Source organism: Lysinibacillus sp. COL-1, from assembly GCF_059814265.1.
Genome location: NZ_JCAWSJ010000002.1, coordinates 461,374 through 576,716, shown reverse-complemented (window position 1 = coordinate 576,716; position 115,343 = coordinate 461,374). Strand labels below are relative to the sequence as shown.

Sequence of the window (115,343 nt, the reverse complement as noted above, 5' to 3'; positions counted from 1 at the left end):
CCGTTTCTTCATTTACTAAAAATAGCTTTGGTGAAAGCGAAGTACCAAGTATTTTTGGATCTTCCTGCAGATTTGACTCTGCCTCCAGCCATGTTGCTAGTAAATTTTCAGCACCCTTTTCACTTTTTTGTTTATAAGCCATGAATAATTGCTCATCACAGTCCAACAGCATAAAATTGGAGCCTCCCATCAAATTCGACCAACAAAGATCTTCCCCTATCATTCAAATACATGTTTTTAACACTCTTTCTTCAATATAACAAATCTTAAGTAAAATATGCTAAAAAATTAGTGATATGCCTAGCTAAAATGTTCTCAAACAAAAAAGAACCACCTATCAAGTGAATACACTTCATAGATGGAAATCTCCATCACCAAAATAGTGGATATTTTCTTTTTTCACGTAAATTATTTATCAACAATCCGAAAAATACAATAATGACAGCTCCAATTAACACAGGTGTTACTAAATAACTCCAACCATAGCCTCCTAAAATAATAATTATAGGATTGGCACCTGCCGGCGGATGGATAATGCCCAGGAAGGCCATAAAAAATATTGTTAGCCCTACGCCTAAACTAATAGACAGCATACTCGAGCCTAATAGTGCATACATAGCCAAACCAATAAAGGCGGAAATGAAATGGCCGCCAATAATATTTCGAGGCTGAGATAACGGTGCATTCCAGACGACAAATACAAGTACACAGCTACCACCAAGTGAAGCCATTAGCCAAGGTGCCTCTGTAAAATTTGTTAGCCATAGCAAAACAAAAATACATATTAAGCCGCCTATTGCTCCCGTGATGGCATCAGCAAAATTTGTTCGAGAGGGGGCATGTCCCCCTCCTCTCATTTTTAATATAAAAGGTTTTATACTATTCTTTTTCTCTATTTTATTTTCCACACCAAAAAACTCTGTCATTCGACACCAACTTTTCTATGCTACGTTCTATTTAAATTCGGTTAGGCTAATCATTTTTAAACTTTACCTATTATATCAACACAACATTAGAATTCAATCTAAACTTCATATTTCAGACAAATTCTTACTTTGCCACCCCATAACCCATACAAAAAAGCAAACCTTTAACAGTTTGCTTTAGAATGAATTCATCTATTAATCATATTGCTTTTTCACTGTCTTATAAATTCGTACCTTTTTCAATATCGTTTTAGGTACTTGGAAGGTTGCTGTGACAACTCCTGGATGACGTCCAATTTCAATGGAACCTGTTATCGTCGCTCTATTTAATACTTCTGGCTCACTCATCTCAAATAACTTTGCAGCTCTCTGGACTGCATTATCCGTAGCCTCATTTAGCGTTTTTCCAGAACCAATCATAGATACAGGGAATGCTTCCTCTACCTGTTTCACACCGAACTCCTCTGCTAGCTCTCGTGCACGGCGCTTTTCTTCCTTCGTAAAGGGCTTTGCTGTATAAGGTAAATCTTCTTCGTTTGGTAATAACACTGGGCCTTCCAATGCTACTTTTTTCAAGACACTAACTTGTAGCTGTACAATACCAGCTACATCTGTTGTATGCCCTGCAACCTCCCCATCTCCCTGCATAGCATGCATATCCCCAATATAGACACCGCCACCTGGAACCTTTACAGGACAAATAATCGTTGCCCCTTCGCGTACTCTACTTATATCCATATGACCATCGGTACGATGTAAATCCAATTCATCTTGTGTAAAGGCATATTCATGCGGTGCTCCAATTAAGAACGAACCAAAATCACCAGCATTATGAGAATCCGGCATTGCTTTTGAAGGGGTTGTACCAAGCTGTCCTAAAAAAGGTCGCATTCTTGCCATTATACCTACTAGGTCGCTTGGTGCTAATGCAACAACTGGATTTTGTACAGAATTTTCAGGTGTTCTCATGTAATTTTTAGCATCAAGGGCGATACGGCGAGCCCCCTCTCTTCCAACAGTGACACCTATTTGGCCTTTTTGATCAAGGGCCATTGTATAGCCGTTTATCATTTTAAATGGTGCCGTTTCTGTATCACAGGTTGAACAGCGAATCGCTTGTGGACCTACCCCTTTGACAATTGTGCTTGGATGTAACTTGCCACAACCTGGGCATTTGACAGAAACGAACGGGTCGCCAATGAATCGATCTATAATCGCCTCATCGTAACCTGACGAGGTTGCCAGAGATGTGACCTGAATAGATTTAATTTTTATGACGATGGCGTCACCCACCTCAGCGCCTTCTACAAAAACAGGCTTCGTTACTTCGTGTCCCCCACGAATAGTAGGTGTAAGCATTGGTCCCCAGCATCCAGGTGCTGTATTGGCAATGATCGTTCCACCGTCTTTAACGGGCCCTAACATCTTCTTTGAGGGATCTAAAATTCCATCAATGAACTCATTTACGAACAATGTCTCAGCGGCTTGCGATTGCTGTATAAAGTCATCATTTTCTAAGCCTTCCTTTTCAAGCACATGCAATTCGTTTGTCATTTTTTGTCACGCTCCTGGTTCTGATTTTTATGTAAGTGTTATATGTTAAAAACGCTCTCCACATTTGCAGAGAGCTATTTTTATCAATTGTTCATGTATAAATCAAAAATATGTGAGAAGTCTTCTTTTTTGTACTTTTCTTTATGGTCGATCATCCAAGTACTCGCAAAGCGTGTGATTTCCTCGAATGACGTAGATGGAGAGATGTTATCATTGCCCATCCGTCCAAGTGATGAAGAAGCAATGTTTAAGCTTTTTTCTGCTACCTCTAGCTTATAGGCATTGTGTTTTTGCTCATAGCTAATAGCATGCAGTGCTTTATAGAGGTCTTTAATATCATCAATAAAGCGTTTATGGATGTCGATGGATAGTGGAGAATTACCAATTGTAAACTTAATTTCGACATCAAGGTCAATTGTTCCTGCTGTTTCTAGAAAAACATCTGTAATGGCATACATAGAATAGTCATAGCGTCGCAATAATCTCTTTTTACTCATAGCACTCTCGCCATCTACATGAATAATGGCACGATTCGTAAAGCAGTACTCATCTGCCTTCGTTTTAATTAAAAAATATATTTTTTCGTCAATTTCATGTAGGATAAAATCATCTGCATCTGTTTTATCATAATCCACTTGTGGCACAACTACTCCAATATCTGAAAGTCCAAGTGCATCTGCTGCTATTTTTTTGAACACCGTCATTCCTCCTAAATCGTCATACTCCTTTTACGCTTTAGAAACTGTAAAAGTTTCATAATACATTTCCCTACTATATACAAATTTTCATATAATCAATACTTCATTTCCTCTTTCATGTATATTTCATTTATAATGATTGTCAGAAAAGGATTCTTCCAAATCGAAAGGTCGTGTGAATAAGTGCAAGAACCAACTATATTAGTAGTGGATGATGAGGCTGATTTAGCTAATCTGTTAAAAGTAAGCTTACAAAAAGAGGGCTACAAACAAATTTATACAGCTGGCTCCATTCATGATGCTTGGACAAGCTTTCAACTAACAAAACCAGATATTGTACTGCTAGATGTCATGCTTCCAGATGGTGAGGGCTACGATTTATGTAGACGTATCCGTGAAGTCTCACATGTGCCTGTACTTTTCATGTCTGCTAAAAACGAGGAAATTGATAAAATTTTAGGGCTAGCCATTGGTGGAGACGATTACATTACTAAGCCTTTTAGCCCTAAAGAGGTTGCCTATCGTGTAAAGGCCCAATTACGAAGAGCTGGCTACCAAACTCAAGATACTGCTCCGAGCCTTACCAAGAAAGCACTACAGCATGGACCATTCCAGCTGAATACCGATGAAACTGAAGTTCATAAAGATGGCGTTTTATTGGAGTTAACGGCAAAGGAAATTGGTTTAATGGCGTGCTTTATGCACAATCCTAATCGAATTTTAAGTAAAGAAACGCTGTTCGAACGTGTCTGGGGAGAGGACTTTTTCGGTTCAGATAATACCGTCATGGTGCATATCCGCCGTTTGCGTGAAAAAATCGAACAGGATGCCTCAAAACCTCTGTATATCACCACTGTTAAAGGGCTTGGTTATAAATTCGTCGTACCAAAAGAGGCACAAGGATGAAGTGGAAATTAACAGCGCGCTTCCTCCTTTCTGTACTTTCTATTGTCATCATCGTTATTTTCGTCAATACTGCCATTCTAGTAGGTCTGCTCACTTATCGGTTAGCTACTGATTCTGATGGTGCTTCTGCAACTAAAGAAGAAAACTTTGTACGCGAATTCCAAAAATATATCGAAATTAAAAATGGGATTCCCTCAATAAGTGCAGATGGGCTTGAACATTTGCATCTGCGAAATGCTTGGATTCAATTACTTGATGTAAATGGTCAAGTTATTGACGCCCATTTTGTACCAGAAAAAGCACTCTCGCACTATACACCCATCGACTTAATTCAGGTATATAAATATAAAGAATTTGATTCTAATACTACGGTTTATATTGGCAATAAGGATGATTTTAGTTATTTAATTGGCATTCAAGGTAGTGGTGTTACAAGATATGTTATGCATTTTTCTGGCACATCAATCTTACAGTTTATCGGGAAATTCGGCTTGTTCATCGTTATTGCGGACTTGTTAGTAGCAACATTGGTAGGCTGGCTTTTTGGGCGCACATTAACGAAGCCTCTTTATGCGATGATTGAACGAATTCACCATTTAAAAGATCATAAGCATTCGTCCGACAAAGCGCCTGGAGGAGTTTACAAGCCTGTTTTTGAAAATCTAAATGAAGTATCACTAGAACTAGCTGCCCATGAACAAGAGAGAAAGAGACTAGAAGTTATGCGTGAGGAATGGATTAGTAATGTTTCACACGATATGAAAACACCACTTGCCTCTATTCGTGGCTACGCAGAGCTATTGAATGATGAAAAATTGCCACCTAGTGAGCAAACAGAGTACGCAAAAATTATAGAAAAACAATCATTGCATATGCAAGATCTATTAGATGATTTAAATTTAACAATGCGTTTAAGACATCAACGGCTTCCTCTCACATTAAAAAAAATGAATATGGTGCCATTTATTCGTGAAATTGTAATCGATACATTGAATACACCACAATATGAGCTTGCTAATCTTGAGTTTGAGACAGCCACCGAGGACAGTCTGCATCAAATTGACGAGCACTTTATGCGCAGAGCTATTATGAACTTTTTACACAATGCCATCCTTCATAATGCTCCTGATGTTTCCGTACTTGTGTCAGTTGATGAAGATTCTATTACGATTTCCGATAATGGTAGAGGGATCGCAGCAGAGGATCTGGAACATATTTTTGAACGCTATTACCGAGGTACAAATACGGAAAAAACAACTGGCACTGGTTTAGGTACAGCTATTGCTAGAGATATTATCGAGGCCCATGGAGGAACCGTAAGTATCAGCTCTGAAGAAGGGAAAGGTACAAGCGTTAACATTTATTTAAAAAGGAATACCTAATAAACGAAAACCCAAAATTTAACTAGCAGCATTCTTTGAAAAACGATAAATTTCAAACATACTTTTGGCACTGGCACTTCGCTTTCGTGCAGAAAAGGGGTGTCTCAAATAACTTTTGAGACACCCCTCAGAGTGTTGAAAAACAAAACTATCCATAGCATTTTTGTGAAAGGTGAAAATGGATTTCCGCTGCAGGCTACTTGCTTTCCTGTGGGCGAGCGCCGAGCCGCTTCCTCCGCTACCGCTCCGTTTAGAGGCTCGCCTGTCTCGCTATCCCACGGGAGTCAAGTAGCCTTCCACTCCAACCCACAAAAGTGTTACCTTTTTAGCAAAGTTTTCAAATAAAGTGAAGGTGCTCACTACTTTTTATGAAGAGGTGTTGTCACGCATCACTTCTCCATATTGAAAATAAGAGTTTATCCCCTCTAAGAATACAGATAATGGGCTATTTGATCGCTATACTACTATGAAAAAAGTAAAGACACTTTGCAGAATGGTTGATTGGAGTGGAGCCAGCGTCACTCCTAGGGGATTTAGCGTCACAGATGAGACCCTGGAGCGAGCGTAAGTGAATGAAGAGCGGCTCATCGGACGCCCCCTAGAAAGGGCGCTGGCGGAACGGAAATCAACCTCTCACCTTGCTAAAGGTTCTTTTTCTGCTATTGACATCACCTTTTTGCTATTTCACTTGATCTTGCACTTTTGCAGGTAACTCGTGGAATTTTACTTCATCAAATGAAGAGACTTCCGTTTCCTTTTTCACGTAAAGCTTTAAATAAGCATCCTGGCGTAAATTTTTGTGTGCTGAAAACTTTAATGTTTTTTCTTCGCCATTTTTATTGTAAGCAGGTAGCTCGTACCAGTACATTTTAAAGATTTCACCGCTATCAACCTTATACTCCTCTACTTCTCCCTCAGCTGTAATATGGACATAGTATGTGTCTTTATTTAACCGATTAAAGTCTACAGTCATCAATACAACCAATCCTGCCACGAATAAGATGAACAATGCACCTATTCCGAAAAATACTTTTTTCATATTTAATTCCCCTGTCTCACTATTTTATAGAACGAACGCACGGTAAAGATATAATAAATAAAGTAAATAGCTGAATATGCAACAATCCACAACATAACTGGCTTTGTAATATTCATACCAAATAGCTGTGAAAATGCTAGTAACGCAAAAGCACTATGCACAATGCCGACGATAAGTGGAGCACTAAAGATCACAGCCACCTGTCCTGCAACTGTCTTTAAAATTTGCTTACTATTCACACCAATTTTATTTAATATAGCGTATTTCGCCTGATCTTCCTCAGCTTCCGTTAAAATTTTGAAATAGATAATACTGCCTGTTGCCGCTAGGAAAACGAGACCTAAGAAGCTTCCCACAAACAATAGTGCACCAACTGTTGCTAAACCATCCTCATAGCTTTGTGGAACACTAGAGAAAGTTTCTTGTTGTTCAGTAGGTAATTGTTTATAAATATCTTGTGAAACGTTCTGTTGTTTCAAATCATTGTCCAATCCAACAACCTGCATGATGAGCTCTTCGGCATTTGTAGTCGCAAATTCCTGATCATTCACAACGAGTACTGTTCCCGCTGCTATAAAGTTTAGCACGCTTTCCTTGTACATTTTCTCTACATGGAAGGAATCTCCGTTTTGTAGCTTAAAGTCCTCACCCGTAAAATCATGTGAAAATCGTTCATCATAGGCTGCATCAAGTAAAACTGTAGAGCCATCTGCAATGTGCAGTTCTTCATCCTTACCTTGTAATTTCGCTAAACGATTATAATCAGATTCCTTCAATAATGTATATTCGAAAAACGAGAATTCATTATCAACACGTAAATTTTTCACAGCCACTGCTTCATTATATAAGACATCTTCTTGAGAAAATTCTACCGTCTCGCCTTTCCACATAAATGTATTTGGCAGCATCTGACGCACACTTGCTTCTGCATTGTAATACATGCCGAAGACACCGCCACCTGCTGTAATCGTTGTTGCACTTAAAATTGCAATGATCGACAGCGATTTAGCATTAGCTCGAATACGATATAATAACTGAGAAACACCGATTAAATTTAAGCCTTTCCATGACCATGATGTGGCTTTTTTTAATGCTGTTAACACAAAAACACTCACACTATGGAATAAAAGATATGTTCCTGCAATCGTTACACCTATGACCATTAATGGCGTACCTAACATAGTGAAGAATTTCCATATTTCACTCGTAAACATATCAGAGGCAGCTGTATAATATCCAAATGCAATTAGCACAGTACCGAGTAAAGCAGCTACTAAAGAGGCACGTGGAATTTGCTCACCCTGTTTGTCAGCGTGAAATAAATCAATTAGCTTAAATTGATAAATAACACGATAGCCTTGCAATGATGTGAATAAAAACAGTAGTGTAAATATGCCAGTCGTATTAATTAATGCCTCCATCGAAAATGTCAGACTACCAACCACTTCATAGCCCATTAAGCGTACTAAGATCATTAACAGCCCTTGTGACATAAAGAACCCTAGAATGATACCAAGTATTAGAGAAACAAGTCCTATAACTAAATTCTCAAAAAAGAGCATTAAGCCAATTTTTTGCTTACGCACACCTAGCAATGAATAGAGGGCTACTTCCTTTTTCCGCTTCTTCATAAAAAATGAATTGGAATAGGCCATAAAGATGACAATAAAGAATAATAGCACTACTGACGATGCACTCATCAATCCCTTTATTTGTTGTGATGATTGTTTTAAGGCCGAAAGATCATCATTATATTTGAGCGTCACAAATGTAAAGTAAATAACGATACTAAATACCATCGAGGCAATATATAAAAAGTAATTCGACAAATTGCGTTGAATATTTTTGCGCGCTAAACTAAATAACGTCATTTACTCCACCCCCGATGCTAGACAGCACCTGCAAGATCTCTTGGAAAAATTGCTTCCTTGTTAGAGTCCCACGTTGAATTTCCTTAGAAAGCTGTCCATCTTGAATAAATAGTATCCGCTGGCAGAAGCTAGCTGCAAAAGCATCATGGGTAACCATCATAATCGTTGCGGCTTGAGATTGGTTTAGATCGCTTAAGCTTTCTAGTAAATCTGTTGCAGATTTTGAATCAAGTGCACCTGTAGGCTCATCCGCAAAGATTAGCTTTGGCTCTGTCACTAATGCTCGTGACGACGCAGTACGCTGCTTTTGTCCTCCTGAAATTTGATAAGGATATTTATCAAGCAAGTCACTTATACCAAATAATGCAGCAATCCGCTCAACCCTTGCGTTGATAGCCTTTGTTGGCATCTTCGCAATAGCTAGTGGTAAAACAATATTTTCTCGCACTGTCAAAGAATCGAGTAAATTATAATCTTGAAAAATAAATCCTAAATTATCGCGACGAAAATCCGCTAATTCGGCATCCTTCATACGTGCTAAATTAGTATTCCCAATAATTATTTCACCAGTCGTTGGCGTATCAATCGTTGCTAATACATTTAAAAGGGTAGATTTCCCGGCTCCAGAAGGACCCATTACACCAACAAACTCTCCTTTTTCTACTTCAAATGATATATTCGATAGCGCTGTAAAAGTATTTGCGCCTTTGCCGTAAGTTTTTCCAACGTTTTGTACCTTTAATAATGGCGTCATATACGCTCACCTCTTCTTTCTGACTTTAGTATACGACCTCAAACTTACAACAAATTTGTCGCAAGCTTACAGCAACCTTAAATCAATCGCTAGTTTTCGATTAATTCATACGTTTTATCGAAGCCATTCCCTTTTGTATTCCCCAACTTTTAAAATTGATTGACATAAAAAAAGATTCATACACAAATAACTGTGCATGAACCATTTTAATCTATTGTTCTAAAACCTTTTGAATATCGTCCTCAAAGCTACTTGGCTTATCTGCTGAGGCGTAGCGCCCTACAACCTCACCATTGCGATTTACAAGGAATTTTGTAAAATTCCACTTCACGCTACTGCCTAAAAATCCTTTGGAGTGAGAAGTTAGATAATCGAAAATAGGATGTGCTTCTTTTCCATTTACCTTAACTATCTCATGCATCGGGAAAGTCACTCCATATGTCAGACGACACTGTGATGCAGCTTCTTCAGCAGTCGCTAGCTCTTGTTTAAATTGATTTGAAGGGAAACCAAGTACCACAAGACCTTCCTCCTGATATTTTTCATAAAGACCTTCTAATTCTTCAAATTGCGGTGTAAAGCCACATTTGGAGGCTGTATTGACAATTAGCAAAGGCTTTCCCTTATAACGTTCGAGGCTATAGACAGTACCATCTTCTAAAGTTACGTTAATATCATAAATGCTCATCTTTCTACCTCCTATTATAAACGTCCATTCATTCGTGCCACCTGCTGTAATGGGTCCCAAACACCATTGAACGGTGGTGCATAGGCTAAATCTAAATCTAGTAAATCAGGTAATGTCATTTTACTATACAATGCCGTAGCAAATACATCGATACGCTTATCAACTCCTGCTGGACCTACGATTTGTGCGCCTAATAGCAGCTGGTCCCGCTTGCGAACAACCACCTTAATATACATACGTTGTGCACCTGGATAATAGCCAGCAATATGACGTGCAGATAGTTTAAATGCCTCATAGTCAAAGCCAAGCTCTTTCGCCTTACGCTCATTGATGCCTGTCGTAGCAATGGTTAAATTGAAAAACTTTAAGATAGAAGTTCCCACGATTCCTCTAAACGGTGCAAACTTGCCTGACATATTAAGGCCTGCTAAACGACCTTGCTTATTAGCAGTCGTTCCTAAAGGTACGTAATCTAAACGCTCCTTCACAATATTAAAATGGGTTGCACAATCTCCTGCTGCATAAATATTTTCAATAGAAGTCTCTAAATGGCGATTCACAATAATTGCTCCATTTTTCGCAAGTGCTATTCCAGTATTCTTTAAAAACTGCGTATTTGGTTGAATGCCTGAAGCGACAATCACTAAATCTGTTTCTAAAATACTGTTATCTGTGACGACACGCTCGACCCGTTTACTCCCTTCAAATGCTTCCACACTTGTATTTAATAAGAGTTCCACATCGTTCTTTTTTGCTTCCTCATGAACATGTTGGGCAAGCTCTTCATCTAAAATTCGTGCTACATGGCTTCCTCGTTGAACTAGCCTTACTTTTTTCCCGCAGGCGTGTAGCGTTTCAGCCATTTCTAATCCAATATAGCCACCACCTATGATGGTTACCTGTTCAATATCTGGCGTTAAATCAGCCAGTAAATCCTCCAACTGAGGAATCGTTTTTACCGTGTGGATACCTTCTAATTCAATCCCCTCTTGCACAGGTACTACTGGACTAGCTCCCGTAGCAATAAGAAGCTTATCATAGGGAATCTCAAATGCTTCACCACTCGCCTGTGTCCCCGTAATAAATTTCTTCTCTATATCTACATTTTCTACCTCATAGCCAACTCTTGCATCAATGCCATACTTATCTCTAAAAGTCTCGACATCTCGTGCAATTAAACGTTTGGTTGATGAAATACGTCCATCTACAACATAAGGCAATCCACATTGCCCATATGAATAAATAAAACCACGTTCTAAAGTAGTTATTTCTGCCCCTGGCACATTACGATAGATTTCCATTGCTGCAGACATACCTGCAGCATCTCCCCCAATGATGACGTATTTCATTCTACAAGCCCCCTTATTTTTTCCTTGTTGCCATTAAATCTGCATATTGATCGATATACAAACGTCTTTTTCCTCCACTTACGATGACACGTATTATATGGATGGCTATAATCATTGTAAGTGCAAAACCTGCTGTTGTGGCTAGTAGAGAAATGACAATTTGCAGAACATAAAATGATGAATCCATATTTAATTGAATACTACCAAACGTTGAAATGGCTTCGAATAGACTAGCCGTAGCGACAATAGCAATACAGCGACGCCACGATTGCTTTACAATACTTTTGCCATTCTTGTTGACCATTGTAAAACGCATAATCTTCATACCTAGCGTTGCGCCATTCATCATACTTGGGATCACGCCAAAGAGGATCATGTACAAGACCATGTTCACCAAGAACTCGAATGTACCACTATACCCTGTCAGACCGCCAACCATAATCCATATCATTTGTGCGATACATAAATCAATGACGAGTGCCAGCAAAATAGAGATGGGCTTAACAATATCCATTTTTTCCATTTCAGCAGCTTTTGCCTCAACCTCTTCATGCGAAGGAAATAGTGCCCATATGATTGGTGCTAAAAAGAATCCTAGTAACGCGCCTACACTGTTCAGTAATAAATCATCCACATCAAAGATGCGGTAGGCACAATTAAAGATGCCGTAAATACCTGTTCTTTGTGTGACCTCATAAAACAATGTTAGCAAAAAGCTAATTAAAAATGCACGTTTCCAGTACCTTCTTTCTTTAAGAAAATATCGCAAGTAAACGCCAAACGGCATCAGTAGCAAGAAATTAAAGAATGCTTGGAAAAATGCCTGCTGTTTCGTTATAGCAAGCCATGTAGAGGGATTTGTTACTACAACCCCGCTGTCCTTTAAAATATCCTCAACAAATTGAAAAAGTCGCAAATTAGTATGAACAGTGTCTGCGGATTGGAGTGAGCATGTATCTCTTGTAGATGGAAATGGCAGTAATACTAAACATAGTGCGGATAAAAAATAAAAAATAAATGAGAACATAATAATGGTTTTGGACATAGATAAATATCCATATTTACGATACGTATAAATAAGCCATGGAATAAAAAGTACAAATGATAAAATAATCGTTATAAAAAACGCTATTAAAATGGAATCTGTGTAAGTTGACATATAAGCACCTCTCTCTTTAAAATGCCCGTTTTTATGAACACTAAAACTAAGTTTAGTTCTCCAATACAACATATTTATTTCAGTAAGCTTACATAATCCTTAATTCAATCAAATATGGCTGATACGTACGAGGAGTAGTTAATCTAAAGATATCATGTCCTGTGGCAGCTACTACAACAAAATAAAAAACAGGTAAAGAATATACGCTCTACCTGCTCCCATTTATTATAATTTAGCAATTTCTTCTTTACAGAATGTCAGAATTTCCTCTAGTTCATCATCCTCTAAAGCAAAATCTAAGTATTCACCTTCAGCCTTTTCTAGAATGAAGTAATTTAAAATAAATGGCGATTCGCCCTTTTCACCGATGAGGACACGAATTTCAATGCCAGCTTCGTGATATAATTCGTCCTCTTCATCAATTTCTACATCCAAAATAAATTCATAGCGCTTACCCTCAATAATATTTGTAGGGTCTAAAATTTCTTCCATTGTGAATTGTGTAATTTCCATTGTTCTAGCTCCTTTTTCTTTAGCTGTTCCTTTTTATATTAAATCAATTTCAGCATGGGTCAACTAGAAAAGCCGTATACACGTGTAAGTAATTATGCCAGAATAAAATGGAACTGTTTTAGAATTAAGAATCCCTACATAAAAAGGAGGCTTTTTCATGAAAGAGCTATTATATTATCAAGACGTTATGTTGCACGAGTTTAATGCTACTCTTGTAAGCAAAGGAATGGATGAAGCTGGTCGTCATTATGTTGTCCTATCCAATACCGCATTCTATCCAACTGGTGGCGGACAGCCTCACGATACAGGCACTTTGAATAATGTAGATGTCATAGATGTTGAAAAAGTTGATGATGAAATTCGTCACTATATTCAAGGAGATCCATCAACTTTAGACGGTGTAGTACGTGGCAAAATCAATTGGTCAAGACGGTTCGATCATATGCAGCAGCATGCTGGACAGCATATTTTAACAGCGGCATTTATAGAGCTTTTTAATGCACAGACTGTAAGCTTTCACCTAGGTAGTGAGCAGGTCACAATTGATATTGCTGTAGATACGCTGACTGAACAGCAGCTTGCAGCGGCGGAAGCAAGAGCCAATGACATCATTTTAGAAAATCGTCCAATTCAAACAACATGGATTACAGAAAATGAGCTTGTTAACTATAATCTTCGGAAAGAAGTTGCTGTGACGGGGGACATTCGACTAGTCATTATCCCTGATTTTGATTATAACGGCTGTGGTGGCACTCATCCAACATCCACAGGGCAGGTCAGTGCTATTAAAATACTAAGCACTGAAAAAATGAAAGGCAATGTGCGCGTTTCTTTTGTCTGTGGACAACGTGTTTTAGCCGAGCTTGCCATGCGGAAAAAAGTATTAGCAGATGTTGCTCGACAATTAAGTGTTCCAGAGATTGAGGCTGCTACAGCACTTACAAAAGTTTTATCTGTCCAAAAAACTACGGAGAAAGCACTTGCTACTGCGAAAGAGGAGTTACTAACTTACGAAGCAAAGGCACTGGTGGCTAATAGTGAAGGTGTAGTAACGGCTGCTTTTCATCAACGAACAATGCAGGAGCTACAAAAAATCGCTCGTCTGATTGTCTCTGAACAGTCAGATGCTATGACTTTACTAGTTTCTGAAAATGAAGGCAAACTACAATTTGTTGCAGCAAAAGGTAAAAATGTTACCAAAAGCATGAAAGATATTGCCGCGAAGGCATTACCTCTTATTAATGGTAAGGGCGGCGGAAGTGACCAAATGGTCCAAGGCGGTGGCGATTGTATGATTTCCAAAGAAGAACTACTGCTAGCTATGGAAAAAGCTTAATTCTACTATGAAAAAGGAGCCGTCATTATGAGACAGCTCCTCCTTTTTAATACTTAAATTTTTGAATGGCTCCATATAACCGTTTCGCCATTTCTGATAGTTTTTCAGTTTGACCGTTCATCGTTTCTACTGTATTCAACTGTTCTGTTGTTGCATCTGTTACCTCATGCACATAATCACTTGCTGCATGTGCGGTTGCTGCCATTTCTTCCATAGATGCTGAAACTTCCTCTGTATTTGCAGACATTTGTTCAGCTGAAGCGTTCATTTCTTCAATTTGACCTGCTATCTCACCTACCGCTCGAACCATTTCCTCAAAACGTTCACCAACTGCCTCAATAGAAGCTAATCCGCGTTCAACATGAACTTCGCCCGATTCTGCCGCCTTTACTACCTCTAATGTGTAGGATTGAACGCTTTCAATTAATACATTAATTTTGGTAGCTGACTCTGCCGTCTGCTCCGAAAGCTTGCGAACTTCATCCGCTACAACAGCAAATCCTTTACCTGCCTCTCCTGCACGAGCTGCTTCGATGGAGGCATTCAATGCTAATAAATTTGTTTGATCAGAAATATCTGTAATCATTTTAGAAATTAAACTAATTTCCTCTGACTCTCTTTCTAGCTTGTGAATAATTGTTAGCTCAGCTGTTGTCCCCTCCTGAATCTCATTCATACGGCGCATAGATTGCTGGACAGCTTCATTGCTCTCACTAATTTTCTGGGAAATAAAATCTGTATTGCAGGCAATAGCTGAGGCTACTTCGGCAACATTTTGTATACCCATAGCCATTTGTTCCATTGCAGAGGCACTTTCTTCTGCCATCACGGTTTGACTCTGTGCCCCCCTGTCTACTTCACTGATTGCACTAGCTATTTGCTTAGAATGCTTTGTCACAGCAGTGACATCTCCCATTAAATCACACGAGGCTTCATTCACTGCAGTTGCTTCCTGACTCACTTTCGCTACCATTTCTCGCATATTATCAATCATGCGATCTAATGCACGCGCCATTGTCCCCATCTCATCAATACGCTTTAAATACTTCTCAGGGATCTCCTGTGTAAAGTCACCTTCTGATAAGCCTTCACTAATACGAAGCACATGACGAAGTGGTCTACTGACCGAACGTGAAATAGCAAATGAGATGAATAGTCCTAGTATCGAAACAATGATGGTCGTGACAATAAAGTTCGTCTTAAGCTTAGAAAGTCCTGAGAACATCTCATTTTCTAATGCAATAACCCCCATTTTCCAACCATTATCAAGGGTATGGTAGCCCATTAAGTTCGTACCAGCATCCTCTGTTTCGAACGAAAAATAGCCACTTTCATTGGTAATCATTTCTTTTGCAGCTAATGCCCTGCCCGTCATAACACCTGTTTCTTCCGCTTCTTCGATTGGATTATTTTGCTCCTTCACATAGGAATGATTATTATGTCCAATAATCGTTCCTTGAGCATCCAGCATAAATGCATAGCCACTGTCTCCAACCTTAATGTCCTCGACAATATTAGATAAATAATAACCATCAATACGAGCCAATAATAGTGCTTTTTCACCTGTAGCTGTAGTAATTGGTGAAACAATTAAAATAACCGGCTCGCCGGTTACACGGCTAATCGTTATTTCAGACATGACAGACTTGCCAGTAAAACCTTCTTTTACATAATCACGATCGCCTAATTCAGCAGTTGTATCATCTAGATAATGGGCTACCCCATCAGCTTTTATAATGCCAAAACCTAAGTAGTTCTTATTATTAGCAAGGCGTTTTGACAAATATTGTTTTTGTTTTTCAAAGTCCATACTACGAACTGCCTCTTGCTCTGCGATTGCTTCTACCTCTACCAGTGTTAGTTGGAAGTGTTCTTCTATGTATTGTGAAACATCCTCTGCTCTAGATACTAAATTGGATTCCACTTGCTCATTCATTGCATTCGTACTATTGATCCAAGTAGATAGTCCAAGTGTGCCGCAAGTTACAAAAACAAGAGCAATAATTGCAATAATTAATTTACCACCAATACCTTTTATCCACATATCCCTTTTTCTCACTTCTTCCGTTTTTAGCTATATTATTCGAATATTTATGCATAACTTCAGAGTAAAGTCACAAAAAGTAGAAGTCAACAAAAGTTTTCCAATATGATTAATAAATGTATAATAATACCATTTTCACTATCTATATAGTGCTAACAATTTTCTACAAATTTTTTAATTCATAGATATAGTTTGCTATAGAAAGACAGAATACTCGCTACATTGGATGAAATTAAAACATTTTCCAATAAAAATTGATTATAATTCACAATTTTTGCTGATTATTAACAATAGGATCGGTTTAAAACATTTTGAGGGGAGGATTTCTATGAGTTCAGACAAAAACAATGTTTCTCGTCGAGACTTTTTGAAAACAACAGGTATTGCTGCTGGTACATTAGTCGGTGGTGGATTAATAGGAGGGCTAGTAGGCTACAACATCCAAGGTAAAGGGACTTCCACTCTGGAGCATGGTGGGCATGAAACGAATGAGGCTACTGGTTCGCCTAAGGCTAAGATGTTTTTTAGAAATGAAAAAGATTTTAGTATCTTATCAAAGGCTACAGAGCGTATCTTCCCAGAAGATGATTTAGGGCCCGGCGCTATAGGCTTAGATGTTCCCTATTTTATCGATCATCAACTGGCAGGAAATTATGGGAGTAACTCTAAAGAATATATGCAAGCTCCATTTGACGTAGGTGCCCCTACACAAGGCTATCAAAGTCGTTTAACACGAGCAGAAATTTTCAGGCAGGGCATTCAAAAATTAGAGGACGAAGCTCAAAAGCGTTATCAAAAGAGCTTTAATGATTTAGAAGGTAAACAGATGGATGAAATTTTAACAGCCTTTCAAAAGGGTGACATAGAAATGGTTGGGGTGACATCCGCATTCTTCTTTACACTGCTGCGTGCGGCTACATTAGAGGGTGCCTATTCTGACCCTATGTATGGCGGAAATCGTAATATGGATGGCTGGCGCATGAAAGGCTTCCCTGGCCACCAAATGGCTTATATTACACAAATAGAAGATGCGAAATTCCAAAAAATTGAGCCTAATCCATTAGGCAATCATTAAGGGGGGTTAGAAAATGGCTAAAACATTACCTAGTGTAGACGTTGTAACAGTTGGCGTAGGTTGGACAGGCGGTATCGTTGCTGCTGAATGTGCAAAAGCCGGCTTAAAGGTGGTCGGTTTAGAGCGTGGTCAAAAGCGCGGTACCGAAGATTATTTAAATGTTCACGATGAATACCGTTATGCCATTCGATATGATTTGATGCAAAATCTATCTAAAGAAACGGTAAGCTTTCGAAATGATCGCAATATGAAGGCATTGCCAATGCGACAGCTTGGCTCCTTCCTACTTGGAGAGGGTCTTGGAGGATCAGGAACGCACTGGAATGGTATGACCTATCGATTTTTACCCTATGATTTTCAAATAAAAACATTAACAGATAAACGTTATGGACCAAACAAACTTGGACCAGATTATCTAATACAAGATTGGGGTTTAACATACGATCAACTGGAGCCCTATTTCGATAAATTTGAAAAAACAGCAGGTATTTCAGGTGATGATAAAAATCCATTTAGCGGCAAGCGTTCAAATCCCTATCCTACACCACCTATGAAAAAAACACCTATGCTTACGCAATTTGAAAAAGCGGCACAAAGCTTAAAGCTAACACCCTATATGGTGCCATCTGCCAACGTATCCGAGGTTTATAAAAATCCTGATGGTGAAACGATCAATGCTTGTCAATATTGTGGTTTCTGTGAACGGTTTGGCTGTGAATATGGCGCAAAATCTTCTGCAGAAATTACAGTCGTCCCTACCGCTTTAAAGACAGGAAACTTTGATTTACGCTTCAATTCCAATGTTGTCGAAATTTTAAAGCAGGGCAATAAGGCTACTGGTGTAAGATATATCGATACTGTGTCGGGAGAAGAATTTATTCAGCCTGCTAATGCGGTTGTATTGACTAGCTATGTCTTTAATAATGCCAAGCTGTTAATGGTCTCAGACATCGGTGAACGATATGATCCTACTACTGGTAAAGGCACACTTGGCAGAAACTATTGCTATCAAATCTTACCTGGTGCTGCGGGGTTCTTCGATGAACAATACAATACATTTATGGGCGCAGGTTCATTAGGCATGTGTATAGACGACTTCAATGGGGATAATTTTGACCATAGTGATTTAGATTTTATTCACGGAGGAAATATTGCTCTTACACAGACAGGTACTCGACCAATCGGTTCCAATCCAACACCACCAGATACGCCTACTTGGGGACCTGAATTTAAAAAGCAGTCTATTTATTACTATACACGCTCATTCGGTATTGGTGCGCAAGGAGCATCTATGCCACATAAGCAAAACTATTTATCACTGGACCCTACCTATAAAGATGCTTATGGCTTGCCATTAATACAATTAACGTACAATTTTACTGAGCAGGATCGTGCACTGCATAAATATATTTCCGCAAGAGCAGCTGACATTATGAAAGAGATGGGTGCAAAAACAATTGTTCCTAACGCTGAAATTACCGACTACAATATCGTACCTTACCAAACAACGCATAACACAGGTGGGACAGTCATGAGTTCAACGCCAGAGCAAGGTGTCGTGAATAATTACCTACAGCATTGGGATGTTGATAATCTGTTCGCGGTAAGTGCAGGCAATTTTGCACACAATAGCGGCTACAATCCAACAGGTACATTAGGAGCACTTGCTTATCGCTGTGCAGAGGGAGTTATTAAATATAGTCAATCAGGCGGTTCTTTAGTGTAAAAAACTTATATTTAAAGGAGGTAAGGCTTATGGGAGGTCTTGGAGCAATTGGAGTACCTGGCTTAATCATTATTTTGGTCATTGTGTTAATTGTATTTGGTCCGAAGAAATTGCCAGAAATCGGCGGAGCAGTTGGCAAAACGTTTGCAGAATTTAAAAAGTCCACTAAAGGGCTTATGGATGATGAGGACGATTCCGAGAAAAAGGTCGAAAAAAAATCTGATGCTTCGTAGGAGGGGTTCCTATGGATCCATATGAAGACGGAAAAAGAAAATATTTAAGCCCCCTTGATAAACCACAAGCTGAGCTTCCATCACCCGTGGAGGCTTTAGCTGAAATACCTGTAGTAGCAATTGAAGAAGATCATGTAGCAGATGAACCTCTGATACCTGTTACCTCATTATTGGAACATCTTTCTGAGCTGCGTAAGCAAATTATAAAAGGGCTAACAATTTTCATTTTATTTTTTATTGTAGTCTTTTCGACTATAAATATTTGGTTTCCATTCATAACTCGAGGTCATTCTCTCGTTATTTTAGGGCCGCTTGAGGTTGTTAAATTTTATATGACTATTTCTACTACTTTAGCATTTGGTCTTGCAATGCCTTTTCTCGTTCATTTTCTGTGGAGCTTTGTAAAGCCTGGCTTAAAGGAAGAGGAAAGTCGATTTTTAGGTCTCTATGCACCGATTATGCTAGTTCTTTTTTTAATAGGAATAGCTTTTGGCTACTTTGTTGTCAATCCACTTAGCTATACCTTCTTAGTAAGTCTCGGAGCTACCAATTTCGATGTTATGGTATCAGCTAGTGAATATATGCATTTTTTAATCATGACCACCGTACCGCTCGGTTTATTATTCGAGTTACCCATTGTTGCTCTCTTTTTATCAGCCATTGGTGTACTAACTGCTGAATCCATGAAAAAAATACGAGGCTGGTCTTATATCGCAATGGGCGTAGGCTCTGCTGTTATCACGCCACCCGATTTTATCAGTCAGCTACTCGTATTAATACCTATGATTATTTTGTATGAAATTAGTATCTATCTTGTGAGACGTACAGAACGTAAACAAATTGAAAGCACTGCGTAAACTTTAACGCAGTGCTTATTTTTTCTTTAATTCCATCACAATAATTTCCGGAAGATTAAAAATGCGATATGGTACTGAGCTATTTCCTAGCCCACGACTAACCACCATTTCAGTCGATCCTGCTTCGTAGACACCAGCTGTATATTTTGGAAACAGCCCCTGTCCTGGCGCAACAAGTCCACCAAGTCCAGGAATACGAACTTGCCCACCATGCGCATGTCCCGAAAATACTAAATCCATGTGATACTTTACATACGTATTAAACACCTCAGGTCGATGTGCCAGTAACAGCTTAAACATATCGTTTGGTAAATAAGCTGTTGCTATGTCTAGCATGTCTGCCGTGGATCTACCCATTAACGGATCCTCAATTCCAACAATCGCCAAGCGCTCCCCGTCGCGCTCTAGTACGGTCGATTCATTGGCCAGTATATGTACCCCTAACGATGACAGCGCCTCATAAATTTCATCAACCTTATTCGTCGCTACTTCATGGTTGCCCAGTACATAATAAACATCCGCTATTTCAACTAGTCCTTTTACTGCCTGTAGACTTTGCTTTAAATCGTAGCGATTGCTATCTATCACATCACCTGTGATAAAGATATAGTCAGGATTTGTATCCTTAACCTTTGCAATCAGTCTTTGCTGATTGTCACCAAAGAGGGCGTCATGTAAATCCGATACCTGTACAATGCGTAGCCCTTCAAAGCTGGCAGGCACTTTTTCTGATTCGAACACATGCTTACTTACGACTAGCCAGTGATTGTTTACGTACAAAAAAATGACTATAAACACAACAAAGCATACACTATATAATAATTTTTTCAATCGCAATCGCTCACTTTGCGGCTACTTTGTTCAGAGAAAACTCTGACTTCCTTATTATAAGCAAAAAACAGAGTGATTGTAAGCATATGCACTATAAATAAATAAAATGCACAAAATCCATCTAAAATGGACTCGTCACAATAGGCATTCACTCACATTTTAACTATTCTTAGTTTACTTTCACATGCTATACTGTAGGTATAATTACATATTATCCCCTTTAAATATAACAAGATTGAGAGAACCATAATGAGAAAGCTAATACTTATTTCTATGGTCATTATTAGTGTAGTGATTATTGGTGTGGCGTCACAGTTACTCAAACATGAAAGAACCGACGCTCCTAAAGCTGTTGCTGGCGTAATAGACCTAAAACAATACGATTTGCACCACAATACAGTAAGTTTAGATGGAGAATGGGATTTCGTCCCCGATAAATTGTTGAATTATTCCGATTTCGATAACCATCATTCCTATTTAGTAGAAGTCCCGTCACAATGGTCAAAGTATACGCTCGATAAAGAAAATTTCACCACTTTCGGCAGTGGTACTTATCGATTAAAAATTTTAATCAATAATCCCGATGATATTTTAGGTATCAAAACAGGGAATATTCGTATGTCCAATGCCATTTATATTGATGAAAAGCGTATTGGACAAAGCGGTGTACCTGCTGAAGAGTCAATATATGTACAAAAGAATGTACCCTATGTTGCTTACTTTCAACCTAATAAAAACGAGTTAGAGCTGCTTATACATGTGGCTAATTTTGATTATGCATCAGGTGGAGGAATTATTGGTTCCATTTTCATTGGAGATCAAGAAAGTATTGGAAAATTAAGAGAAAGCTCTCTTTTTTACGATTTGATAACGATTGCTGCTTTTTTTACAATGTTTATTTATTTTGCTGGTTCTTATCTCTATGCGAGACTCGATATCGAACAGCTTTATTTTTCCTTATTTTGTTTCATGGTCGGTTTATATAGCGTCTCCCATGGTGAAAAAATTTTAATGTCGTTACTCCCTGTTACCTATGAGTTCCTGATAAGAATTCAAATTATTTCGAGTATCGGTACAGGTATCTTCATGCTGTTGTATTTTTACTATGCCCTTCAACAATTTGCTTATAAAAAAATTGTAAAAATACTTTGTATAATTGGCGTTTTATTATTAGCTACGGTTATGCTCCCCATATCCATTAGCTCATACTTACAATTTGTGTACTCTATTTATATTTTTATGAATATCTTTTATATCCTTTATATTCAAATCATTGCTATCTTTAAACGATCAGTAGGAGCTATTTATTTATCGCTTAGTTCGATGGCTATTCTCATCTATATGGTCGTAGCTACTTTAAATCTGAATATTAATCTAGAAATCTATTCATTACCACCTTTACTTCCTTTTATTTGTTTAACGATGCTTTCTCTTTATATTTCCCATCGTTTTACTGACTCTTATTTAGAGAAAGGACGAATCACAAGTGCTTTAATGCGAGTAGATAAATTAAAAGATGAGTTTCTCGCAAAAACTTCTCATGAATTTCGTACGCCCTTACATGGTGTAATTGCTATTTCTCAGTCCATGCTAGAGCCTCAGGAAAGCACCACATTAACGATGGAACAAAAAGAAAAAATCTCGCTCATCTTTAATATCACAGAAAAGTTATCACATCTTGTTAATGATATATTAGATTTTTCAAAGATAAAAGAAGGTGAACTAAAACTACGTCTTACTAATGTTGATCTATATTCTGTAACCCATGTCATCGTTGAAATATTGTCGTACATCGGCAATAAAGACGTAAAAATTTATAATTATATTGAACGAGGTAAGTTTCTATTAGCTGACGAAGATAGGCTACGTCAAATTCTTTATAATCTAATTGAAAATGCTGTTAAATACACCAAGCAAGGAAAAGTTGAAATTTCATGCTACGAAGAACATAGATTCCTTGTTATTGAAGTAAGTGACACTGGGCGGGGTATTGCGCCAGAACATTTAGAGTCAATCTTTGAACCATTTCGGCAGTTAGAGGATGCAAGTAGAGGTGCAGGTCTAGGCCTAAATGTGACAAAAGAACTTGTGCAGTTGCATGGTGGAGAAATTACTGTTCATTCAGTTGTAGGTCAAGGAACAACTTTCTACGTTAAGCTACCTATTGAAGCAATAAAGAAAGAGCAGCAAGACAAGGAACATAGGAATAAAATTATACTAACTAAAGAATATTCTCCAGTAACCTTTCCTCATTTTGCGGGAAATAAAGTAGGGAAAAAAATTCTAATTGCTGATGATGACCATATTAACCTAAAAGTATTAATCGATATTCTAGAAAAGGAGAATTACTCTATCATTGCTGTAGACGATAGCCAGCAAGTCTTTGAACAATTAACACTGCATCCAGCTATCGATTTATTAATTTTAGATATTATGATGCCTAAGTTGTCTGGCTATGAGGTTTGCCAGCAAATTAGAAAAAGCTATTCTTCTGCGGAGCTACCAATACTAATGCTTACAGCCGCCATTCGTCCCGAGGATTTGATTGCTGCTTTCCAATCCGGAGCGAATGATTTTCTACATAAACCACTAGATACGGCTGAACTAAAGACAAGAGTTCGAAATCTTATTTTGTTAAAAGAATCTGCTGAAACAGCTATTAAAATGGAGACAGCTTTTTTACAAGCACAGATTAAACCTCACTTTATTTACAATGTGTTAAATTCGATCTTATCGCTCAGTTATTTAGATTTAGATAAAGCACGGACAATGATTACCGATTTTGCAGCATTTTTAAGAAGCAGCTTCTCATTCGAAAATACTAATAGCTTAATTGCCTTAGATCAGGAACTCCAGCTTATACAGGCCTATGTCAATATTCATCGAATGAGATATCCAGAGCAGCTCGATTGGGAAATTCAGATGGAGGAACCATTCAATATATTGATTCCTCCTCTACTACTACAGCCTTTAGTTGAAAATGCTCTTTTTCACGGTTTAAAAAACAAACGAAACAATGGTCGAGTGACAATGAAAATAGCAAAAGAACAGCAAATGATAAATATCCAGATTAGAGATAATGGTATTGGCATGACACAAGAAATGTTAGACAAAATTTTATCAGAAGAACCTTCAGTTCATCAGAGCGTTGGGATTCGAAATATTGCCAAACGTATAAAAAAATATGAGAATGCCACCTTCCGTATCGATAGTGTTGTCGATGAAGGAACAACTGTACAAATAAATTTCCCACTAATCCCGGATGAAAAGAGATGAAAGAATGTTAAAATCGATTATTGTGGACGATGAAATCTTAGCAATCCACTTATTAGAGGCTATGTTAAAGGACAATGAGACAGTTGAGATTATCGGCAAGTTTACAAGTCCTCTAGAGGCTATAGACCATATTCCTAGGCTGAAGCCAGATATTCTTTTTTTAGATATTGAAATGGCTGATATGAATGGCATTGAGGTTGCCAGTAAAGTAGAAGAATTAGCGCAATCAATGGATATTATCTTTATAACTGCCTACGAGCATTATGCTATTGAGGCGTTTGCAGTTCAAGCAGTAGACTATATTTTAAAACCGATTGAAAAAATGCGTTTACTGAAAACCATTGAAAGAATCGCTTTACGAAGGAAGCAAATACAATTACTAGATAGGAAAGATGAGGATATTAGCATCATCGATAATTTTCACTTTCATGTTCATTCAAGAAGAGTCTATATTGAAGATATAGCATTAACATTATCAACAAAGGAATTTCAAATTTTATTTTTTCTAGCACAACGCCCCGCGCAAATTTTCCATCCAACTGAATTGTACAAGCTGATTTGGGCTGAGGAAAGTATTGGACAAACACAGGCATTGAAAGTGCATATTAGTAATTTACGAAAAAAGCTGGAGTTCGCCTCGGGTCATCGAGCAAAAATTGTTACTGTGAGAGGATCTGGTTATCAGTTCCTTTTTGAATAAAGTCAAAAAACACGACGATTGGAATAAACTCGTCGTGTTTTTCATTTATTTTTTTGCCGCTTCTTGAATCTCATTAAATGCCCAATGATTACTCAGAACATCTTTAAATATTGGCGTTTGAAGCTCTGTTGTTACTTGACGCTCAAACAAGTCATTTAATACTTTGACCGCTTCAGCACGTGATAAATAACCATCTGGATTAAATATATCCACCGTCATACCGTTCATAATGCCCAATCCATTGACAGCATTAATTGCTTTAACAGCCCAATGATTGACGCTCACATCTTTGAAAATCATACCTTGTGAGGTAGATTTACAAAATTCTACATTTGGACTGTCTGCGCAATGCCTTTCCATCCACCGAACTGCTACTGTCGCCATTTGTGCTCGTGTAATAAAGCCGTCTGGATGGAAGTTTGTCTCAGTAATGCCTTTAAATAAACCTGCATCCTTCGCAAATTCTATTGCATCTTTTGCATCATGTTGTATTGTATCTGTATATGTCGCCCTCGCTTGGGGAATTGCATTACCTGTTAATTGACGAGCAAACATACTTGCCATTTGTGCTCTTGTAACAGGGGCATTCGGACGGAAGGTACCATCTGGATAGCCTTGAATATAAGGTGTATGTGTAACAGCGTCAGTAGTTGGTTCCTTTACATCTTCCTTTTCTGGTACATAGAGAATAGAGAAAGTAGAGAACTTATTTACCTCAAACTGTAAGCCTGCTATTCCTTTTTGATATTCTACAACCTTCCCACGTACAACCTCTTTTGAGCCATCACTATGCTCGATAAAGATTGCCAAATGAGCTAGTTGTTCATCTGTTAAATCTGTAGGCAACGGCAATGTTAAAATAACAGGACGGTTTTGCATATTTGTTTCAATTGTCATCGGGCGACCAAGCAACTCAACAACTGCACTTTCGACCAATTGCTGAACAACGATTTCCCTTTTGGCTCGTTCTTTGATCTCTAGTTGTTTATCTAGCTCTTTTATAGGAACAAGTCGGAAATAGAGGTCATCATTAAATATTTCCAATGAAGTTTTAGGCACTTCAATTCTAACGTTATCTGTGACAATTTCAAGATGAACTGCACCAGTTTTTAGAAGTGTCACTACATTATTTGGTATGGAAACATGAACTTGATTTACTTGATCCTTCTGGTCTGGAATGATGACCCTTGCTGTATCATTTCCTTGTTCCTTTAATTTTCTAATCGTCTCTGTTGCGCTCTCTGCTGTTAATGTCACTTCATCCTTCATAGTGTTGTCTACATTTTTTGTTCGTTTTATTGTTGTTTTAGAAACTAGGTTTCCATCACCAGACTCAACATCTATTACAATTTCCTCTACTTTGGTTGAAGGTATTGCTGAACCTGGCTCAAGATTTGGTGATGGATCAGTATTGCCACCACCTGTATTATTACTAATCCATTTAGCATAGATCACTGTGTTCGCTGTAATTACATTATCAAAAGTATATGGTGTTGTGTAGGCACTACTCGTATACCAGCCACCAAATGTATAGCCAGCTTTCGTTGGCACTTGCGTCGGCTGACTTGCTTTTCCTCTATGTGCCACCACCTGATTTGAAACGACACTTCCTCCCGCTACATCAAAGCTCACAGTATAATGATTAATTGTCCATTGTGCAAAAAGTGTGACATTCTCTTTAGCCATTTTAAACGTCTCATTCGGCAAATAAGAAGTTCCTGTCCCATCCGCCTTTGTATTCCAGCCTATAAAAGAGTGCCCTATTTTAACGAGGTACCCACCATTTGCAGCTACAATAATATTGTCATTTTGACTATATGTTGCATTATCTTGGGGTGCAGTTCCACCCGTACTACCATTACCATTGTATAAAACCGTATAAGTTAAAGGTGTTATAATTTTTGCTGATGATGATACCCCTTGATCCCCATCTAAAATTAGTAATTCATCACCTTTTGGCTGAACAGTAAAAGTATAGCTTCCTATGCTATTTGTTTGGAACGCGGTAGTAAAATCAACACCTTCATTGATATTTCCAGCTAATACATTCGCTGCTGTTCCAACTGCCGTTCCTTCCTTATACAGAAGCACATCATAGCTCAACGCATTAGGAATAGTCTGCCATTTTGCAATATTTCCATCCCAGCTCAAGCCATTTGTAATGCTTGCTAGCTTAATAACCGTTTGTGTATTGGAATGGCTTGACGGAACTCCATCTAAATATACTAGCCCGTCTCCCTTGGCAGTTACGGTTACTGTATATGTCCCCACTCCAGCTGCACGCATTGCTGGTAAGAAATTATGCGTTGTTGTATCTGCTGATATGTCAACGATACTACCAATCGGAGAGCCATCTTTTAAGAGCTGCACAGCATAGCAAGATTCGCCTGTTATATCTGTCCATGTTGCAATACCACTAGGGCTTAAAGCAACATTGTCTACTTGTTCGAGAGTAGGTAATGCTCTTATCACCGTAAGGGTATATGTTTTGGTTGCTACTCCGTTTTCAGCAGTCACAACAATGGTAATTGTGTTACTGCCTACATTTAGAGGTATTGTGATCAATAGCCCACTTGCAATGGAGGAACCATTTACTGTAAGAGTTGCACTACTATTTGCAGTTGTTGGCATTATACCAATATTTTCAACATTATGAGCCACGTTGATCTGATAATCCAATATACTATCTGTAAAATTTGGACTTAAACTGCCTGGTGAAATAACTAAATTACTTAAATAGGCATTATTACTAGGAGGTAAAGTGGTAAAACTCCATATATTTTTTGCTGTTATGCCAGCTACACCTTGATTGGATGTATCAACGAAAGTTCCATCATCCATCAATACATAATAAGTTGTTGCTTTTATTAAATTATTTGTTAATTGAATTGACACGTTACTGCCATTCACTGTCACATTTGTTGCAGTGGCTTCTATTGTTTCTATTAAATTATTATCTTGATCATAGATACGAAGATGTTTTCCTGCAATACCACTCACACTCTTGCTAAAATTTAGCGTTAGCGTAGGATTAATAGAAGCATTTGTCATCTTGTTAACTGGTACGGTTGATACCAGTGTGGGAATCGGAACTTCATTGACATCTGTCACCGAAATAGTAAACACTTTTTCAAAAGATAAGTCGCCTTGATCTGTCACCCTAATCCGTACACTGTAGCTATTTTTTGTTTCATAATCAAATGGACTATTCGTTTGTAGTTTATCCCCAGCTATACTAAAGCCACTATTATCTGTTGACCCAGCACCACCTACTAAACTATACGTAAAAGAGGAACCTGCATCAGGATCAGTGGCACTTAATGTACCCACTTTGGTTCCTGATGGTTGATTTTCTTCTACTGATGTTGGGCTTAATGAAATATCTGTTGGAGCTTCATTGACATCTGAAATATTTATAGTGAATGCTTTTTCATATAAATTATTGGCACTATCGGATACTTGAATCCGCACACTGTAATTATTCTTTGCTTCATAATCAAATATTCCTGCTGTTTTTAGCTGATTCCCATCGACGGTAAAGCTACTGTTATCTGTAGCTCCTGTGCCAGCCACTAAACTGTAAGTAAACGTTTCTCCAACATTTGGATCAGTTGCGCTAAATGTACCAACAACCGTTCCTACTGGCTGATTTTCTGCTACTGTCAGCGAGCTCAGCACAATATCAGTTGGACGCTCATTTAATTTTGTCACCGAAATGGTGAATATTTTTTCAAAGGTTAATCCTCCATTATCCGTTACCTGAATTCGAACACTATAGCTGTTCTTTGCTTGATAATCAAATGAACTATTCGTTCGTAGTTCATTTCCTACTATGCTAAAACTACTATTATCTGTTGACCCGGATCCTCCTACTAGACTATACGTAAAAGAGGAAACTGCATCAGGGTCAGCGGCACTTAATGTCCCTACTTTGGTTCCTGATGGTTGACTTTCTATTACTGAAGTCGAACTTAATGTTATGTCGGTAGGTGCACTATTTTGCACATCACCATACGTAATCTCTAAGTATGGGCCCAATTCGGGTGCAATTGGATTTTCTGATTTTACAATTACCATATTTTTAGCGTCGCTGCTCAGTAAAAATGTAATCTGTTGTGTATCAATTGCAGAGGGATTTTTCAATAACTCTTTTACATCAATTGATACATTAATTGGCTCGCCTGACGTATCCTTCAAAACCGATACTTTTTCAGAAGGTATATCTAAATTATTTGGAAAACTACCATCGTTCCAGTTACTTGATCCAACTCTTATTACTAAATCGGAAACTGGCATATCATTAATATTATCATTATCATTTGTAACATTTAAAATAAGGTTAGCCGAAATAATGCTTTTAGTTGTATTAATATTATTAAATTTCACAGCAGCTACACGTGTTTTATTATCAGTAGTCTTTGAAACATCTAAATAAATCCCTTCGTTAATATATTTTTCGAAGTTGCCATTACTATCGTTTAGTGCATTCAACTGTGCTACTGGAAGTAACGGCGGTACTGTAGAACTAGCACTTGCAGGTTGTATTCCTAAGGTTGAGAAAACCATTGCCAAAATGGTTAAAATTATTAATATTTTATATACTGCTGTTTTTATAAAAGATACTAAATCCATTCTCACTCCTCCTTGTTAGGGCTTCTGAGGATATATTCCTTCTAAACAAATAATAAAATTCATTGCTACAAAAGGCTGCATATTATTATGTGGCTGATTTCCTCCTTGTGGCTTTACTATGTCCACTTTCATTGCAACTGGATTTTTCACATTAACATATGGCTTTGCCGAAAGTGCTGACTCACTTCCCCAAATGGCATTAGTGGGGTTGTCAATTCCACCTGCTACTACAGAGGAACCCTGTGCGCTATGTGTATGAATAGGCATTTGCATTTCATTAAGTGTTACTGTGCTCGATCCTATTGATTGTGCAAATGTCCTTGGCGTTAAATTAGGACCATCGCCATAATGCATAGGGGCATGTCCCCTTAAATCAGGTAATTTAAATGTTGTCTTGCCATCTCCACCATAAGTTATGCCGATAATGGAATATAGAGCATTATATTGAGCAATAGATAATAGACTGCCATCACATAATGCCCAGTCCCTCGGAGCATAGTTTCCTGCGAAAATTCTAATTTCACCTAAATACGGATCCATTCTCTAATTCCTCCTTATACTCTACTTGGAAAGATGCCCATTGTTGCGATACAAAAAGATACGCTTAAATAGGGTTGCATATTATTATGTCCTTTATTCTGCCCTGTCATTGACAAAGCAGCTTCATTCATGGCTGTATTATCTTTTTTAGCATAAATATTCTTTCCATTAACTGCACCCCATGTATTATCTTTGGGGGAGGGCTTATCTGTTGTTGATGAATCTGCTGTTATTTGATGTGTATGAGCAGGTATCTCGTTAACTGTCAATGTATGTGTTGCTTCTCCTCCTATTGATCCATAGGCAATCTGATTACCTGAATGTAATGGTACCTTCCCCTGTAAATTGGGAATCGCAAAAATTGTCTTACCATCCCCTCCATATGTAAATCCTAACAATGAAAAAAGTGCAGTATTTGTAGCTACCGGTAAAAGTTGACCATTACAAGGAAGCCACCCATTCGGTATTTTATTGAAACTAAAAAGACGTATTTCTCCTAAAAATGGCTCTGCCATTATACTCACTCCTTTTTATTGAAAATCGGGATAAAGACCATTCGTTGCAATAATAAAATTAATAACAAATGATGGCATAATGTTACTATGAGATTGAGTTCCACCTACATTAGAAACTAACTTGTTATTCATTTGTACAATATTACTGGAAACATTTGTTTGATAGTTGGTGAGGTTTGATACACCCCATGTATTATTAGCTGGTGAATTTTCTGTTGCTTCATTTGCTATATTATTGGCATAAACGCCATGAGTATGTGCAGGTAGATGTTCCTCGGTTAACATAACTGTCTCCACTCCACCTTTACTTGCCCATGGATACTGAGAACAATTATGAATCGGTAATCTTCCACGTAAATCAGGTAAAGCAAAATTCGTTGCACCGTCTCCCCCGTATTTGACACCTATTAATGAAAAAAGTGCCTCATTACCTGTAATAGTTAATAATTGACCATTGCATAGTTCCCACCCTACTGGGGCATATTTACCGCTAAACATGCGAATTTCTCCTATATATTGATCTGACATTATGCAAACCCTCCCTTATTGTAATTTCAATGAGTGCTATAAAAACGCATTAAGCAATACTCGCTAACACATCTTTATGTGCTTCTTGAATAGACTCTACTTTCATATCTACTTCGATGCGAAATATTTAGAAAATGATAGGTACATAATCTTGAACTTTTTGAAATTGAAAGATTTCTTTCTTACTGCCATGTCATTTTCAAATATATTTCATCTGCTGACGATATTTGAAATCCTAATCTCTCATAAAGATTTTTCGCAGGATTTGTATGAAAAACTTGCAATATAACTGGCTTATTCTCTTCTCTTGCCTTCTGTTGAAGTTGAGTAATTAAAAATGTACCTATCCCTTTACCTTGGTAACTTGGTAAAATTGAAATATCAATAAGATGATGATAATCTGATAATTCTTCCGTTAGTAATCTCCCTACGTATTGTTCACCTACAGCAATGATAGAATGACTTGCCCCTGGAAATTGCTGATGATAGGAAGCTTGCTGTGCGCGCCATTGCATTTCTAAAAAAAGCTTCTTTTGTTCAGCTGACCATCCCCATGAATCTATTTCTTGATTTCTTGTAGATGCATAGATTTCGAAAAGAAATGCTTCATCTTCCTTTGTAATAGATTTAAGCTCGATTTTCATCACATTTGTTCCACTTTCTTTTAAACATACTTATTAGTCACAATGATAGATCTTACAAAGTTATGTCCTTTTTCAGGTAAGTCTTCCCAGCTATCTACATGCAATTGATGTTCAGTTAAGCATTCAGCTCGATTTTTACTTTTTTGAGGTACGTCTAGGACTAGCGAGATTGTGCCATAGGATTTTTCGCCTGATGGGACTTTATCTCGCCATGAACAAGAGCATTCATAACCATTCGGACCCGTTGAAGCTTTTACTCCTAATGCCTGCAATGTTGTATTTGGTGGAATACTAATTGGCTGCTTGTCCTCCTCATCATTGGTATTCCAGATTCCCCATTCCAACTGTGATTGAAAAACTTCAAGCTCACGGTCTGTTGCATTTGTAATCATTAATGAAAATGTCCAAGTCGCCATTTTAGTACTCTCCTCCTGTCGTCACTTTTTTCTTCGCGTTATCCATCACATCATATACATGTGTACGATGTAATACTGCATAATCCCATTCAGATGCGCCAATGAGCGTTGTGACATTATTATTGTCCGTTCGATAAAGAAGAATCATTTTACTAAAAATCCATGGCACAACGTCCATATCCTTATCGCTTGGGGCTTCAAAAACTCTTTCCTTTGATTTTTTTTCAGTTTGCTGTTGCTCTTTTGTAACAGCGTTTAATATATTAAATTTTGCCTTTAATTCCGCCTGTAGTTCCTGCGCTACGCTCGCCTTCACTACTTTTTCTTCAGATACGGAGATCTTTTCAGTAAATTTAAAGGCTGTTTCAATAGTGCTAACCTTCTCCTCTACCACCTTACTAGCAGTAGATAATCCATACTCATCTTTAACTGTAATTTTCCCCTTTTTAGTAACAGTTTCAATCTTAGTAGCATCCGCTCTTAAACAAGTCACCTCTACAGAAAAATACTGTTGCACTTCACGCTGCTTTAAATAAAGACTATCAAATTCTAAATCATTTACCCCGTCCCATAATATTTTAGAAATATTGAAGAGAGACGTTCGGAATAATGACATTTTTTCAAAATGAACACCACTCGGAATATATTGATTCAGATCTATATCTCTAACATCCTCAATTTCTTTCAATGTTTTGATTTTGGACCAGTCCGTAAACAAATTGTTACTTATTTCTTTTTGTCTCCATTTATCCAATTTGTTAGAAATTCGTATATTTCGAACAAAGTTATGACCATCATGTGTAATATCTTTCCACTCCGCTACTTCAAAATATCCATTTGCTCGACATCTAGCTTCATTAGGATCATTATAGGGAACATTTACATAAAGGCTTATTACCCCATACGGTGCTTGATATTCATTATTTTTATCTTTCCAGGAACAAGAAAATTCATAACCATTTGGTCCAAAAGCTGATTTGGCGCCAACAGCTTGAATCGTTTCTCCCGCTTTAATAGATTGAGGTTCTTTATCCTCTTCACCACCTGTATTCCAATAACCCCAATGCAACTGTGATTCTACCAGCTCTAAATCTCGATCTGTGTCATTCGTGACATTTAGATAGAAAGTCCATGTCATTGTTTGATCCTCCCGTTAATTGAATTTTCAGAATAATTTACATGTAATTTTTTACTATCTGTATCCCGTGATGTCGATTATTGTATTTTTATGAGACTTTCTTACAGCTTTAATTATAGTATAGGTTCCATCTATTCTCTATAAAATAATTCCATTTTTTAGGTTAATTTTTCTTAACCTTCACTTCATTATTTAGTTCAATTCAATCAGATTGAAACTTTTCACCTTATCAAAACAACAAAAATCTGCAAAAGGTGCAGATTTTTATTGTTTCCTATTCATTTATTTGAAAGCGAGAGAATATCTTCCAGACTAATTCATTACGGTCTCCCACACCTACTTTTTGAAAGATTAGCTTTAAATGATCTTGTACAGTGTAGCTAGAAATGCCAAGATTATATGCAATCACCTTTGTTGGTATGCCCCTCATCATTTCCACTACTACCTCTTTTTCTCTAGGTGTGAGTTGATAAGCAGTTAGTAAAAAAGCCAACATCTCTTTAGGAGACGCTTCATTTAATAAAATGGCTATTTGCTGCTGTAAATCGGTTGTCATAAGAAAAGAAGCTTGGATTGTAATATATCCTTTGTCATGGATAGGCACTAGTAAGGAAATAGGTGTATTGTCTTCAGCCTGTAACTTAGCGCAAGATGCCTGTATGGGCTTGGGTAATTGCCCATCCGACAAGCCTTCATTACTTCTTAAAAGTGCTAGTATTTGAGAAGCCTTCGTACTCATAGATAAAATATGATAATCCTTATCTAAAATAACGATGCCACTCTCTCCTGCTTCTGTTGACAGCCGCTCTTCAATAATTGAATGGTAGAACGCCTTTAATGCCTCTCCCATCACTGGCATGAGTATTTTTATTTGTTCTAGCTCATCATCTTGAAAGATGGACTGTGCATTTTTCATCTTTTTAAAAAGGGTTAAAAAGCCATAACATTGCCCCTGAAACATTAATGCAGCTCGAATTTCGTCGCTAAAGCCATTGGGCACTAATATCTCCCTATAACGCAAGCTCTGACTACTTGCATCACTTAATCGTCCTATACATTGGCCACTTTCCACTAGCTTTCTATAGTTATTCACATCTTCAAATGCATATTCAAAAGTCATTATTTTTTGATGAACATCCTCAATCGATTGCTCTGTTACAGCACCGATCGAAAAAAGGGTTTGCGTATCTGTCACTGAACAGCAATAGGCATCAAAATCAATGAATTTCCGTAATTCTTCTACCATCATTTGTCGATATTGAAATGAATTTTGACTATTTTTTATACATCTCTCTGATCTCCTTTGCCAATCATGACAATTTCTCATAAAACTCCTCCCCCCAGAATTATGGGATAGCACATTCTCCATAAGTATTTATAATTGAGAATAATTATTAATTATATTGTACAACACGGAGGTATAAAAATGAAAAATCCACTACATGATTGGCACAGTCCCATTGTATCTACTTATCAAAATACCATTCGACAAAAAATTATAGGCTATGACCTCATCTATAACATGATGACAGATATACTTCGTGGTCACCCTGTCATTGATAACACTTTAGTAGTAGGTGCTGGCGGAGGTCAGGAACTTCTTACTCTAGGAGAAGCCTTCCCTTCCTCACATTTTACAGCCGTTGATACTTCAACAATCATGCGACAGGCTGCTGATCAGCGCATACAGCAGCTTGATCAAGACCTTCATATTGATTGGTATGAGGATGATGTACTTTCCCTCAGATTCCACCATCCATATGATGTTACTACCTGCCATTTGGTTTTACATTTTATAAAGGATCTCGAACAAAAAAGGGCACTACTGCAAAAATTGGCAACAAGCCTACAGAATGGGGGCGTCTTATTCATTTCTTCTATTAATGCTGATATGACAGACACAATATGCCAACAGCAGCTCAAGTATTGGCGAAATTCCATGTACCAAAATGATATTTCCGAAGAAGATTGGTTACGTTTTGAGCAGTCCTTTGGCTCAACTATTTATCCAATTAAACTTGAATTATTGATTGACTTACTACATGAGGTCGGCTTCACAAAGATTGTTCCCTATTTTAAATCATATTTAGTCGATGCATTAGTAGCCACGAAGGAAGAGGTAAATAAATGAGCAGAGAAAATATTTTAATTGTCGGAGGCTATGGTGAAGTCGGTAGTAAAATGGCAACTATGCTACTCACAAGCTATCCAAACAAAATATGGATTGCAGGTCGAAGCTTTGAAAAGGCAAAACAATTTTGCGCACAACACCATCATCTTGCTAAGCCTATCCAAATGGATGTGTCCAAGACCGTAAACGCTCAGCAATTAGCCAATGTAGCACTTGTCATTATGTGTCTAGAGCAAAAAGATACTGCATTTGCACATCTCTGCTTGAAGGAAGGGATTATGTATATCGATATTACGGCAAGCTATGTCTTCCTAAAAAAATTAGAGGAACTCCATCCAATAGCTAAACAGAATAATGCAACAGCCGTTTTTAGTGTTGGTATGGCACCTGGATTGACTAATTTAATGGCTATGCATGCTGCACAGCAATTAGCCTCCATCGAGAAACTCCATATTTCTATCCTACTAGGAGCAGGCGATACACATGGAAACGCGGCTATTCTCTGGATATTACACCAACTAAACACTCCGTTTTATAGTTATAAAAATAAAAAAACCACTAATTTTACTAATAGGAGAAAAGTTCCGTTTAAAGAGCTTGGCAAACGTAGTGTGTACCAATTCAACTTCTCAGACCAACATACATTAGCAAAGCATTTCCCTACTATTCCAATCATGACAAGATTGGGCTTTGATGTAGAGTCACTCAATTGGTTCGTATCCTTTTTACAAAAAAGCCGTATTGCAAAATTGTTAAAATTCAACAAAATACAAACAACACTCGCTTCTCTCATTCAAAAAATAAAAATTGGCTCAGAGGTATGTGGCATTCACGTAGAAGCCATTGGGAAAAAACATCATAAAGAAGCAGTCTTTACATTAGACTTTCTTGACCGTGATGAATCTCTCGTGACAGCAAAAGTTGCAACGGCGATTGCTAAAGAACTCCTGAACAACAAGCATCCTTTTGGAACTTATCATATTGAGGAACTGTTTACACTAGAAACATTACAAGCTCAATTCACATTTTCTTCCCAATAAAAAAAGCATTTAGCACTCGCCTATACGGGAGAGCTAAATGCCTCTGATTATTTATAAAACTTTTTCCAAAAAATCCTTTGCACGCTGTGTTGATGGTGCTGTAAAAAACAATTCTGGTGGAGCATCCTCAATGAGCTTACCACCATCAAGGAAAAGAATACGATCAGCAACCTCACGAGCAAAGCCCATCTCATGTGTCACAATCAACATGGTCATACCTGAATCTGCGAGGCTTTTCATAACTGCTAATACCTCTTTTACCATTTCAGGATCAAGTGCTGATGTAGGCTCATCGAATAATATAACTTTAGGGTCCATCGCAAGTGCTCGCGCAATGGCAACACGTTGCTTTTGTCCCCCAGATAATCGGTTTGGATATTCCTGGCGCTTCTCAAACAGTCCTACTTTCTTCAGTAGTTCTTCTGCTTTGTTGATAGCAGCTGTTTTATCTAACCCCTTCACATTGATTGGGGCATATGTTAAATTTTCTAGTACTGTTTTATGAGGGAAGAGATGGAAATGCTGAAATACCATTCCTACTTCTGCACGTATTTTCATAATATTTGTCCCTTTATCCGTAAGGACATCCCCTGCAATTGTTACCTTTCCACTCGTGGGGATTTCTAATAAGTTTAAGCAACGAAGGAATGTCGATTTACCAGATCCTGATGGTCCAATAATGGCGATTACTTCTTGTTCTTTGATTTCTGTAGAAATACCCTTTAGTACTTCATTTTGCCCATATGATTTGTGTAAATCTTCAATTTTAATCACTTTTTCTCATTCCTTTCTCGATTCGTTTACCAAGGAACGTTAAAACAAGCGTCATAAGGTAATAAATTACTCCCGCAAAAAGTAATGGCTCAAGATAACGGTATGTTGAACCTCCTACAATATAGGCACGACGCATAATATCTAATGCACTGATTACCGTCACAACGGCTGTTTCTTTATTTAATGTAATAAATTCATTAACTAAAGATGGTAAAATATTTTTTACTGCTTGTGGAATAATAATATCCTTCATCATTTTTGCATATGGAATTCCAAGTGCTTGTGCAGCTTCCATTTGCCCTTTATCCACTGCATTAATACCAGCACGGATAATTTCTGAAATATAAGCACCAGAGTTTAAACCAAATGCAATAATCGCTGTAGGAATTGGTTCAATTTGAATATCCAGTAATTGTGGTACTGCATAATAAATAATCAATAATTGTAATACAAGTGGTGTACCACGGAAAATCGACGTATAGAAATCAGCAAACCAACGTAAAACATTGACCTTACCAATTTTACATAATGCCAGTAGTATACCTACGATAAAACCGATGATGGATGCACCGATTGCAATTTGAAGTGTAACACCTATCCCTTTTAAAATATAAGGAATAGAGGGAACAATCGCCGTAAAATCTAAATTCACAGCGCTCCCTCCTTTCTTTTTCATCTTGATACAGCTATTGTTTTTTATACAGAAGGTGAAACGTCGAGCATAGAAAACTCTCCCCTCTATAGGGGAGAAGAAAAGCACAAGCGATAGCCCAAATAAGAGCTATCGCACGCTTTAATTATTCAACTTTTTCTAACCATTTTTCTTCTAACTCTTGAATTTTTCCTTCTTCTGCTAATTCTTTTAGTGCTTTGTTAATTTTATCTTTCAAATCGCTGCCCTTTGGAACTGCGATCGCTTTGAAATCTTCCGGTTGTTCTTCTACAGGAAAGGCTTCTAATTGGTCATTTGTTTTTAAATAACCTTTCGCAACGCCACCCTCTAAAATACCTGCGTCTAAGCGTTTAGACATCATATCTTGAATAATCTCAGGGATACGTGTACGTCCTTCTACTGCTACATCTACTTTTTTTGCAATATCATTACCTAAATTTTCTTGAATAGATGCTGTTTGTACACCAATCTTTTTTCCAGCCAAGTCAGCTTCTTTTTTAATGCCGCTATCCTTTTTAACAATGATTACTTGCTCTGTTTCATTGTATTGATCAGAGAAATCAACCACTTTTTCACGATCTGGGTTTGGTGTCATACCCGAAATAACTACATCAATTTTCCCTGCTTGTAATGCTGGTACTAAACTGTTGAAGTCCATATCTTGCACTTGCATGTCAACGCCTATTTTTTCTCCAACTAATTTGATTAAATCAATATCAAATCCAATAATTTCTTCACCTTTAGCTGCATCAACATATTCAAATGGAGCATAGTCAGCTGAAGTACCAACCTTTAATACTTGCTTGTTCCCTGTATCAGTATTAGATCCTGTATCGCTTGCATTATTATCTTTAGTGCCGCATGCTGCAAGTACACCTATAACAAGTACAAGCATTACCATGAATAACTTGTTCTTCATAATCATTGATCTCCTTTTATTTATAATTTATTGTGTATGAGAATTCATTTCTCGAAAATAGTTGATTGGATATTTATTCATACTTAAGAATAAAAAATCTATCTGCTAATTAAGATATACTCTTTTGAAATAATAATCAAGATAAACTAAAAATATTTTAGCGAATTATTATATACATAATTTTCAGATAAGTCAATTTATTTATATTTCAATTGCTCTTTACTATACTATTTTCCGAAAGCACAACAATTATCCCATAAATAATGAATTAAAAATAAATAAAAAAAGACCCCCAATGTAATGGAGGTCCTCCAATTTATTTTTCCTCAGGAAACAACTTTGTCTTTAGCTCGTCCTCTCCAGAGCCTTCTGCTAATGGAACATGCGAACGATAAGCTGCGCGGCAGATTAAATGTCCAGCAACTGGTGCTGTTACAAAGACGAAAAGAATACCTAAAATGAGGCGTACACTGACAAAACCATCATGCACCCAAAAATAGATAAACGTACCTAGTAAACAAGTTAACACTGATAATGTAGAGCTTTTCGTAGCAGCATGTGATCGTGTATACACATCTGGTAAGCGAATCATGCCAAATGCGCTAATAACGCTCACTATTGAACCTATCAAAATAAGGATGACGGCCGCCCATTCAATCATTTGATTTACGTTCAACAATCACACCTCTTTCAATATATTTGGTAAAGGCAATTGTACCAATAAACGCTAAAATACCTAAAATAAGAATGGCCTCCAAATATGCCTTCGTCTTTAAAATAATCGAAACAATCGCAATGGCCGATAATAGATTTACACCAATTGTATCGAGAGCTATGGCTCGATCAGGCATTGATGGACCACGGATGACTCTATACAGCGACAGCGCAATGGAAATACTAAAAAAAGCAAGCGCTAGCAGTAGAATATTGGTAATCATTAGCGTGTCACCTCCATTATTGCTTGTTCAAATTTCCCAATTGAGCGTATGACAGCATCCTTAGACTGCTCAATGTCCATGGCATGGATATAAAAGACATCGCCCTCTTCTGATACTTCCATCACTACAGAGCCAGGTGTTAACGTTAGCAGTAAGGCAAGAGCTGTAATCTCCCAATCGCCCTTAAGTACCGTTTTATACGTGAAAATACCAGGTGTAATGTTAAGCCTTGGAGTAGTTATTTGTCTTATAACGCTATAACTTGATAAAAATAGCTCCCAATTAAACAGCCATAATAATTTTAAGATTGAAAAGACACGTCGCAAATAAAATTGGGTGCCATAAAAGCGATGCATCGCATATAAAATACCCATACCTACAATAAAGCCCATTAAAAATGTCGAAAAATGTGGTGTCACTTCATCCTGTAAAAGTAACCAAAGTGTTGCGATAAATAAATTTAAGATAAACTGCATCGCCATTATTTATTCACCTCACCTTGCCATAAATCACCATCTAAAACAGCATCAATATAAATAGATGGTGTATAAAGTGTTTCCGCTGCATCTGTTACAAAAGGTGCCAATTTTTCAGCCCCAATACCTAAACCGAGTGTACATGCAGCCAATAGTGTTAATGGTAGCAGAATACGTTTTGGTAAAGGTTTTTCATCCTCTATACTAATGATGGTTTCTCCAAAAAAGGAAGAAAGAAATATTCGTAGCAGTGAATACAAAACAATTAAACTAGAGAAAAATCCTAGACCTAATAGAACAAAATTGCCACCTTCTATCGCACCTTGTCCAATTAAAACTTTTCCTAGAAAACCGCTTAATGGCGGTATACCAGCTAAAGAACACATAGCTACAAAGAATAACCATCCAAAAAAAGGATAATTTCGTATAAGTCCACTCATTTTATCTATTACCGTTTCCCCAGTGACATAAATCATCATACCAATTGCTAAAAACAGCATAGCCTTGGCTACCATATCATGCATTAAATAGTAGACAACGCCTTGCAAGGCTGATTCTGTACCAATCGCTAGACCAGCTACTATAAAGCCAACACCAATCAGCACATTGTAGGAGGCAATCGTTCTGACATCTCGTCCTGAAAGAGCGCCGATACAGCCTGCTATAATCGTGACTCCAGCCATTATGCCGAGTGCCATGTGTGTGACTTCCGTATTGTTAGGGAAAAGCAATGTAAAAGTACGTACAAGTGCATAAATCCCTACCTTTGTTAATAAAGCAGCGAATAAAGCAGCAATAGCAGTTGGTGGTACACTATAGGAGCCTGGCAACCAGAAGAATAATAAAAGTCCAGCCTTCAAGCTGAAGACAATTAAGAAAATAAGCGCCACTGTTGTAATAAGGGGATTAGTCCCTGCCTCCATCACACGAACAGATATATGGGCCATGTTTAATGTACCAACTGTGCCATATAGGAAAGCTAACGCCACTAAGAAAATCCAAGAGGCCACAATATTGATGAGCACGTATTTCAATGCTTCACGCAGTTGAATTTTCTCGCCACCTAAGCTAATAAGTGCATAGGAAGCAAGCAGCATTACTTCAAAACATACAAATAAGTTAAAAATATCGCCCGTCAAAAATGAGCCGTTAACGCCCGCTACCATGAGTAAGGTAAATGGATAAAAATACATTTTTTCATACCTTAACTCCATCGTAAAAATTGCATATAGTATACAAATAACGGCCACAAGATTAGCAACTAACACTAATAATGTTGCAAATGAATCTGCCACAAATGAAATACCAAATGGCGGAGCCCAGCCACTAAAATCAATTCGCAATATACCTTGATGTTGAATCTCTAACAATAAAATAATGCTAATAATAACAATAAAGCTTAATGTCAATAAGCTGATGATACGTTGTAACATCACATGCTCTTTTAAAAAAACCAGTAAAATAGCTGTAATTACCGGTACAATTAATGGTAAGACAATTATATTACTCATCCGGCGTACCTCTCAATTCATCAAAATTCCCTGAACCATTTGTCTTGTACGCACGATAGCCTAAAACTAAAACAAATGCAGTAACAGCAAAGCTAATCACAATAGCTGTTAAAATTAACGCTTGTGGTAACGCATCTGTATAAGGGCCCTCTGATTCCCCTAATAATGGTACAGCTCCTTTTTTAAGACCTCCCATTGTCAGAATCAGTAAGTGGGCAGCATGTGATAAAACAGCAGTGCCTAATATAACACGCAATAACTGTTTCGAGAGGATTAAGTACGTTGCAACAGCTACTAATATACCTACTAAAACAAGTATTAAAGACTCCATTGGCTACTCATCCTCACTTATACTTAAAATAATTGTCACAACAACACCCACCACCGTTAAAGCTACACCCGCTTCAAAAATGGTTACGGTTGAAAAACCCATTTTCCCAAATATCGGCACATCAATATACGTATAGGCCTGTGTTAAAAACGGCACATCGAAAAACAACGAACCTATTGCAGTTCCAGTTGCAAGCAATACGCCTAATGCTGCAACCTTTTTAAAGTCAAATGGCATTCCTTTATGCACAGTCTCAATATCATAGGCTAAGTATAATAAAACAATGCCAGAAGCTAACACGAGGCCACCTATAAAGCCACCACCTGGCGCGTGATGTCCAGCAAAGAACAAATACACGCCAAGTGTTAAAATAATGAACACGACTGTCTTTGTGACCGTCCTTAATATCACATCATTAATTTTCACGATCTGCTTCCTCCTTTCGTGGCTTAAGCTTTGTCAACATATAGACCCCTAAGCCAGCAATCAGAAGAACAACAACCTCTAACATCGTATCAAAGGCACGGAAATCCCCTAGAATTGTATTGACAATATTGGAACCCCCAGCCAATTCATAGGAATCATTGAAGTAAGTGGACACTGGTTCAAAGCGATCGTAGTGTACGACTGCCAATCCAACCATTGTTACGGTTGCCCCAACAAAAATGGAGATCATCGCTTTTGACCACTGAATCCTTTTGCGAGGAGCTTCCGGCATTAGATCTGGTAAATATTTAAAGCACAACAGGAATAAAGCCGTTGTTACCGATTCAACAACCAATTGTGTTAAAGCTAGATCTGGTGCACGGAAAATGACAAAGAAGAAGGCAATGGAATAACCTAATACACCATTTAACAACATAGCTGTCACACGACCTTTTGCAAAAATCATCCAAACTGCTGCAAAAATCATGACAAATACAAGAATTAGCTCATAGTATTCAACAGCAGAGTCCATGTCAAAATGAAAGGTCATTGCGTCTGACCAAATAAAATAACCAGCAATAAGTGCAACGAAAAATACATATATATAGACAAAATAATGTGTTAAATTACCTGTCATATATTTACTAGTGAGCTTCTTAGAGCCGCTTTCACTCATCTCAATTATTCGATTGTAATACGTATTAAACGTATACTTTTGTGAAAATAGGCGATAAAGTGGCTTCCAGCTTTTTAATGTTTTGAATAAGATTATCCCAATAATAATGACACCTAGCGTCATTATTAATTCCGCATTGATGCCATGCCACGCATGGACATGTGGTGTTAATTCACTTGTTGTTGGGAATGTAGGATAAATACTTGCCATAGCAGGCTCTAAAATATAGTGACCTAGCACATTTGGGAAGAAAAAGATACCTATTACCAACAAGCATAAGATTATTGGTGAAATTAACATGCCAAACGGAGCTTCATGTGGTTTTCTATCCATCTTCTCTGGCTGTAGTTTACCCAAAAATGTACGGCTAATTAATATCAAACTGTAAACAAATGTAAAGATACTGGCCACCCATGCTACTAATGGGAAAAACAGCCCTACATCAGCAATTGAGAATGCCTCTACATCTCGAATAGCCAATACCGCAGCAAAAAACATTTCCTTACTTAAGAAACCATTAAATGGCGGTAATCCTGCCATCGAGAAGCTACCGATAACTGCGATTGTAAATGTTATAGGCATTAAAGACATTAAGCCACCTAAACGGCGAATATCACGAGTACCTACTTCATGATCGACAATTCCAACCATCATGAATAAGGCTCCCTTAAATGTCGAGTGATTCACAAGGTGAAATAACGCCGCAAAGCTTGCTTGTGTATAGAGAATAGAATTCTCTGCATAGCCATAATAATGACCAACAGATCCAAGACCAAATAGACTCATAATTAAGCCCAGCTGACTCACTGTTGAAAAAGCTAATAAAGCTTTTAAATCCGTTTGACGAACAGCATTAAAGGAACCCCAGAATAGTGTAATTAGACCAACGACACTGACTAGCCAGAACCAAATGGCTTCTCCTCCAAAGACTGGTGAAAAACGGGCAACTAAATAAATTCCTGCCTTAACCATTGTCGCTGAGTGTAAGTAAGCACTAACAGGTGTTGGTGCTTCCATAGCATCCGGTAACCAAATATGGAATGGAAATTGAGCAGACTTTGTAAAAGCTCCTAGTAAAATTAAAATTAGCGCTGGCGTAAACAGAGAATGATCACGTATTACTTCTACATTAGCTACAATTTCACGAATACTAAATGTTTGAGAGGCCACGTAAAGCATTAAGAAGCCTGCAAGCATCGATAGACCACCAAAGACTGTAATCATCATCGCCTTTTTAGCTCCTGCGCGAGATGCTTTTCTATGGTGCCAAAAAGCAATTAATAGGAATGATGACACACTTGTTAGTTCCCAAAATGTGTATAATACCATTAGGTTATCTGAAAAAACAACGCCAAGCATAGCGCCCATGAATAGTAATAAATAGCAGTAAAAATGATGAAGAGATTCTTTCGTTGATAAATAAAAAATAGAATATAAAATGACTAAACTACCTACTCCTGTAATCAGTAAACCAAAAATCATACTGAGTCCATCAAGGTAAGTTGTGAAATTTATATTAAAAGAGGGAATCCACTCATATGTATGGATAAATGTTTTACCCTCGGCAAGTTGAGGAATATAGCGCGCGAGTAAAAGAAACAAGATAAGTGGAACAGATAAAACAAACCAGCCAAGATGTGTGACACGCCTTAGTCGCCTATAAAGCAATGGGATTAGTGCAGCACAAACAATTGGCAAAAGTATTGCGATGAGAACAGTAACCAAATGAAAACCTCCTACTATCAAAATCATCTAGCAAATTTTTGTGGTGATTGGAATGGTAAGTGCTAAGACTCTAGAAATTTGTTCAAGCTAAGTAACATATCAGATCTATTCTTGAAATTTTTTAAATGGAATGTGGTGGGGTGTGAAAAAGTGCCTTGTCGTTTATCAAAAATGGTTATGTTAGTTATTTAGTCACTTCTAACCCGATGCAAGCCTAAATAACTTGTGGAAAATCAGATAATTTATACAGTTGTAACTTAGGTTATATCAGTACAATGAAGACACTTGACTATCTATTTAACACACTGCATAATAGTGTGGCATATGAAAGCAATTTTGCTCAGATGCACATAATGCATAAATTAAATAATTTTAAATTATTGATTTAAGCTTAATCCTTCAAGGGTTTTCCAATATATTTCCGTTAACTTTTATACGTTTTTAAGTATACAATATAAATGAGCATAATGCACTGTAACAGCATCAATTTTAGCTGTTTTAGGATAATTTTTTCGATACAACAGTGAAATTAACAAAATACCAACAGATAAGAGGTGTACATTTTTTATGAAGCATGTAAAAGGGCGTTTGGATGAAAGTATATTAGTTTGTGTTTACTACGGCTTAAATGGCGAACGTTTAATACGTCGTGGTCATAAGATGGCCACAATGCTAGATTGTCCACTCTATATTCTTTCAGTCGATTCGCAACCCCTTGATGCATTTGACGCAGAAAAATCTAGTTATATAGAGCAATGGAAGAAGCTATCAGATGAACTTGAGGTTGAAAAATTCATTTTGCAAGATAATGAAAAACGCCCCATTCAAAAAGTTATTGCAGAAGTCGCAAAGAGTTATGGTATTTCACAAATTATCGTAGGGCAAAGCGCACAAAGTCGTTGGGAGGAAATCACTAAAGGTTCTTTCCTAAACGTACTGTTAAAAGAAGTTCCTTTTGTAGACTTTCATATTGTGGCTGTTCAACGTCCAACAGACGATGATGCAAATGAAACATATGAAAAAGGAGTACGTGCTTACTTAATTAAAGAGCAGGATCACTTTAAAGTAGCATTTACTTGCCCTAAATATGTATCCATCGAAGGTATATTTTTCAAGGAAATTGGCACGGACTTTGACAATGGCATCTTTAAATTTACTTACAATGATAAAATGCATGAAGTTCATATTTCAGAGGGCTACGTGATCGATCAAGAGAAGTTGCCAGCAGAATTTTTAGCTCCATTAAGACAATAAAAAGACGCGTACCTCTTAAAGAGGACGCGTTTTTTAAACTGCAGTGGATGCTGGTTTATCCTTCGGTAAAAAGAAGGCAATCAACAATAATAACGGTAATAAGGAAACGACCATCATAGTAAAATCAATCCCTTTATGATCCATTAAAATGCCGATAACCATCGCACCTATTGCTCCCATACCAAAGGCAAAGCCCGTTGTTAAGCCAGCCATTGTACCAATTTTTGTTGGTACTAGCTCTTGAGCATAGACTACCGTTACGGAGAAGCTAATCATAATCAATGTACCGATAATGACTAAAAATATCATAGCGGCCCATAATGGTACATAGGGCAATGCTAAACAAAATGGCATTGGCACTACCACAGAAAGAATAATGACATTCTTTCTACCAATACGATCTGATAAAGAGCCTCCGAAAAATGTACCTACTACCCCGAATGCCATGAAGGTGAATATTAATATTTGTCCTAGTCGCAGGCTGACATCATAGTGATCCATCAAATAAAACACATAAAAGCTTGTTATATTTGTTGTATAAAATGATCGTGCAAAAATAATTGTAAATAATAATGTTAACGCAATTCCTACTTGTTTCTTTGTTAAAGGAGGCAATGTTGAGATTAGTACACGTTTTTTCTTCGCTATACGCTCTTGCTCCAATTGTTTTTTATACCATGTAGCTATTTTACTCAATAAAATGATACCGAACGTTGCAACGACTAATACGATTGCAGCACCTCGCTGCCCGAAAATATCAAAGATGTACGCACTAATTAACGGTGCAAGAGCTTGTCCTGAATTTCCTCCTACTTGATAGATAGACTGAGCAAGTCCTCTTTTAGAACCAGCTGCCATAAATGAAACTCGCGATCCCTCAGGGTGAAATATAGCTGAACCAAAGCCGATAAATAATACCGCAATAATAATAATCCAATACTGTGTTGTAAACGCGATAATGGCGATACCTATAAAAGAACTAATCATACCTATTGGTAAAGCATAGGGCATTGGTTTTTTATCACTGATAAAGCCTACAGCAGGCTGTAATGCAGAAGCAAATATGTTTAAAACAAAAGAAATCATACCAATTTGTGTAAAGGTCAAACCTAATTCACTCTTAAATATCGGAAACATCGCTGGGATAACAGCTTGCATCGTATCATTGATAAGGTGAGCAACACCGATTGCAACCATAATTGGATAGATTGGATTTGTTAAATTTAATTGTTTATTCATGTTGCCACCTCGCTCATATTTTGTTTATACAGGATTGTCGCATACTATCGACCATTTTGCACAAGCTATAGTTCGACAGCTGTAAAAGGAGTTGATATATGCATGGAAAGCTTTATTCATGCTCACTTTTGGGAAATGATTCTTCGAACAACACTTTCGTTTTTTGCATTACTCATTCTGGCACGTATACTTGGGAAAAAACAATTGGGCCAGTTAACATTCTTCCACTATATTACAGGTATTACATTTGGTTCGATTGCTTCAGAAATAGCCTCACAGGAAGAAACACCTTTTTTAGATGGTATGATATCCCTCGTTTGGTGGAGTGCTTTAACTTATTTGATGACCGTCATTACCATTAAATCTAAAAAGGCTCGTGTTCTCATCGATGATAAACCTACCATCGTTATTCAAAAGGGGCTTATATTAGAATCAGCTCTACAAAAAAATCGTCTTCATTTAGATGAGCTAACAATGATGCTACGTGAACAAGCCATTTTCTCTGTACAGGATGTTGAATATGCTATGTTAGAAACAAATGGTAAACTCAGTGTTTTACAAAAAACTTCTGAGCAAGTGGCTACGAAGCAAGATGTGAAAGCGGATGTATCACCACCTACTTATCTGCCTACGGAAGTCATTTCGGATGGTCAACTTATTACAGAAAATATAGTTGAGCTTGAGCTAACAGAAGATTGGGTATTGAAAAAATTGAAAAAACAAAATGTGCAATCAGTAGAAGAAGTTTATTTTGCTCAAGTCCAAACAAATGGATCCTTATACATTAGCCTAAAAGACAAATCGAGACATTCAAGCCCGTAATTGTTTGTCTCGTCTCTTTGTTAGTCGATCTTTACTATATCTAATGGTGTAATGATACCTAGTAATTTTTGATGTGGTTCGCCATGCTCTGTTATTAGTAAGGCCTCGAAGCGCCTTCCCCTTTCGACCCCTTGTTTAAAAATCTCCTCAGCCTCATAAATCGTTAAAGATCTGCTGACAAATTTGTAATTTACTCTATTTTTCTCATGCATTAAAATATCATGCAACGTAGGAATCCTTTTTGGTAGATGGTCACCACCCATTTTTGAAGCAAGCCAATTCGTAATTCCTACTGTCGTGATAAGCCCTTTAAATTGCTTATTATAATAAACTGGGAACTGCGTAAATTTGCGTTGGCGTATCACTTTTAGTACATGTTTCAATGAATCGTTTTCCTGAAAAACCAGTACTCTTTTACGGAACATTTGTCCCACAAGCGTTGGCTTAGCAAGGGTAGCATCTATGTATTCAATTCTTTCTACAACATCGGTATGTGGTTCTGCAATGACATAATGTAAGGAAGTACGGTGATGCACAATAGCATTACGTAAGTCGGCATATGAGCGTAAATCATCCTCATATTTCTTCACCAAGACATCCTTTTTCTTTGCTTGATCAATCAGTCGATAAAAAGCCATAAAATCCTTGGCTCCTACAATATCTCGTAATCTATGATCTATTCGATTAAACGCTGTCAGGAAACGATCGGAGTTTTCAGTCCCCACTTTTCTTGTACCTTCTTTCTCTATTCATCTATATATTTTCCGAGTTATTTGACAAATTTCGAGTTACACACCCATTATATTCCTAAGTTATAGAGATTCCAAGAATGTAGTTTTTAAATATAGAAATGAATTAACAATTCCCCCTTGAAAGTGACGTAATGTTATTTTATATACTAGCTGTAACAGAGAGGGGTATTAGTTATTTTGCTGACGATTCACCATGTTTCCAAGCAAACTGGCTTACTGTTCGCACATTATGAGGAGATTGAACTGTTACTTCCAACAGTAAAGGCGGAGGGTGGACAGAGGATTTACGGTGAAAATGCCCCTACAAATCGTATTTTTAAAGGCATGAGGATTCAAATTAAAAGAAATTCAAACTCTACTAAATAATCCATGGGCGTGGCAAACAAGTTAACTTTTATAGCAGAGGAACAAAAGAAATGACAACAGATGGAGAGTGCCATACTTGGATTAAAGAACGCTGCGGCTATTGAGAGAAGGCTAACAGAGTCCCTTATCCAGAAATTCATCCAGCTTTCGAATCAATAACGAGATAAAAAGCAAGCTTTCCGACAGCAAATTTTTGTAGCTGCCGAAATAGATCTCATTAACTTGGTGATGATTACACCAGGGATCATTCTACTTGTTTTACATCTTTTATTCTGTGGATTTATGAATCAACCGTTAAGAAAAATTCAAACACTTTTTGATCAAAGTACAAGTTCTGCTCTTTCTTGGATTATGTTCTTTATCGGGCTGATACTGCTTATAAATGGTGGGATGATTTAAAAATAAAAAACGGTAAAAACTCATCGTAAACTGTTTTTTACCGTTTTATCTTTTTTAGATTTTTGCCATAGACGCATTTCTTTTCATCATCGCAATCCCAATGCTAATACAGATAATTGTTAATGCCACAGTGATTATTAGGCTCCACCAATAGTCTGACATGTCCATTGCTCCTCGTACTAGCAAAATTCCATAGCCCGCTAGTTTCCAAGGAGATATTGTCCAAAAGATTCCCACTATCATATCTACGATTTGCCCTACAAAGATCACCGTAAATGCACATGTAGTAGCTATAACCGTTTTAAAACTAGCACTCATCAGTAATGAAACAGCTATTACAAATAACAGCCAAATATAGTACGTACAAAAACTAATTAGTAGTGCTCCAATGTCCAAAGTTCCATATAATATGCTTGTGTAATATACACTTGCAGCAAAGCCAGCTAAAATACTTACAAAACAAACTGTGCCTATAACAATAAACTTACTCATAAAGTAGGCGCCATATGAAATGGGCCGTGCATATAAGAGGGTAGCCATGCCACTTGCTCGTTCTTTACTAATAGCCCCTACAAATGAAGCCATCATCACCAGTAAGCCTATTGTTTGAAACTGTCCAATAGAAGCTTGGAGTAAATCAACTGGCACTAATTCTGGCATTAGCATTTCAAAGCCCTCAGGTACATTCCCAACAGCATTTAATATATCCATCATATAATAGTTTGTTAGTGGATCACTCATTCCAAGCAAAGCAAACACGAGAGGTATCCATAAAAATTTCCAGCTCCGCCATGCTTCTCTATATTCCTTTTGCAGAAGTACTTTGAATCCACTCATGCTTTTTTCGCCACCTTCATGAAAATTTCTTCCAGAGATGCTGTTTGTCGCTCCACTTTTCGGATGGTATAAGGACATGCACTTAAACGTTGTAGCAGCTCCTTCATCGTTGGCTCCTCATTCACAACCTCGATATACACATAACAACCGATTATAGTATAGGATGGATCCGCAAAAAGCTTCGCCTCTTCTTCACTGCCAAATTCAATTACATAGTTTTGCTCATCAAAACGTTGCCGTACCTCACGTAATGTACCCTGTTCCACTAGTTTTCCATTTTGCAAAAATAATAGCTGGTCTGTCATTTCTTCCGCATCATTTAAAATATGCGTTGAATATAAAATGGTTGTCTCTTGTTGTAAACCTTTTAATAAATCGAGCACTTCTCTGCGTCCAACGGGATCTAACGCTGAAACTGGTTCATCTAATAGCAGTAATTTAGGCTTATGCACAATTGCCTGGGAAATACCAAGACGTTGCTTCATTCCCCCAGAAAAAGTGGCTATTTTTTTATGTAGCGCATCCCCCAACCCTACGAACTCTAATGTTTTTTGTGCTTCTAATTTAGCTTTTTTGGCTGCTACACCATTCAACCTAGCAGCCATTTCTGTAAACTCTAATGCACTTAGCCAAGGATGAAACTGCGGATATTGAGGTAAAAACCCTATATTCGCACGTAAATCTCCATTTAACATCCTTACACTTCCAGCAGTCGGTTTTAAGAGCCCTGTTAACATAGATAAAGTTGTTGTCTTGCCAGCTCCATTTGGTCCAATTAAAGCCGTTGAAGTCTTTTCTTCTAACACGAAATGAATATTATCTACAACTGTGTGCTCTGCAAATTGCTTGGTCAAGCCTGTAACTTGAAGTAATGTTGTCATGACTGCTTTCTCCCTACTATAAAGTACGCAATGGACCCTAATAGATTGGCAAATAGAATGATAAATACCCATAAAATTTTAGGACCATTTGTGGCATGGATTTTACGCAGATCAATAAGCGCTACGATCATTAATATAATTTGAACGATGATGAGCGGTGCGATAACCGCCCATGGAACCTTTGCTAATTCCTCCATCATACAGATCACCTCATCATTTGTTATACATTAACTATAACAACTTTGTTCTAATATGTATAGAACAAAATAAAAATAAAAAAGATGCACCCTAATAGGTACATCTTTTTTTATTTATATAGTTGTTGCAATGCATCTTCCATTTTTGGGCGAATGGATACTTGTGGACGAGCTTTTTTAACTGCTGCTTCTGCTTCCTCTAATGAATTAACCATTCCCAGCTCCATTAATGCGGCTGCGGCGGCAACACCTGCACGTCCGCCACCACTTCCACAGTGAATATATACTTTTTGCCCGTCCTCGAAGGCTGATGCAATTTCTTTCGCTACTTGTTGAATAGATGGTGCTACCTCAATCTCTTCATCTGCAATTGGCAAATGTTTATAAGAATAAGGAACTGTTTGCTGCTCTTGTGTGGAAAGCCCTTGAACACGAACATCTATCACAATATTTACGGATTCTTGTGCAAATGCAGTCTCAGCGTCTTTTGCACCACCAAAGAATAGTCGATCTTCTACTAAAGCATCGTAGTTCTTTTCCATATTCTCCACATCCCACATGTTTATTTTAGTAAATGCTTAATGTCCTCATAATATGGTAGGGCAGTTAATGCACCTGCTTTTGTGGCAGCAAAAGCTCCTAATTTATTGCCGAAGCTTGTACAGCGTACGAGTTCTTCTTGCGTTGTAGGTAAGCCATTATAATGGACATCACGTAGTACGCCTGCCATAAATGCATCGCCCGCACCTGTCGTATCTACAGGTACTACCTTCTCCGTCGGCACATGGAGAACCTCACCATTAAGTACAGCATAAGTACCATTTTCTCCTACTGTGATTAAGATAATAGGCACTAAATAGCTATTGAGATGTGCAATGCCCTCTTCTAAGGTAGTTGTCTCTGTCAGGAAGAATAATTCATCATCCGTAACCTTTAAAATATCAACATCCTCAAAAAATGATGTAATCGTCTCTCGACAAATTTCCTCACTGCTCCAACGTAGCGGTCGAATATTGGCATCCATTGCAATAATTGCACCCTTATCCTTTGCCATTTCTACAGCTGCTCGCGTTGTGGCAAGTGCTGTTGGATGGAACATAGTACCTGAACATACTGTTAAAGCCGAAGCATGTTTAAAAGCTGCTTCATTTAGCTGTGATGGTTCCACTTGTAAATCGGGTGTTTCATCAACATAATCTTTAAAAATCCGCTCACACGCTTCTGTAAGATGCACATATACGCCACTTACTCGCTTTGCTGGATTAAATACGGCATAATCCAGTTGTACACCCTCTTGGGCAAGCCCATCTCGCACAAATTGAGAGCCTTCGTCATCCCCTGTAATAGTAATTAATGCCGACGGTGCCCCAATTCGGCTAATACCAGCTGCAACATTTACCGTTGCACCACCCATATATTTAGTAAATGATGTGTTTGTTACATCATCAGCAATATAGTCAATAAAAGCATCTCCATAGACTAATATAAAATCCTTCTCTTGCTTTGTCATGATTGTCCTCCAAAATGTCTAGTCATTATAGATTAACACGAAAATTGTCATTCTATCAATGACGCCGGGGCGTCATTGCGTCCAAATATTTTCGAGCTGACGAGTAGAAGTGAATCTATAACTGTCTGTCTATCCTGTAACAACGGTTGACTGATCTGCATCATACAAGCCTCTTTTCAAAATCTTTGATATCAGCTAGAGCCATTGTTTTAATTTAGTGTTTTGTTGAACACCTGCTGGATTAAGCTAATGGGTTTTACTTTTGTTAGTGGGCTATAAAATTTGAGTCAATCTCTATCTTTGTTATACTTGCCTATAGAAAGGTAGGGATTATCAAGATGAGTATTACAATTCGACAAGCGCAACCACATGATGCCCATGCCGTTGTGCCTCTTATTATCGATGCAATTGGTGAAATTGCTAATCGCTTAACTGGCGAGAAATCAGCTGAAGCTGTTATACAAGAACTGACAATTCTTTTTCAACGTGACGACAATCGACATTCTTATTTAAATACCTTTGTCGCTACTGAAGGAGAGCAAATATTAGGGATTCTCGTTTATTATCACGGTGCACAAGCCGTTCACATGGATGCTAACCTTGTTAAATGGCTAGAAGCAAAAAACGCTACATCCATTGTCATTGATCAAGAAGCACATGAAGATGAGGCATATATCGATACTGTTTGCGTAGCACCAGAAGCACGAGGTAAAGGAATTGGAACATTGCTATTACAATTTGCCGAAGAGCTAACAAAGCAGCGCGGCTATACAAAATTATCATTAAATGTTGAAACCCAAAAAGAAGATGCTCGCCGACTTTATGAGCGTTTGGGCTTTGTTATTACAGAGCCATGGTCCATAATCGATGAGCCATTCCATCACATGGTGAAACAGTTTTAGGAAGTGAAATATTTATATATGAAAACAAATTTTATTTACCCTCTTTTGATTGTCATTGCTTCTAGTAGCTACGGTATATTGTCAACGATTGTCAAAGTAGCTATGCAGCATGGCTTTACAACATCAGAGGCAGTATCAAGTCAGTATATAATTGGCTTTTTACTCGTTGTAGCCATTTTTATTTTTACAGACAGAAAATTACCGAGTCCATCCAAAAAGGGCTTACTTATTTTAATTTGTGCTGGAATTTTTACTGGGACGACAGGAATAGTGTATGGAGAATCTTTAAAATATCTACCCGCTTCTCTTGCAGTAGTCATGCTATTCCAATTTACATGGATTGGTCTGCTAATTGATTGTGCCCTACACAAAAGATTACCCAGTCGACCTGAAGTAATTTCGATCATTATCTTATTTGCAGGAACTATTTTAGCTGCTGGTGTATTAAATGTAGATTTAAGTGGCATCCCTATCCAAGGGTGGCTATTTGGCTTTGCAGCAGCCTTTACCTTTGCTTGCTTCATTCAATTCAATTCGCGGCCTGTCGAGGGAGTTACTACGACTTCTCGGGTATTAATCGTTTCCTTCGTAGCCCTTATTATGATTAGTATTTTCCTTAGCCCTGAGGTTATTTGGAATGGCCAATTATTCATGCAAGGCTTATGGAAATTTGGACTAGCACTAGGTCTTTTCGGTATCATTTTACCAATTTACTTATTTTCAATCGCTATTCCTAAAGTCGGTGGCGCGCTAGCTTCCATTTTAAGTGCCATCGAATTACCAGTTGCCGTTACAGTTTCGGTTATTGTTCTGCATGAACCTTTAACCGCTGTACAAATCGTAGGGATTATTCTCGTTATTGCTGGTATGATGCTGCCAACCATTATTGCACAACGGCAACAAAAAGACAGCTTATTAGAAGCCCATTCATAAATCGACAAAAAACTCCTTAAAAATGGAATGATTCCTTTTTAAGGAGTTTTTTTGAATTTTGCTGAAATCGCATTGCTTACTGTTAAGTACTTAGCTATGATGAAGGCAAATGTAATTTTTTAATAATTCTAACATTAATCTTATCCTTTCGTATTATACTGCAATATGCAAGTACCTTACTTTATGAAAGGAGAAGATGATGAAAAAAACCCGCATTCTTGGTTTTTTCCTTGTGTTGATGTTTTTAGCTTTAGCTGCTTGTAACGGCAATAATCAGCAAAATTCTACAGATGGTGCAGCAAATAAAGACAAAACATCTGATGGTGATAAAACAGAAGTGGCAGCAACGACACCTTCAGGAAAGCTTGTCATTTACACAGGTCGTGATGAAGAAATGGTGCAAAATGTGATCGATCAGTTTAATGAAAAATACCCAGACATTGAGGTCGAGTTTTTAACGATGGGGGCACAGCAAATTTTAGAGCGCCTCCGCGGTGAAAAGGCCAATCCTCAAGCAGATTTTTGGTGGGGTGGAACGCAATCCGCTCTCATTGTTGGAGCAAATGAAGACTTATTGCATGCTTGGCAGCCTAGCTTTATCGGTGCCATTGATGCCTCACACAAAGATGCAGATGGACGTTGGTTTGGTGAGATGTTGCTACCAGAGGTCATTATGATTAATAGTGATTTACTGACAAAAGAAACAGGGCCTCAGGACTGGGATGACCTATTAGATCCTAAATGGAAGGATCAAATTCTAATTAGAGGTGTGCTTGCGTCAGGTACAATGCGCACAATTTATTCCTCTATGATTGTACGACAGGGAGACGATTCACCTGATAAAGGCTATGAATGGTTATTACAATTAGATGCTAATACAAAGGAGTATACACAAGATCCTAATGCCTTATATTTAAAGCTAACACGACAAGAAGGTAGTGTTTCTTTATGGAATTTGCAAGATATTTTATTAAAGAAATATACGACTGATTATCCTTTTGATTATATTTATCCAAAAAGTGGTGCACCTATTTTAGTAGATGGTGTAGCCGTTGTAAACAATGCGAAAAACTTAGACAATGCAAAACTATTTGTAGAGTTCTTATTTGAAAAAGAAATGGTGACACAATTGGCGAACGATTATTATCAAATTCCTACACGTTCTGATATCGATAAGGCTTCCATGCCAGAATGGTATCAGGAATTAGATTTAAAAACGTTCGATATTGATTGGCAGCTAATGTCTGACAAAGAAGCTGAATGGATGGAATATTGGGATAACAATGTAAAAGGGCGCGGCAAATAATAAAATAGGTAAAAATTCGACTTGTGCTGCGAATTTTTACCTTCCTGTATCATCTGCATTCTTTGTTAGAGAGGAGTTTATGATTGAGAAGTGTCAAAATTGAAAATGTCTCAAAGCAATTTGGTCAAGTGTATGGCGTGAATGATATAAATCTTGAAATAAAAGCAGGGGAATTTTTTACTTTTCTCGGTCCTAGCGGCTGTGGCAAAACAACCACTTTAAGGATGATTGCAGGCTTTTATTACCCTTCTAAAGGTAAAATTCTTTTTGACGATCGAGATGTCACTCGACTTCAGCCCAATAAACGCAATATCGGTATGGTATTTCAAAATTATGCTCTTTTTCCTCATATGACGGTTGATGAAAATATTGCCTTTGGTTTACAAGTGCGGAAATTTTCAAAGACCGAAATTCAATACAAGGTTGACCGCATTAGAGGACAAGTACATCTAGCAGCTTATGGTAACAGAAAAATAAATGAACTATCTGGTGGACAACAACAACGGGTTGCTTTGGCTAGAGCGCTTGTAATTGAGCCAGATATTTTATTACTGGATGAACCTCTATCCAATCTAGATGCTAAATTGCGTGAGGAAACACGTATTGAAATCAAACGAATTCAATCTGAGCTTGGCGTTACAACGATTTACGTTACCCATGATCAGATGGAGGCAATGGCTATGTCGGATCGAATCATGGTCATGGAGAATGGTTTGATCAAGCAAATTGGGACTCCTCAAGAAATTTATCATCAGCCTGAAGATCGTTTTGTAGCTAACTTTATTGGTGAAACCAATTTAATCGAAGGCACTATACAAGCCATTAATGGTGAAAATGTACAAGTGAGAACCTTAAATGGACATCTTTTGACTGGGCGAAAGCAACAAAGCTCCCCCTCTTTAACGCATATGATTGGAGACAAAGTGTTTATTTCTATTCGACCGGAGTCTATTCAACTAGGTACTGGTGATAATACGTTAACAGGAAAAATTACATTTGTTGAATTTACAGGTATTAGCGTCAATTACATTGTAGATTTTACGGCATTTTCACTTAAAGTAATGATTATTAATTCTTATGACCAAATAAAGAAAATCGGTGAAGACATTACAATCAATATGGCTCATGATTCACTGTACTTATTAGGGGAATAGGAGGAAGCCAATATGGGAAAACAGTCTGTCAATGCCTCTCAGGAAAGCGCGTGGACACGAATTTTTCAATCCAATTGGTTTGTTTATATTTTAATATCGCCATTATTTTTAGTGTTGTTCGCCTATGTGGTTTACCCCTTCTATCAAACATTTATCCAAAGCTTTGCTGGTGATGAGGCTTTCTTTCACTATAAAAAATTTTTTGATCTGGCGAGCCCAGCAAACTTAGAGGCTTTATGGACCAGTATTTATATTTCGATCATCAGTGTTATTTGCTGTGCAGTCGTTGGGGTTACGATGGCCTTTTTACTGGAGCGCTATAATTTCCCAGGAAGGCGTACACTGTCTATTTTAGTATTAGTTCCTATGGCACTTCCTCCTCTAGTGGGTGTACTTTCTTTTTCATTTTTATATGGCGATAGCGGTATTTTCCCTCGAATCTTTCAGCATCTATTCGGATTAGACCATGTACCGTTTGCATTGAAAGGCATTTGGGGAGTTATCGTCGTTCATATCTTCACGATGTATACGTACTTCTACTTAACAGCTTCAGCTGCTATTAAGGGGCTCGATCCTGCTTTAGAAGAGGCTGCAACCAGTCTAGGTGCAGGGCGTATTCGCGTATGGACAAAGGTTATTCTACCAATGCTGACACCTTCCATTGTCGCCTCGTCCTTATTAGTGTTTATGATCTCAATGGCTTCCTATACAGCACCTTTAATGTTTGGTGTAGAGCGCACCATGACGATGCAAATATATTTATCACGTACAAATGGCAATCTTGAGATGGCTGCAACACAGTCGATGATTTTATCCTTTGTATCTATTACCTTTTTAATCATCATGCGTTGGTATCAGAATCAGCGAAATTATCAAAATCTCAGTAAGGGTATCAGTGTTCATCGTTCCGAGGTATCCTCTAAAAAAATTAAAGTTATGGCAACAATCGCATCCTTTGTTGGGACATTCATATTAATATTGCCGATATTAGTTTTGATATTGATATCTTTTTCTGTTGATGGTGCTTGGAAAACGCAAATTCTCCCGACCGACTATACGATCGATCATTATATTGCTCTTTTTACTGATGAGCGTACATGGCGGCCTATTTGGAATTCCATTCAAATGGGTGTCATAGCAACAATCGGCAATATCATTTTTGGTGTCGCTGCTGCTTATGCTATGGTTCGGTTAAACTTTAAAGGGAAAACATTGCTCGATATTTTGATTATGGTACCTTGGGCTTTACCTGGTACTGTTGTAGCGGTTAATTTAATCGCTGCGTTTAGTACAGAAAGTATTTTTAGTTTCAATCAAGTATTGATCGGTACATTTTGGATTTTGCCATTAGCGTATTTTATTCGACATTTACCACTTGTTTTTCGATCTACTTCCGCCTCTCTTGTACAACTAGATCAATCGATTGAAGAGGCTTCACGTGGCTTAGGCGCCAATTGGTGGTATACATTTAGACGGATTGTCGTACCGTTAACATTCACCGGAATTTTAGCAGGGACACTCTTAGCTCTCGTGCAAAGCTTTGGTGAGTTTGTTGCATCCATTCTAATATACAGTACATCTACTATTCCATTGTCTGTAGCGATATTCCAAAAATTATATGCATTTAAATTTGGGACCGCCTGTGCTTATGGTGTCTTACAAATTTGCTTAATTTTAGTTGTTCTTATTATTTCTGAAAAACTATCAAAAGGCAGTGCTGGTACAGCCATCTAGCTGCCAATCTATTAGGAGGCCATTACAATGTTTGAAGATTTTCGCAACAAAACGCAGCGGGAAGATGGGATGATATTCCCTTCTAACATCTATCGGAAAATTGTCTTACAGCCAGCTTATGATGAGGCGAAGAAAAATTTTTTAACAATCATGCTACAAATTAATATTGCTCATTTAAAAATGTTAGAAGAACAAGGACTCGTAAAAAAAGATGAAGCGAAACAAATTGGGATAGCTCTAAAAAAAATAGATTTAAATTATTATCGTTTAGAGGATTACAGTCCCCAATATGAGGATTTATTTTTCCGCATTGAAAATAAACTAATCGAGCTTGCTGGTGATGTTGCAGGAAATCTTCACATTGGCAGAAGTAGGAATGATATGGGGATCGCCATCTATCGTATGACCTTAAGGAAAAAACTATTATTATTAATGAAAGAGTTACTAACATTACGTGATGACTTAATCGCGGCTGCCGAGGAACATATAGATACCATCATGATTGGCTACACGCATACACAGCAGGCTCAGCCCACAACCTTTGCCCATTATTTAAAAGCTGTTATTGACCAGCTTGAGCGTGATTTTGAGCGGATGCAGCATGTCTATAAAACTGTCAATCGCAGTAGTATGGGGGCGGCGGCCTTAACAACGACAGGTTTTAATATTAGTAGAGAACGGATGCGTGATTTACTGGCATTTGATGATATTATCGAAAATGCATGGGATGCTGTTGCAGGCGCAGACTATATTGCTGAAGCGGCAAGTATTGTACAGCTTGCTGCACTCAATCTCGGCCGTACATCTCAGGATTTTTTATTATGGGCTACCCAGGAATTTAATGCATTCACACTCGCAAGTCCATATGTCCAGATAAGTTCCATAATGCCTCAAAAACGTAACCCTGTTTCCGTAGAGCATACACGTTCATTACTATCTGCGGTTGTTGGAGATGCAAGTACAGTATTACAAATGGTACATAATACACCGTTCGGAGATATCGTCGACACTGAAGATGATATGCAGCCCTATTTATGGCGTGCCATTGACCGTTTAAATGGTATTTACAAGTTATTTGGTTCTCTTGTTGTCACAATGGATGTTAATAAAAAGAAATTAAGAAACCGTGCAGAGAATAGCTTTGCCAATGTTACAGAGCTTGCAGATACATTAGTGCGTTCAGAGGGGATTTCATTCCGCCAAGCACATAGTATTGTTAGCAAATGTATTAAAGTTCTACTTGCCCATGGCGAAGAATCACTAGCAAGCCTTACATGGGGCCTTGCCAATACACAATCTAAATTGATTACGGGAAAGGAATTAGCTATTTCAGAAGAAGACTTTTATAAAACATTAAAGCCAGAATCTTTTGTTGGTGTGCGAACATTGCTAGGTGGCCCAGCTCCAGCCACAATGAAAGCAGCGCTCGAACGTTCAAAAATGAATGCTCAAAACCTTTATGAATGGGTCCGCTTAAAGGAAAATTCTATTATACAAGCGGAAAAGGAATTAACAGCCTTTCTTGAGGAATGGAATCAATGAAGGATTGGTTATTGATTATTGACGGTGGAGCAACAAAAACAGCATGTGCGGTCGTTCATGCTGAATCTGGTGACATTCACTATTCTACAACAATGCAAGGCTCGAATTATCAAGCCATTGGTGTCGAATCAGCTACAGCAAGATTACAAGGACTTTTAGCAAATGTACAAACATTTTTGCAAAAGTACCCCCATTCTCAAATTGCTGTAGCTACCTTTGCGTTAGCTGGCATTGATTCTCCTAAGGATCATGCCACAGTAACGGCCATTGTTCAAAATGCCCTAAAGGCCACACAGCTACAAATCAAGACGCTAATTATTGAAAATGATGCGGAAGCTACACTACTTGGTGTGACTGCTGGACAGGCTGGTGCATTACTCATTGCCGGAACAGGAGCCATCGCCTATGCCTATGACGGGCAACGAATTGTACGTGCAGGAGGTTGGGGACATCGAGCTGGTGATGAGGGAAGTGGATATTGGCTAGGGCAGGAAGTAGTAAGAGCTGTATTTAAAATGGAGGATGGTCGTGGTGAACCAACAATCTTAAAAGAAGCCGTCTATCATTTTTTAAATATACAGGATGTAACAGAGCTTGCGGAATGGTTATTCCATCCATCCTATACGAATGCACAGCTGGCCAAGATGAGCTCATTTGTAGCAAAGGCAGTCGAGCAAGAAGATGCTTGCGCCATGCAAATATCACTACAGGCTGCCTACGAATTAGTTCTTCTAGCAAGCGCTGTATTGAAAAAAATGGGCTATCAGAATGGACCATTTACACTTTATTGTAATGGTGGTGCCATCAAGCATAATCCACTCATTTTAAAGACTTTTACGGAGGAAATCACCTTACTATATCCACAAATTGATATTAAACTTTGTCAGCATCAGCCTATTACTTATTTGATTGAACGTACAAAAAGGGCATATGACTATTTATAAGTCATTGCCCTTTTCATAGTGTAAAAAAACAAAACCATCTATTTTGTGAAAGCTGAAGATGGATTTCCGTTGCAGGCTACTTGCTTTCCCGTGGGCTAGCGCCGAGCCGCTTCGTGTTTAGAGGCTCGCCAGTCTCGCGGGAATCGAGTAGCCTTCCGCTCCACCTCACAAAAGATTATCTTTTTAGAAAAAATTCCTAAGTAAAGTGAAGGTGTTCACTACTTATTTATAGAGAGGTGTGTAACTAATCACTTCTCCACATTGAAAATAAGAGCCTATCCTTTCTCTAATTATACAAATATTTTGATCGCTACGGCTAGTATAAAAGAGAAGGAAAAGACACCTTTGCCACATGGATTTAGTGAACTGCCCCCTGGAAAGGACGCTGGCGGAACGGAAATTACCCCCTCGCCTTTCAAAATGGCTGTTTGTGCCGTTGACATCACCTTTTTTATGTTAAATTAGAGAGCCATTCTCTTCAATTCATTCGTTGTGAAATAGAGGAAGCCATCCTTCACAAATATATCCTTTGTATCTTCCCTATTTAGTACCTGTTCTCCACTACCGTCTGGACGAATTTTTGTTAAATACGCCCCCCGAGAGTAATTACTAAAGTATAGCCACCCATCCGAGTAAACGATGTATTGTGCACGAGTATTTGTGACACGCTTTATTTTACCTGTCTTTATATCAAGCACATACAACTTATTGTCATCAGAGATATTACTAAAATATAATTGATCGCCAGCCTGTGCTGGGAAGTCTATATCATGATAATAACTATACATTGTGCTTGTTGCCTTTGGATAATCCTCAGCAATCCACGTGTGATCTTTCGCCATTGTACGATCATCTACTAAAAAGTATTGGTAACGAATGGCACCTTTGCGATCTGGTACTGGATCATTCCATGTCGTATCAAGGTGATACCACTGTCCATCCAGCTTGACCAAATTCCACGCATGTCCCTCTTGACCGACATAGCCCACGATATATTTTGTTTCAATTCCCAGTTTTTGAAGCATCGAGTGAGCTAGTAAAGCATAGCCCTGACATACTCCCCCATGCTCCGCAAGTACGGTATAGGCACTATGTGGACTAGAATTTGTTTGATCTGTATAGGCAGTATTAGCGACAATATAGTCATTGACTGCTCGTACCTTTTCTACTTCTGTCATAGAGTCTTTACTGATTTTGCTGATGATTTCTTGGACATTCATCTCGACAAAAGCAGCCTGTTCTGGCGTCATTAAATAGCTCTGCTCTCCAAAAATAGTTGCCTTATTTCGCCCATATTCATAACGAATTGAATGCTTACTAACATGACCATAAACATAATCATCTCGTTCAATAGCATTGTTGTAGGCCTCTTCCACAATTTGTTCAATTCGTTGTGTATTACCTTTATATTGAATTTCAAACTTCGGTGAAAAACTACTATAATATGCATACATGGCATCAGCCATCTCTTTGGCATTTGTCACGACTAGCTTCGTTTCTGGTTTCTGAATTGGCGGCGCTTTAGGTGCTACCTCCGCTTCATGTATATCTTCTATAGGTATGGCTGTTTCTATGGAGGCATCGTCTGAAAGTCTAGCAGTAACATCTACGATTTTCTCCTTTGTTGAAAGAAGCATTGTTTCTATTTCGTCATTATTTGTCCAATCCAGCACCTGCTGAACGACTGCCTTACCAGCCATATAAATGGGATCAATAAAAATAATAATAATGGCAATAATAGCTAATTTCTTCCACAAATTCCTCACCTCCAACCGTCTTCTTTTCATTATATACAAAAAAAGCACAAAGAACTCACTTAAGGGTCCAATTGTGCTTGTTAATATTTGTTTGTTGACTTAATTAATTTTAAGTTTATATTCTTTAGTATTCATAGTATACAGCAAATCATTGTCATTGATCTTTAAATTCGTTACTGGCTGCTTAACTAGCACTTCAGCTTTTAATGTTTTCAAATTCAGCTTTGTCAAATACCCACCGTTACTGTAATCACTATAGTATAGATAATCATTAGTTCCAGTAATATACAATGCACGTTTATCTAATACTTTTGTCTTTTTCCCACTAGTCATATCCAGCTTATACAGTTTATCGTTATCTGCCGTATTGCTAAAATAAACAGCATTATTTAACTGATACGCAAAATGAACATTGTGCATATAACTGTATTTTGTGCTTGTAGCAGTAGGATAATCGGCTTTAACCCAAGTGTGATCTTTGTTAAGCTGACTGTCCGTCACTAAAAAATAGTCATATGAAGCAGCACCAACACGATTTGGCAAAGGATCATTCCATGTTGTATCTAAATGATACCATTTTCCATCTACCTTTACTAAATTCCAAGCATGTGCCTCGTTCCCATTCACAAAACCTATAACATATTTTGTCTCTATCCCAGATTGCTCTAACAAGGCTTGTGCAGCTAATGCATAACCTTGACACACAGCTTGTCCTTCAAAAAATAAAGCATAGGCACTATGTGGGCTTGCCTTTGTTTTTGTTCCATACATCGTATTCGATACAATATAATCGTTAATAGCCTTTACTTTTTGGAACTCTGTCATAGAAGGTTTGATAATATTTTTCAGTATTTGATTAATCTTTTTTTGTACAGCTACTTCTTGTGTTTGATTCGTCAGGTACTTCACTTTATACGTTACATTTCCGAGAGAATCAGCTGAAACCGTCATACTTTCTAAATGTCCACTTGCATAAACAGCTTGTTGTTTAGCCTTTTCAAACGCATCCATCATTTCTTTTTTGAAATCACCCATAGGGCCTGTATACGTAAATTTTATTTCCGTCTCGAAATTTTGCATTTGCTTAGCAAGCTCTTTTGTCAATTGATCCCAAGTAACTACTGTTGAGTCAGCTACCACAGGATAAATTGGGGAAGTAATTTCTGTTTGTTTTGCATAGGCAGCAGTTGGGCTTAACATCAATAAAGTTGCTCCACATAACAACCATTTTTTCATCACTAATCACCTTCCCTTTGAATCTTTTGTTACTATTTAGCATAACAAAGAAAGTACCTACTAAGCTATCATACAAGTTCACTAACTAAGACTTTCATCTAAAAATATATCAACACTTACATGATATAAAATACCTAAGAACTAAATATAATTCTCGAATATAACTATTTTTTTGCAAAAAAATAAAACTCACCCCATTTATAGTGAGTTTTATTTGGATTCAGCTACTATTTTTTGTTCCGAAAATCGAGGTAATTATCTACTTTTCACAACCAAATTAACGGCTTCCTGAATGGCTTCATTCATTTTTTCGTCATCACCTTCAGCATTTTGGACACATTCTAATAAGTTTGTACTGACAATAACACCAACTGTACGATCTACAGCAGAGCGTACAGCCGATAGCTGTGTAATGACTGCCTTACAGTCCTTACCTTCCTCCATCATCTTCAAAATACCACGTAGCTGGCCTTCCATCCGTTTCACACGATTTTTCACTTGATCTGAATATTCCATAAACATTGCTCCTTCTTTCTATACTCGCTACGTCCTCATGAGTAATCGTTATTCTTTATCCTAGCTCATTATTTCAAATTTAAACCTAGCCATTCCTTGGTTTTAAATAATTCATCAGCATTCTTGTGATTATAGTGCTTGCATTGGTTATTTCATCGTACTGGATAATTGTATTTTTCTTTAAACGTAATTGCCCAATCTCTACCTCAAAAATTGGACACTTTCTTTTCAGTGCCGCAACTAGCATATTTGTATCATAATCATAGCGTTCGCCTTTCACCTTCATCAGCCAAGGCAACTCATTTATCGATATATATCGCAAACCCGTTTGTGTATCCATTAATTTTCGATGATACAGTAACTCAAAAAATAGGCTTGTTGCACGATTTCCCCAATAAGAAAGAAATGAACTATCGGCAGAATGGAAATTACGTACCCCTAGCACAATACCTTCTGAAAACACCTTTGTCATCGTTAAGACAAGCTTAACATCTTGCAGTGCATGCTGCCCATGTGCCCCCACTGTAAGGACACCATGACACTTTCCTTTTTGCTCTCGGATAAATGCAAAGGCTGTCTTCAATGCACCACCTTTTCCAATATTGCGATCATGCTGCAATACTTGACAACGATCAATTTTATTTAGATCTTCAAAAATATCTTTATATCTTTGATCACTCCCATCATTGACAATAACAATTTGTGTAATGGTCGTTGCTAATAATTGATGTACATAGGTAATGAGTGATTGTTGTGGATTATATGCTGGAATAATAGCTGCAATATTTTTCATTTCGATCCCCCACCTATAGGCTGACGGGCTCTCCGTAGCTACGAATTTCCCTTATATCAAATAGTATCATGTCACAGCAACAATTCAACTGATGAATCCCATTAAAACTTATCAATAATATAGATTTTTCTCCGATATATGTACAAAGAGATTTAGAAGAGGGGCTTTCAACTGGCTCGAAGAAAATTAGACGCAATGATGCCGAGGCATCATTGATGAAAGAGGTGAGGGTGATTGTTATGCATTACGAAATTCTTGAAGAACAATGTCAGAAATTAACGCAGCTGTCCTTCACAAAATTAGCAAAAAACCTACAGGATGCAAGTTTGCTCGCTATTTCAAACCCAGCTACATCTTTACAAAAATCTCTTTTTGTATTGGAAGAAATTCTTTATGAGATTTATCGGCTGGAAATGCATACTGAACCTAAAACGAAAAATATCCGTACACTATTAAATAATCGAAGTTTTGTAGCGCAAATTCACCCTCGTCGGATTTATTTATTAATGAATTTAGTTCATAAAATGACAAGTCATAATAGTAACGACATTGTGGAAGCCAAAGCGGCAAAAATTGTTTTGGATTATCTTAGCGATATTGTGGAATGGTTTATGAAACGCTATGATCGTAGTTTCAAGTCAGCAAGTCTAACTCCTCACACTACAGAGCTTCCAACCATATTGGATAAGAACATACTCCAGCACAATCAATCGCCAGAGGCTTATACACATGCAGCCAAATGGTTTGAAAGGGCAGCGCAAAACGGTGATGCCAGTGCACAATATAATTTAGGAACTCTTTACAATCACGGGCGAGGGGTGAAAAGGGACTATAAACTTGCGAAAGTATGGTATGAACGAGCTGCCGCACAAAATGACGCAAATGCCCACTATAGTCTAGGCGTACTCTTTCATTTAGGGCATGGGGTTGGACAAGATTATAAGGAAGCCGCGCACCATTATCAAATTGCGGCAGATCTCGGAAATGCAGATGCGCAATATAATTTAGGTGTCCTTTATAATCAAGGTCTAGGCCTTTCGCAAAACTTTCATGAAGCGGCTAAATGGTATACTTTAGCAGCCAACCAAGGCAATACAAGTGCTCAAAACAATTTAGGCTTCCTTTATCATAATGGCACAGGTGTCGAGCAAAGCTACGCAGAGGCCATCGCTTATTTCGAAATGGCTGCCTTAGCGGGCGATGCCAGTGCACAGTATAATCTCGGCTATATGTACCTTAAAGGTCGTGGTATTGTTCAAAACCTTGAAGAAGCGGCGAGATGGTTTCATATGGCTGCTTTACAAGACCATGTGAACGCAGAGTTTCAATTGGCTATGCTCTACAATACGGGACAAGGAATGACGAAGGATCATCTAGAAGCCTTAAAATGGTTCAAGCTAGCAGCATATAAAGGACATTTAAATGCACAGTACTGTCTCGGCTTACTGTATGAAAAAGAACAGGATCTTGTTTCAGCAGAAAAATGGCTTCTACGAGCAGCTGACAATGGGCATATTAGCGCCGGCTTCGAGCTAGGTCGGCTTTATGTCTATCAGCAAAAACAGCCTGCTAAAGCTATGTCATACTTTAAAGTTGCTGCTAACAAAGGCTATGCTGATGCTCAGTATGAACTTGGTCTATTACTGACATCAGGGGTTGATGTACCTATAAACTATACAGAGGCTGTAAAATGGTGGCGAGCCGCAACGGATCAGTCACATATTCAAGCGGAGTATCAATTAGGCTTACTGTATGAGCAGGGATTAGGGGTTGCTATGGATCTTGAAGAAGCTCGCAGATGTTATCGACTAGCTGCTATTCAGGGCCATGCAGGTGCTCAATATCAACTTGGTAATTTATTTGATAAAGGGAAAGGTGTTAAACAGGATTACACGGAGGCAGCTAAATGGATTGAACAAGCAACGTCACAAGGGCATATAAAGGCACAATATCAACTAGCTCAAATGCACATTCATGGACAGGGTGTACCGAAAGATTTTGCAAAGGCTGCCCAGCTTTATCGATTGGCTGCTAATCAAGGACATCAAAAGGCTCAATTTCAGCTTGGTATGCTCTACAAAAAAGGGCATGGGGTTGCACAAGATTATCAAGAGGCTGAAAAATGGCTGAAAAAATCGCTTGAAAATATTAAATAGACAGTTTAAAACCTACCGTATCATGAATTGTGATACGGTAGGTTTTTCTCTTGTTTCGGCATTCATCTCCTTTTTCTATAGTGGGAGATGAATATTTTTTCTCAACAGATTTTTACAGGCAAAATCGAAAAATTTTGGATACATTGTTTATCTGCGCGCTAGAAATGCGTAATGGATTAACTTTTTATATAGTCTTGTTGATGAATCATGAATGTTACTATAATAAATAAGGCAAAGCTGATTAATAGCGTAGTTCCACCTACAATAAAGAAGATTAATGTAAATGTACTACCAAAATTAAATGGATTTATATTGTAAAACCACATGCCAACTGTTAAACCCAAAACACCAAGAATAGCTGTCCAACCGTGAACGGCTACTAATTTTTGTGATTTCACTTTGAAGGCTCGATAAAAAATGCCCCATGCAAACATACTTAGCCAGCCGACAAGTAAAATATGTGCATGGATTGGTCTATATTCATAACTACCTGATCCTGACATATGTGAACCTAAATACGTACCGATGAAAGCAAAAATAGCCGCTAATCGAATAAGACGTATACTCCACTTCTGTTCCATACGAAAACTCCCCCTAAGCTTGTTTCAACTAAGTAGCAGTTTAACGTGTGAACATGAACTTTACATGAACTCCTTATGACAAGACTGGTAAATGAATATAAACCTTTGTACCGACATGCATCGTACTTTCCATCTGAATAGTACCTCCGTGTAGCTCTACAATCTGTTTGACAATTGCTAGTCCTAGACCTGTTCCTTGCTTTGTCCTGGAAGCATCTGCGCGATAAAAGCGGTCATATACTTTGGCTAATTGATCTGTCGTCATCCCCATCCCATTGTCCTCCACAAGGATTTCAAGTGAAGTAGATTTTTTCTGTAATTGTAGATGTATTTGTCCACCCTCTACATTATATTTAATAGCATTCGTCAGCAAATTATCCCACACATTTTGTAAAAGTCCTGCATCACCAGCATAACTAATTGGCTCTAGCTTGTAGGCTATTTGAAGCTGTGCCTCTTCTATTTGCCAGCGATATTTTCGCACAGTCTCCCTCAATTGTTCGTCTAATCGGTACGGCTCTCGTTTTACGATTCTTGTCGATTGGTCGAGAGATGTTAGTAATAATAATTGCTTGGTTAATGTAGATAAGCGCTTTGTTTCCAACTCGATGATCGCTGCATACTCCTGTCTTTCCTGCTCAGTCAGCAGCGGATTTTTCAGGAGGTCAACATAGCCTTGAATATTTAACAAAGGCGACTGAAAATCATGCGATACATTACTAATAAATTCCTTTCGTATACGATCATTTTCTTGTAATTTCTCGGTCATCCTATTAAAGCTTACAGCTAATTGACCAATTTCATCTGCACTATCAATATCTAACACCGTATCAAACTTTTCATGCGCAAGCTGTTGAGTTGCCGCCGTTAGCTTTGTAATCGGACGAATTAATGCTTTAGCAAACAATAGCATTGCTAGTAAACTCAGTACTGTCATAACCAACATTAACCCTGCAAGTATCGTATGCACTTCCGAAAATAATAAGCGAATATCAGGTCTTATAAATAATGCATATGGCTTGTTTTCATACGTAAATGGCACACCAACTGTATTAATCAATTCATTAGCGAAAAATCCTGTCACAAAGGTTTCTTTAGGGAAGTCTCGCATACCATGATAGGTTTCTCCTTGTAAAACGCGGTCAACAACAGATGCTGACAATGTTTTATCACGATAGTCTCCACCAAAAAAATACCCTTCCTCGCCTGATGTTACATATATTTGATAGCCAATTTCACCCAGTGTCTTCAAATAATTATTTAAATCCTCTGGCTTCGCTGTTTCAATATAATGAACGATATCCTTTGCTATGTTTACGTTTTTTGCATCATTCTTTTCTTTTACCACTTGATGATAATACGTATTCGTTGCTAAAAAACCAATACATAGGCTACCAATCATCACTAGCATCGTCGTCACAACAAATTTACTGTATAAAGTTTTCATGTTGTCTCCTCTAGCTTATAGCCAACACCTCTTACAGTTGTGATTTCAACAGCCGTGTCATAGCGATTTAATCTTTCGCGAATTCGCTTCACATGAGTATTCAACGTCTGTTCGTCTCCTTCATAGTCATAGCCCCATACTTGCTCCATAATATAGCTTCGCGTAAATACTTGGTGAGGGCGTGATGCCAATAAAGCAAGTAGTTCAAATTCCTTTAAAGGTAATATAAGTGTATCCTCTCCTATGACAACTTCAAAGCTTCGACGATCAATCACTAATTTGCCTACTTGGAAAGTTACTTGATTTTTCTTATCCAATCTCCGTAAAATAGCTGCTATACGAAACAATAATTCCTTTGGCTCAAAAGGCTTTACAACATAATCATCTGATCCTGCTAAAAAGCCACGCTCTTTATCCTCAAGCTCGCCTTTCGCTGTTAATAATAAAACAGGAATGTCATAATCTTGCGTTAAAGTCTCGGTTAATGTAAAACCATCCATCCCCGGCATCATCACATCGACAACAGCTAAATCAGGCAGATTCCCTTCTAGTAAGGCTAATGCCTGCTGTGCATTTTCTGCACATAGTACCTGATAGCCTTCCCTTGTGAGATAAATAGTAACTAGCTGTAAAATATGAGCATCGTCATCGACAACAAGAATTTGCATCTGCCTACCTCCAATCAATAAGAAAAAAACTCGCTCATATGGAACGAATTTTTCATCACAAATTACTATTATTTTATAACGAGAATATGGAAATCAACAGTAATAAAAGAAAAGGCAAACCAATAACAATATAACCTCTTGGATTTGCAAGGTTCATGGTCCAACCTACTCCAAAACGTTTCTCTACAAAAACGGAAGGGTCCTGTCGATTCATATAAATTAAGCCGCCTTTCCAATAACGATCTTCATCTACATCCATTACCTGTGAATCAACATTATCTTCATAACGCACTCTATGTTTACGCTTTTTCAAAATATAAATAAATAGTGAACCTAACACAACAGCTAGAAATAAAATAAATACTGGTAATAGCTTATAGCCAACAATCATGGAAGGATAAATATTGCTTAGTTGTAAAACCGTTAATAGAATGGTTAAGGCATAGCTCATCAGCAATATTTGCCAACTCATGTATTTTCGAGTCTTTAGCTGATCTTCCAACGATTCAGCTTTGCGGTTTACAGCTAATTTAATAGCAGAACGTTTAATAGAATCGGTAATTCCCCACATCATACATTGCATCATTAGCATAACAAGCGGCAGCGAAATAGCCGTAAAATAAGTCTTGTTTCTCCAAGCATCTGCTTCTCCACTTGGTCCCCAATGTACAGCTATATCATTTGGCATTAGGTCGTAATGGAGCAATGTGTAAATGATTAAAAACACCGCTATCCCTATAGGCACAGCAAAAAATGTCCAAGGAATCATTGCATCACGGCTTCGAGCAGTTAAATCAACCGCTCGTACTTGTTTAATATTTACGCCCCACTGCTCCTGCCTTTTCAACGTTGATACCTTGTGATGATTTATCCAGTACAGCACCATACTTACGGTAAGCATACTAAACAAACAGCTTAGTAAAACGATACTTTGAGTGGATTCAGAAGAAGCTAGACGATTGTAGCACATCAACATAATGATTAGAAATACTATGCCTGAGCCTCCTACCAATTGAACATACTGTTTTTTCAGCTTAGCTAATGCGAGATGCTTAATATGCTGATCAGGTACAGTAACCCCAAAAACAATAGTCTCCCTTACAATATAAGGAACCATCATTTGCATAGCTAATGTCATGATGTAGATTGTTGTAAAAACACCCAGTAGCATCTTGCTACACTCCCTCTGCTGGAATTTGCAAATCAGCGAATACCTTTTTCATCATGTGCTCAATTTGTTCTACTGTTGCGCCGAGCACCATTCCTTCTGCTACAACAGGCTTTAAATTCTTTTCGATTTGTCGTAGCTGCTCAGGTGACAAAGCTCTCTCCTCAGTTGAACTAATAATAGCTCCTGATTTCGGTCGAATAACAATAATTCCTTTCGCTTCTAATTCATGATAGCTCTTATTAACAGTATGCATATTCACACCTAAATCAGCAGCTAACCCTCGCACAGATGGTAGGGTATCGCCTGGTTTCATTTCGCCTCTTGCAATACCTTCAATAATTTGACGTGTCACCTGCTCATAGATCGGTACGTCTGATTGTGGCTCTATTTGAATAAACATGTTTATCAGCTCCAAATTTGTTATATAACTAGTATAACAAATTTACTGCAATAATGCATGAGATACAAGCTTATTAAATTGGGGAATTTCTAATTGTTTCAATAAATTTTTGCACAAGCATATTTTGTTTCTCGTTATTTCTCGTACAAATAGCGATTTTATGTTTAATAGCATGTATATCCTTTACATAAACCCTTGCCAATTGGCCACTCTCTACATACTCTCGAACTGCAAGGGCAGAAATAAAGTTTGCACCATAGCCTGCCATGACCGAGCGAATTGTTTCATTGATGCCATTAAATTGGAGGGCAATTTTCGGTGGTTTCACTTGGTATGTTTGACATAACGAAAACAGATGCTCTCTCATCGAGCTCCCTTCTTCCCTCATAATAAAAGGCTCCTGAAACATTTCAACCAATGTAATGGATTGATGTGCAAAGCGATGATTTGGAGACACAACAAACCATAACTCATCCTCATATAATTCATCCCACTCGATTTCTTTCGGCCTTTCAGACATTCCTCCACCATATATCGCAATATCCGCCTTATAGTTTATTAGTTGTTCAAAAGCGTCCTTCGTATTGGTTGTTGTAATCATTAAATCCACCTGTTCATTTGCAGCCTTGAAAGTAGCTGCCCATTTTGGAATTAAAAAATTGGCAGGCAGATAGGTAGCCACAATATGTAAATTCCCTGCTTTCGCCAAACGGTAATTTTCGATAAATGTTTCAATATGCTGTTCAAGAGCAATAAAATTTTGAGCTTTCTCTGCTAGAGCTTCACCAACTTCTGTTAGTACTACACCACGCCCTTGTTGCTTAAATAATTGGACTCCTAGTTCATGTTCAAATCGCTTCATTTGACTTGAAACGGCAGGTTGGCTAATACACAAGATCTCTGCAGCTTTAGTGAAGCTACCTGTAGTAGCAACCTGATAAAATAATTTTAAGCTATGACTGTTGATGATTTCACCCCTATTCATAATATAAAGTTATGTATAAATAATAATAATATATTTTTATTATGATTTATTCTATCATACACTTTATTGGCAAGCTTGCACTTTAAAATATAGGGAAATGAGGACTGTATCATGACAGAGTTAAATGTTTGGAAAAATGTAGATGACTATTTTATGGATAAGCTTCTACCAGAAAACGAACACCTTGATGCTGTACTACAGGCTAATAAAGAAGCAGGTATTCCAGAGATAGATGTATCCCCTACTCAAGGGAAACTATTATATTTACTAGCTAAAATAAAAGGAGCAGCAACTATTTTAGAAATTGGCACACTTGGTGGCTATAGCAGTATTTGCTTAGCGCAGGCTCTTCCTAAAGAAGGGAAAGTAGTGACTTTAGAAATTAATGAAGAGTTTGCCTTAGTTGCTCAGCAAAATATAGAGAGGTCTGGCTATAAGGAACAGGTTGAGATCATTTTAGGAAACGCCTTAGATTCATTACCAAACTTGAAAAAAGCAGGCCATTTATTTGACTTTATTTTTATTGATGCCGATAAGCCTAATAACCCCGCTTACTTGAAGTGGGCGTTAAAACTAGCTCATCCAGGCGCCATCATCATCGCGGATAATGTAGTTCGTAATGGTGCGGTAACTGATGAAATTAGTGAAGATGAACGTGTCAGAGGCGTACAGCAATTTATAGATTTACTAAAAGAGGAACCTAGAATTGAAGCAACAGCTATACAAACAGTTGGTGTGAAGGGGTATGACGGCTTCGTACTAGCCATTGTAAACTAAGACGGAAAAAAATCCGCGTAAACTGCTGCAGCAGCTACGCGGATTTATTTCAAAAAAGATGCCCTACAGCTCCCCATCTAAGCTAATAAGACATCTTTTCCCCCTTAAAACCTCTTAACTTTTATTTAGACCCCTTTTAATTCGATCATGCTTATCTCTTTCATTTAACGGGGGAACAGACCCCGTCACGTTATGTTAGTAGAATTAGGAAAGTTGAATATGTTAATAGTAGATTTTATCTTATGCTAATTTTTCATACCCTGGAAGTGTCAAGAATTCCGCGAACTCATCTTGCTCAATTAAAGATTTAAACAGTTCAGCAGCTTCTTCATAGCGACCACTGTTATAGGCTTGTTCCCCAACAGCCTCTTTAATTTTCACAAGCTCTTCTTCCAATATCTCTAAGACAAACGCTAACGTAATGCCACGTCCATCATCTAAAATACCTTTAGGATGACGAATCCATTGCCATACTTGTGTTCGAGAGATTTCTGCTGTTGCAGCATCCTCCATCAAGTTATTTATAGGTGCAGCACCGTTACCACGAAGCCATGAAGCAATATACTGTACACCAACACTGCAGTTAATACGAAGACCTTCAAGCGTAATTGTCCCTTCTGGTACAGCTACTAAATCTTCTGCCTTTACATGTACATCTTCGCGTTTTTTATGAATTTGGTTAGGAGTTGTCATAATAGCATCAAATTGCTCCATTGCAGTTGCCACCATACCTGGATGTGCTACCCAAGTACCATCATGTCCCTCTGTTGCCTCACGACGTTTATCTTCTGCAACCTTTGCAAATGCCACCGCATTCGCCTCATCATCATTTTTAACAGGAATTTGTGCAGCCATACCGCCCATTGCTGGTGCATTTCGCTTATGACATGTCTGTATACATAAAGACGTATAAGCCTTCATGAAAGGTACAGTCATCGTTACTTGGCCACGATCTGGTAAAATAACGTCAGCTTGATTGCGAAGACGTTTAATATAACTGAAAATATAATCCCAACGGCCACAATTCAGACCAGCTGAATGTTCACGTAGCTCATATAAAATTTCATCCATCTCAAACGCTGCTAAAATCGTTTCAATCAAAACAGTAGCTTTTATAGTCCCTTGTGGGATGCCAATATAATCTTGGGCAAACACAAAGATATCATTCCATAGACGAGCCTCTAAATGACTTTCAAGCTTCGGTAAATAGAAGTATGGCCCAGTACCTTGTGCTAGTGCATTTTTCGCATTATGGAATAGATATAACCCAAAATCAAAGAAACTCCCTGAGATCGGCTCTCCATCAACAAGCACATGCTTCTCAAGCAGATGTAAGCCTCGCGGTCGAACTAACAGCACTGCTGTTTCAGTATTTAATGTATACGTTTTACCATTGGAGGCTTGCGTAAACTCAATCGTCTTATTAATAGCATCACGCATATTAATTTGACCACCAATCATATTTTCCCACGTTGGAGAGGATGCATCCTCAAAGCAAGCCATAAACATTTTTGCACCAGAGTTTAAAGCATTAATCACCATTTTTCGATCAACAGGACCTGTAATCTCGACACGGCGATCTTGCAAGTCCTTTGGAAGTGGTGCAATTGTCCAATCACCTTCACGAATACCTTTAGTCTCTGGTAAGAAATCCAGTTTCTCTCCTGTATCAAGACGATTTTGTCTTTCCTGGCGAGCGTTCAACAGCTCCTTACGACGAGCATCAAAATTTTTATGCAAGGCAAGAACAAACTCAAGAGCTTCAGGTGTTAAAACTTCCTTCGTTTGCTCGTTTTGTTCTCCAACAATTTTAAGCTTACCTGTCGTTGCCTGTTCCATTAGTTGTTTACCCACCTTTGCTATTTTAGTTTCGTCATCCTCCGCCTTAGGAGGAGCGGAGGAGACTACTCTATGATTATGAATTTAGGAAAACACGTAATTCAATCAAGACTTATACAAACTGTTCAGTTTCAGTTGAACCTGCCATTGCCGTTGTAGAAGAAGTACCTCCAGAGATAACTTGAGAAATTTCATCAAAGTATCCAGTACCTACCTCACGTTGGTGGCGTGTAGCTGTATAGCCTTTTGATTCTGAAGCAAACTCAGCTTGTTGCAGCTTAGAATATGCAGCCATACCATTATCTTTATAATCGTGTGCAAGCTCAAACATAGAGTGGTTTAGTGCATGGAAACCTGCTAATGTTACAAACTGGAATTTATAACCTAGCTTACCAAGCTCACGTTGATACTCTGCAATTTCCTCTTCTGAAAGGTTTGCTTTCCAGTTGAATGATGGTGAACAGTTGTATGCAAGCATTTTACCAGGGAACTCTGCATGAATGGCCTCAGCAAATTCACGAGCTTCTTCTAGTGATGGTTTAGAAGTTTCACACCAAATTAAGTCTGCATATGGTGCGTAAGCTAAACCACGAGCAATTGCTTGTTTAATACCTGCTTTTGTACGGAAGAAACCTTCAGGTGTACGTTCACCAGTTATGAACTCCGCATCACGTGGATCAATATCTGAAGTAACCATATCCGCAGCATCGGCATCTGTACGCGCAATTAAAATTGTATCTACGCCCATAACGTCTGTTGCTAAACGAGCAGCCACTAAGTTACGAACAGCGTTTTGCGTTGGCAGTAAAACTTTACCGCCTAGATGTCCACATTTCTTTTCTGAAGCTAATTGATCTTCTAAGTGCACACCAGCTGCACCAGCTTCAATCATGCCTTTTACAAGCTCAAATACGTTTAGAGGACCACCAAAACCTGCTTCAGCATCTGCTACGATTGGTGCAAACCAGTCAAATTGATCGACACGTCCTTCAGCATGATCAATTTGATCGGCACGTTGAAGTGCTTGGTTGATTCTTTTTACTACTGCTGGTACAGAGTTAGCAGGATATAACGATTGGTCAGGATACATTTGACCAGAAAGATTTGCATCCGCAGCCACTTGCCAGCCTGATAGATAGATAGCCTTTAATCCAGCCTTTACTTGTTGTACCGCCTGATTACCTGTTAATGCCCCCAATGCATTAATAAATGGTTCTTCACGTAACGAATTCCAAAGTCGAGTAGCACCTTTTTGCGCCAATGTTTGTTCAATTATCACAGTGCCCTGTAATTTAACAACCTCTTCAGCTGAATATGTGCGTTCAATACCAGCCCAGCGTGGGTTTTCAGCCCATTGTTTTTCTAAAGCTTCGATTCTTTCTTGACGAGTTGACATATTGAAATTCCACCTTCCCCTTTGTGTACAATATACTCTGTTAAAAAACTTTTAATTAACTGTTCCATAACAGGTTTATTTGTTGTAAATTAATATATAACAGAGTGTTTGAATTTTCATTATTTTTGGATAAAAGACCATTTTTTCGGGATGAAACTACTTTTTTGAGCGATAAAATTTGGAAGACTGTTTACAAACAAGGGGGATATTCACAATGAACAATGAGTTAAAATTTTTTGAAAATGATATTTCACAACAGTATATTTTAATGTTGCAGGACTGGGTTCCTGCGAATTCATCCATTGCAATTGCTGTTGAACATTCTTATATTTATTTTCACCCAGGTCATCAAGATATTCAGTTAAAGATAGGTCAACAAGTAATGCCTGGGAGTATTGCAGAGCAAGTGTTACGCACTCACAAAAAAACAGATGCCATATTAGATAATTCTTTATTCAATACGCCCTATTATGGCATTGGCTATCCCATATCCATTCAAGATAAGCCAGCTGCATTAGTTGTTATCTTACCATCCACATTCACTATGAAAAAAGCAGAGCCATTCCAATTTTTAACGGGGAAACAAGAGGAGGAGTGGAATCCAGTAGCAATAAGTAAAATATCTCATATAGAAAGTCTGCAGAAAAAAACTTGGTTTTATGTAGATAAAGAACAGTTTAAAACGGGGATTACACTAAAAGAGCTGCAATTAAGGTTGCCATCATACTTTATTCGTATTCATAGATCCTATATTGTAAATATACATTTCATAAAAAAAATAGCCCGAGATTTAACATCAAATTTTATTATTACATTAACCGATGGAAGTGAATTGCCAGTAAGTCAATCCTATATCAATAATCTTCGAAGTGCTCTTGAATTTTAAGTGCGAAGACTGTCTTTTCAATTATTTTTGTACCGAAAGCAAAGAATCACTCCTCTATAGGGGATAACCATTGCTTATTTTGTTGCTATTTTTAGCAGATGTTCACATGTGATGAATCAAGCTAAATCATCTAGCGGATGTCACAGATTTTGAAGAGGAATTTTTCTAATGAGCTCGAAAAATCTAACTAGAAGAACCAAAAAAGACCAGAGAAATTATTCTCTGGTCTTTCACAATTGCCTAGCGACGTCCTACTCTCACAGGGGGAATCCCCCAACTACCATCGGCGCTAAAGAGCTTAACTTCCGTGTTCGGTATGGGAACGGGTGTGACCTCTTTGCCATCATCACTAGACTATGGTCGGCTTTCAATATACATCGCATTTCTTCGTCAGCTTCTGTCGTTCAGTCAGTTACGTACTTGAGTACGCTCCTTCCCTCTCTCCATTGCTTCCTCGAACTACTCGTATCTTGAAACCCTTCATAAAGGAAATTATTCTTTCAAAACTGGATAAACGGTTCATTGAATGGTTCAAACATTTTTGGTTAAGTCCTCGATCGATTAGTATTCGTCAGCTCCATGTGTCACCACACTTCCACCTCGAACCTATCTACCTCATCGTCTTTGAGGGATCTTACTTACTTGCGTAATGGGAAATCTCATCTTGAGGGGGGCTTCATGCTTAGATGCTTTCAGCACTTATCCCGTCCACACATAGCTACCCAGCGATGCCTTTGGCAAGACAACTGGTACACCAGCGGTGTGTCCATCCCGGTCCTCTCGTACTAAGGACAGCTCCTCTCAAATTTCCTACGCCCACGACGGATAGGGACCGAACTGTCTCACGACGTTCTGAACCCAGCTCGCGTACCGCTTTAATGGGCGAACAGCCCAACCCTTGGGACCGACTACAGCCCCAGGATGCGATGAGCCGACATCGAGGTGCCAAACCTCCCCGTCGATGTGGACTCTTGGGGGAGATAAGCCTGTTATCCCCGGGGTAGCTTTTATCCGTTGAGCGATGGCCCTTCCATGCGGAACCACCGGATCACTAAGCCCGTCTTTCGACCCTGCTCGACTTGTAGGTCTCGCAGTCAAGCTCCCTTGTGCCTTTACACTCTACGAATGATTTCCAACCATTCTGAGGGAACCTTTGGGCGCCTCCGTTACCTTTTAGGAGGCGACCGCCCCAGTCAAACTGTCCGCCTGACACTGTCTCCTGCCCCGCTAAGGGGCATGGGTTAGAATTTCAATACAACCAGGGTAGTATCCCACCGACGCCTCCTTCGAAGCTGGCGCTCCGAGATCTCTGGCTCCTACCTATCCTGTACAAGTTGTACCAAAATTCAATATCAGGCTACAGTAAAGCTCCACGGGGTCTTTCCGTCCTGTCGCGGGTAACCTGCATCTTCACAGGTACTATAATTTCACCGAGTCTCTCGTTGAGACAGTGCCCAGATCGTTACGCCTTTCGTGCGGGTCGGAACTTACCCGACAAGGAATTTCGCTACCTTAGGACCGTTATAGTTACGGCCGCCGTTTACTGGGGCTTCAATTCGCAGCTTCGCTTGCGCTAACCACTCCTCTTAACCTTCCAGCACCGGGCAGGCGTCAGCCCCTATACGTCACCTTACGGTTTTGCAGAGACCTGTGTTTTTGCTAAACAGTCGCCTGGGCCTATTCACTGCGGCTCTCATGCGCTTGCACGCTCAAGAGCACCCCTTCTCCCGAAGTTACGGGGTCATTTTGCCGAGTTCCTTAACGAGAGTTCTCTCGCACACCTTAGGATTCTCTCCTCGACTACCTGTGTCGGTTTGCGGTACGGGCACCTCTCACCTCGATAGAGGCTTTTCTTGGCAGTGTGAAATCAGGAACTTCGTCCATACGGACTCGCCATCACAGCTCAACGTTACAGTGTGCGGATTTGCCTACACACACGCCTTACTGCTTGGACGCGCATAACCAACAGCGCGCTTACCCTATCCTACTGCGTCCCCCCATTTCTCAAACGGTGAGGAGGTGGTACAGGAATATCAACCTGTTGTCCATCGCCTACGCCTATCGGCCTCGGCTTAGGTCCCGACTAACCCTGAGCGGACGAGCCTTCCTCAGGAAACCTTAGTCATACGGTGGACGGGATTCTCACCCGTCTTTCGCTACTCATACCGGCATTCTCACTTCTAAGCGCTCCACCAGTCCTTCCGGTCTGACTTCAACGCACTTAGAACGCTCTCCTACCACTGACATCGTAGATGTCAATCCACAGCTTCGGTGAATCGTTTAGCCCCGATACATTTTCGGCGCAGCGTCACTCGACCAGTGAGCTATTACGCACTCTTTAAATGATGGCTGCTTCTAAGCCAACATCCTGGTTGTCTGTGCAACGCCACATCCTTTTCCACTTAACGATTACTTTGGGACCTTAGCTGGTGGTCTGGGCTGTTTCCCTTTTGACTACGGATCTTATCACTCGCAGTCTGACTCCCGTGTATAAATATCTGGCATTCGGAGTTTGTCTGAATTCGGTAAACCGGGATGGCCCCCTAGTCCAAACAGTGCTCTACCTCCAGTATTCTCATCACGAGGCTAGCCCTAAAGCTATTTCGGAGAGAACCAGCTATCTCCAAGTTCGATTGGAATTTCTCCGCTACCCACACCTCATCCCCGCACTTTTCAACGTGCGTGGGTTCGGGCCTCCAGTAAGTGTTACCTTACCTTCACCCTGGACATGGGTAGATCACCTGGTTTCGGGTCTACGACCACGTACTATTTCGCCCTATTCAGACTCGCTTTCGCTGCGGCTCCGCCTTCTAAAGCTTAACCTCGCACGTAATCGTAACTCGCCGGTTCATTCTACAAAAGGCACGCTATCACCCATTAACGGGCTCTAACTACTTGTAGGCACACGGTTTCAGGATCTCTTTCACTCCCCTTCCGGGGTGCTTTTCACCTTTCCCTCACGGTACTGGTTCACTATCGGTCACTAGGTAGTATTTAGCCTTGGGAGATGGTCCTCCCGGATTCCGACGGAATTTCACGTGTTCCGCCGTACTCAGGATCCACTCAGGAGAGAACGAACTTTCGACTACAGGGCTTTTACCTGCTCTGGCGGACCTTTCCAAGTCGCTTCATCTAACTCGCTCTTTTGTAACTCCGTATTGAGTGTCCTACAACCCCAAGAGGCAAGCCTCTTGGTTTGGGCTCTTCCCGTTTCGCTCGCCGCTACTCAGGGAATCGATTTTTCTTTCTCTTCCTCCAGGTACTTAGATGTTTCAGTTCCCTGGGTCTGCCTTCAAGACGCTATGTATTCACGTCAAGATACTACGCGATTAAACGTAGTGGGTTCCCCCATTCGGAAATCTCCGGATCAAAGCTCACTTACAGCTCCCCGAAGCATATCGGTGTTAGTGCCGTCCTTCTTCGGCTCCTAGTGCCAAGGCATTCGCCGTGCGCCCTTAATAACTTAACCTAACGGCTTTCAATACATATTACATTTCGTTGTCAGCGTCACTCGTTCAATCAATCACGTACTAAAAGTACGCTCCTTCATTCACTCGATTGCTTCCTAGAACTGCTCATGTCTTGAAACCTTCTAATGTTATTAAGCCTATAAAAAAACTTAAAAAATAAATGTGTTTGTTACAATTTCAATGTCGTTTTATCCAGTTTTCAAAGAACAAAGATTGGTGGAGCCTAGCGGGATCGAACCGCTGACCTCCTGCGTGCAAGGCAGGCGCTCTCCCAGCTGAGCTAAGGCCCCAAGAGGTATATATGGTGGGCCTAAATGGACTCGAACCATCGACCTCACGCTTATCAGGCGTGCGCTCTAACCAGCTGAGCTATAGGCCCTCTTGGAAGTTTTATATTATTTAATAAACCTTCAAAACTGAACGCAAAACGTAATCTTACAAACCCTAGGTTTGTATTCCGAAATAATCCTTAGAAAGGAGGTGATCCAGCCGCACCTTCCGATACGGCTACCTTGTTACGACTTCACCCCAATCATCTATCCCACCTTCGGCGGCTGGCTCCAAAAGGTTACCTCACCGACTTCGGGTGTTACAAACTCTCGTGGTGTGACGGGCGGTGTGTACAAGGCCCGGGAACGTATTCACCGCGGCATGCTGATCCGCGATTACTAGCGATTCCGGCTTCATGTAGGCGAGTTGCAGCCTACAATCCGAACTGAGAACGACTTTATCGGATTAGCTCCCTCTCGCGAGTTGGCAACCGTTTGTATCGTCCATTGTAGCACGTGTGTAGCCCAGGTCATAAGGGGCATGATGATTTGACGTCATCCCCACCTTCCTCCGGTTTGTCACCGGCAGTCACCTTAGAGTGCCCAACTAAATGATGGCAACTAAGATCAAGGGTTGCGCTCGTTGCGGGACTTAACCCAACATCTCACGACACGAGCTGACGACAACCATGCACCACCTGTCACCGTTGCCCCCGAAGGGGAAACTATATCTCTATAGTGGTCAACGGGATGTCAAGACCTGGTAAGGTTCTTCGCGTTGCTTCGAATTAAACCACATGCTCCACCGCTTGTGCGGGCCCCCGTCAATTCCTTTGAGTTTCAGTCTTGCGACCGTACTCCCCAGGCGGAGTGCTTAATGCGTTAGCTGCAGCACTAAGGGGCGGAAACCCCCTAACACTTAGCACTCATCGTTTACGGCGTGGACTACCAGGGTATCTAATCCTGTTTGCTCCCCACGCTTTCGCGCCTCAGTGTCAGTTACAGACCAGATAGTCGCCTTCGCCACTGGTGTTCCTCCAAATCTCTACGCATTTCACCGCTACACTTGGAATTCCACTATCCTCTTCTGCACTCAAGTCTCCCAGTTTCCAATGACCCTCCACGGTTGAGCCGTGGGCTTTCACATCAGACTTAAGAAACCACCTGCGCGCGCTTTACGCCCAATAATTCCGGACAACGCTTGCCACCTACGTATTACCGCGGCTGCTGGCACGTAGTTAGCCGTGGCTTTCTAATAAGGTACCGTCAAGGTACAGCCAGTTACTACTGTACTTGTTCTTCCCTTACAACAGAGTTTTACGAACCGAAATCCTTCTTCACTCACGCGGCGTTGCTCCATCAGGCTTTCGCCCATTGTGGAAGATTCCCTACTGCTGCCTCCCGTAGGAGTCTGGGCCGTGTCTCAGTCCCAGTGTGGCCGATCACCCTCTCAGGTCGGCTACGCATCGTCGCCTTGGTGAGCCGTTACCTCACCAACTAGCTAATGCGCCGCGGGCCCATCCTATAGCGACAGCCGAAACCGTCTTTCAGTATTTCACCATGAGGTGAAACAGATTATTCGGTATTAGCCCCGGTTTCCCGGAGTTATCCCAAACTATAGGGTAGGTTGCCCACGTGTTACTCACCCGTCCGCCGCTAACGTCGAAGGAGCAAGCTCCTTCTCTGTTCGCTCGACTTGCATGTATTAGGCACGCCGCCAGCGTTCGTCCTGAGCCAGGATCAAACTCTCCATAAAAGAAATTTGAATAGCTCAAATTGTTTTGCTGGCATCATTTTAATGTCCAAAATTTTGTTTCGTTCATTAACCGAAGTTAGTTACTAAAAACTTTATTGATTACGTTTTGCTTGTTCAGTTTTCAAGGTTCATTTTAATAAATTGAATTGGTGGAGCCTAGCGGGATCGAACCGCTGACCTCCTGCGTGCAAGGCAGGCGCTCTCCCAGCTGAGCTAAGGCCCCATATATTTTTTAGGAAATGGTCGGGAAGACAGGATTCGAACCTGCGACCCCTTGGTCCCAAACCAAGTGCTCTACCAAGCTGAGCTACTTCCCGTTCGTTCTTTTGGCGCGCCCGACAGGAGTCGAACCCATAACCTTCTGATCCGTAGTCAGACGCTCTATCCAATTGAGCTACGGGCGCATTAAAAATGGTGCCGAGGACCGGAATCGAACCGGTACGGTAGTCACCTACCGCAGGATTTTAAGTCCTGTGCGTCTGCCAGTTCCGCCACCCCGGCACATTTGGAGCGGAAGACGAGGTTCGAACTCGCGACCCCCACCTTGGCAAGGTGGTGTTCTACCACTGAACTACTTCCGCATGTGCATAAGTTTTTTTATCTGGCAATGAAATAATGGTGCGGGTGAAGGGAGTCGAACCCCCACGCCTTGCGGCGCTAGATCCTAAGTCTAGTGCGTCTGCCAATTCCGCCACACCCGCTTATTATTATTTAAAAATGGTGAGCCATGAAGGACTCGAACCTTCGACCCTCTGATTAAAAGTCAGATGCTCTACCAACTGAGCTAATGGCTCTAAAAAATGGTGCCGGCTATAGGAATCGAACCCACGACCTACTGATTACAAGTCAGTTGCTCTACCTGCTGAGCTAAACCGGCATATGGTGGAGGATGACGGGCTCGAACCGCCGACCCTCTGCTTGTAAGGCAGATGCTCTCCCAGCTGAGCTAATCCTCCTGGGTAATATGCCTAGCGATGTCCTACTCTCACAGGGGGAAGCCCCCAACTACCATCGGCGCTAAAGAGCTTAACTTCCGTGTTCGGTATGGGAACGGGTGTGACCTCTTTGCCATCATCACTAGACTTTTAAAAGACAAGATTTATTATAACTTATTTCGTTATAAATGCAAGCTTTTTTTAAACTTTCTTGTTCTTTCAAAACTGGATAAACGTGCATTGAATGGTTCAAACATTTTTGGTTAAGTCCTCGATCGATTAGTATTCGTCAGCTCCATGTGTCACCACACTTCCACCTCGAACCTATCTACCTCATCGTCTTTGAGGGATCTTACTTACTTGCGTAATGGGAAATCTCATCTTGAGGGGGGCTTCATGCTTAGATGCTTTCAGCACTTATCCCGTCCACACATAGCTACCCAGCGATGCCTTTGGCAAGACAACTGGTACACCAGCGGTGTGTCCATCCCGGTCCTCTCGTACTAAGGACAGCTCCTCTCAAATTTCCTACGCCCACGACGGATAGGGACCGAACTGTCTCACGACGTTCTGAACCCAGCTCGCGTACCGCTTTAATGGGCGAACAGCCCAACCCTTGGGACCGACTACAGCCCCAGGATGCGATGAGCCGACATCGAGGTGCCAAACCTCCCCGTCGATGTGGACTCTTGGGGGAGATAAGCCTGTTATCCCCGGGGTAGCTTTTATCCGTTGAGCGATGGCCCTTCCATGCGGAACCACCGGATCACTAAGCCCGTCTTTCGACCCTGCTCGACTTGTAGGTCTCGCAGTCAAGCTCCCTTGTGCCTTTACACTCTACGAATGATTTCCAACCATTCTGAGGGAACCTTTGGGCGCCTCCGTTACCTTTTAGGAGGCGACCGCCCCAGTCAAACTGTCCGCCTGACACTGTCTCCTGCCCCGCTAAGGGGCATGGGTTAGAATTTCAATACAACCAGGGTAGTATCCCACCGACGCCTCCTTCGAAGCTGGCGCTCCGAGATCTCTGGCTCCTACCTATCCTGTACAAGTTGTACCAAAATTCAATATCAGGCTACAGTAAAGCTCCACGGGGTCTTTCCGTCCTGTCGCGGGTAACCTGCATCTTCACAGGTACTATAATTTCACCGAGTCTCTCGTTGAGACAGTGCCCAGATCGTTACGCCTTTCGTGCGGGTCGGAACTTACCCGACAAGGAATTTCGCTACCTTAGGACCGTTATAGTTACGGCCGCCGTTTACTGGGGCTTCAATTCGCAGCTTCGCTTGCGCTAACCACTCCTCTTAACCTTCCAGCACCGGGCAGGCGTCAGCCCCTATACGTCACCTTACGGTTTTGCAGAGACCTGTGTTTTTGCTAAACAGTCGCCTGGGCCTATTCACTGCGGCTCTCATGCGCTTGCACGCTCAAGAGCACCCCTTCTCCCGAAGTTACGGGGTCATTTTGCCGAGTTCCTTAACGAGAGTTCTCTCGCACACCTTAGGATTCTCTCCTCGACTACCTGTGTCGGTTTGCGGTACGGGCACCTCTCACCTCGATAGAGGCTTTTCTTGGCAGTGTGAAATCAGGAACTTCGTCCATACGGACTCGCCATCACAGCTCAACGTTACAGTGTGCGGATTTGCCTACACACACGCCTTACTGCTTGGACGCGCATAACCAACAGCGCGCTTACCCTATCCTACTGCGTCCCCCCATTTCTCAAACGGTGAGGAGGTGGTACAGGAATATCAACCTGTTGTCCATCGCCTACGCCTATCGGCCTCGGCTTAGGTCCCGACTAACCCTGAGCGGACGAGCCTTCCTCAGGAAACCTTAGTCATACGGTGGACGGGATTCTCACCCGTCTTTCGCTACTCATACCGGCATTCTCACTTCTAAGCGCTCCACCAGTCCTTCCGGTCTGACTTCAACGCACTTAGAACGCTCTCCTACCACTGACATCGTAGATGTCAATCCACAGCTTCGGTGAATCGTTTAGCCCCGATACATTTTCGGCGCAGCGTCACTCGACCAGTGAGCTATTACGCACTCTTTAAATGATGGCTGCTTCTAAGCCAACATCCTGGTTGTCTGTGCAACGCCACATCCTTTTCCACTTAACGATTACTTTGGGACCTTAGCTGGTGGTCTGGGCTGTTTCCCTTTTGACTACGGATCTTATCACTCGCAGTCTGACTCCCGTGTATAAATATCTGGCATTCGGAGTTTGTCTGAATTCGGTAAACCGGGATGGCCCCCTAGTCCAAACAGTGCTCTACCTCCAGTATTCTCATCACGAGGCTAGCCCTAAAGCTATTTCGGAGAGAACCAGCTATCTCCAAGTTCGATTGGAATTTCTCCGCTACCCACACCTCATCCCCGCACTTTTCAACGTGCGTGGGTTCGGGCCTCCAGTAAGTGTTACCTTACCTTCACCCTGGACATGGGTAGATCACCTGGTTTCGGGTCTACGACCACGTACTATTTCGCCCTATTCAGACTCGCTTTCGCTGCGGCTCCGCCTTCTAAAGCTTAACCTCGCACGTAATCGTAACTCGCCGGTTCATTCTACAAAAGGCACGCTATCACCCATTAACGGGCTCTAACTACTTGTAGGCACACGGTTTCAGGATCTCTTTCACTCCCCTTCCGGGGTGCTTTTCACCTTTCCCTCACGGTACTGGTTCACTATCGGTCACTAGGTAGTATTTAGCCTTGGGAGATGGTCCTCCCAGATTCCGACGGAATTTCACGTGTTCCGCCGTACTCAGGATCCACTCAGGAGAGAACGAACTTTCGACTACAGGGCTTTTACCTGCTCTGGCGGACCTTTCCAAGTCGCTTCATCTAACTCGCTCTTTTGTAACTCCGTATTGAGTGTCCTACAACCCCAAGAGGCAAGCCTCTTGGTTTGGGCTCTTCCCGTTTCGCTCGCCGCTACTCAGGGAATCGATTTTTCTTTCTCTTCCTCCAGGTACTTAGATGTTTCAGTTCCCTGGGTCTGCCTTCAAGACGCTATGTATTCACGTCAAGATACTACGCGATTAAACGTAGTGGGTTCCCCCATTCGGAAATCTCCGGATCAAAGCTCACTTACAGCTCCCCGAAGCATATCGGTGTTAGTGCCGTCCTTCTTCGGCTCCTAGTGCCAAGGCATTCGCCGTGCGCCCTTAATAACTTAACCTAACGGCTTTCAATACACATCACATTTCGTTGTCAGCTTCACTCGTTCAATCAGTCACGTACTCAAGTACGCTCCTTCATTCACTCGATTGCTTCCTAGAACTGCTCGTGTCTTGAAACCCTCTTAATGTTATTAAGCCTATAAAAAAACTTAAAAAAATAAATGTGTTTGTTACAATTTCAATGTCGTTTTATCCAGTTTTCAAAGAACAAGTTTTGAAGCTTTTCATTCAAGAAGAATGAACCTTCAAAACTGAACGCAAAACGTAATCTTACAAACCCTAGGTTTGTATTCCGAAATAATCCTTAGAAAGGAGGTGATCCAGCCGCACCTTCCGATACGGCTACCTTGTTACGACTTCACCCCAATCATCTATCCCACCTTCGGCGGCTGGCTCCAAAAGGTTACCTCACCGACTTCGGGTGTTACAAACTCTCGTGGTGTGACGGGCGGTGTGTACAAGGCCCGGGAACGTATTCACCGCGGCATGCTGATCCGCGATTACTAGCGATTCCGGCTTCATGTAGGCGAGTTGCAGCCTACAATCCGAACTGAGAACGACTTTATCGGATTAGCTCCCTCTCGCGAGTTGGCAACCGTTTGTATCGTCCATTGTAGCACGTGTGTAGCCCAGGTCATAAGGGGCATGATGATTTGACGTCATCCCCACCTTCCTCCGGTTTGTCACCGGCAGTCACCTTAGAGTGCCCAACTAAATGATGGCAACTAAGATCAAGGGTTGCGCTCGTTGCGGGACTTAACCCAACATCTCACGACACGAGCTGACGACAACCATGCACCACCTGTCACCGTTGCCCCCGAAGGGGAAACTATATCTCTACAGTGGTCAACGGGATGTCAAGACCTGGTAAGGTTCTTCGCGTTGCTTCGAATTAAACCACATGCTCCACCGCTTGTGCGGGCCCCCGTCAATTCCTTTGAGTTTCAGTCTTGCGACCGTACTCCCCAGGCGGAGTGCTTAATGCGTTAGCTGCAGCACTAAGGGGCGGAAACCCCCTAACACTTAGCACTCATCGTTTACGGCGTGGACTACCAGGGTATCTAATCCTGTTTGCTCCCCACGCTTTCGCGCCTCAGTGTCAGTTACAGACCAGATAGTCGCCTTCGCCACTGGTGTTCCTCCAAATCTCTACGCATTTCACCGCTACACTTGGAATTCCACTATCCTCTTCTGCACTCAAGTCTCCCAGTTTCCAATGACCCTCCACGGTTGAGCCGTGGGCTTTCACATCAGACTTAAGAAACCACCTGCGCGCGCTTTACGCCCAATAATTCCGGACAACGCTTGCCACCTACGTATTACCGCGGCTGCTGGCACGTAGTTAGCCGTGGCTTTCTAATAAGGTACCGTCAAGGTACAGCCAGTTACTACTGTACTTGTTCTTCCCTTACAACAGAGTTTTACGAACCGAAATCCTTCTTCACTCACGCGGCGTTGCTCCATCAGGCTTTCGCCCATTGTGGAAGATTCCCTACTGCTGCCTCCCGTAGGAGTCTGGGCCGTGTCTCAGTCCCAGTGTGGCCGATCACCCTCTCAGGTCGGCTACGCATCGTCGCCTTGGTGAGCCGTTACCTCACCAACTAGCTAATGCGCCGCGGGCCCATCCTATAGCGACAGCCGAAACCGTCTTTCAGTATTTCACCATGAGGTGAAACAGATTATTCGGTATTAGCCCCGGTTTCCCGGAGTTATCCCAAACTATAAGGTAGGTTGCCCACGTGTTACTCACCCGTCCGCCGCTAACGTCAAAGGAGCAAGCTCCTTCTCTGTTCGCTCGACTTGCATGTATTAGGCACGCCGCCAGCGTTCGTCCTGAGCCAGGATCAAACTCTCCATAAAAGAAATTTGAATAGCTCAAATTGTTTTGCTGGCATCAATTTTGATGTCCAAAATTTTGTTTCGTTCACTAACAGAAGTTAGTTACTGAAAACTTTATTGATTACGTTTTGCTTGTTCAGTTTTCAAGGTTCATTTCGTCAACCATCTTTCGACAGCAACTTTTATATTATAACAACATCATTTCTAGTTGTCAACATCTTTTTTCAAGAAAACTTTCATTCCCAGAAGAGACAACTTTTAAATCTTATCATAACCACTTTACCAAGTCAACATCTTTTTATTCAAATTGTTTTTGAAGTTTGATGTTAGTTCTTACGTCGTCTTAACGACAAGTAATAATTTATCACGTTATGATAGACTTGGCAAGTGTTTTTTAAATAAAATCTATTGAATTAAAAAAACACAAATTTATAAGCATTTTTGTGCATTTACGAGAATACCAAATTGAGATATTCTCTTTGCTTACTTAATTATTTGTTTTACTATACATCTCTTTCTTTTAAATCTCAATGTTTTAAAATAAAAATACTTATTTATTCTCAAGATACCATTTGTTTAGGAAAGGAAATCTCAGTGGTATTTGTTTGTAAACATTACTCCTTCAGATTTATAAATCAAAGTCTTGTAAATTGTAATCAACATAGCAATATAATTTCATGCTATAACGCTACTATGAATAAATCCCGTTGCCTTCTGGATAGTTTGAATCTAAGCAACCTTTCGCACAAACCTACTTTTAATTTTATAACCGCCATAACAACGTTTCCTATATAAGTCACTATAAAGCTCTATTTAGTTTTTCATTTCCTAACAAATAAGCAGGCGCTAAAGTGCTTCTACTGCACTTTAGCGCCTGCTTACTGCTATTTATGTCCCTATTTAAGGTCATCCGCTTGAGGATCCACAATATTTAAGCACCATAAGAAATTGTCCCACGCAGAATACCAGCCACTGAAAACTTCAGAAGAATCATCCCAACGAACGTCGAATTTCTTGTGGCCATCTATTTCTACTAAATATAAAGTAAGGTTCTCATCTTTTTTAGCAACCACTAATTTCATACCATTCTCAAGTTCTTCTTCAGTAAATGGCACATCAGAAACCGAACGTAGTTGTGCCTGTTCAAATACTTGTTTGTTAATAATTTTGTAATTCATTATAAGCCCCCAATAAAAATACTTCTTTTTATACTTTTTGAATTTGAAAAACATAGAACTATAAAAGTATAACCTAAATTTAATCCTCGTTTAAACAACTTAATTTTTTTATAGCTTAAAAAGAGGAGAACTCACCTATATTGTGAATTCTCCTCTTCATTCATTACTATTCTTTTATTGCTTCACGAAAAGACTTCATTACAATTTAACTATTTTGTAATATGACGCATTGTTGGGAATAATAATACATCACGAATTGATGGTGAATTTGTAAGAAGCATGATTAAACGGTCAATACCAATACCTAGTCCACCTGTTGGAGGCATACCGTATTCCAACGCTTCAATGAAATCGTTGTCCATTTCATGTGCTTCATCGTTACCAGCTGCTTTTTCTGCTAATTGCGCTTCAAAGCGTTGGCGTTGGTCGATTGGATCATTTAATTCTGTGAAGGCATTTGCATGCTCACGACGAACAATAAATAGCTCAAAACGATCTGTGAAACGCTCGTCCTCTGGATTCTTCTTCGCAAGAGGTGAAATTTCTACTGGATGACCATATACAAATGTTGGCTGCACAAGAGTCTCTTCTACTTTTTGTTCAAAGAATTCATTAATGATATGACCCACTTCATGAACATCTTTCACTTCTACTCCGTGCTCTTTTGCAAGTGCTTGCGCTTGTTCTTTTGTCATTGGCTGCCAGAAGTCTACACCTGTTGCCTCTTTTACAGCGTCTACCATGTGTACTCGTTTCCAACCTACTGCAAGGTTGATTTCATCTTCTCCATATTGAACTGTCGTTGTACCAAGAACTTCTTGCGCAACATGTGCAATAAGGTTTTCAGTTAGTGACATGATATCTTGATAATCAGCATATGCTTCATATAGCTCAATCATTGTAAATTCAGGGTTATGACGTGTAGAGATTCCTTCGTTACGGAATACACGACCGATTTCATAAACTTTCTCTAAACCACCAACTATTAAACGTTTTAAATGCAATTCGATTGCGATTCGCATATATAGTTCCATATCTAGTGCATTGTGGTGCGTAATAAATGGACGAGCAGCTGCACCACCAGCAATCGTATGAAGCATTGGTGTTTCTACTTCTAAATATCCAGAGTTATCTAGATAATTACGGATTGCACGGATGATTTTAGAACGAGTTATAAATGTTTTTTTACTATCTTCATTTGTCATTAAATCTAAGTAACGTTGGCGATAACGTTGCTCAACATCCTGTAGGCCGTGGAATTTCTCTGGCATAGGACGAAGTGCTTTTGTAAGGAACGTGAAGCCCTCCGCTTTTACTGAAAGCTCTCCAACTTGTGTACGGAATACGTTTCCACGCACTCCAACAATATCTCCTAAGTCTGCTTGCTTAAATAATTCATATGCTTCCTCGCCTACATGATCTTGACGAACATAAATTTGAATTTGGCCACCTAAATCTTGAATATGGGCAAAGCCAGCTTTTCCTTTACCACGTTTCGTCATAATACGACCCGCAATAACAACCTCTTGAAGGTTTTCTTCTAGCTGCTCTTTTGTTTGGTCTGCAAATTGCTCACGCACTTCTGTTGATAAATGTGTACGCTCAAAACGACTTCCGAAAGGGTCTTGTCCGTTTTCTAGTATTGTCGTCATTTTTTGGCGTCTCACCAAAAGTTGATCATTTAATTCTTCTATATTATTTGACACTTGTTTCACTCCTTAAGTAAATTGTCCGCGTTTACGTCCATAATATTTCTATTGTACACAATTTCAGTGCTGTAATCATCTGTTTCAATTTATTTTCAATCCAACAAAAGATGATTAATAATTCTAAAAATTAAAGTTAACAACACAAAGGCGCCTCTTTTAAAAATACCGAGACGCCCTATACATATCACTATACAATTAATTCCTTAGCTTCTGGACCGACTAAATTAAATTCGCTCTCTTCATATTCCTGCACAAGGCCATTTAATAGCGCACGAAGGTCTGCCGCCGTTTCTGTTTGGTTAATAGCATTACGTGCTTTCCCATTACCACGAATTCCTTTTAAATACCATGACGCATGTTTACGCATTTCACGCACCGCAATTCCTTCTCCTTTTAATTGGAGAAGACGTTCAAAGTGTAGGAGACATACATCCATTTTTTCTCGAACACTTGGTTCTTCCTTTAACTCACCTGTTTCTAGGTATTGAACCGTGCGGTAAATCATCCATGGATTACCTAATGCAGCACGTCCAATCATGACTGCATCTACTCCTGTAGTTTCAAGCATACGTTTAGCATCTTGTGGTGTTTCCACGTCACCATTACCAAGCACAGGAATGTTTACATTCTCCTTCACTTGACGAATGAAATCCCAATTCGCTTTACCTTCATACATTTGTACACGTGTACGACCATGAACCGCCACCGCTGCTGCACCTGCACGCTCAACAGCTTGTGCATTTTCCACTGCAAAAATATGCTCGTCATCCCAGCCAATACGCATTTTTACGCTGACTGGTTTTTTGACAGCATCCACAACAGCCGCTACCATTTCATATACTTTATTTGGATCAAGTAACAAGCGGGCTCCTGCTTCACATTTAATGATTTTATTAACAGGGCACCCCATGTTGATATCAATAATATCAGCAGTTGTATTTTCATCCACATATTTCGCCGCTTCCACTAAAGTTGCTTTATCTCCACCAAAAATTTGCAATGACAGAGGATTTTCACGTTCATCGATATAAAGCATCCCTAATGTTTTTTCGTTTTTTTGGACAATACCCTTATCACTAATCATTTCAGCATACACGAGACCTGCTCCGAACTCTTTAACCGTTAATCGGAAAGCAGAGTTACAGATCCCAGCCATTGGCGCTAAAACCACTCGATTGTCCATGACGATATCGCCAATTTGAAACGGCTTCTCTGTTGTAAGACTCAACGTTGTCTTCCTCCTCTAAAAGCTTTTACCTATTATTTGCTATCTATTGTTAATGCTATGCATTAATCTTTCATCCACATACTATTCTTAATACACCGTTGAAAACTCTTCAAACGGACTCCATAGGGTGATACCTTCATTTTCGCAATCCATTTGCTGCAACAGATCGTGCGCTTGTTGTAGCTGTACATCAAAGGGTGATGCTGCAATCTCTACTAATGGTACTAAGACGAATGCTCTTTCGTACATTCTTGGATGGGGAACTGTTAAACTCTCCGTTTCAATATTCTCTTGATTGTAAAGTAAAATGTCAAGGTCAATGATTCGTGGGCCCCAGCGAAATTCTCGAACACGCCCTAATTCCTGTTCTATGGATTGGCAGATCTTCAACATATCAGCAGAAGAAACATCTGTTTTTAGATGAACAGCAATATTTAAAAAATCTGCCTGATCTGTATAACCCACTGCAGCAGTTTCATAAACGGACGATACACGAACAAGCTTAATACCTTCCGTTTCCTTTAAAAGGGCAACTGCATGCTGAAGATTTTCATATCTCTCTCCCATATTCGTTCCGATAGATAAATAGACATCCTTCATCAGAAATCACCTCTCGTTACCTCAACAGACACCTCTTTGTAATAGCCATGAATTGGTGGGTCTGGTTTAATTAGCTCTACACGAACTCCTTTTACTTTATCAGGGTAGGTTGTTAATATTGCATCCGCTACTCTCACGACCAGAGCCTCAATTAGCTTAAACGGTTCCCCCTCCACAATATCACGGCATAATGCATAGACCTCTGCATAGTTCACTGTATAAGAGAGATCATCTGTTTCTCCAGCCTTTGTCATATCTACAGCAAGGGAAACATTTGCTCGAAAGCGTTGACCTAGAGTTGTTTCTGCTGCTAATACACCATGGTAGCCATAAAACTGCATGTCCTTTAAATGAATGTAATCCATCACGCTTCCTCCTTAAACAAACGTTTTCCCACTAAGACATCAGCCATATACGTAGCACGCGTCATTTCCTTTACATCATGAACACGTATCATATGACAGCCCTTTTCAATTCCATAAACCACTGTCGCACTTGTCCCTTCAAGACGCTCTTCAACAGGTAGTTTTAAGACATTGCCAATCATTGATTTACGTGACGTTGCTAATAATACAGGGTAACCCATAGCTACTAAATCCTTTAAGTGTTGCATCATAACTATATTTTGGCCAGTATTTTTAGCAAAGCCGATACCTGGATCTAAGATGATATGATGTTCAGGAACTCCTGCTTGCTGAGCGATGGCAATACTTTTCTCTAAGTCCATTTTTGCTGTCGCCCAAAAATCAACACCATAATCCATATTTTCGCGATTATGCATTAAAATAATAGGCACATGTAAATCCGCAGCAACCTGAGCAATTTCTGGCTCAGCCTTCGCACCCCAAATATCATTAATCATATGTGCCCCTGCTTCAATAGCAGCACGGGCTACATTTGCTTTATACGTATCAACGGAAATAACGGCCCTTACTTCTTTCGCTAATGCTTGAATAACGGGCACAATGCGGGCAATTTCATCTTCATCTGAAATTCGTTCATACCCAGGGCGTGTAGATTCCCCACCTACATCAATTATTTTAGCCCCTTCAGCCACCATTTTTTTCGCTTGAGCAACAGCAGCTTCTACATTGTTGTATTTTCCACCATCTGAGAAGGAATCTGGTGTAACATTGAGAATCCCCATAACAAACGTTTCTTTTGTATAGTCTAATGTAATACCATTAAGCGTTAATGGTTTCTTATATTTTTCTAGCATGTAAACGCTCCCTCTATCCTTGCTCCACTTCTTGAACAAATGCCTCATGTAAACACGAATAAATCGGCCCATTATTACCTAAAAATTGCACATTCTCTAAGCTACTAATCGGCACAAGCTCTTGTACTGAATTGGTAATGAAGCATTCCGTACTTTGTAGTAAGTCTTCTTTTGTATAAAAACCTTCTTTAACTTCTAAATCGAGTGCAGAGGCCTTCTCTATAACCCACGCTCGAATAATACCCGGTAAAATACCTGTCTCTAAGGAAGGCGTATATAGTATATCATTATTTACCCAAAAAACGTTTGATGTCACACCTTCAGCCACATAGCCCTGTTCTGTTAAAAAGAACCCTTCTCGTTGTGCCAATGATAGCATTTCAAAGCGGCCAAGCACGTTGTTACCATAATGGTGTGATTTAACTCGCAATCCTTGTTCAGGTGTATTGCGTGGCGTTGAAAGCCATTGCGCAATTTTCTCCGTCCCACGTTTTGTATTCTGAAGTTCTTTTCGAAAGATAATGACATTGGGTTGTTTATATTCTGTCGGCTGTAATCCAATATGATGTTCTCCAGCTGATACATTTAAACGGAAGTAGCCATCCTGACCGCCAGCCAGCTTGTTTAACTGTTGCACAACTTCAAGTAAAAATTTTTCAGGATAGGTTAAATGAATGTGATACTGAGATAAAGCAAGCTGTAATCTATCCATATGCTCTTCCCAGCGAAATATCTGACCTCTATATGTGCGGAATGTTTCAAAAAAGCCCAATCCATATAAAAAGCCATGATCAAATGGAGAAATCTGCAAATCCTGTGCGTCCATATAGTTTCCATTCATCCAGCACTGCATCTATTCCACTCCTTCTACATACTTCTCTATAAATTGACGCAATAGTTTTTTGCCTTGCTCTGTCATAATAGATTCTGGATGATATTGTACACCCTCTATCGAATATTCCGTGTGACGAAGCCCCATAATTTCTCCCTCTTCTGTCCAAGCGGTTACTTCTAGACATGCCGGTAACGTCTCTTTTTCTACAATAAGAGAGTGGTAACGTGTGGCCTGGAAGGGATTTGGCATACCTTTATGCAAACCCACTTCAGCATGTAGCACAGGTGATGTCTTACCATGCATAAGATGCTCAGCTCGTATGACATTGCCGCCAAACACCTGTGCAAGTGCCTGATGACCCAGGCAGACCCCTAAAATCGGAATATTTCCCGCGAAATATTTAATAATGTTCAGGCTTTCACCTGCCTCATTTGGACTACATGGTCCTGGAGAAATAACAATCATATCAGGTGCAAGTTGCTCAATCTCCTTTACTGTTATATCATCATTTCGTTTCACTACTATCTCATGACCAAATTCACCTAAATATTGTACGATGTTGTAGATAAATGAATCATAATTATCAATCATTAAAATCATTTTGCTCGCTCCTCTGCCATTGCCTTTGCCTGCCACATTGCCTTCGCCTTATTTAAGGATTCCTGATACTCCCTTTCTGGCACAGAGTCAATGACAATACCTGCTCCAGCTTGAATATGTGCAACCCCATCTTTTATAAATGCTGTACGGATCACAATATTAAACTCCATATCACCTGTATAGCCGAGCCAACCGATAGAACCAGTGTATAAACCTCGTTGTACAGGCTCCAGTTCTTCAATAATTTCCATGGTGCGGATCTTTGGCGCACCTGTAATCGTCCCACCTGGGAACATTGCACGGATAACATCTGCATTCGTTTTATCTTCCGCTATTTCTCCTCGTACATTTGAAACAATGTGCATGACATGTGAATAGCGCTCAATGACCATAAATTCGTCCACTTCCACTGTTCCATAGGCTGATACTCGTCCTAAATCATTGCGCTCTAAATCCACTAACATCACATGCTCAGCACGTTCTTTCTCATTATCAATCAACTCTTGTGCCAATGCTAAATCTTCCGCTTCGGATTTCCCTCTTGGTCGAGTACCTGCAATGGGTCTTGTCGATAATTCATTGCCATGACGTTTTACTAATAACTCGGGTGACCCAGAAACTACAGCAAAATCAGGCGCTTCAATATAAGCCATGTATGGCGACGGATTAAACGCTCGTAAAGCCTCGTAGACATCCATCGCAGTCGCATTTAAGTTCTTGGACTGACGAACAGACAAGTTTACCTGAAACACATCACCCTGTGCTATATAGGTTTGAATTTTCTTTACAGCTGCTTCAAAATCAGTTCCTGCAAATGAGACAAGCAATTCATGCTCATCATTAGCAACTTCTACAGCATTTGTTTTTTCAAATTTACGCGCCTCTAAACCAGACTGTGCTGCAACCTGCCAGTTGTTAGCCCATTCTTCCAAGTTAACGTCACTATCTTCTAGCTTCATAAGAGTAACTGTATTCGTTTTCACATCATGTACTGCCCAACTATCAAAAATATAAAAATAGATATCTGGTATTTGCAAGTCATCCTTTGCCATATTAGGAAGTACTTCAATTTTACGTGCATAATCATATGCAACAAATCCAATAGCCCCTCCTTGAAAAACAGGAAGGTCCACATTATAAGAAATTCGATATTCCGCTACAAGCTCTTCCAGTAAAGCTAGAGATTCACCTTGTAAAATTTCTTGTCTATCATTTCTCCAGTTTACTAAAAGCCCCTCCTCTACTGATTGTGCAGTAGCTAACGGATTCCAAGCAGCTATCGTAAAATGCCCTCCGCGTCCACTCTCTAAAAACACATGCGCTTGCTGTGTCTCTGTTTGCTTCTTATAGCTATAAAAAAATGAATCTGCATCCATTGTTAATGTTTTTGTAAGTATTGTTTTCAAGTTATTTTCCCCTTTAAACATGTGGTGTGATTCCATCTTAACTTGAATATTACATAGAAGCGAATATTTTTATAATTTTAATAGTGTCCATTTTTATGCACTAAAAAGGACTCCTTTTAAAAAGGAGCCCTTACATAAAAATCTTTATTTAGTCTTCAAATTGGTATAAAGGTGTTGAAAGGTAACGCTCTCCGTTAGAAGGTACAATGGCAAGAACATTCGAACCTTTACCTAAACGTTTTGCCGCTTCAATCGCAGCATAGATGGCAGCACCAGATGAAATACCACATAGGATACCTTCTTCACGTGCTACTTTACGTGCTACTTCAAAAGCAACCTCATTTTCAACAGGGAATACAGCAGAATAAACATCTGTATCTAGTACTTCTGGTACAAATCCAGCTCCAATACCTTGAATTTTATGTGGCCCTGGTTGACCACCAGAAAGAACCGGTGAATCTTTTGGTTCAACAGCAATGATTTCAATGTTTGGATACTTTTCTTTTAATACAGCACCTGCACCTGTAATGGTACCACCTGTACCAACGCCAGCTACAAATGCATCAAGTGTTAGGCCATCAAATGCTTCTACAATTTCAGGACCTGTTGTCAGACGGTGAATAACAGCGTTCGCTGGATTTGTAAATTGTTGTGGGAGGAAGTAGCCATGCTCAGCAGATAGTTCTTCTGCTTTAGCAATAGCACCCTTCATGCCTGCTGGACCAGGTGTTAACACAAGCTCTGCACCATAAGCTCGTAATAAGTTACGACGCTCTAAACTCATTGTTTCTGGCATAACTAAAATCGCTTTGTATCCTTTAGCAGCAGCAATCATCGCAAGACCGATACCTGTATTACCAGAAGTCGGCTCAATGATTGTACCACCCGGCTTTAATGTCCCGTCTTTTTCTGCAGCTTCAATCATTGCTAGAGCTAGACGGTCTTTTACTGAGCTTCCTGGATTAAAATATTCTAATTTTACATACACAGTGCCTTCATTTTCATTTGTTGCATGATTTAATTTTACAATTGGTGTTTTACCAACTAATTCAGCCACTGAATTCGCTAATCTACTCATTTACTAATCCACTCCCAATCCCTACTATTTTTATAGGTTTTACTTATTTTGTATTTTATCAATTTTTCCATTCGATTGTCAATAAATAAAACTTATATTTTCAGAATATTTATCATTACTTAAAACGGAAAAGCCTTATCATCTGTCTACAAAAAAAGAATCTGCATCCATTGGGTATGTCACTACGAATGCCTGCAAGTTTGATCAGACTCATTTTACCCCGCAAAACCTGCAGACTCTTTTCATGTATTATTTTTCTTTTTTAGACTCTCCATAATACCAAGTAGCATTAAATTCAGACCAAAATGCTTCCGGTGTAACAGATTGCGTCAATTGCTCTAAAGCCAATTCACGCTCAATATGTTCTTTCACATCGTCATATGTAAAGGATTGTCCTTCTAATACCTCTTGCACTTGAACAATTCCATAATGACCATTATCTAACTTAAAGGCTTTACTTACCTCATTTGCCTTAAGAGATTTCACAGTATTAATAATGGTAGGGTCCACATTCTCCTGATTCTCTGTGAGGAAACCAATATCTCCTCCTAGACTGGCTGAAGCACTATCAACAGATATTTCTCGTGCCAGCACTGTAAAATCAGAACCATTTTTCAATTCACCTAGTGCCTCATCAGCAGCTTTTTTTGAATCGACTTCAATAAAATTCGTACGATAGCTTGTTTTTGTATTATATAACCCCTGATTTTCCTCATAATACTTTTCAACACTTTCTTCCTCTATCACTACGTCCTTCGTGAGTACTTTATCCAATATAAGCTGTGAACGAATTTTTTGGCGTAGTTGCTCTACTGATAGATTTTGCATGGCTGTATCAAACTTATCTTGAGCAGAACGCATTAACGCAAGTTCAAGATCTATTTCTTTATCGGTAACTTTAATTTTATATGTTTTTGCTGCCTTTTCCATTACCGATTCATTTACTAAATTTTGTAGTGTTTCTTTACCATATCGTTCTTCCATGGCAATCATCCACTCTTGGCGCGTGATCACATCCCCATCAATGGCAGCGACTTGTTCGTCGCTACCAATTTCCTGACCTTTGTTTGGGATTAACCAGCTGATGAACCATAAAATATTTCCTAATAACAGAATCGCTATGACAGCTAAAGCAGGCTTTGTCTTTAAACGACGTTGCAGTAAAGGCGTTTGGTTTGGTGTTACAGTGGTTGAAGGTCGTCGATTACGCGTTGAGCTCATCAATAAACCCTTCTAGCTCATCCTTAGAAAAACTGTATGTCTCTAGGCAGAAGTGACACTCTGCTTCTGCTCCGCCATCCTCTTCAATCATTTCTCTAATTTCCGCTGCTCCTAAACCTAAAATTGCTGCACCAAACCGCTCTTTTGTACATTGACATTTAAATTCAACTGGCATGGAATCTAAAATTTGTAGATGTCCATTTCCTAAAACAGCTTCTAAAATTTGCTCTGGTGTAAAGCCTTTTTCAATCATTTTTGAAACAGGCTCTATTGTAGCAAGATGTTGTTCAATTTCATTGATTGTTTCTTCCTCACAGCCTGGCATTAATTGAAGAATAAATCCGCCTGCTGCAAGAATAGTGTTGTCTGGATTGACTAATACACCTAATCCAACTGATGATGGTACTTGCTCAGATGTTGCGAAATAATAAGTAAAGTCTTCAGCGATTTCACCCGAAACAATTGGTGTTTGTCCAGAGAACATATCTCTCAATCCAAGATCTTTAACAATTGTAAGAAATCCTTCTGTACCAACGCCTGCTCGAACATCTAACTTCCCTTGCTCATTTAAATCAAAGTGAACATGGGGGTTTGTAACAAATCCGCGTACTTCCCCATGTGCATTACTATCAATTACCATAGGGCCAATTGGACCGTCACCCTCAATTTTAATCGTGATTTTCTCTTCACCTTTTAACATAGCTCCCATCATGACAGCTGCTGTCATTGAACGACCTAAAGCTGCTGACACAACTGGCCAAGTATCATGACGACTTTGCGCTTCACCTACTGTAGCAGTTGTACAAGCTGCAAACACACGAACTTGCCCATTAAATCCTAACCCTCTTACTAAATAATCATTCATAAATGGAATGTCCCTCATTTCCTATTGGTTACGTTTATATAGCTTATATAAACCCTTCAAAGTTAAAAACGGATCCACAACATCAATGATTTGTGTCTCCCCTGCGATTAAATTTGCTAGCCCACCTGTAGCAATAACTAATGGCTCCTCTTTACTTTGTGCTTTCATCCGGTTAACAATGCCCTCTACTTGTCCTACAAAGCCATAAAAAATACCTGCCTGCATGGCAGAAACGGTCGTTTTCCCGACAATATGTGAAGGCCGTACTATTTCAATACGCGGCAATCTTGCAGCCTGTGTATAAAGAGCCTCTGTAGAAATCGTTATACCCGGCGCGATAGCACCACCCATGTAATCGCCCTTCTCATTCAAATAACAATAGGTTGTCGCTGTACCAAAATCAACTATGATACAAGGGGCTTTATATAAATCTAGAGCTGCTATGGCATTCACAATGCGATCTGACCCAACCTCACGTGGATTTTCGTATTTAATATTTAAACCCGTTTTCACACCCGGGCCAACTACCAAAGGCTTTCTTCGAAAATATTTCTGACACATCGCGTCTAATGAAAACATAATTGGTGGCACAACTGAGGATATAATAATACCTGTAATTTGTTCAAATGAAATGCCTGCATGATTAAAAAATGAAAGTACTTGCATAGCATATTCATCCTCTGTTTTATGAAGGTCCGTCACCATACGCCAATGGAAAGCTAATTGTTCGTTGTCATCATAGACACCTAATACAATATTAGAATTCCCTGCATCTAAAACTAAAATCAAGGCTGACACCTCCCCTATCATCATTGCACCTTTCATAAACCTAACATGACAGCTACAATCTAATTGAAATGAAGATAAAATACTTTAGAAAATGATACCATACTTTTTACCTTGATTCAGCATTCATCTCCTTCCTCTAAAGGCGTGAGCGGAATGCTTACTTTATTTTTTCAGTGGATGTTCATCTATAACGATGAAAGCTTCTTTAAAAAGGAGCTCCCTAAATTAGGCAGCCCCTTTGAAAATCATTTAAAATTAAATTTTTCTGGATCTGGACCACAACGTAGACCATCATTCAATGCATCCAACTGTGTCATTTCTTGCTCAGATAACGCAAAGTCAAAAACATCAAGGTTTTCAGACATACGTGCCGGTGTCATCGTCTTTGGAATTGTGACAACATGATGCTGTACATCATAGCGTAACACAATCTGTGCAGGTGTCTTGCTGTATTTAGAGGCTAATTCTTGAATCAACGCTTCTTCAAGTAGAGAGCCATTCATCAATGGAGACCACGCCTCCACCTGTATACCCTTATCCTCACAATAGGCACGTACTTCCTCTTGTGTTAAATGTGGGTGAAATTCAATTTGATTAATAACAGGAATAACAGTCGTTTCCTTCAAAAGGCTTTCTAAATGATGCACATGGAAATTACTAACACCAATTGAGCGTACTCGACCATCTTGATAAATTTTTTCTAGTGCTTTGTAAACCTCAATATAATTTTGATCAATTCCTGGCCAGTGCACTAAATACAAATCTAAATAGTCTAATCCCATTTTCTCTAAACTGCTATCATATGCGGCAAGTGTTTTTTCATAGGAAAGACCATCGTTCCAAACTTTGGATGTGATAAATAGTTCTTCACGAGTTACTAAACCTTCTTCAATTGCGGCTTGTATTCCACGACCAACACTTTCTTCATTGCGATATACTTGTGCTGTATCAATGCTACGATAACCTTTAGCAATAGCTGTTTTTACGGCTTCTGCTAGGTCATCTCCTTCAGGTACTCGAAAAACACCATAACCAACCAAAGGCATCTTAAGTCCATTATTCAATGTTACATTTCCCACGTTAAACACTCCAATCTGTTTTCACTAACTTTACATCTTCTCTCCACCCTAAGAGCAGAGTTATATGTAACTGTCTTACATAAATATATCCTAATGCTTATTAGCAAGAAAAGGCAAAGAAAAAGACTGTTTACCTAATTTTAGTAAACAGTCTTTTCTACTTTAATCACGTTTCTCATCGATACCTTTAGGAGCATCATTTGGTTCTTTACTTTCTTTTGCCAGATTTAAAGTTGTTGGGTTAGGCTCTTTGCTAAGTAGCTCTTTTTCAACAGTTGGTTCACCAATAGTATCTAATGTTGGCTTCGCTTCAATTTTCGGAGTGCTCTCCTCAATACTTTCTACGACCTCTGGCTCTGGTAAAATACCATGATCACGTAAATGTTCGATTTCCTGTGCATTTAATGTTTCTTTCTCCATTAAAGTATTGGCAATTAAATCAAGCAAATCACGTTTCTCCGTTAGGATGCGTTTTGTACGCTCATATTGTGTATCAATAATTTTTTGCATTTCTTTATCAATTTCATAGGCTACTGAGTCAGAATAATTTTGATCTGAATTAAAGTCGCGACCAAGGAATACATTGCCACCCTGACTTGAACCAAATTGCATAGCACCAAGGTTTTCACTCATTCCGTATTCGGTAACCATAGCACGAGCAATGCTTGTAACTTTTTGGAAATCGTTATGTGCCCCAGTAGAAACTTCACCAAGAACAATTTCTTCAGCTACACGACCACCAAGAAGGCCTGCAATACGATCTAAGAGCTCTTGCTTTGTTGTAAAGAAACGTTCTTCCTTCGGTAACATAATCGCATATCCACCCGCTTGACCACGAGGAACAATTGTTACTTTGTGCACTGTATCCGCTTCATCAAGCTCAAGACCTACTACTACGTGACCAGCCTCATGGAAGGATACCAGTTTTTTCTCTTTGGCTGAGTATACTCGACTTGCTTTAGCTGGACCCGCAATTACTCGGTCAGAGGCTTCATCGATATCCGCCATACTAATCGTACGTTTACTTTTACGAGCTGCTACAAGTGCTGCTTCGTTTAGTAAGTTTTCTAAATCTGCACCGGAGAAACCTGGAGTACGTTGAGCAACTGCAGCTAAATCAACTGTATCTGCTAAAGGTTTATTACGTGCATGTACTTTAAGAATTGCTTCGCGCCCTTTTACATCAGGATGACCTACAGTAATTTGGCGGTCAAATCGACCTGGACGTAATAACGCTTTATCTAAAATATCTGGGCGGTTTGTTGCAGCAATGATAATAATACCTTCATTTGCTCCGAAACCATCCATTTCAACCAATAATTGGTTCAGTGTTTGTTCACGTTCGTCATGACCACCGCCAAGACCAGCGCCACGTTGACGACCAACCGCATCAATCTCATCGATAAAGATGATACATGGTGCGTTTTTCTTCGCGTTTTCAAATAAATCTCGAACACGTGATGCACCGACGCCGACAAACATTTCTACGAAGTCAGAACCTGAAATTGAGAAGAAAGGAACGCCTGCTTCGCCTGCCACTGCACGTGCAAGTAATGTTTTACCTGTACCTGGAGGACCGACAAGTAAGATACCTTTTGGAATGCGTGCACCGATTTCAGTGAACTTGCGATGGTCTTTTAAAAAATCTACAACCTCTACAAGCTCTGCTTTCTCTTCATCAGCACCTGCTACATCTGTAAAACGAACTTTTTTCTTTTGGTCATCATAAAGTTTAGCTTTACTTTTACCAAAGCTCATCACTTTATTACCGCCACCCTGAGATTGGCTCATTAGGAAGAAGAATAAGAAAATGATGATGATGAAAGGAATAATTCCTGTAAAGAATTGAATCCATCCACTTGTTTCTGGTGCTGCTAAAAAACTAATATTACTATCTTTATCCTTAGCAGCCTCATCGATACGGTCCATTAAAGATTGGTTTTCACGAGGGATATTCACTGTAAAGCTTTGACCCTTCTCATAACCTTTCAGTGTACCTTCAACGATGTAAACTGATTTATCAGGTTGAATTGTAGCACTTGTTATTTCTTTCTTATCTAGAGCTTGTTGAAACTCATGATAAGATAACTCTTTCGTTGGTGAATTTCCACTATTGAAAGTACCAAAAATACCGATAATCACTAGGAAAATCAGTAAATAAAATATGGTATATCGAAATATTCGATTCATCTCCAGCCTCCTCATTACAAACAGAAAAATTATAAGTAAAATCTTAACATATCATGATTTCATCATACAACGAAAAGCCCTACTTAAAAAATGTTTCGTTCACTTTTGCCGTTATCAAAACAGTTTTAGGCCATCTTTATATGTCCCAGCGTAATTGTACCTGTTCCTTGGACTCGATATAGCTGAACATTGTGTCAAGATTTTGAATTATGTTAAACATAACAAAAAATACATGACTTGCGCTGGAGGCCTTTGCATTTATAGCTGGTTTTTGTAACTTAGAAAGAATAAACTTCAGGCTTCAGTATACCAATATAAGGTAAATTACGATATTTTTCTGCGTAATCTAAGCCATACCCTACAACAAAGCCATCCGGCACTTCAAAACCAACATAGTCAGCAGATAAGTCCACTTTACGGCCTGATGGTTTATCTAATAATGTAACAATTTTGATGGACTTTGCTTTGCGGTATTTAAATAAATCTACTAAATAGCTTAACGTTAAACCACTATCGATAATATCCTCGATAATTAATACGTCACGTCCCTCAACGCTTGTGTTTAAATCTTTTAAAATTTTCACTTCACCCGATGACACAGTAGCATTACCATAACTAGAAACATCCATAAAATCCAATTCGATGAAAGAATCGAAGCGTTTCATTAGGTCTGTCATAAATGGCATTGCTCCTTTAAGCACACCAACAGCTAATGGGAATGCATCTTTGTATTCCTCTGTTAATTGTGCACCTAAATGTGCAATTCTTTCTTGCAGTTGTTCTTCTGTAATCATAATTTTTTCGATGTCGTTTTGTAACATATCGATTCCTCCTCGTGATGTATCAAAAAATTTTCAACCAATTACGGTGAAATATTTTACAAAGACCTTAGTCTACGATGAGCACTGTATCATCGTTTGGTTGCGGAGTGGTTGAAAAAAATATTCCCATACGCACACCAATTACCGCTACCACCTCATCAGATTGAGAAATCAGTAACGGCCAGCTATTTCGCTCATTTAAAGGAATCTTTTCATCTATAAAAAGGCGAGATAAGCGTTTTGGCTGATCCATTCCTTTTAACAGCATTCTGTCTCCGTCCTTGCGTGCTCGAATATAGAGCGGTAGTTGGAGTTTGCTAGCGTTAAAATAAAAAAGCTGTGCAGTATCCGTCAGCAATTCAGACGATAAATCATGCAAATTGACTACGCATAAGCGTTCACCATTTGTCAGTGTTGTCCATCCATCAGCAGCCGTAATCATTTGTTTCTCAGGAGATGTTTGGCCTTCTAATGGCTTATTCTTCTGAATCGTTAATTTCCCGTAAAGGCGAACTGCTAGAAAATCTTCAGGCAAGTGAATTTCAGCATACCCTGCTGTTGTATCACAAAGCTTTAAAATTGAAGTCAATAAAGCATAACTTTGTATCGTATTTGAATCTTTGTAAAGATAGTTTAATAGTATTAAAATGAGCCTCCTTTGTAAAGCAAGTGGTACCAATTGAAAAGCCTCAATTTCCATGCTATATGTATTTTCGTTACTTCTTATGATGGTTTGAGAAAATACATCTTGGGCTAATGTCATTAAAAAGGTATCGTCTTCTTGCAATTGCTTTGTGAAATGGGCCACCTGCTCAGTCACTCTCGGATTTTCTGCCTCCAGTAAAGGCACCACATGATGTCTAAAGCGATTGCGTACATAGGTGTCTTTGGAATTGCTAGCATCTTCTCGATAATCCAAACCTTTTCTAAGTAAATATTCCCTTATTTCAGACTTTGTAACCGTTAAAAACGGACGAATTAATGATTTGCCTTCAAAACATCGTTGAGGACGTATGCCTTGCATACTGTTCATTGTTGCATTTTTTGTAAGGGCCATTAATACTGACTCCAGTTGGTCATCCGCATGATGTGCAGTTACAAGCTTATTGGCATTTGTTTTTCTCAAGATTTCTTTGAAATATCGATACCTCTCCCTACGACAAATTAACTGTGTATTACCATTTTCCTGTGCCATAATTGCAGGTATTGGAATATCTGTAGCATGTAAGTAAACACCATTGTCGTCACAATACTTTTGGACAAATGCTCTATCTGCAGCAGAGTTTTGCCCTCTCAACATATGATCGACATGTACTGCTTCCACCTGAATGTTCCACTGCGCCTGTGTTTGGATAAAGTAATGGAGTAACGCCATAGAGTCTACCCCACCCGAAACGGCGATGAGAAGATGATCGCCTTGCTGTAATAATTGCTCTTCTTCAATAAATGTTTTGACCTTTAATTCAAATGACAAACGCTTCTCCTCCCCTTTTCGTTGTTATTTTAAGATGAATTACTCATAGAATACTGAGCTGGTCTAAAGACAGCCCATGTCGGTACAACATGCGTCACCTCTAACATTAATACTGTACAGTCATCTTCTATTTCAAAATACCCTTGGAATGATTGCATGATCGTTGTTAGCTTTTCTTGAATGGTTTTATTTGTACTGGCAACCTGCTGTGCAAAAGCTAAAAATGTTTCCTCTTGCTCATCCCAATCATCTACACTTGAAAACAGGCCATCTGAGTGCATTAAAATAACGTCTCCTGCCTTCAGTTTTCTTTTTTCAGCTTCTACTGTTGAAATAGATAAAAATCCTACAGGTGCTGCATTACTTTCAACTTTCAGCACCTCTTTTCCACGTAAAATATAGGTCGACATACCTCCAGCCTTCCACGACCACAAATCACCATGCTGTAAATCAACAAGTGCAAAATCAAGTGTTGCATACATATCATCCTGTTGCTTTAATGACATAACATAATGCAATGTATGCATCGCCGTTTCCGGATTCATATTGTAATTAAGACACTCTCGCATCAAGTGGATCAATTTTCTACTTTCATGTTGTGCTTCTTTATTTTGCCCCATACCATCAGACAGCAAAATGGCAAATAGTCCTGGATGCAATTGGAAGAGGGCATGAGAGTCTCCAGAATATAGTGTTGCATCTTTCGACATGCTATATATATCATACTCTACTTCAAAGCTAATAGCTGATCTAAAGCATATTTGAACATGACGAAACGGTATTTCACAGGCTATTACTTTTTCTATTTCAAAAGGTTCATCGAAAATCTCATAAAGAATTGGCAGAATCATGCGTTCAGCTAATGTTGTATCTTCCTCCCAGTTGACACGTGCTGGTGCTAAAGCACAAACAATCTTTCTTGCACCTGGCTTATTGCTAAGCACATCTAGTTGAAAACATTCAATATTGGCATCCTTTAAGCGTTCAGCAATATCCTTTTCTACACTAACAAATGAAATTGTATCCTCCTTCATCTCAGCGATTAACTGGTTTAAATGGTTACTCATATCACGAAGTTGCAGGGCAATCATTTTTTTACCATGAAAGTACTGCCCATTAATGCGTTCCCTATAAAGCTCTGTATCTAATTCCTCGAAAATCTTCGTCGATTTTACGCATTTATAGCGTATTTGTTCTTCTACACGATGAATAGCTGATTCCTTGCCTACTCCTTTCATATGAAACCAGTCTGTCACAAGCTTGTCCATACCGTTATTTTTAGCACCCCAGCAATGTTCATAGCGGAAACAGCTTAAACAAGTGTTCATTGGAGATACTTCCTTCGCAGCTTCAACTGGAGCCGTCATAAAGCGATCAAATACAAGCTCCTTCATGAATTGTACAAAATGCTGAAAATGCTCTAATTTATACGTTACATGTTCGGTTAACCAATTCTGTCGTGCCAGTAAAATCTCCTCACGTTGTGGGAAAAGCTTGTCCCTCACCCTATCTGAATATTTCTTTGGGATCGTTAGAAAAAGAATGCTCCCGATGGCAATGGAGGTAAAATACACGCTATCTAAAGGCAGTGTGGCGTCATAAAATAAAAAAAAGACACTTGGCAAAATACTACCGATCGCAACACCAAATCTACCACCTTTAGCTCCCATTCCTGCACACAGCCCCGTTAAGGTCGCAACTGAAAGCATCCCGGTAAATGAAAGCTTAGCAATACCGATAAGAGTTCCCAGCACTGCTCCGATTACTGTTGCTAATGGGACACTGCCAACCAATGCACCAAAACAGATAAAAAGCTGCAATAAAAAAATGGGGAGTGAGAAATAGCTAATCACAACTGCTTGCATCCCAGTAAGCATGGCAGCAAACACGACTAATCCAGAGCCTAGCTTCTCATATGTCCAATGACTCGTAAACCATTCATACGAGTTAACAAATAGCACTTGCATAAACAGCGTCATAATAAGAGCTAGAGCTGCCTCACAGCCTACATAAAATTGTACAAGCACTGGTGGCAAGCCTTGATACATCACCCCTTGCCACATTATTTGTACCAGTAATACAGCTAAAGACACCGCAATACTTTGGGGCAACTGCCAGTAACGGAAACGCATGATACATTCATACATAACAATTTGTAACGCTAGAATGAAGACTTGTCCAAAACCAAGGAAAAAACAACCTGCTAAACTACCGAATAAAACGAATTTGGCATACTCCCTATACTTTGTTCGAATAATGGCCCAAAAAGGAACTGAGAACGGTACAGCTGCTTCAAATACAACAGATTGAGCTAAGAAAAAGGCGGTTAAAAAAAAGAGAGAACCTATTAGGATCTGCTTCTTTTTCATACCGATCTTTTGGTCATCTACATTCGTTGTATTATACCATTCAATACTTGTCATTTGATTATCCCCTTTCCGCACTTTTGGTTATTATAAAAAATTATGTGCGGAAAGATTGTCTGACGTTGACAGAAAAAAATATAAATATTTCGACTAATAGCTATTCATAAATACGAGAATTGGCAACAATTTCTTTCGCAACAGCCTAACATTTATGAAAAACGTTGAAAAATCCACTTATAAAAACAAAATTGTAATGACTTGCTATTCATCATAAAGCTTAGTGCGAGGGCATTCTATGAGCTATCAATCACTTTATTCAACTGTTACCACGATACATTTCTACGTAAGAACAAAAAATCCGCTAAAATACTCTTCTATGCTAGTTTTTACGAAATATATTTTTTTAAAAAACCTACTTGACACTAGCACGTTTGGCTTGTATTATTTAACTTGTTGCTTAAACGACTGTGCGGAAGTAGTTCAGTGGTAGAACACCACCTTGCCAAGGTGGGGGTCGCGAGTTCGAACCTCGTCTTCCGCTCCATATAGTAATTGGCGGCCTAGCTCAGCTGGCTAGAGCGTACGGTTCATACCCGTAAGGTCGGGGGTTCGATCCCCTCGGCCGCCACCATAGTAGGCCCGTTGGTCAAGTGGTTAAGACACCGCCCTTTCACGGCGGTAACACGGGTTCGAATCCCGTACGGGTCATCTCAAATAGGCGCCTCAGAACTAAATTCTGAGGCGCCTATTTTTATTGTAATCTATTTTGTCACTATTCCCATCTATCCGTCTGTTCATTTATAGCTATGTGACTGCGTATAAAAATATGGCATACTAAAGAAAAGAGTGTTTTTTAGGAGGTTAAATTCCCTTGAGTGCATTAACAAAAGCCGCGTTAATTTGCGGAAGTGGCTCGATGATTATTCTTATTTCAATTCTTATTAATTTACCTTTTTTTGTTCAAATAATCCTATTACTTTGTGGACTTGCCGTGAGTGTATATGGTGTTTTCTTACTTGTCAAAATGGTTACTCATCCAGTGGAGAAAACATCCATAGCTTCTGCCGATGAAAAAACAATAAACCCCACAAAAAAGAAAAAGAGACCTTCTTCTACTTTGTAGGTAAATGAAAAAAAGGGATTAGCTTTATTAAAAAGCTAATCCCAACTCTATTTCATACACTTTTTCTACGATTAAAACAGTCAGCAAACTACCCTCTTCTAGCTCCGCGACCTCCGCGTTTTGATTCTGTAGCACGTTTAAGTGTTGCTAGACGTTCATCACTATCTTTTAAGAAGCGTGCCATTTTTTGCTCAAAATTTTCTTTTGGCTGGTGGCGTTCGTTACGATCATTAGAACGATTATCACGACGTGGACGTGCTGGACGTTCTGGTCTCTCAGCTTGAGGCTTTGCTTTACGGATTGAAAGACCGATCTTCCCGTCCGCTTCAACATTCATCACTTTTACTTCAACTTCATCTCCAACTTTTAGATGCTCATTGATATCTTTTACATAATTGTCAGCAACTTCACTAATGTGAACTAAGCCTGTTTTGCCATCTGGCAGCTCAACGAATGCTCCAAAATTTGTGATTCCTGTTACTTTACCTTGTACCTTGCTGCCTACTTCAATTGACATAAAAAAAATGCTCCTCCTTAAAAATTAAGCGACTCATTTGAGCCATGTAATCAATTTAATCAAACCTTTTATTGCATTAAGCTTCTCTTTTCATTATATATAACAATAAAAGAGTGTCAACAATACACAGCTTTTCAGTCGTCTTTTTTATCTTCCTTATCTGGAATGATAAAAATAATCTCACCTTCATCAGATAAGTAATACTCTTTTCTTAATAGCTTTGCGATATATTCATCATCCTGTAATTGTTTGATTTTAAGATTTAATGTATCTTGTTCTTCTTTCAATTCAGTGAGATGCTGATTCGCTTCTTTCTTTAATTTCTCTTTTGCTGCTAAAGTTTCATTTTGATGTGATAGCACATTTAAGAGAAGAGCGATAATAATGACTGGTACAATCGCAAAAAAGACAATACGACGCAATTTACGTTTACGAGCCTGCTGTTTGCGATTTATAGCTCTATCCGTGTTACGGACATAGTCATTATCAAGCTTCGTGAAATTTTGTTGTTCATCATCTGATGAATGACGTCTAGTCATGCCCGCACCTCCGAAAATTATTGTTGCTTTCTATTATACTTCAAATATCGTAATTTTTTAAAAAAAGTGTAGGACAAATAGGAATAAATTTTGACAAAAGGTCTTATAACAAACATTACTATATTTATGAATAGCTGCAAAATTTGTCGAATAACAGCGACTATGAAGCGTACAATGAACCAGAAGGGTCTCCAAGTTATATTCACCACAATTCTAGCAATGAAACGTAAAAAATTTTGAAATAACGATTGATACAAAAAAATTCCGGCTATTTGCGCTAGCGGGTCATAAGCCCGCCAAGCGCCGTCTTTTAGCCAAAATAATAAATAGTATGTCGCTCCCCCAAGTAGAATCCATGTTATTAATTCAACAATCATCATCCACTTTCGAAGGCTTGACCTTTTTGGAGTTGAAAAAACTACGAGCCTTACACTATCAATAATGAAACCAACTGCTATACCGCTCAAAACCATGACAATTAATTGATATAATTGTTCACTAACAATCATCCAAATAACTTATGAAGGAAACCTTTCGAGAAGCCACTTTCCTCCTCGTCGTACTGTAAGGTTTTTACAGTTCCTTCAAGCGTCAATAATCCTTTATCAACATCTAAATGAACGATATGCAGTTCTTCTCCGCGAATTAACAAGTGCCCTTGGGACGTCTTAATGAAAAACTCTTCCTGATCAAAGCGTTCAATTGATTTTACAGAAGTCATGTCCATTCTTTTACGATTACGAATCGTTAAAATATGCTCTCCAGATGGAATTGTGTAACGATTACTTTCTTGATGTAGCGTCATTTTTTTCCTCCTTTAGTCGTCCTAGCTTCTGTTCACTTTATGCGGACAACCTTCAAAGCATGACAACTTTATTTAAGTTGTGTAATACTTTCATCCACAAAAGAAAGGTGGGACAACATTAGGAGGTTTAAAAAATAAATTTAACTTTAATCCTCATCATCAATAAATTCAGGTTCAACCTTTTCTAGTCTTTCTTCCTTCAAAATGGTAAACATTTTTGCGGCATCTTCTTTTTTCACCGTATCACGTAATTCTTCTACACGTGCAGTCACTATTTTTTGACCAAAACGAATAGCTAGCTCATCTCCTGCTTTTACTGTACTACTAGCTTTCGCTACCTTATCATTGATTGTGATACGACCTTGATCTGCCACCTCTTTCGCTAAAGTGCGGCGTTTTATTAAACGGGATACTTTTAAAAATTTATCTAGTCTCATCTTTTTACTCCTTTTCTAGTCGCTTTGCTTCATTCCAAAATGCATCTAATTGCTCTAATGTAAAATCGGAAAAAGACTTTCCACTGATCTTTACCTGTTCCTCTACATAACCGAAACGTCGTGCAAATTTTTCATTTGCATGTAGCATAGCCTCTTCTGGTGACAGTTTGTAGAAACGCGCTAAATTTACTAGTGTAAACAACACGTCACCAAATTCATCCAAACGGGATGCATTAGAGCCTTTCGTTACTTCCTGGCGAAATTCCTGCCACTCCTCAACAAATTTATCCCATGCCCCATCCACATCTGGCCAGTCAAAGCCCACTTTTGCAGCTCTTTTTTGGTAATTATATGCTGTTTGTAATGCAGAAGAGGATCTATACTCCTCGTCTAATAGTGGTTTATCGCTAGTACCCTTTTCTTCAGCCTTAATAGCCTCCCAATTGGCCACAACATCGTCCGCATCTTCCACTGCAACATCACCAAAAACATGTGGGTGGCGGCGAATCATTTTTTCACTAATGGAAGCTAACACATCTTCAAGCGTAAAGTAACCTTCATCTTCTCCAATTTGTGCATGTAAAAATACTTGTAATAGCACATCACCAAGTTCCTCGATCATTGCAAAATCGTCCTCAGCATCTATAGCAGCCAAATATTCATGTGCTTCTTCAAGTAAGTATTTTTTTAACGACTCATGTGTTTGTTTTTGATCCCAAGGACAGCCATTTGGACCTCTTAGCGTTGCAATAATCTGACGGAATGTTGTCCAATCTTTTAATGCCTCTTCTTGCGATTTGACAGGTGGTACATAGACTGTTGTTAAATTATTAACTTCTACACTTTGATCGAGTTCATAGAGAGGTACCGTAACAATCTGTTCTTGTGCAGACCCTGCAGCCGTCACAACCGTCACAGGGTACTCGTCATCATATTTCTCCATCAACGTTAGCTTTACTTCCGAGGCACTAAATGTATCGTATACTTGCGCGATCAAAATATGTTGACGCATGTTGATGTCATGCATTGAAAAACTGGTACCATCAAGCAATTGAAAACCTTCTATTGGATCAATTTTTAATGCACCAAAAATAGGATCTAAGAAACTCTGACCACCCTCAATAACTAACTTAATTTTGCCTTCATCCGCTGCTGCAATAAGCAGTTGCACTGTCTGTTCTGCAACTAATGGATGGCCTGGCACAGCATACATAATATCCTCAACAGCAGCAGCTTCAATAAGTGCATTTGCTATTTCCGCATAGACAGGCTGGAATGCATCATGTTTTTCATATACTTTATCAAAGCTTTCGAATTTAACACCCTCTGCTGCTAATTCCTCTAATACTGGGTGATCTATCGTACGTACATATAATTTTTTAGCAGCCTTTAATTTTCTATAAACACCCATTTGCAGCTGATTAAAATCCCCTGCACCTAAGCCAATAATTGTTAAAGTTTTCAATATTCACACCTA

Annotated in this window: 100 protein-coding genes, 14 tRNA genes and 6 rRNA genes (2 of these 120 only partly in view); 28 read left to right on the top strand and 92 right to left on the bottom strand. The window is 39.2% G+C overall.

Annotated elements, in window-relative coordinates:
* From AC6BKE_RS03380 to AC6BKE_RS03365, 4 genes are all read right to left on the bottom strand, one after another.
* A protein-coding gene (locus AC6BKE_RS03380; RefSeq protein WP_499855825.1) for a hypothetical protein crosses the window boundary here: on the bottom strand, window positions 1–172 show its 5' end (the start). It extends 1,304 nt beyond the left edge of the window; 172 of the gene's 1,476 nt are visible here — the first part of the coding sequence; it begins with the start codon at window positions 170–172; its stop codon lies beyond the left edge, outside the window.
* A 199-nt stretch (window positions 173–371) separates the two neighbouring features.
* A complete protein-coding gene (locus AC6BKE_RS03375; RefSeq protein WP_036124979.1) occupies window positions 372–926 on the bottom strand; it encodes an HPP family protein in 555 nt (184 codons plus the stop codon).
* Window positions 927–1,121: 195 nt separating this feature from the next.
* Window positions 1,122–2,480 carry an acetamidase/formamidase family protein gene (locus AC6BKE_RS03370; RefSeq protein WP_499855824.1) on the bottom strand — a complete coding sequence of 453 codons (1,359 nt, stop codon included), beginning with the start codon at window positions 2,478–2,480 and terminating at the stop codon, window positions 1,122–1,124.
* Window positions 2,481–2,563: 83 nt separating this feature from the next.
* The gene (locus AC6BKE_RS03365; RefSeq protein ID WP_271912080.1) at window positions 2,564–3,178 is read right to left on the bottom strand and encodes a PH domain-containing protein; all 615 of its coding nucleotides are present in this window, start codon (window positions 3,176–3,178) and stop codon (window positions 2,564–2,566) included.
* Window positions 3,179–3,361: 183 nt separating this feature from the next.
* Here AC6BKE_RS03365 and AC6BKE_RS03360 point away from each other — a divergent pair, with 183 nt between their 5' ends.
* Window positions 3,362–4,084 carry a response regulator transcription factor gene (locus AC6BKE_RS03360; protein WP_271912079.1) on the top strand — a complete coding sequence of 241 codons (723 nt, stop codon included), beginning with the start codon at window positions 3,362–3,364 and terminating at the stop codon, window positions 4,082–4,084.
* On the top strand, window positions 4,081–5,466 hold the full coding sequence (locus AC6BKE_RS03355) for a sensor histidine kinase (protein WP_499855823.1): 1,386 nt from the start codon (window positions 4,081–4,083) through the stop codon (window positions 5,464–5,466). The genes AC6BKE_RS03360 and AC6BKE_RS03355 overlap by 4 nt, the downstream gene beginning before the upstream one ends.
* Window positions 5,467–6,145: 679 nt before the next feature.
* Here AC6BKE_RS03355 and AC6BKE_RS03350 read toward each other — a convergent pair.
* The 7 genes from AC6BKE_RS03350 to AC6BKE_RS03320 all read right to left on the bottom strand — a co-directional run bounded on the left by AC6BKE_RS03350 (window position 6,146) and on the right by AC6BKE_RS03320 (window position 12,839).
* Window positions 6,146–6,505 carry a YxeA family protein gene (locus AC6BKE_RS03350; RefSeq protein WP_271912076.1) on the bottom strand — a complete coding sequence of 120 codons (360 nt, stop codon included), beginning with the start codon at window positions 6,503–6,505 and terminating at the stop codon, window positions 6,146–6,148.
* A gap of 2 nt (window positions 6,506–6,507) precedes the next feature.
* The gene (locus tag AC6BKE_RS03345) at window positions 6,508–8,376 is read right to left on the bottom strand and encodes an FtsX-like permease family protein (RefSeq protein ID WP_499855822.1); all 1,869 of its coding nucleotides are present in this window, start codon (window positions 8,374–8,376) and stop codon (window positions 6,508–6,510) included.
* Window positions 8,363–9,130: an ABC transporter ATP-binding protein gene (locus AC6BKE_RS03340; RefSeq protein WP_036125791.1), complete on the bottom strand. Its 768-nt coding sequence runs from the start codon at window positions 9,128–9,130 to the stop codon at window positions 8,363–8,365. The genes AC6BKE_RS03345 and AC6BKE_RS03340 overlap by 14 nt, the downstream gene beginning before the upstream one ends.
* A 211-nt stretch (window positions 9,131–9,341) precedes the next feature.
* Window positions 9,342–9,818: a glutathione peroxidase gene (locus AC6BKE_RS03335; protein WP_101966946.1), complete on the bottom strand. Its 477-nt coding sequence runs from the start codon at window positions 9,816–9,818 to the stop codon at window positions 9,342–9,344.
* A gap of 14 nt (window positions 9,819–9,832) precedes the next feature.
* Window positions 9,833–11,167 carry an FAD-dependent oxidoreductase gene (locus AC6BKE_RS03330; protein ID WP_058843747.1) on the bottom strand — a complete coding sequence of 445 codons (1,335 nt, stop codon included), beginning with the start codon at window positions 11,165–11,167 and terminating at the stop codon, window positions 9,833–9,835.
* Between the two features lie 13 nt (window positions 11,168–11,180).
* On the bottom strand, window positions 11,181–12,326 hold the full coding sequence (locus AC6BKE_RS03325) for a VanZ family protein (RefSeq protein WP_058843748.1): 1,146 nt from the start codon (window positions 12,324–12,326) through the stop codon (window positions 11,181–11,183).
* 225 nt (window positions 12,327–12,551) lie between these two features.
* The gene (locus AC6BKE_RS03320) at window positions 12,552–12,839 is read right to left on the bottom strand and encodes a DUF6509 family protein (protein ID WP_058843749.1); all 288 of its coding nucleotides are present in this window, start codon (window positions 12,837–12,839) and stop codon (window positions 12,552–12,554) included.
* 157 nt (window positions 12,840–12,996) lie between these two features.
* Here AC6BKE_RS03320 and AC6BKE_RS03315 point away from each other — a divergent pair, with 157 nt between their 5' ends.
* Complete coding sequence (locus AC6BKE_RS03315; RefSeq protein ID WP_058843750.1) at window positions 12,997–14,175, top strand: alanyl-tRNA editing protein; 1,179 nt, start codon at window positions 12,997–12,999, stop codon at window positions 14,173–14,175.
* 46 nt (window positions 14,176–14,221) lie between these two features.
* Here the strand turns inward: AC6BKE_RS03315 and AC6BKE_RS03310 are convergent, their stop codons facing one another.
* Window positions 14,222–16,219 carry a methyl-accepting chemotaxis protein gene (locus tag AC6BKE_RS03310; protein WP_036125779.1) on the bottom strand — a complete coding sequence of 666 codons (1,998 nt, stop codon included), beginning with the start codon at window positions 16,217–16,219 and terminating at the stop codon, window positions 14,222–14,224.
* Window positions 16,220–16,547: 328 nt separating this feature from the next.
* Here AC6BKE_RS03310 and AC6BKE_RS03305 point away from each other — a divergent pair, with 328 nt between their 5' ends.
* From AC6BKE_RS03305 to tatC, 4 genes are read left to right on the top strand one after another with little or no spacing between them, the layout of a single operon-like run.
* Window positions 16,548–17,294 (top strand): gluconate 2-dehydrogenase subunit 3 family protein, encoded by a 747-nt coding sequence (locus AC6BKE_RS03305; RefSeq protein WP_058843752.1) that lies wholly within the window; start codon window positions 16,548–16,550, stop codon window positions 17,292–17,294.
* Window positions 17,295–17,307: 13 nt separating this feature from the next.
* The gene (locus AC6BKE_RS03300) at window positions 17,308–19,020 is read left to right on the top strand and encodes a GMC family oxidoreductase (protein ID WP_036125775.1); all 1,713 of its coding nucleotides are present in this window, start codon (window positions 17,308–17,310) and stop codon (window positions 19,018–19,020) included.
* A gap of 29 nt (window positions 19,021–19,049) precedes the next feature.
* A complete protein-coding gene (gene tatA, locus AC6BKE_RS03295) occupies window positions 19,050–19,253 on the top strand; it encodes a twin-arginine translocase TatA/TatE family subunit (RefSeq protein WP_036125774.1) in 204 nt (67 codons plus the stop codon).
* 11 nt (window positions 19,254–19,264) lie between these two features.
* Complete coding sequence (gene tatC / locus AC6BKE_RS03290; protein WP_499855819.1) at window positions 19,265–20,110, top strand: twin-arginine translocase subunit TatC; 846 nt, start codon at window positions 19,265–19,267, stop codon at window positions 20,108–20,110.
* Window positions 20,111–20,125: 15 nt separating this feature from the next.
* Here tatC and AC6BKE_RS03285 read toward each other — a convergent pair whose 3' ends face one another.
* The gene (locus AC6BKE_RS03285) at window positions 20,126–20,941 is read right to left on the bottom strand and encodes a metallophosphoesterase (protein ID WP_058843756.1); all 816 of its coding nucleotides are present in this window, start codon (window positions 20,939–20,941) and stop codon (window positions 20,126–20,128) included.
* A 249-nt stretch (window positions 20,942–21,190) separates the two neighbouring features.
* Between AC6BKE_RS03285 and AC6BKE_RS03280 the strand changes: the two genes are divergently transcribed.
* Window positions 21,191–24,217, top strand: a complete 3,027-nt coding sequence (locus AC6BKE_RS03280) for an ATP-binding protein (RefSeq protein WP_499855817.1) — start codon at window positions 21,191–21,193, stop codon at window positions 24,215–24,217.
* 4 nt (window positions 24,218–24,221) lie between these two features.
* Window positions 24,222–24,917 (top strand): response regulator transcription factor, encoded by a 696-nt coding sequence (locus AC6BKE_RS03275; protein WP_058843758.1) that lies wholly within the window; start codon window positions 24,222–24,224, stop codon window positions 24,915–24,917.
* Window positions 24,918–24,962: 45 nt separating this feature from the next.
* Here the strand turns inward: AC6BKE_RS03275 and AC6BKE_RS03270 are convergent, their stop codons facing one another.
* From AC6BKE_RS03270 to AC6BKE_RS03235, 8 genes are all read right to left on the bottom strand, one after another.
* Window positions 24,963–29,549 carry a cadherin domain-containing protein gene (locus AC6BKE_RS03270; protein ID WP_499855815.1) on the bottom strand — a complete coding sequence of 1,529 codons (4,587 nt, stop codon included), beginning with the start codon at window positions 29,547–29,549 and terminating at the stop codon, window positions 24,963–24,965.
* 15 nt (window positions 29,550–29,564) lie between these two features.
* A complete protein-coding gene (locus tag AC6BKE_RS03265; RefSeq protein ID WP_058843759.1) occupies window positions 29,565–30,089 on the bottom strand; it encodes a phage tail protein in 525 nt (174 codons plus the stop codon).
* A gap of 14 nt (window positions 30,090–30,103) precedes the next feature.
* A complete protein-coding gene (locus AC6BKE_RS03260) occupies window positions 30,104–30,604 on the bottom strand; it encodes a phage tail protein (protein WP_089933958.1) in 501 nt (166 codons plus the stop codon).
* Between the two features lie 15 nt (window positions 30,605–30,619).
* Window positions 30,620–31,132 (bottom strand): phage tail protein, encoded by a 513-nt coding sequence (locus tag AC6BKE_RS03255; RefSeq protein ID WP_089933955.1) that lies wholly within the window; start codon window positions 31,130–31,132, stop codon window positions 30,620–30,622.
* Window positions 31,133–31,314: 182 nt separating this feature from the next.
* Window positions 31,315–31,776, bottom strand: coding sequence for a GNAT family N-acetyltransferase (locus AC6BKE_RS03250; RefSeq protein WP_330493874.1), 462 nt, complete (start codon window positions 31,774–31,776; stop codon window positions 31,315–31,317).
* Between the two features lie 20 nt (window positions 31,777–31,796).
* Complete coding sequence (locus AC6BKE_RS03245) at window positions 31,797–32,192, bottom strand: hypothetical protein (RefSeq protein ID WP_330493870.1); 396 nt, start codon at window positions 32,190–32,192, stop codon at window positions 31,797–31,799.
* 1 nt (window position 32,193) lies between these two features.
* Window positions 32,194–33,330, bottom strand: coding sequence for a hypothetical protein (locus tag AC6BKE_RS03240; RefSeq protein WP_058843764.1), 1,137 nt, complete (start codon window positions 33,328–33,330; stop codon window positions 32,194–32,196).
* A gap of 274 nt (window positions 33,331–33,604) precedes the next feature.
* The gene (locus AC6BKE_RS03235; protein WP_089933949.1) at window positions 33,605–34,657 is read right to left on the bottom strand and encodes a response regulator transcription factor; all 1,053 of its coding nucleotides are present in this window, start codon (window positions 34,655–34,657) and stop codon (window positions 33,605–33,607) included.
* 99 nt (window positions 34,658–34,756) lie between these two features.
* Here AC6BKE_RS03235 and AC6BKE_RS03230 point away from each other — a divergent pair, with 99 nt between their 5' ends.
* Window positions 34,757–35,461: a class I SAM-dependent methyltransferase gene (locus AC6BKE_RS03230; protein WP_101966954.1), complete on the top strand. Its 705-nt coding sequence runs from the start codon at window positions 34,757–34,759 to the stop codon at window positions 35,459–35,461.
* Complete coding sequence (locus AC6BKE_RS03225) at window positions 35,458–36,501, top strand: saccharopine dehydrogenase family protein (RefSeq protein ID WP_499855813.1); 1,044 nt, start codon at window positions 35,458–35,460, stop codon at window positions 36,499–36,501. The genes AC6BKE_RS03230 and AC6BKE_RS03225 overlap by 4 nt, the downstream gene beginning before the upstream one ends.
* 51 nt (window positions 36,502–36,552) lie before the next feature.
* Here AC6BKE_RS03225 and AC6BKE_RS03220 read toward each other — a convergent pair whose 3' ends face one another.
* The 10 genes from AC6BKE_RS03220 to AC6BKE_RS03175 all read right to left on the bottom strand — a co-directional run bounded on the left by AC6BKE_RS03220 (window position 36,553) and on the right by AC6BKE_RS03175 (window position 44,950).
* Window positions 36,553–37,275: an amino acid ABC transporter ATP-binding protein gene (locus AC6BKE_RS03220; protein WP_036125761.1), complete on the bottom strand. Its 723-nt coding sequence runs from the start codon at window positions 37,273–37,275 to the stop codon at window positions 36,553–36,555.
* Entirely contained in the window at window positions 37,268–37,927 is a 660-nt protein-coding gene (locus AC6BKE_RS03215; RefSeq protein WP_036125759.1) for an amino acid ABC transporter permease, read from the bottom strand. Before AC6BKE_RS03215 ends, AC6BKE_RS03220 begins: the two co-directional genes overlap by 8 nt.
* Before the next feature lie 145 nt (window positions 37,928–38,072).
* Entirely contained in the window at window positions 38,073–38,867 is a 795-nt protein-coding gene (locus AC6BKE_RS03210; RefSeq protein ID WP_036125757.1) for a transporter substrate-binding domain-containing protein, read from the bottom strand.
* Window positions 38,868–39,183: 316 nt separating this feature from the next.
* On the bottom strand, window positions 39,184–39,543 hold the full coding sequence (locus tag AC6BKE_RS03205; protein ID WP_036125106.1) for a Na+/H+ antiporter subunit G: 360 nt from the start codon (window positions 39,541–39,543) through the stop codon (window positions 39,184–39,186).
* Complete coding sequence (locus AC6BKE_RS03200) at window positions 39,521–39,805, bottom strand: Na(+)/H(+) antiporter subunit F1 (protein WP_036125101.1); 285 nt, start codon at window positions 39,803–39,805, stop codon at window positions 39,521–39,523. The genes AC6BKE_RS03205 and AC6BKE_RS03200 overlap by 23 nt, the downstream gene beginning before the upstream one ends.
* Window positions 39,805–40,287 carry a Na+/H+ antiporter subunit E gene (locus tag AC6BKE_RS03195; RefSeq protein WP_036125100.1) on the bottom strand — a complete coding sequence of 161 codons (483 nt, stop codon included), beginning with the start codon at window positions 40,285–40,287 and terminating at the stop codon, window positions 39,805–39,807. The genes AC6BKE_RS03200 and AC6BKE_RS03195 overlap by 1 nt, the downstream gene beginning before the upstream one ends.
* Complete coding sequence (locus AC6BKE_RS03190) at window positions 40,287–41,792, bottom strand: Na+/H+ antiporter subunit D (protein WP_036125097.1); 1,506 nt, start codon at window positions 41,790–41,792, stop codon at window positions 40,287–40,289. Before AC6BKE_RS03190 ends, AC6BKE_RS03195 begins: the two co-directional genes overlap by 1 nt.
* Window positions 41,785–42,123: a Na(+)/H(+) antiporter subunit C gene (locus AC6BKE_RS03185; protein ID WP_036125094.1), complete on the bottom strand. Its 339-nt coding sequence runs from the start codon at window positions 42,121–42,123 to the stop codon at window positions 41,785–41,787. The genes AC6BKE_RS03190 and AC6BKE_RS03185 overlap by 8 nt, the downstream gene beginning before the upstream one ends.
* Before the next feature lie 3 nt (window positions 42,124–42,126).
* Window positions 42,127–42,549, bottom strand: coding sequence for a Na(+)/H(+) antiporter subunit B (locus AC6BKE_RS03180; RefSeq protein ID WP_036125091.1), 423 nt, complete (start codon window positions 42,547–42,549; stop codon window positions 42,127–42,129).
* Window positions 42,539–44,950, bottom strand: a complete 2,412-nt coding sequence (locus AC6BKE_RS03175) for a Na+/H+ antiporter subunit A (protein ID WP_036125089.1) — start codon at window positions 44,948–44,950, stop codon at window positions 42,539–42,541. Before AC6BKE_RS03175 ends, AC6BKE_RS03180 begins: the two co-directional genes overlap by 11 nt.
* A 567-nt stretch (window positions 44,951–45,517) precedes the next feature.
* On the opposite strand from AC6BKE_RS03175, the gene AC6BKE_RS03170 reads away from it, so the two are divergent.
* Complete coding sequence (locus tag AC6BKE_RS03170) at window positions 45,518–46,204, top strand: adenine nucleotide alpha hydrolase family protein (protein WP_036125087.1); 687 nt, start codon at window positions 45,518–45,520, stop codon at window positions 46,202–46,204.
* A 33-nt stretch (window positions 46,205–46,237) separates the two neighbouring features.
* On the opposite strand, the gene AC6BKE_RS03165 is transcribed toward AC6BKE_RS03170, so the two are convergent.
* Entirely contained in the window at window positions 46,238–47,443 is a 1,206-nt protein-coding gene (locus AC6BKE_RS03165; protein ID WP_036125084.1) for an MFS transporter, read from the bottom strand.
* 102 nt (window positions 47,444–47,545) lie between these two features.
* On the opposite strand from AC6BKE_RS03165, the gene AC6BKE_RS03160 reads away from it, so the two are divergent.
* Window positions 47,546–48,265: a DUF421 domain-containing protein gene (locus tag AC6BKE_RS03160; RefSeq protein ID WP_080717103.1), complete on the top strand. Its 720-nt coding sequence runs from the start codon at window positions 47,546–47,548 to the stop codon at window positions 48,263–48,265.
* A 20-nt stretch (window positions 48,266–48,285) separates the two neighbouring features.
* Here the strand turns inward: AC6BKE_RS03160 and AC6BKE_RS03155 are convergent, their stop codons facing one another.
* The gene (locus AC6BKE_RS03155; RefSeq protein ID WP_036125082.1) at window positions 48,286–48,990 is read right to left on the bottom strand and encodes a CBS domain-containing protein; all 705 of its coding nucleotides are present in this window, start codon (window positions 48,988–48,990) and stop codon (window positions 48,286–48,288) included.
* 204 nt (window positions 48,991–49,194) lie between these two features.
* Between AC6BKE_RS03155 and AC6BKE_RS03150 the strand changes: the two genes are divergently transcribed.
* Complete coding sequence (locus AC6BKE_RS03150) at window positions 49,195–49,383, top strand: MerR family transcriptional regulator (RefSeq protein ID WP_249646086.1); 189 nt, start codon at window positions 49,195–49,197, stop codon at window positions 49,381–49,383.
* Window positions 49,384–49,836: 453 nt separating this feature from the next.
* Here AC6BKE_RS03150 and AC6BKE_RS03145 read toward each other — a convergent pair whose 3' ends face one another.
* The 5 genes from AC6BKE_RS03145 to AC6BKE_RS03125 form a co-directional block, all read right to left on the bottom strand.
* Window positions 49,837–50,619, bottom strand: a complete 783-nt coding sequence (locus tag AC6BKE_RS03145) for an ABC transporter permease (RefSeq protein WP_499855807.1) — start codon at window positions 50,617–50,619, stop codon at window positions 49,837–49,839.
* Window positions 50,616–51,500 carry an ABC transporter ATP-binding protein gene (locus AC6BKE_RS03140; protein ID WP_036125076.1) on the bottom strand — a complete coding sequence of 295 codons (885 nt, stop codon included), beginning with the start codon at window positions 51,498–51,500 and terminating at the stop codon, window positions 50,616–50,618. The genes AC6BKE_RS03145 and AC6BKE_RS03140 overlap by 4 nt, the downstream gene beginning before the upstream one ends.
* Complete coding sequence (locus AC6BKE_RS03135) at window positions 51,497–51,700, bottom strand: PLDc N-terminal domain-containing protein (protein WP_004233126.1); 204 nt, start codon at window positions 51,698–51,700, stop codon at window positions 51,497–51,499. The genes AC6BKE_RS03140 and AC6BKE_RS03135 overlap by 4 nt, the downstream gene beginning before the upstream one ends.
* 107 nt (window positions 51,701–51,807) lie before the next feature.
* Window positions 51,808–52,239, bottom strand: a complete 432-nt coding sequence (locus AC6BKE_RS03130; RefSeq protein ID WP_342535253.1) for a protein-tyrosine phosphatase family protein — start codon at window positions 52,237–52,239, stop codon at window positions 51,808–51,810.
* A 20-nt stretch (window positions 52,240–52,259) separates the two neighbouring features.
* The gene (locus tag AC6BKE_RS03125) at window positions 52,260–53,207 is read right to left on the bottom strand and encodes a carbohydrate kinase family protein (RefSeq protein WP_036124949.1); all 948 of its coding nucleotides are present in this window, start codon (window positions 53,205–53,207) and stop codon (window positions 52,260–52,262) included.
* 338 nt (window positions 53,208–53,545) lie between these two features.
* Here AC6BKE_RS03125 and AC6BKE_RS03120 point away from each other — a divergent pair, with 338 nt between their 5' ends.
* The 7 genes from AC6BKE_RS03120 (at window position 53,546) to AC6BKE_RS03090 (ending at window position 61,722) form a co-directional block, all read left to right on the top strand.
* A complete protein-coding gene (locus tag AC6BKE_RS03120; RefSeq protein WP_036124951.1) occupies window positions 53,546–54,109 on the top strand; it encodes a GNAT family N-acetyltransferase in 564 nt (187 codons plus the stop codon).
* An 18-nt stretch (window positions 54,110–54,127) separates the two neighbouring features.
* The gene (locus AC6BKE_RS03115) at window positions 54,128–55,042 is read left to right on the top strand and encodes an EamA family transporter (protein ID WP_036124953.1); all 915 of its coding nucleotides are present in this window, start codon (window positions 54,128–54,130) and stop codon (window positions 55,040–55,042) included.
* A 199-nt stretch (window positions 55,043–55,241) separates the two neighbouring features.
* Window positions 55,242–56,348 (top strand): extracellular solute-binding protein, encoded by a 1,107-nt coding sequence (locus tag AC6BKE_RS03110; protein WP_036124955.1) that lies wholly within the window; start codon window positions 55,242–55,244, stop codon window positions 56,346–56,348.
* An 83-nt stretch (window positions 56,349–56,431) separates the two neighbouring features.
* Complete coding sequence (locus tag AC6BKE_RS03105; RefSeq protein WP_036124956.1) at window positions 56,432–57,502, top strand: ABC transporter ATP-binding protein; 1,071 nt, start codon at window positions 56,432–56,434, stop codon at window positions 57,500–57,502.
* Window positions 57,503–57,514: 12 nt separating this feature from the next.
* Window positions 57,515–59,236 carry an ABC transporter permease gene (locus AC6BKE_RS03100; RefSeq protein WP_499855802.1) on the top strand — a complete coding sequence of 574 codons (1,722 nt, stop codon included), beginning with the start codon at window positions 57,515–57,517 and terminating at the stop codon, window positions 59,234–59,236.
* A gap of 27 nt (window positions 59,237–59,263) precedes the next feature.
* Window positions 59,264–60,778, top strand: a complete 1,515-nt coding sequence (gene argH, locus AC6BKE_RS03095; protein WP_499855800.1) for an argininosuccinate lyase — start codon at window positions 59,264–59,266, stop codon at window positions 60,776–60,778.
* Window positions 60,775–61,722 carry an N-acetylglucosamine kinase gene (locus AC6BKE_RS03090; protein WP_058843775.1) on the top strand — a complete coding sequence of 316 codons (948 nt, stop codon included), beginning with the start codon at window positions 60,775–60,777 and terminating at the stop codon, window positions 61,720–61,722. Before argH ends, AC6BKE_RS03090 begins: the two co-directional genes overlap by 4 nt.
* Window positions 61,723–62,183: 461 nt before the next feature.
* Here AC6BKE_RS03090 and AC6BKE_RS03085 read toward each other — a convergent pair whose 3' ends face one another.
* The 4 genes from AC6BKE_RS03085 to AC6BKE_RS03070 all read right to left on the bottom strand — a co-directional run bounded on the left by AC6BKE_RS03085 (window position 62,184) and on the right by AC6BKE_RS03070 (window position 66,024).
* Window positions 62,184–63,488 carry a transglutaminase domain-containing protein gene (locus AC6BKE_RS03085; protein ID WP_338652233.1) on the bottom strand — a complete coding sequence of 435 codons (1,305 nt, stop codon included), beginning with the start codon at window positions 63,486–63,488 and terminating at the stop codon, window positions 62,184–62,186.
* Window positions 63,489–63,578: 90 nt separating this feature from the next.
* Entirely contained in the window at window positions 63,579–64,715 is a 1,137-nt protein-coding gene (locus AC6BKE_RS03080; protein WP_499855798.1) for a transglutaminase domain-containing protein, read from the bottom strand.
* Window positions 64,716–64,970: 255 nt separating this feature from the next.
* Window positions 64,971–65,231 (bottom strand): metal-sensitive transcriptional regulator, encoded by a 261-nt coding sequence (locus AC6BKE_RS03075; RefSeq protein WP_036125888.1) that lies wholly within the window; start codon window positions 65,229–65,231, stop codon window positions 64,971–64,973.
* A gap of 85 nt (window positions 65,232–65,316) precedes the next feature.
* Entirely contained in the window at window positions 65,317–66,024 is a 708-nt protein-coding gene (locus AC6BKE_RS03070) for a glycosyltransferase family 2 protein (protein ID WP_058843778.1), read from the bottom strand.
* Window positions 66,025–66,263: 239 nt separating this feature from the next.
* Between AC6BKE_RS03070 and AC6BKE_RS03065 the strand changes: the two genes are divergently transcribed.
* Window positions 66,264–68,180, top strand: coding sequence for an SEL1-like repeat protein (locus AC6BKE_RS03065; protein ID WP_271912050.1), 1,917 nt, complete (start codon window positions 66,264–66,266; stop codon window positions 68,178–68,180).
* A 176-nt stretch (window positions 68,181–68,356) separates the two neighbouring features.
* Here the strand turns inward: AC6BKE_RS03065 and AC6BKE_RS03060 are convergent, their stop codons facing one another.
* From AC6BKE_RS03060 to AC6BKE_RS03035, 6 genes are all read right to left on the bottom strand, one after another.
* Window positions 68,357–68,761 carry a hypothetical protein gene (locus AC6BKE_RS03060; protein ID WP_036126609.1) on the bottom strand — a complete coding sequence of 135 codons (405 nt, stop codon included), beginning with the start codon at window positions 68,759–68,761 and terminating at the stop codon, window positions 68,357–68,359.
* A 73-nt stretch (window positions 68,762–68,834) separates the two neighbouring features.
* Window positions 68,835–70,208, bottom strand: coding sequence for a HAMP domain-containing sensor histidine kinase (locus AC6BKE_RS03055; protein ID WP_036126608.1), 1,374 nt, complete (start codon window positions 70,206–70,208; stop codon window positions 68,835–68,837).
* Window positions 70,205–70,876 (bottom strand): response regulator transcription factor, encoded by a 672-nt coding sequence (locus AC6BKE_RS03050; protein ID WP_089933926.1) that lies wholly within the window; start codon window positions 70,874–70,876, stop codon window positions 70,205–70,207. Before AC6BKE_RS03050 ends, AC6BKE_RS03055 begins: the two co-directional genes overlap by 4 nt.
* A 73-nt stretch (window positions 70,877–70,949) precedes the next feature.
* On the bottom strand, window positions 70,950–72,047 hold the full coding sequence (locus AC6BKE_RS03045; RefSeq protein WP_499855796.1) for a DUF1648 domain-containing protein: 1,098 nt from the start codon (window positions 72,045–72,047) through the stop codon (window positions 70,950–70,952).
* Window positions 72,048–72,051: 4 nt separating this feature from the next.
* A complete protein-coding gene (locus AC6BKE_RS03040; RefSeq protein WP_036126599.1) occupies window positions 72,052–72,447 on the bottom strand; it encodes a GntR family transcriptional regulator in 396 nt (131 codons plus the stop codon).
* 73 nt (window positions 72,448–72,520) lie between these two features.
* Complete coding sequence (locus AC6BKE_RS03035) at window positions 72,521–73,414, bottom strand: LysR family transcriptional regulator (RefSeq protein WP_499855927.1); 894 nt, start codon at window positions 73,412–73,414, stop codon at window positions 72,521–72,523.
* Between the two features lie 129 nt (window positions 73,415–73,543).
* Here AC6BKE_RS03035 and AC6BKE_RS03030 point away from each other — a divergent pair, with 129 nt between their 5' ends.
* The gene (locus AC6BKE_RS03030; RefSeq protein ID WP_499855794.1) at window positions 73,544–74,209 is read left to right on the top strand and encodes an O-methyltransferase; all 666 of its coding nucleotides are present in this window, start codon (window positions 73,544–73,546) and stop codon (window positions 74,207–74,209) included.
* Between the two features lie 240 nt (window positions 74,210–74,449).
* On the opposite strand, the gene aceB is transcribed toward AC6BKE_RS03030, so the two are convergent.
* Entirely contained in the window at window positions 74,450–76,048 is a 1,599-nt protein-coding gene (gene aceB / locus AC6BKE_RS03025) for a malate synthase A (protein WP_271912042.1), read from the bottom strand.
* Between the two features lie 112 nt (window positions 76,049–76,160).
* Window positions 76,161–77,444 (bottom strand): isocitrate lyase, encoded by a 1,284-nt coding sequence (gene aceA, locus AC6BKE_RS03020; RefSeq protein ID WP_036122155.1) that lies wholly within the window; start codon window positions 77,442–77,444, stop codon window positions 76,161–76,163.
* Window positions 77,445–77,658: 214 nt separating this feature from the next.
* On the opposite strand from aceA, the gene AC6BKE_RS03015 reads away from it, so the two are divergent.
* Entirely contained in the window at window positions 77,659–78,330 is a 672-nt protein-coding gene (locus tag AC6BKE_RS03015) for a LytTR family DNA-binding domain-containing protein (protein ID WP_499855792.1), read from the top strand.
* 238 nt (window positions 78,331–78,568) lie between these two features.
* Here AC6BKE_RS03015 and rrf (AC6BKE_RS03010) read toward each other — a convergent pair.
* From rrf (AC6BKE_RS03010) to AC6BKE_RS02840, 35 genes are all read right to left on the bottom strand, one after another.
* Window positions 78,569–78,684 (bottom strand): 5S ribosomal RNA (gene rrf, locus AC6BKE_RS03010).
* A gap of 187 nt (window positions 78,685–78,871) precedes the next feature.
* Window positions 78,872–81,799 (bottom strand): 23S ribosomal RNA (locus tag AC6BKE_RS03005).
* Window positions 81,800–82,014: 215 nt separating this feature from the next.
* Window positions 82,015–82,090 (bottom strand) — tRNA-Ala (locus AC6BKE_RS03000).
* 12 nt (window positions 82,091–82,102) lie between these two features.
* Window positions 82,103–82,179 (bottom strand) — tRNA-Ile (locus AC6BKE_RS02995).
* A gap of 94 nt (window positions 82,180–82,273) precedes the next feature.
* Window positions 82,274–83,825: ribosomal RNA gene (locus tag AC6BKE_RS02990) — 16S ribosomal RNA — on the bottom strand.
* A gap of 147 nt (window positions 83,826–83,972) precedes the next feature.
* Window positions 83,973–84,048: transfer RNA gene (locus tag AC6BKE_RS02985), tRNA-Ala, on the bottom strand.
* A 17-nt stretch (window positions 84,049–84,065) separates the two neighbouring features.
* A tRNA-Pro gene (locus tag AC6BKE_RS02980) sits at window positions 84,066–84,142 on the bottom strand.
* A 10-nt stretch (window positions 84,143–84,152) separates the two neighbouring features.
* Window positions 84,153–84,229, bottom strand: a tRNA-Arg gene (locus tag AC6BKE_RS02975).
* Window positions 84,230–84,237: 8 nt separating this feature from the next.
* A tRNA-Leu gene (locus tag AC6BKE_RS02970) sits at window positions 84,238–84,326 on the bottom strand.
* Window positions 84,327–84,331: 5 nt separating this feature from the next.
* Window positions 84,332–84,406 (bottom strand) — tRNA-Gly (locus AC6BKE_RS02965).
* 35 nt (window positions 84,407–84,441) lie between these two features.
* Window positions 84,442–84,526 (bottom strand) — tRNA-Leu (locus AC6BKE_RS02960).
* Window positions 84,527–84,543: 17 nt separating this feature from the next.
* Window positions 84,544–84,619, bottom strand: a tRNA-Lys gene (locus AC6BKE_RS02955).
* 7 nt (window positions 84,620–84,626) lie between these two features.
* A tRNA-Thr gene (locus AC6BKE_RS02950) sits at window positions 84,627–84,702 on the bottom strand.
* Between the two features lie 3 nt (window positions 84,703–84,705).
* Window positions 84,706–84,781: transfer RNA gene (locus AC6BKE_RS02945), tRNA-Val, on the bottom strand.
* A 10-nt stretch (window positions 84,782–84,791) separates the two neighbouring features.
* Window positions 84,792–84,907: ribosomal RNA gene (gene rrf, locus AC6BKE_RS02940) — 5S ribosomal RNA — on the bottom strand.
* Window positions 84,908–85,019: 112 nt separating this feature from the next.
* Window positions 85,020–87,947: ribosomal RNA gene (locus tag AC6BKE_RS02935) — 23S ribosomal RNA — on the bottom strand.
* A gap of 309 nt (window positions 87,948–88,256) precedes the next feature.
* Window positions 88,257–89,808 (bottom strand): 16S ribosomal RNA (locus AC6BKE_RS02930).
* Together the 16S, 23S and 5S rRNA genes with 11 tRNA genes alongside form the textbook arrangement of a ribosomal RNA operon.
* A gap of 875 nt (window positions 89,809–90,683) precedes the next feature.
* Window positions 90,684–90,965 carry a hypothetical protein gene (locus AC6BKE_RS02925; protein ID WP_036123109.1) on the bottom strand — a complete coding sequence of 94 codons (282 nt, stop codon included), beginning with the start codon at window positions 90,963–90,965 and terminating at the stop codon, window positions 90,684–90,686.
* Window positions 90,966–91,174: 209 nt separating this feature from the next.
* Window positions 91,175–92,680: a lysine--tRNA ligase gene (lysS, locus tag AC6BKE_RS02920; RefSeq protein ID WP_082673746.1), complete on the bottom strand. Its 1,506-nt coding sequence runs from the start codon at window positions 92,678–92,680 to the stop codon at window positions 91,175–91,177.
* A 181-nt stretch (window positions 92,681–92,861) separates the two neighbouring features.
* Window positions 92,862–93,902, bottom strand: coding sequence for a tRNA dihydrouridine synthase DusB (gene dusB, locus AC6BKE_RS02915; RefSeq protein WP_036120709.1), 1,041 nt, complete (start codon window positions 93,900–93,902; stop codon window positions 92,862–92,864).
* Between the two features lie 87 nt (window positions 93,903–93,989).
* Window positions 93,990–94,502 carry a 2-amino-4-hydroxy-6-hydroxymethyldihydropteridine diphosphokinase gene (folK, locus tag AC6BKE_RS02910; protein WP_036120706.1) on the bottom strand — a complete coding sequence of 171 codons (513 nt, stop codon included), beginning with the start codon at window positions 94,500–94,502 and terminating at the stop codon, window positions 93,990–93,992.
* Complete coding sequence (gene folB / locus AC6BKE_RS02905; protein WP_036120703.1) at window positions 94,502–94,867, bottom strand: dihydroneopterin aldolase; 366 nt, start codon at window positions 94,865–94,867, stop codon at window positions 94,502–94,504. The genes folK and folB overlap by 1 nt, the downstream gene beginning before the upstream one ends.
* Window positions 94,867–95,721, bottom strand: coding sequence for a dihydropteroate synthase (folP, locus tag AC6BKE_RS02900; protein ID WP_036120700.1), 855 nt, complete (start codon window positions 95,719–95,721; stop codon window positions 94,867–94,869). The genes folB and folP overlap by 1 nt, the downstream gene beginning before the upstream one ends.
* 13 nt (window positions 95,722–95,734) lie before the next feature.
* On the bottom strand, window positions 95,735–96,574 hold the full coding sequence (gene pabC, locus AC6BKE_RS02895) for an aminodeoxychorismate lyase (RefSeq protein WP_271912032.1): 840 nt from the start codon (window positions 96,572–96,574) through the stop codon (window positions 95,735–95,737).
* A complete protein-coding gene (gene pabA, locus AC6BKE_RS02890; RefSeq protein ID WP_036120693.1) occupies window positions 96,575–97,156 on the bottom strand; it encodes an aminodeoxychorismate/anthranilate synthase component II in 582 nt (193 codons plus the stop codon).
* Complete coding sequence (locus AC6BKE_RS02885) at window positions 97,153–98,583, bottom strand: anthranilate synthase component I family protein (RefSeq protein WP_499855789.1); 1,431 nt, start codon at window positions 98,581–98,583, stop codon at window positions 97,153–97,155. The genes pabA and AC6BKE_RS02885 overlap by 4 nt, the downstream gene beginning before the upstream one ends.
* Before the next feature lie 127 nt (window positions 98,584–98,710).
* Window positions 98,711–99,640: a cysteine synthase A gene (gene cysK, locus AC6BKE_RS02880; protein WP_036120688.1), complete on the bottom strand. Its 930-nt coding sequence runs from the start codon at window positions 99,638–99,640 to the stop codon at window positions 98,711–98,713.
* Between the two features lie 249 nt (window positions 99,641–99,889).
* A complete protein-coding gene (locus tag AC6BKE_RS02875; protein ID WP_036120685.1) occupies window positions 99,890–100,861 on the bottom strand; it encodes a peptidyl-prolyl cis-trans isomerase in 972 nt (323 codons plus the stop codon).
* Complete coding sequence (gene hslO / locus AC6BKE_RS02870) at window positions 100,845–101,726, bottom strand: Hsp33 family molecular chaperone HslO (RefSeq protein WP_499855787.1); 882 nt, start codon at window positions 101,724–101,726, stop codon at window positions 100,845–100,847. Before hslO ends, AC6BKE_RS02875 begins: the two co-directional genes overlap by 17 nt.
* A gap of 21 nt (window positions 101,727–101,747) precedes the next feature.
* Window positions 101,748–102,515 carry a type III pantothenate kinase gene (locus AC6BKE_RS02865; protein ID WP_058844489.1) on the bottom strand — a complete coding sequence of 256 codons (768 nt, stop codon included), beginning with the start codon at window positions 102,513–102,515 and terminating at the stop codon, window positions 101,748–101,750.
* A 245-nt stretch (window positions 102,516–102,760) separates the two neighbouring features.
* Complete coding sequence (locus tag AC6BKE_RS02860) at window positions 102,761–103,561, bottom strand: aldo/keto reductase (RefSeq protein WP_271913508.1); 801 nt, start codon at window positions 103,559–103,561, stop codon at window positions 102,761–102,763.
* Window positions 103,562–103,756: 195 nt separating this feature from the next.
* Window positions 103,757–105,784: an ATP-dependent zinc metalloprotease FtsH gene (gene ftsH, locus AC6BKE_RS02855; protein WP_036120673.1), complete on the bottom strand. Its 2,028-nt coding sequence runs from the start codon at window positions 105,782–105,784 to the stop codon at window positions 103,757–103,759.
* 278 nt (window positions 105,785–106,062) lie between these two features.
* Window positions 106,063–106,605 carry a hypoxanthine phosphoribosyltransferase gene (hpt, locus tag AC6BKE_RS02850; protein ID WP_036120670.1) on the bottom strand — a complete coding sequence of 181 codons (543 nt, stop codon included), beginning with the start codon at window positions 106,603–106,605 and terminating at the stop codon, window positions 106,063–106,065.
* 67 nt (window positions 106,606–106,672) lie between these two features.
* Entirely contained in the window at window positions 106,673–108,079 is a 1,407-nt protein-coding gene (gene tilS / locus AC6BKE_RS02845) for a tRNA lysidine(34) synthetase TilS (protein WP_036120667.1), read from the bottom strand.
* A 29-nt stretch (window positions 108,080–108,108) separates the two neighbouring features.
* Window positions 108,109–110,502, bottom strand: coding sequence for a SpoIIE family protein phosphatase (locus AC6BKE_RS02840; RefSeq protein WP_141905722.1), 2,394 nt, complete (start codon window positions 110,500–110,502; stop codon window positions 108,109–108,111).
* A 412-nt stretch (window positions 110,503–110,914) separates the two neighbouring features.
* On the opposite strand from AC6BKE_RS02840, the gene AC6BKE_RS02835 reads away from it, so the two are divergent.
* The 4 genes from AC6BKE_RS02835 (at window position 110,915) to AC6BKE_RS02820 (ending at window position 111,568) form a co-directional block, all read left to right on the top strand.
* Window positions 110,915–110,989: transfer RNA gene (locus AC6BKE_RS02835), tRNA-Gly, on the top strand.
* 10 nt (window positions 110,990–110,999) lie between these two features.
* Window positions 111,000–111,076 (top strand) — tRNA-Met (locus AC6BKE_RS02830).
* Window positions 111,077–111,081: 5 nt separating this feature from the next.
* Window positions 111,082–111,153: transfer RNA gene (locus AC6BKE_RS02825), tRNA-Glu, on the top strand.
* Between the two features lie 163 nt (window positions 111,154–111,316).
* Entirely contained in the window at window positions 111,317–111,568 is a 252-nt protein-coding gene (locus AC6BKE_RS02820; RefSeq protein ID WP_036122369.1) for a hypothetical protein, read from the top strand.
* A gap of 88 nt (window positions 111,569–111,656) precedes the next feature.
* Here the strand turns inward: AC6BKE_RS02820 and AC6BKE_RS02815 are convergent, their stop codons facing one another.
* The 7 genes from AC6BKE_RS02815 to AC6BKE_RS02785 form a co-directional block, all read right to left on the bottom strand.
* A complete protein-coding gene (locus AC6BKE_RS02815) occupies window positions 111,657–112,085 on the bottom strand; it encodes a S1 domain-containing RNA-binding protein (protein WP_004229154.1) in 429 nt (142 codons plus the stop codon).
* A gap of 134 nt (window positions 112,086–112,219) precedes the next feature.
* Complete coding sequence (locus tag AC6BKE_RS02810) at window positions 112,220–112,624, bottom strand: FtsB family cell division protein (protein ID WP_036122366.1); 405 nt, start codon at window positions 112,622–112,624, stop codon at window positions 112,220–112,222.
* A 17-nt stretch (window positions 112,625–112,641) separates the two neighbouring features.
* Window positions 112,642–113,133 (bottom strand): spore cortex biosynthesis protein YabQ, encoded by a 492-nt coding sequence (gene yabQ / locus AC6BKE_RS02805; RefSeq protein ID WP_036122364.1) that lies wholly within the window; start codon window positions 113,131–113,133, stop codon window positions 112,642–112,644.
* Entirely contained in the window at window positions 113,130–113,429 is a 300-nt protein-coding gene (gene yabP / locus AC6BKE_RS02800) for a sporulation protein YabP (protein ID WP_004229167.1), read from the bottom strand. Before yabP ends, yabQ begins: the two co-directional genes overlap by 4 nt.
* A 146-nt stretch (window positions 113,430–113,575) precedes the next feature.
* A complete protein-coding gene (locus AC6BKE_RS02795; protein WP_036122359.1) occupies window positions 113,576–113,866 on the bottom strand; it encodes an RNA-binding S4 domain-containing protein in 291 nt (96 codons plus the stop codon).
* 4 nt (window positions 113,867–113,870) lie between these two features.
* Window positions 113,871–115,331 (bottom strand): bifunctional methyltransferase/pyrophosphohydrolase YabN, encoded by a 1,461-nt coding sequence (yabN, locus tag AC6BKE_RS02790; RefSeq protein WP_499855785.1) that lies wholly within the window; start codon window positions 115,329–115,331, stop codon window positions 113,871–113,873.
* Window positions 115,332–115,340: 9 nt separating this feature from the next.
* Window positions 115,341–115,343: the 3' end of a putative polysaccharide biosynthesis protein gene (locus AC6BKE_RS02785; RefSeq protein ID WP_036122352.1), read on the bottom strand. 1,620 nt of this gene lie beyond the right edge of the window; the window shows 3 of its 1,623 coding nt (coding positions 1,621–1,623); its start codon lies beyond the right edge, outside the window; its stop codon occupies window positions 115,341–115,343.

What these genes read in the sequence shown, in the direction of transcription:
- AC6BKE_RS03300 (WP_036125775.1), top strand. Translation starts at nt 17,308, where the DNA reads ATGGCTAAAACATTACCTAGTGTAGACGTTGTAACAGTTGGCGTAGGT.
- cysK (WP_036120688.1), bottom strand. Translation starts at nt 99,640, where the DNA reads ATGAGTAGATTAGCGAATTCAGTGGCTGAATTAGTTGGTAAAACACCA.
- AC6BKE_RS02925 (WP_036123109.1), bottom strand. Translation starts at nt 90,965, where the DNA reads ATGAATTACAAAATTATTAACAAACAAGTATTTGAACAGGCACAACTA.
- AC6BKE_RS03345 (WP_499855822.1), bottom strand. Translation starts at nt 8,376, where the DNA reads ATGACGTTATTTAGTTTAGCGCGCAAAAATATTCAACGCAATTTGTCG.
- pabC (WP_271912032.1), bottom strand. Translation starts at nt 96,574, where the DNA reads ATGCAGTGCTGGATGAATGGAAACTATATGGACGCACAGGATTTGCAG.
- AC6BKE_RS03230 (WP_101966954.1), top strand. Translation starts at nt 34,757, where the DNA reads ATGAAAAATCCACTACATGATTGGCACAGTCCCATTGTATCTACTTAT.
- AC6BKE_RS03305 (WP_058843752.1), top strand. Translation starts at nt 16,548, where the DNA reads ATGAGTTCAGACAAAAACAATGTTTCTCGTCGAGACTTTTTGAAAACA.
- AC6BKE_RS02860 (WP_271913508.1), bottom strand. Translation starts at nt 103,561, where the DNA reads ATGCCTTTGGTTGGTTATGGTGTTTTTCGAGTACCTGAAGGAGATGAC.
- AC6BKE_RS03170 (WP_036125087.1), top strand. Translation starts at nt 45,518, where the DNA reads ATGAAGCATGTAAAAGGGCGTTTGGATGAAAGTATATTAGTTTGTGTT.
- AC6BKE_RS03200 (WP_036125101.1), bottom strand. Translation starts at nt 39,805, where the DNA reads ATGATTACCAATATTCTACTGCTAGCGCTTGCTTTTTTTAGTATTTCC.
- AC6BKE_RS03140 (WP_036125076.1), bottom strand. Translation starts at nt 51,500, where the DNA reads ATGACAACATTACTTCAAGTTACAGGCTTGACCAAGCAATTTGCAGAG.
- AC6BKE_RS03145 (WP_499855807.1), bottom strand. Translation starts at nt 50,619, where the DNA reads ATGAGTGGATTCAAAGTACTTCTGCAAAAGGAATATAGAGAAGCATGG.
- AC6BKE_RS03195 (WP_036125100.1), bottom strand. Translation starts at nt 40,287, where the DNA reads ATGGCGATGCAGTTTATCTTAAATTTATTTATCGCAACACTTTGGTTA.
- AC6BKE_RS03245 (WP_330493870.1), bottom strand. Translation starts at nt 32,192, where the DNA reads ATGGCGACTTGGACATTTTCATTAATGATTACAAATGCAACAGACCGT.
- AC6BKE_RS03090 (WP_058843775.1), top strand. Translation starts at nt 60,775, where the DNA reads ATGAAGGATTGGTTATTGATTATTGACGGTGGAGCAACAAAAACAGCA.
- AC6BKE_RS03120 (WP_036124951.1), top strand. Translation starts at nt 53,546, where the DNA reads ATGAGTATTACAATTCGACAAGCGCAACCACATGATGCCCATGCCGTT.
- AC6BKE_RS03260 (WP_089933958.1), bottom strand. Translation starts at nt 30,604, where the DNA reads ATGGCAGAGCCATTTTTAGGAGAAATACGTCTTTTTAGTTTCAATAAA.
- AC6BKE_RS03185 (WP_036125094.1), bottom strand. Translation starts at nt 42,123, where the DNA reads ATGGAGTCTTTAATACTTGTTTTAGTAGGTATATTAGTAGCTGTTGCA.
- argH (WP_499855800.1), top strand. Translation starts at nt 59,264, where the DNA reads ATGTTTGAAGATTTTCGCAACAAAACGCAGCGGGAAGATGGGATGATA.
- AC6BKE_RS03350 (WP_271912076.1), bottom strand. Translation starts at nt 6,505, where the DNA reads ATGAAAAAAGTATTTTTCGGAATAGGTGCATTGTTCATCTTATTCGTG.
- AC6BKE_RS03240 (WP_058843764.1), bottom strand. Translation starts at nt 33,330, where the DNA reads ATGACATGGACTTTCTATCTAAATGTCACGAATGACACAGATCGAGAT.
- AC6BKE_RS02795 (WP_036122359.1), bottom strand. Translation starts at nt 113,866, where the DNA reads ATGAGACTAGATAAATTTTTAAAAGTATCCCGTTTAATAAAACGCCGC.
- AC6BKE_RS03335 (WP_101966946.1), bottom strand. Translation starts at nt 9,818, where the DNA reads ATGAGCATTTATGATATTAACGTAACTTTAGAAGATGGTACTGTCTAT.
- yabP (WP_004229167.1), bottom strand. Translation starts at nt 113,429, where the DNA reads ATGACGCTACATCAAGAAAGTAATCGTTACACAATTCCATCTGGAGAG.
- AC6BKE_RS03375 (WP_036124979.1), bottom strand. Translation starts at nt 926, where the DNA reads ATGACAGAGTTTTTTGGTGTGGAAAATAAAATAGAGAAAAAGAATAGT.
- AC6BKE_RS03125 (WP_036124949.1), bottom strand. Translation starts at nt 53,207, where the DNA reads ATGACAAAGCAAGAGAAGGATTTTATATTAGTCTATGGAGATGCTTTT.
- folB (WP_036120703.1), bottom strand. Translation starts at nt 94,867, where the DNA reads ATGGATTACATTCATTTAAAGGACATGCAGTTTTATGGCTACCATGGT.
- AC6BKE_RS03270 (WP_499855815.1), bottom strand. Translation starts at nt 29,549, where the DNA reads ATGGATTTAGTATCTTTTATAAAAACAGCAGTATATAAAATATTAATA.
- tatC (WP_499855819.1), top strand. Translation starts at nt 19,265, where the DNA reads ATGGATCCATATGAAGACGGAAAAAGAAAATATTTAAGCCCCCTTGAT.
- aceB (WP_271912042.1), bottom strand. Translation starts at nt 76,048, where the DNA reads ATGGAACAGGCAACGACAGGTAAGCTTAAAATTGTTGGAGAACAAAAC.
- AC6BKE_RS03255 (WP_089933955.1), bottom strand. Translation starts at nt 31,132, where the DNA reads ATGTCAGATCAATATATAGGAGAAATTCGCATGTTTAGCGGTAAATAT.
- AC6BKE_RS03160 (WP_080717103.1), top strand. Translation starts at nt 47,546, where the DNA reads ATGGAAAGCTTTATTCATGCTCACTTTTGGGAAATGATTCTTCGAACA.
- folK (WP_036120706.1), bottom strand. Translation starts at nt 94,502, where the DNA reads ATGAAGGATGTCTATTTATCTATCGGAACGAATATGGGAGAGAGATAT.
- AC6BKE_RS03015 (WP_499855792.1), top strand. Translation starts at nt 77,659, where the DNA reads ATGAACAATGAGTTAAAATTTTTTGAAAATGATATTTCACAACAGTAT.
- AC6BKE_RS03310 (WP_036125779.1), bottom strand. Translation starts at nt 16,219, where the DNA reads ATGTGGATAAAAGGTATTGGTGGTAAATTAATTATTGCAATTATTGCT.
- AC6BKE_RS03325 (WP_058843748.1), bottom strand. Translation starts at nt 12,326, where the DNA reads ATGTCAACTTACACAGATTCCATTTTAATAGCGTTTTTTATAACGATT.
- ftsH (WP_036120673.1), bottom strand. Translation starts at nt 105,784, where the DNA reads ATGAATCGAATATTTCGATATACCATATTTTATTTACTGATTTTCCTA.
- AC6BKE_RS02840 (WP_141905722.1), bottom strand. Translation starts at nt 110,502, where the DNA reads ATGACAAGTATTGAATGGTATAATACAACGAATGTAGATGACCAAAAG.
- pabA (WP_036120693.1), bottom strand. Translation starts at nt 97,156, where the DNA reads ATGATTTTAATGATTGATAATTATGATTCATTTATCTACAACATCGTA.
- hpt (WP_036120670.1), bottom strand. Translation starts at nt 106,605, where the DNA reads ATGTTACAAAACGACATCGAAAAAATTATGATTACAGAAGAACAACTG.
- AC6BKE_RS03340 (WP_036125791.1), bottom strand. Translation starts at nt 9,130, where the DNA reads ATGACGCCATTATTAAAGGTACAAAACGTTGGAAAAACTTACGGCAAA.
- AC6BKE_RS03130 (WP_342535253.1), bottom strand. Translation starts at nt 52,239, where the DNA reads ATGGAAAAGAACTACGATGCTTTAGTAGAAGATCGACTATTCTTTGGT.
- AC6BKE_RS02815 (WP_004229154.1), bottom strand. Translation starts at nt 112,085, where the DNA reads ATGTCAATTGAAGTAGGCAGCAAGGTACAAGGTAAAGTAACAGGAATC.
- AC6BKE_RS03110 (WP_036124955.1), top strand. Translation starts at nt 55,242, where the DNA reads ATGAAAAAAACCCGCATTCTTGGTTTTTTCCTTGTGTTGATGTTTTTA.
- AC6BKE_RS03210 (WP_036125757.1), bottom strand. Translation starts at nt 38,867, where the DNA reads ATGAAGAACAAGTTATTCATGGTAATGCTTGTACTTGTTATAGGTGTA.
- AC6BKE_RS03225 (WP_499855813.1), top strand. Translation starts at nt 35,458, where the DNA reads ATGAGCAGAGAAAATATTTTAATTGTCGGAGGCTATGGTGAAGTCGGT.
- aceA (WP_036122155.1), bottom strand. Translation starts at nt 77,444, where the DNA reads ATGTCAACTCGTCAAGAAAGAATCGAAGCTTTAGAAAAACAATGGGCT.
- AC6BKE_RS03330 (WP_058843747.1), bottom strand. Translation starts at nt 11,167, where the DNA reads ATGAAATACGTCATCATTGGGGGAGATGCTGCAGGTATGTCTGCAGCA.
- AC6BKE_RS02885 (WP_499855789.1), bottom strand. Translation starts at nt 98,583, where the DNA reads ATGTTTAAAGGGGAAAATAACTTGAAAACAATACTTACAAAAACATTA.
- yabQ (WP_036122364.1), bottom strand. Translation starts at nt 113,133, where the DNA reads ATGATTGTTAGTGAACAATTATATCAATTAATTGTCATGGTTTTGAGC.
- AC6BKE_RS03265 (WP_058843759.1), bottom strand. Translation starts at nt 30,089, where the DNA reads ATGGATCCGTATTTAGGTGAAATTAGAATTTTCGCAGGAAACTATGCT.
- AC6BKE_RS03075 (WP_036125888.1), bottom strand. Translation starts at nt 65,231, where the DNA reads ATGGAATATTCAGATCAAGTGAAAAATCGTGTGAAACGGATGGAAGGC.
- AC6BKE_RS03100 (WP_499855802.1), top strand. Translation starts at nt 57,515, where the DNA reads ATGGGAAAACAGTCTGTCAATGCCTCTCAGGAAAGCGCGTGGACACGA.
- hslO (WP_499855787.1), bottom strand. Translation starts at nt 101,726, where the DNA reads ATGAATGATTATTTAGTAAGAGGGTTAGGATTTAATGGGCAAGTTCGT.
- AC6BKE_RS03280 (WP_499855817.1), top strand. Translation starts at nt 21,191, where the DNA reads ATGAGAAAGCTAATACTTATTTCTATGGTCATTATTAGTGTAGTGATT.
- AC6BKE_RS03030 (WP_499855794.1), top strand. Translation starts at nt 73,544, where the DNA reads ATGACAGAGTTAAATGTTTGGAAAAATGTAGATGACTATTTTATGGAT.
- AC6BKE_RS02810 (WP_036122366.1), bottom strand. Translation starts at nt 112,624, where the DNA reads ATGACTAGACGTCATTCATCAGATGATGAACAACAAAATTTCACGAAG.
- AC6BKE_RS03065 (WP_271912050.1), top strand. Translation starts at nt 66,264, where the DNA reads ATGCATTACGAAATTCTTGAAGAACAATGTCAGAAATTAACGCAGCTG.
- AC6BKE_RS03235 (WP_089933949.1), bottom strand. Translation starts at nt 34,657, where the DNA reads ATGAGAAATTGTCATGATTGGCAAAGGAGATCAGAGAGATGTATAAAA.
- AC6BKE_RS03115 (WP_036124953.1), top strand. Translation starts at nt 54,128, where the DNA reads ATGAAAACAAATTTTATTTACCCTCTTTTGATTGTCATTGCTTCTAGT.
- AC6BKE_RS03370 (WP_499855824.1), bottom strand. Translation starts at nt 2,480, where the DNA reads ATGACAAACGAATTGCATGTGCTTGAAAAGGAAGGCTTAGAAAATGAT.
- AC6BKE_RS03040 (WP_036126599.1), bottom strand. Translation starts at nt 72,447, where the DNA reads ATGTTTATTCAAATAGAGCCACAATCAGACGTACCGATCTATGAGCAG.
- AC6BKE_RS03355 (WP_499855823.1), top strand. Translation starts at nt 4,081, where the DNA reads ATGAAGTGGAAATTAACAGCGCGCTTCCTCCTTTCTGTACTTTCTATT.
- AC6BKE_RS03250 (WP_330493874.1), bottom strand. Translation starts at nt 31,776, where the DNA reads ATGAAAATCGAGCTTAAATCTATTACAAAGGAAGATGAAGCATTTCTT.
- AC6BKE_RS03060 (WP_036126609.1), bottom strand. Translation starts at nt 68,761, where the DNA reads ATGGAACAGAAGTGGAGTATACGTCTTATTCGATTAGCGGCTATTTTT.
- AC6BKE_RS03315 (WP_058843750.1), top strand. Translation starts at nt 12,997, where the DNA reads ATGAAAGAGCTATTATATTATCAAGACGTTATGTTGCACGAGTTTAAT.
- folP (WP_036120700.1), bottom strand. Translation starts at nt 95,721, where the DNA reads ATGCTAGAAAAATATAAGAAACCATTAACGCTTAATGGTATTACATTA.
- tatA (WP_036125774.1), top strand. Translation starts at nt 19,050, where the DNA reads ATGGGAGGTCTTGGAGCAATTGGAGTACCTGGCTTAATCATTATTTTG.
- AC6BKE_RS03080 (WP_499855798.1), bottom strand. Translation starts at nt 64,715, where the DNA reads ATGAAAAAATGGTTGTTATGTGGAGCAACTTTATTGATGTTAAGCCCA.
- AC6BKE_RS03135 (WP_004233126.1), bottom strand. Translation starts at nt 51,700, where the DNA reads ATGATGGAGGAATTAGCAAAGGTTCCATGGGCGGTTATCGCACCGCTC.
- AC6BKE_RS03045 (WP_499855796.1), bottom strand. Translation starts at nt 72,047, where the DNA reads ATGCTACTGGGTGTTTTTACAACAATCTACATCATGACATTAGCTATG.
- AC6BKE_RS03070 (WP_058843778.1), bottom strand. Translation starts at nt 66,024, where the DNA reads ATGAAAAATATTGCAGCTATTATTCCAGCATATAATCCACAACAATCA.
- AC6BKE_RS03320 (WP_058843749.1), bottom strand. Translation starts at nt 12,839, where the DNA reads ATGGAAATTACACAATTCACAATGGAAGAAATTTTAGACCCTACAAAT.
- AC6BKE_RS03190 (WP_036125097.1), bottom strand. Translation starts at nt 41,792, where the DNA reads ATGAGTAATATAATTGTCTTACCATTAATTGTACCGGTAATTACAGCT.
- AC6BKE_RS03165 (WP_036125084.1), bottom strand. Translation starts at nt 47,443, where the DNA reads ATGAATAAACAATTAAATTTAACAAATCCAATCTATCCAATTATGGTT.
- AC6BKE_RS03275 (WP_058843758.1), top strand. Translation starts at nt 24,222, where the DNA reads ATGTTAAAATCGATTATTGTGGACGATGAAATCTTAGCAATCCACTTA.
- AC6BKE_RS03055 (WP_036126608.1), bottom strand. Translation starts at nt 70,208, where the DNA reads ATGAAAACTTTATACAGTAAATTTGTTGTGACGACGATGCTAGTGATG.
- AC6BKE_RS02875 (WP_036120685.1), bottom strand. Translation starts at nt 100,861, where the DNA reads ATGAGCTCAACGCGTAATCGACGACCTTCAACCACTGTAACACCAAAC.
- AC6BKE_RS03050 (WP_089933926.1), bottom strand. Translation starts at nt 70,876, where the DNA reads ATGCAAATTCTTGTTGTCGATGACGATGCTCATATTTTACAGCTAGTT.